The following is a 113,071-nucleotide window of genomic DNA, read 5'->3' as shown; positions in this document are numbered from 1 at the left end:
GGCGGCACGCCGGCATCGAAGATCGAGGTGATGCCGGCGGCGGCGGCCTTGGGCAGCCAGCCGTCGAGCAGCTTGCCCAGAGCGGCGGCGGTGATCGGCTCAACCGCGTTGACAAGCGAGAGCACCGCGTTCGTTTCCAGCACATAGCCGGTGGGCTCGCCCTTCTGATCGCGGGCGTAATAGCTGAAGCGCGGGATAGGGTCCGGCGTGTCCCGGTTGACGCCGGCCATCTCCAGCGCCTTGGAATTCACCCAGAGGCTGTGTCCATCGATGGCGAAGAAGAAGGCCGGCCGGTCGGGCAGGATGCGGTCGAGTTCGGCGCGGCTCGGGCCCTCGGGCGGGAACATATCCACGCGCCAGCCGAAGCCGCGGATCGGGCCGGTGGGGTTTTCCTTCGCATATTGCTCGATGGCCGCGAGGGCATCCTTCATGGTTGGCAGCTGGAGGTCGACGCCGGAGGTGAGGAACGCCCCGAGCAGGGGATGGGTATGCCCCTCGACGAAGCCCGGCATGAGCAGGCGTCCCTTGAGGTCGATCACCTGCGTCTTCGGGCCCGCGAGCGCCATGGCGCCGGCCTCGTCGCCCACGTGGATGATGGTCTTGCCGCGCACCGCCACGGCCTTCGCCCAGGGCTGGGCGCCTGAGAGGGTATAGACCGGCCCGTTGCGGAACACGAAATCGGCCGCGCCGTCGGTGGCCGCCGCCGCGCGGCCGTCCTGCGCCCGCGCCTCAGTCGCGCGGAAGACGGGCGCCAGGGCGGCCGCTGCCGTCATCGCCATGCCGGCGCCCAGAACCGACCGGCGGTTCAGGCCGCTAGCCCGGCCGAACGCCTCGAAATAGGGGGCCCAACTACACGCCATGCACATCTGCCATCCCCTCCCAATTTGAGGCGATGTGCAGCTGTGCGACTGGCCTCCCGGCACCGCAAATCACTCGCCCCCCAATAGGTTACAGTATGTGCGAGCGGTAAAAAAAGCTCTTCTCTTTGCGTCAGTCCTGGTCGCGATTCGCCAACAGGACACAACCGCCATCTCGGCAGGGGGTGAGCTTTAACGGGGAGCCTTCAGCCTCCCCGCATCCTCTGGCGGAATGCCCTCGCGAATGGCCGCGAGCCCGAACCGCTCGCGATACTCGCGGGGCGCGAGGCCTGTCACTTTGAGGAAGACTTTTCGAAACGAGCCCGGATCCTCGTAGCCGACATCCCACGCGATCTGCTCGACGGGGCGCGTGCTGGTCTCCAGCATCTCACGCGCCTTGCCGACCCGAAGATGCTGGCAATATTCCGTCGGCTTCAGCCCCGTTGCCTTGTGAAAGCGGCGCAGAAAGGTTCGCGGCTCAAGCCCCGCCTTATCCGCCATCGCCTCAAGCGTCGCATCGCGGGCACCAGTCGCCTGCAGCCAATGCTGGACCTTGAGCACGGCCTCATCGCCATGGCGCAGCTTGGGGGAGAACACGCTGTAGTGCCGCTGCTCGCGGCCCGGCGGGTCGACCAGCAGGAAGCGCGCGGTCTCGAGCATCGCGGTCGGTCCCAGCAGCCGGTCCACAAGCTTGAGCCCCAGGTCCGTCCAAGCCATGAGGCCGCCTGCCGTGATGAGATCGCCATCGTCAATGACGAGCTTGTCGATGTCCATGCGGGCATTCGGAAACCGATCCGCGAAGTCGTTGGCATAGAACCAGTGGGTTGTGGCAGGGCGGCCCTCCAGCAGCCCGGTCTCGCCGAGCAAGAACGCGCCGGCGCAGACCGACGCCAGGGTCGCCCCGCGCGCGTGGCGCTCGCGCAACCAGCGCGCCAACGGTGCCGCCTCGTCAGCGGTGATCGGCGCGATGACGGCGGGCGGCATGACGATGAAATCCGGCTCCCCTGAAGCGCCTGGATCGCTATCGAAGGCGCGTTCCGCGCCCGCGCCGTTCTCCCGGACACACCAATGGCTGACGCGGATTCGCGGCGCCCCATCGCCGAGGCGGCGATGCACGATCAGGTTTGCGACCGAGAACAGATCCGTCAGTCCATGCACCGCGCCGAGCTGCGCGCCGGGATAGAGCAGGATGGCGATTTCGGCGAAGGGGGTCGGTTTCGTCATTTGTCACTTATGGCCTGAAATCTGTCCATCGCGCCAATCCGAAAGCGGATCATGCACGGCTACTGTTTCTCCATCGAATGAGCCGCCGGGGATGACGCCCCGGCCACACCGAGGAGTTCCGCATCATGAGCACGGTCACCACCACGGACGGCACTGAAATCTTCTTCAAGGATTGGGGTCCGAAGGACGCACAGCCCATCATGTTCCATCACGGCTGGCCCTTGTCCTCCGACGACTGGGACGCACAGATGCTGTTCTTTCTGTCCAAGGGCTATCGCGTCGTCGCCCATGACCGCCGCGGTCACGGCCGTTCAAGCCAGGTCTGGGACGGTCACGACATGGATCATTATGCGGCCGACGCCGCGGCGGTCGTGCAGCATCTCGATCTGCGGAATGCCATCCATATCGGTCATTCGACCGGTGGCGGCGAAGTCGCGCGCTATGTCGCCCGCCATGGCGAACCGCAGGGTCGGGTGGCAAAGGCGGTGCTGGTGAGCGCTGTTCCCCCGCTGATGGTGAAGACGCAGAACAATCCCGGCGGCTTGCCGATTGAGGTGTTCGACGGCTTCCGCGCAGCCCTCGCCGCCAACCGGGCGCAATTCTTTCTCGATGTGCCGGCCGGCCCCTTCTACGGCTTCAACCGGCCGGGCGCGAAGATCGACCAGGGTGTGATCAACAATTGGTGGCGGCAGGGCATGATGGGCTCGGCCAAGGCCCATTACGACGGCATCAAGGCCTTCTCGGAAACCGACCAGACCGAGGACCTGAAGGCGATCACCGTGCCGACCCTGGTGCTGCACGGAGAGGACGACCAGATCGTGCCGATCGACGACAGCGCCCGGCTTTCCGCCCCGCTTCTGAAGAATGGCACGCTGAAGACCTATCCGGGCTACGGCCACGGCCTGCTGACGCTCAATGCCGACGTCCTCAACGCGGATTTGCTCGCCTTCGTCCAGAGCTGAACCGCAACCCGGCGGGCGCACCGATGGTGCGCCCGCTCCCACGTGCTAGCCTCGCATCTCGCCATCAGGGTCAGGCGCCCATGATTCCCTCTGAGCACCGCACGGCGGTCTTCGCCATCATCATCGCCGCCTTTGCCGCCACGCTCGGCATCGGCATGCTGATCCCGGCAATCCCGGCTTTAACGGTGGGATTGCCGGCGGTGGCGCACGGCGCGCTCATCTCCGCCTTCGCTTTCGCCCGAATCCTGGTGGAGGTGCCCGCCGGCTTTGCCATCGATCGCGCCGGCGCGCGCCTCTCCTCCCTGATCGGCCTCGGCATCATGATCATGGGGGCCCTGCTCGGCTTGCCGAACCTCGGCTACGGCATGCTCATGGTGTCGGTGGTGGTGCAGGGCGCGGGCATCGCGATCTTCTCCACGGCGGCCATGACCGCCCTCATCAACATCTACGGGCCGAAGGGACGCGGCACCGCGCAGACCTTGTTCCAGGGCGCGCTGCTGCTCTCTTATTCCGCCGGGCCGGTGGTGGGGGGCTATGTGGTCAGCGCGTTCGGCCCGCGCGCGCCCTTCGCGGTGGAGGCCCTGCTGGGCCTCCTCGCGCTGCCCATCTCCCTGCTGATGCCGCAGGCCGCCGGCGCGGCGAAAAAGGCGGTCGGTGCGATCCGCATCACCGCCGGACTCGCCAGCGGCACGGTGATGACCTTCGCCGGCTTTCTCGCCCGCATTACCGTGTCCTGGGTGGTCGTGCCTGCGGTGGCGACCACCATGCTCTCTTTGTCGCCGCAGCATTACGGCCTCATCATCGGCGCGGGCACCGCCCTCAACCTGGTCTTCCTGCCGCTGAATGCGCGCCTCATCGACAGCTGGAGCGCGAGCCGCACCGTACTGGCGGCGAGCGCGATGACGCTGGCCGGCGTGGTGCTGATGTGGCTCGCGCCGGTGCAAGTCGCACTCTGGGTGGGTACGGCCTTCGTCATGATCGGCACCAGCGCGCTGGTGACGGCGGCGGCGACGGTGGCGCTGGAAGGCATCCCGCCCGAGCAGACGGGCGCGGTAACCGGCACCAACCGGGCGGCCGGAGACATCGGCACCGCAATCGGCCCCATCCTCACTTCGGGGGCGACCACGCTGTTCGGCCTCACGGCAGCCGGTGGCTTCGCCGTTACCGCCGCCGTTCTGGCGGTGTGCCTTGTCGCCTTCGCCGCGCTGCGCTTTTCGCTGCGGGCAGCGCCCGCCGCCGAGCACTGAGGCGCGTCAGGCGAACTGCTCGTCGAGCCAATCGAAGACCCGCCGGTTGAGGAGCGATCGGTTCTGCATCTCGCAATGCCCGTCCGCACCCTCGGCGGCCGTGAAACGCAGAAGGGTCTTGGGGCAGGTGAGCGCGTCGAGGAAGGCCCCGGCATCCTCGGCGAGCGCGTCGCCCTCGGTTTGGGTGATCAAGGTGGGGCATGTGATCAGCCCCGCGCGGCCCTTCATGGTGAAGGGTTCGGCCGAAGCGAAGAAGGCACGCAGATTGTCCACGCCGTGCACCCAGAAGCCGCGCTGCACGATCTTCCAATAGAGCACGCGGTCCTTGCGGATGATGGCGTCGAGGCGATCGATCACGGCCTGGTCCAGGGTGCCGAGATCGGCGGCCGCCTCCGGGTCTACGCCGAACTTGCCCACCACCACCTTGCGAAAACCGTCGGAAATGCTCCAGGTACCCGGATCGGCGATGAGCGCGGCGAGGCGCGGCTCGCCGGAGGCGCCTCGGGGCGCGAGATGCCCGCCGAGGCTCCAGCCATAGAGCGCGATGCGCGCGGGATCGACCAGCGGCAAGGTCAGCGCATAATCCACCACCGCGTTGATCACCACTTCCCAGTCGGGCCGCAGCGGAATGCCCTGTTCGATGAGCATGGCGCCCTGGCCGGGTCCGTCGAACAGCAAGGCGTGATAGCCCCGCCGCGAAGCCGCCACCGCCGAGGCGAAATAGGTGTCGGTGATGGTGGCGTCATAGCCGTTATTGAGGATGAGGAGCGGCCGCACCTCGGTTTCGAAGCCGTGCGCCGGGATGAAATAGCCCGGCATGGGCGTCGCGCCGAACGGGATGCTCAGCGGCCGCACCGGATGGGGACCCAGCGCCAGGCCGGCGTCGAGCGCCTCCACCTGCTTGCGGAACGCCGCGCGCAGGCGCGGGTCGACAGGCGCACCGAAGATGGGATGGAAGGAGGCGGCATAGAAGGTGCTTGCCCGCAGATAGGATTCGCGGGCGCTGGCCTCATGGCCCTTGGCGAGCGCCGCGTCGCCCTGTCCCTTGAGCCGGTCACCGGCGGCGACGAAGGCGTCGTGGAAGGCCCCGTCATCGCCCTCCCCCACAGCGTCCGCCACCGCCCTGACCTCGCCGAAATCGGCCCCGCCATAAGGGATGTAGGCCAGCGGCCAAGTGCCGAAGTCCTCATGGAACTCGTTTCTGAACAACATGGCCGATATCCCTCCCCCTAACTGCGGAACAACAGGCCTTCCCTAGCATCCGGCGGCTCGACAAGAGATGCCGCGAGCCCATGAAATTGGCTCAATCCTTTGCCAGAGCGAGCCGCAGTAATGATTTATGATATTGATTTTACAAGAGAAAAATAGGCAGTAGATTTTACACGCCTATAGACTTGCCCACATTTTCCGCCGCGGCAACTGCGCGGGATTGATCCGCGGAGCCGCATAACGGCCGCGCCTGCGGCCAAGCGATCTCTGGCACACAGGACGACATGTGCAGCGGGCGTTGCAAGAGCCGATAGGGACCGTCCTGCCCCTTACTGGCCGGCGGCGTCCTTGGTGCATTTCTTGACGAACGAGGTGGCAGCTGCGCCATAGAGCTTCTTGTCCGCCGCCTGCGTCTGGCAGGAGGCTTGGGCGTCCTTCAAGCACTTGTTCATGAAGGAGGTCTTGGCGGCCCCTGCGAGGTTCTTGGCGGCTGAGGTCGCCACGCACGTATCCGCCATTGCAGAGCCGGCGATCATGGTGAGAAGAGCGGCGGCAAGGATGGTCTTCATTTTCGTTTCTCCCAAGCGGGAGCATGAGCATCCACGTGATTCGCGGCCAGATGAAGACTTCCTTAGGGTGAGGCGGCCGGCATTATAGAAAATCTGCATATCCGATGTGTAAGCGATCCGTCGTTGAAGCTTGCGCTCCTGACGGCAAGAGACGCATTACAATAATACAGCCACTGATGCCGCTCGGACATCCGACATTCCTGTCGCTATCGTGGCGATCACGTCACAGAGCATGCACGAGCATCTGGCGCTTGTGGGCCTGTCGGAGTTCGAAGGGCGCTATCCCCATGAACTGTCCGGCGGCATGCGCCAGCGCGTCGCCACCGCCAGCAGCCTCGCCCACGACCCGGCCGTGCACACCCGCGGGAGGCGGAGAGCCAGGGCCTCGTGCCTGCTGGACTCCTGATGCCCAGCGACCTCTACACGAACGCGTTCAACGCGTTCGCAAAAGGACCCGCCCTGAGCTAAGCGTCGTCCTTCAGCAAAGCTGCCCCCTGCCTCAGTCCTGACGGGAGCAGGCCCGGCCCAAGCGCGCCGGAGGCGATCACCACCTTCGCGGGCGATCAGGAAGATGCCGGCCCGCCGATGGTGCCCAGCACCTCCATGGCGGCGTCGGGAATATCGAGGCGGGCCGCCGCGAGGTTCTCGGCGAGGTGGGCGCTCGATGAGGTGCCCGGAATGAGCAGGATGTTCGGCGATCGGCGCAGCAGCCAGGCCAGGGCGACCTGCATGGGCGTGGCGCCGAGCTCGGTGGCAACCGCGGTCAAGGCGCGGGACTGGAGCGGAGAGAAGCCCCCCAAGGGGAAGAAGGGCACATAGGCGACGCCCTCGGCAGCCAGTTGATCGATGAAGCCGTCGTCGCTTCTATGGGCGAGGTTGTACTGGTTCTGCACGCCGACGATCGGCACGATGGCGGCGCCCTGCGCATATTGCGTGGGCGTGACGTTGCTGAGGCCGATATGCCGGATCAGCCCTTGGTGCTGCAGCTCGGCGAGCGCCGTCAAGGGAGCTTCGATCGACCCTTCGGCCGGCCCGTGAACGTCGAACATGACGCGCAGGTTGACCACTTCCAGCACATCCACGCCCAGGTTCTTCAGATTGTCGCGGACTGCGGTCGTCAGGGCTTGGGGCGAGAAAGCCGGCATCCACTCGGCGTTCGGGCCGCGAACGGCGCCGACCTTGGTCACGATGAGCAGATCCGACGGGTAGGGATGAAGCGCCTCTCGGATCAGCTGATTGGTGATGTGCGGGCCGTAGAAGTCGCTGGTGTCGATGTGATTGACACCCGCGTCACGCGCGGCGCGCAGGACGGCGAGGGCTTCGTCGCGATCCTTCGGAGGACCGAACACGCCGGGGCCGGCCAGTTGCATGGCGCCGTAGCCCATACGGTTCACGGTGCGGCCGGCGAAGGAATAGGTCGGGGTTGTCACGGGCGTTCTCCTTGAGGACGCTGCAGGATCTACACCTTGCCACAGTGCGCGATAATCGCCCACAATCCGCACAGCCTGTGCGAGATTCCGAACAATGGCTTACGATCTGGCGGATCTGCACGCCTTCATCGCCGTCGCGCGCGCGCACGGGGGTTCCGCAACGCGGCCCGCATCGAGGGCGCGAGCGCGTCCGCTCTCAGCGATGCGGTGAGACGGCTCGAAGGGCGGCTGGGCGCGCGCCTGCTGCATCGAACGACGCGCAGCATCAGCCTCACCGAAGCGGGCGCTCAGCTGATGGCCCGGCTGGAGCCGGCGCTCAGCGAAGTGGACGCGGCCTTGTCGGGGGTCGGGCGCTTCGACGACGCGCCCGCCGGCACCTTGAAGCTGAACGTGCCGGTGAGCGCCGCGCGTCTCGTCTTGCCCGATCTCGTGCCGGCTTTCCTGGCGGCCTATCCGCAAATCCGGATGGAGATCACGGCGGAGGACGATTTCGTGGACGTGCTGGCTGCGGGCGCCGACGCCGGCATCCGGTATGACGAGCGGCTGGACCAGGACATGATCGCGATCCCGATCGGCCCGCGTATCCAGCGCTTCGCATGCGCCGCCGCGCCCGCCTATCTCGACGCGCGAGGGCGGCCCCGCCATCCCAGAGACCTGCTGGACCATGCCTGCCTTCGTGGCCGCTTCTCAAGCGGCGTGACCCCCGCTTGGGAGTTCGAGCGGGAGGGAGAGACGGTGATGATCGAGGGCGACGGCCCGCTGCTCGTCAGCATCGGGCCGGCGATCGATCTCGCGGTCGAGGCGGCGATCGCGGGTACGGGGATTATCTATCTCTTCGAAGCCTGGCTCACGCCGTTCCTGAGGAGTGGTGCGCTGGAGCCGGTTCTTGGCGAGTGGTGGCCGAGTTTCCCCGGGCCATTCCTCTATTATCCGGGACGGCGATTGGTGCCGCCGCCGCTTCGCGCGTTCATCGATTTCATTCGGGCGCGACAATCATCGTGATGTAAAACCTACGCAACGGCGCATGTCGGTTGGCGCGAAGACCCTGTTTTGACTCAGCGCGAGCGCCGGTAATGCATGGCGACAACGCCGTTGCGGAGCGGCGTGGCCGAGATCAGCTCCAGCCGGCGCGTGCGGGGCAGCCCGCTCTGGTAGAGGGTCGGGCCGTGGCCGGCGATCCTGGGATGGACGAGGAGCTTGTACTCATCGATCAGATCCAGCCGGTCCAGCTCGGCCGCGAGCGTGCCGCTACCGAGGAGCACGTCGGCAGGCGTCGCATCCTTCAGCCTCTGCACGCCCGCGCGCAGGTCGCCGGCGATGGGGTGGCTGTTGGTCCACGGGAAAGCCTTGCGTGTCGACGACACGACGTACTTCGGCTTGGCCTCCAGCTTGACCGCCCACTCGCGTATCGCCGGCGGCGCGTCCACATCGCCGCGGGCGACGGCCGGCCAGTAGCCCTCCATCATCTCGTAGGTGACACGGCCCCACAGCATCGCCCCGCCCTCGTCCATGAGGCGGGTGAAGAAGGCGTGCGTCTCCTCGTCGGCAATTCCCTCGCGATGGTCGACGCAGCCGTCCAGGGTGACGTTGATGCTGAAGGTCAATAGTCCCATGCGGCAAGTCTAAGCCATTCAAAGGATCACACGCAAAGGCCGACCGCTATGCGGCGGCCGCCCCTTATTTCGACCTGGTTCGAGGTGCGCTGGGCGACCGCGTCAAGGCCTGGATCGACCTGGTCGTCCGCTCGGGCCTGACGTTTCAATATGCCGATGGCGCCGTCCTGGGTCTAGCAAAGCACAATAAGGCGATCCTGGTGGTCGCGTCAGGCGGCGTCTTCACCGGTGGTCCGTGGCGCTCGTGGGATTTCGTCGAACCCTACCTGCATCAAGTCCCGGCCTTCATTGACATTACGGATGTGCAGACCGTTTGTGTGAGGGGACAAACATCCCCGGCCTGGCGGCGAGCGCCGTCCCGAGGGCAATTGAAGTTGTTCAGGAGCTTGCCCTTTAGCGCGGCCCGCGCGCCGGGAACCGGACCTGCGGTTTGGGGGTGAGGGCCAAAGTCCGGAACGGGCGCGCCGTGGTGCATCGCAAATAACCCTACCGGGCCAGGATGCTCTCCACAAAATCCGCAAATGCGCGCGCCTTGGTGCTGGCGAGGCGCCCTGTCGGAAACACCGCCCATAGATCGACGGGCGGAAGCTCCCAGTCTTCCAGCACGCGCCGCACCGCGCCGCTCTCAAGCTCGGGGGCGAACATCCAGTCGGAATTGACCGTCAGCCCCATGTCCGCGAGCACGGCGGCGCGGATGCCTTCCGCCGCGCTCAGGCGCACGCGTCCGCGCACCGCGACGGACGCCTCCGTGCCCTGCCGGCGGAAAGTCCAGCTGGCGCCGAGCTGGCTGTAGACGATCGCCTCGTGGAGTGCGAGATCGGCCGGCACAAGGGGCGTGCCGGCGCGCGCGAGATAGGCAGGCGTGGCGAGCACTGAGCGCCGGCCGCTGGCGATCCGCCGGGCGATGGCGGCGGAATCGGTGAGCTCGCCCATCCGCAGGGACAGATCGACGCCCTCGGAGACGAGATCGATGACCCGGTCATCGAGCAGCACGTCGATTTCGATGTCGGGATGGCGCGCGAGGAATTGCGGCAGGCGTGGAACGATGAGCAGGCGCGCGAAAGTCGTCGCCGCCGAGACGCGCAGGCGTCCGGACAGGCCCGCGCCGGCGCCCCGCGCTTCCAGCTCGGCTTCCTCCGCCTCCCGGATCGCCGATCGCGCCCGTTCATAGAAGCGCACGCCCGCATCGGTCGGCGCGAGGCTGTGGGTCGAGCGCACGAGCAGGCGCACCTGAAGGCGATCCTCCAGCTGGGCGATCGTCTTGGAGATGGCGGGCTGCCCGACGCCGATCCGCCGCGCCGCTGCGGAGAACGATCCCGCCTCCACCACCGTCACGAAGACCTGCATGGCCTGGAAGCGATCCATCCTCATTCCTCCTGGGAATGAACGTTATCGCCTTAACCCGCCTGCCGCAACATTTCAGGAATGGTCATAACAGGCTCACGAACACGCCGAGACGCGGTTCGCGGAGCTGAACATGATTGAAGTCTACGCATTCGCCACGCCCAATAGCGTCAAGGTCCCGATCGCGCTGGAAGAGATGGGCCTTGCCTATGAGCTGAAGCCGGTGAACGTCCGCAAGGGCGAACAGAGGACCGCAGCCTTCCTGGCCCTGAACCCCAACGGCAAGGTGCCGGTGCTGGTCGAGCGCGACGGCGACGCCGCATTCGTGCTGAGCGAGAGCGCGGCGATCCTGGTCCATCTCGCGCAAAGGACCGGCAGGCTGCTGCCGACCGATGCACAGGGACGGGCGCGGGTTTTCGAGCAATTGTTCTTCCACGCGTCTGGACTGAGCCCAGCCTTCGGCAATGCCGGCTTCTTCAAGCGCTCGTCGCCGGAGCCTCAGCCCATTGCGGAGGCCCGCTTCTCGGCCGAGGCGGAACGCATCCTCGATCTTCTCGAAGCCAAGCTCGCGACCCAGCGCTTCACCGCCGGCGACGCTTTCACCATCGCCGACATCGCCCATTTCGGTTGGCTGTGGCGGCGCGCCTTTCCCGGCGTGACCCTGGACGCCCGCCCCAACCTCTCCCGCTGGTACGACGCCATCGCCGCGCGGCCCGCCGTGCAGCGCGCCATCGCCCGCGTCGAGGCCCTCGTCCCGGCGGCCTGATTTCCCCTGATCCATTTCCCCGCGAACGCACAAAGGAGCTATCCCATGTCCCGCTTCAGCACCTACAAGGACGCTTTCCCCAACGCCCAGCTCACCCGCTCGGAAAGCGGCGTGCTCGAAGTCCGCCTCCACACCGACGGCGGCAAGCTGGTCTTCAACGGCCATACCCATGAGCAATTCGTCGAGCTGTTCCACCAGATCGGGGCGGACCCGGACAACCGGGTGGTCATCCTGACCGGTTCGGGCGACGCCTTCATGGATGCGATCAGCCCTGAGGGCTTCGATTTCTTCTCGCCGCGTGGCTACGACAAGATCTATCGCGAGGGCAAGAAAGTGCTCATGAACATCCTCGACATCGAGGTGCCGATGATCACCGCGCTCAACGGCCCCGTCTTGCTGCACAGCGAATATGCGCTGCTGACCGACATCATCCTCGCGACGCCGGAAACCGTGTTCCAGGACAAGCCGCATTTCGACTTCGGCATCGTGCCGGGCGACGGTGTGAACCTGCTCTGGCCGGAAGTGATCGGCAGCGTGCGCGGTCGCTATTTCATCCTCACCCGACAGGTGCTTGATGCCGCGACGGCGAAGGACTGGGGCGTGGTCAATGAGATCGTCCCCGCCGACAATCTACTCGCCCGCGCCCATGAAATCGCGGAAGGGATTGCCACCCTGCCGCCGCTCACCAGCAGCTACACCCGCATCGCGCTGACGCAGAAGCTGCGCCGGATCATCGACGAGGGGGCCGGCTATGGCCTCGCGCTCGAAGGCATCAGCGCCGCCGAGGTCGCCCGCACGATGGCGGCCGGCTGACGGCCGGCTGTTCTTGTCGCACACGCCATCCCACCCGACACGGAGCACCCCCATGTCCCTCCAGGCAAAGCTCGACGCCTTCAAGGCCGATTTCGAAGCGGGCAAACCGCCCTATAACGTGCCGCCCGCGGTGATCGAAACCATGCGCCGCGCCACCGCTGAACTCATCGCCTCCGGCGCGGCACGGCAGGCACTCAAGGCCGGCGAGAAGATTCCCGCTTTCACGCTCGCGGACCCCGAGGGGAATCCGGTGTCCTCAGCGGACCTCCTCGCCAAGGGGCCGCTGGTCATCACCTTCTATCGCGGCGTCTGGTGCCCCTATTGCAACATGGAATTGCAGGCGCTTCAGGCGGCGCTTCCGCAGCTCCAGGCCCTGGGTGCGAACCTTATCGCGATCTCGCCCCAGAACCCGGTGAACAGCCGCAAGTCGGTCCGCCAGAACGCCCTGTCGTTCCCGATCCTGTCGGATCCGCGTAACGAGGTCGCCGCGGCGTTCGGCCTGCGGTTCGCGCTGCCGGATTATCTGATCGAACTCTACGCGGCGCTGAAGAACGACCTGCCCGCCTTCAATGGTGATCCGAGCTGGACCCTGCCCATGCCGGCCCGCTTCGTGGTCGGCCAGGACGGCACCATCCTCTATGCCGAGGTCAATCCAGACTATACCCGCCGGCCCGAACCGGCGGACATGCTGCCCGCCCTGCGCCGCGCCGCGCCGCGGGTGCCACCGCCGCCTGATCCACCCGGACATGCCCCGCCCCTGCGAGCGGGAGGAGAACCACCTCATGCAACGGACCTTCCTCATCACCGGCGCCAGCAAGGGCATCGGCCTCGCGCTCTCCCTGCGCCTCGCGGCACAGGGCCATCGCATCATCGGCATCGCGCGACACCGTACCGACGGCTTTCCCGGAGAACTCCACGCGCTCGATCTCAGCACCAAGGATGCGGGCGCGCGGCTGGCGCAGATCGTCCAGGCCGACCCGGTCGATGGCATCGTCAACAATGTCGGGCTGGTACGCGCCGAGCCGCTCGGGGCGATCGAGGCCGCAACCCTCGACGAGGTTCTGCGGACCAATCTCCAGCCCGCGCTTGCCTCCGCCCAGGCCGCCCTGCCGGGCATGAAGGCGCGCGGCTGGGGCCGCATCGTCAACATCTCCAGTCTCACCATCCTCGGCACCGTGGAGCGCACGTCCTACGCCGCGGCCAAGGCGGCGCTGGTCAGCTTTACCCGCAGCTGGGCGCTGGAGCTTGCGACCACCGGCATTACGGTCAATGCGGTTGCGCCCGGGCCGACCGAGACCGAGTTGTTTCGTGCCAACAATGCACCGGGCAGTGCGGGTGAAGCGCGCTACCTGGCCGGCGTGCCGATGAAGCGGTTCGGAACGCCGCAGGAAATCGCCGCCGCCATCGGCTTTCTTCTATCCGACGATGCGGCGTTCATCACCGGACAGACCCTGCATGTGGATGGAGGCGCCTCGATCGGCAAGGCGGCTCTCTGAGCTGCGGCCCATGTCGGGATCGGGGGCTCCCGAAGTCCCCACCCGGCGCGCTTCACCAGGTGGGGCGATCGGAGCGGCGGCGGCGGCCTGCGGGATCGAGATCCGGGTCCTCTCAGACCTCCGTCGGGTTCAAGAGCACCCAGAGGCTTGCAATTCTGCCGTCGACGATCTGAGCGGCATCGGACCCGGTGACAGCGACGGGTCCACCCTCGGGGCCGGCCTCCCACCGGAGCACGGCCAGCCCGTGATGCCCGACGGCCGGCCCGGCCGGAGTAAGCGGACGGTGGGGCCGAACTGCTTCGGCCTTCGCCGCGCCGGCTTATCTCGCACGGCGCGGCACGCCGGGGCATCCCGGCGAACTCGACGCGCATGAGTGCGTGAATTTCCGCTTTCAAAGTTCGGGGCAGGCGCTGCGCTGGTCGTTCCAGCTCGGCGATCGCACCCTGGAGATCGTGCCGGATGCCGCCATTACCACCGATGTCAGCGATGCCGTCGCGGCGGCGTTGGCGGCGGGAGGAGGCATCGGCATCTCGCCGACGTTCGTCGCCGCGCATTATGTCGAGCGGGGCCTGCTTGTGCCGCTTCTGCGGGACTATTTCGTGCCGCGCTCGGCCATCACGGCGCTTTGGCCGGAAAGCCGGCGCGCCAATCCCAATGTCAAAGCCTTCGTCCGCTTTCTGACCGAGATCTTCCCGAGCGACCCGCCATGGGATGCGATCATTCGCGCCGGCTGAACGTGATGCGGGCTCCGGACATTGGGGCAGTGTGGGTGTGGCTCGGCCAGACTCTTCCACGGGACATGGCGGCACGCGCCATTCGGCCAACGCGACAACACTTAGCTAATCGACGAAGTTTTGCTTGCGCGATTGGCGGACCAAGTGATAGTTAGCAACATGGCTAAGCATGATCCCAACCTCTCGCTGCTCTTCCACGCGCTGGCGGATCCGACCCGTCGGTCAATCCTTACCCGCCTGGCGGAAGGATCGGCGCGGGTTACCGAACTGTCGGAACCCAGCGGCCTGCGCCTGCCCACGGTGATGCGGCACCTTTCGGTGCTGGAGGAAGCCGGGCTGATCGTCACGTCCAAGGATGGGCGAGTCCGCACCTGCGCCATCGTACCCGAGGCTCTGGCGCCGGTCCGCACCTGGCTCGATGAACAGCGAGGACTCTGGGAAGCCCGCCTCGACCGGTTGGAGGCATTTGCGATGAAGGCGAAGAAGGAACAAACGCAATGACATCGAACCTCAGACCCGATGGGTTGCCAGCGGCGCCCGATCATGCGGAAGGCCGCTTTGCCACGCTGACCTTCGAGCGGGACGTGGCTGCGCCCTTGTCGCTGCTGTGGACGGCCTGGACCACCCCGGCCGCGCGGGCCGTCTGGGCGGCTCCGACGCCCTCGGTCATCGTGGAGTTCCTGGAAGCCGACACCCGAGTGGGCGGGCGTGAGGTCTCGCTCTGCAAGGTCGAAGGTCAGCCAGATATCCGCTGCGAGTGCGGATGGCTCGAATTGCGGCCGGCGCGGCGCAGCGTGAACTACGAACTGGTCTCGTCCGAGGGCGTGACGCAATCGGCGGCGCTGGTGACGGCCGATTTCTCCGGCACGGAAGAGCGCAGCCGGCTGGCCGTGACGGTGCAGCTGTCCTCGCTGGCCGGGAACATGGAAGCCGGCTATCGCCAGGGCTTCGACGCAGGGCTGGGCAATCTCGCCGGAGTGGCCCGCCGGACCATGGTGCTCCAGCGCGTGATACGCGCACCGCGAACCATCGTCTGGCACACGTGGATGAATCCCGAGACGCTGCCGCAATGGTGGGGGCCGGAAGGGTTTTCCTGTCAAACCAAGAGGATCGACTTGCGGACGGGCGGCGAATGGCTGTTCGACATGATCGGGCCCGACGGCACGGTCTACCCCAACCACCATCGCTACATCGAGGTCACGCCCGATGAGAGGATCGGCTACACGCTGCTCTGGGGGGAGAACGGGCCGAAGCACGCCGACGCCTGGGTTTCGCTGGAGGATCAGGACGGTGCGACGAAAGTGACGCTGGGCATGGTGTTCAGCACGGAGGCCGAGTTTCAGGAGGCCAAGGGCTTCGGAGCCGTGGAACTGGGCCTGCAAACCCTGGGCAAGCTGGAGCGCTTCGTCACGTCTCGCTGAGACGTGGCGACTTAATCAGGCGGCTGTAGTCGCCTCGGTGGTCGCAGCGCCGCTTGCAAGCCAAAGAACGGCGCGCACCTTTCCCCTGTTTCCCTCGCCGCGGTAGAAGTAGAAGCGGTCGCTGCCATCTTGCGCCCGCGAAACCCGGCACGCGATCCATCGCTAATTCCGGCAGCCGGCCGGTTCGCATGAGGAAGCGCGAGATGGGTGAGGAGAAAGACTGATGTCGAAACCGCCGTTACGCAGAGCCGGAACCTCCTCACGCGACGCCGCCGAGGCGGCGTTCAAATCGGCGACAACAAAGCCGGTCGAAGCTCCGCCCAAGGCCGCGATCATTCCCAATGCGAGGGAAATGGTGTCGCTTCGCATCGATCGTACCGTGCTGGAATATTTCCAGGAGGGCGGCCCCGGATGGCAGGATCGGATCAACGATGCCCTTCGCAAGATCGTGGATGCGAAATCCTGAGCTTTAGGGCCGACGGCACTCTCCCCGATTGGACTCTTGTCGATTGCAGTTCGCTTCGCCGCGCAGCGAGCGAACCTGCTGCGCACATCGGTTTATGATCGTCCAGAACCCCTTTCATCCGCCAAGGATCTGAACGATGCGGGAGCATATGGAGACGTATGCAACCTCGCTACGAATATAATTCCCGAGTGCTTGTCCGGGAGCCGCTCGTATTCATAATTTCCGGCAAGGTTGAAGCTTGAGCGGAAAATAGCTTCCTGGGCGCAAGGGAACCATTTACCGGGATTTATCGTTGCTTTTCCGTGCACTTCACGCTGCCGCAAAGGTGGCGTTTCGTTGCGCGAAAAGGATAGCCCAAATGACCAGAGAAAAGACGCTCGAAGATCTTTTCCACGATACGCTCAAGGACATCTATTACGCGGAGAGGAAAATCCTTAAGGCCCTGCCCAAGATGGCGCGCGCCGCCTCTTCGCCGGACCTGAAAGCCGCGTTCGAGAAGCACAAGGACGAGACCGAACTCCAGGTAGAGCGCCTGCAGCGGGTGTTCGAGCTAATGGGCAAGCGCGCCCAGGGCAAGACCTGCGACGCCATCGAAGGCATCGTCGCCGAAGGCGAGGAGATCATCGAGAGCTTCAAGGGTACGCCGGCCATCGATGCGGGCCTGATCTCTTCCGCGCAAGCCGTGGAACATTACGAGATCGCCCGCTACGGCACCCTGAAGCGCTGGGCCGAGGTGCTGGGCATGACCGAAGCCGCCACACTGCTTGGACAGACGCTCGCCGAAGAGAGCACCACCGACAAGTCTCTGACCGCTTTGGCGGACGCTTCCGCGAACGCAATGGCCAAGGCGGCCTGATTCCCGCGGCCGCCGAGCCTCTCTGGTGGCCGCCTTCCGCTTACTTCGTTCAAAAGGAGGCCATCATGGGCCGAGGCATTCTACTGTGGCTGCTGGGCGTTCCGATCCCGATCATCATCCTTCTCGCCTTGTTCATGAGATAGGGGCGCGAGATGACATCAAGCTACCCTACCTCGACGGTCCCGGCCTCCGCTGAATCCTCCCAGTCAGCGGTGAGCTGGGGCCCCATCGTGGCCGGCGCGTTCGCAGCGGCGAGCTTCACCTTGATCCTGATGCTTCTGGGCTCGGGGCTTGGGCTGACCATGGTGTCGCCCTGGTCCGGCCAGAGCGCCAGCGTCACCACCTTTGCCGTGTCCACCGCCATCTGGCTCGTTATCGTGCAGTGGCTGTCGGCCGGCGTCGGCGGTTATCTCACCGGACGGCTGCGCACCAAATGGGTCGGCGTCCATACGGACGAGACCTTCTTCCGCGACACGGCGCACGGCTTCATGGCCTGGGCGCTCGCGACTCTCCTGGTCGCCTTTGTGCTGGGCTCCGCCTTCTCCTCCCTTGCAGGAACTGGTGTCCGGGCGGCGGCCACCGTCGCGTCCGGCGCGGCGATGGGTGCCTCGGCCGGGGCGAGCGACGGCGCGAGGTCCGGCGGCGGGACCGACGCCACGGCGTATTTCGTCGATACGCTCTTCCGCCCGACCGATCCTTCCAGGCTCTCGGCACCCGGTGCAGAGGGCGATGCGGCGGCAGCAGCGCAGGCCTCCCATATCCTCATCACCAGCGCGGCCGCGGGCGAAGTTTCCCCCGGTGACAAGGCCTATCTCGGCCAGCTTGTCGCCGCTCGCACCGGCCTCTCGCAAGCCGATGCCACCGCGCGTGTCGATGCGGTGCTCGCCCAGGCGGAGGCCGCAAAGGTGAAAGCACAGCGTGCGGCTGATGCGGCACGCAAGGCGGGCGCGACCTTCGCCCTGCTCGGCGCGCTTTCTCTGGTGGTGGGCGCCTTCATCGCCGGCGTTGCGGCCGCCATAGGCGGGCGACAGCGGGACGAAGAAGAAACCCTCTATCTCGGCGCCGTCCGCTGACATTGATCCCGACCGGCGCCGAACGCCGGCCGGGATCTTTTTATCTGATTATAGCGTGTGGGTTTTATCTAGAGCCCGGTTATTATGTTTAGAAATACCTGCATTTGAAGCCGCTCGGCGACAGAATTCAGGAACTTCTCAAAGATCATGGCGTTTTCTGAACGCTGCTATATTTGTCCGGATCCCCGAGTCATCGAGCATGCCTGCTCAAGGAGTGCTCGTTATGTCCTCTCGTGTGTCCAATCTACAGATCGCTCTCACCGCAGCGCTGGCCGCCGGAGTGGCCGCGGCAATTGCCAACGCGCTCGTCGCACGCGGTACCGAGCGCAGGAACCCGCCCAAAGGCAAGTTCGTCGAGGTGGACGGTGTGCGCCTCCACTATGTGGAGCGCGGATCGGGGGAGCCCCTCGTGCTGCTGCACGGGAATGGCGTGACCATCGAGGATCTCGAAACAAGCGGCCTGATCGACCTCGCCGCTGCCAAGCATCGCGTCATCGCCTTCGATCGCCCCGGCTTCGGCCACAGCTCCCGTCCGCGCACGACCGTTTGGACCGCGCATGCGCAGGCGAAACTGCTTCACAAGGCGCTGCGACAGCTTGGCATTCCGCGCTTCGTGCTGTTCGGCCATTCGTGGGGCGCATGCGTTGCGGTCCGGCTCGCTGTAGACCATCCTCAGGCGGTCTCTGGCCTGATCCTCGCTTCCGGGTATTACTTCCCGAACTTTCGTGCCGATGCAGTCGCGCTCTCCGGCCCCGCGGTGCCGGGCCTTGGCGACGTGCTCCGCTACACCCTCTCGCCGCTCGTCGCACGGCTGATGTGGCCGCTGATGCTGCGCAAGCTGTTCGCTCCTGCAAAGGTGCCGGCGAAGTTCCGGGCATTCCCGCGCGACATGGCGCTGCGTCCGTCTCAATTGCGCTCATCCGCTGCCGAGTCGATGCTGATGATCCCTGCGGCCTACGGCGTCACCGGAAGGTACGCGGCGCTGAAGATGCCTGTCGCCATCGTCGCCGGAGAGGGCGACCGCATCGTGGACATCGACGACCAGTCCGGCCGCCTTCACGACCATATCCCGGGCAGCACGTTCAAGCGCATCGCGGGCGGCGGGCACATGGTGCACCAGACCGCCACCCGCGAGGTCATGTCCGCCATCGAGGATGTGGCACGTGTTTCCCATGAGCGGGGCTGGCGCCCCGGTGCAACGTCCGACGCGCCAATTGGGCGGGTTTTTCCTTCGTAGTTCGTACTGCGCGGAACGGGCGACGAACGCCGGAGGTGATGACCACCGATGGTTTGGCGTCACCAGACGCCGCGACCCCACGACCCCGTGAAAGGCTCAACTCATTGATTTCAAATGCTTTGAAATCTTACGCGACGCTCTGAAGCGTGCCGGAAGGGAGTCGAACTAATGATTTAATAGATTGATTTTAAAGGTAAAATACAGGTAGAAAATTTTTCACGCCTACAGACGTGCCTACATTTTTCGCGGCTGCAGCTTCGTGAGTTCGGTGCGCAAAAAGCGGAATCCCACTGCATTTCACTGGGTATCTTTGAGAGCCATAGCAGCCTCGCGCGCGCGAGGCCAAGCGATCTTGAGCGGCGAGCCGCGTTCCGACTCCAATCGTCTGCGCATCCCAGTTCGGCCGGAAGCCGGGATCGGCGTCCAAAGCCGCTTGGTTTCCGAACATCGGCCATGCCTGCCACAAACCATATCGATGATCCGAGCTTTGCAACTCCGGACAGACAAGCGGGGTGACTATAGGCCCAGGTTCAAGAACAAAATATTCGATCCGAAATGAAGCCAGAGCCTCCCCTCGGCACGAGTTGCTTGACAAATAGACGGTATTATGATAAGATACAGAGGCGGAGACTGCCGCCAGCCTCACGAAAGATCGCATCATGACTGTCAAATCTCAGGCCGCCTCGCACGGCATTCTCGTGCTCTTCAATGCCACGCCGTCCCAGGCCGCAAAGTTCGAAGGCGAGGCCGCCGAAAAGGCGCGCGTTGCAGCCGAGGGCCTCGGCCATCGCAGCGTGACGCTGCATCCGGCGAAGGACGCCAAGCTCATCGCGAATCTCGCGCGCGGCGCCTTCGACAAGGAGGGTGCTCCCCTGCTCGGCGCGGTCACGCCGCGCATGATCAGCGAGCTCGCGGCCGTGGTCGAGAGCGCGGCCAAAACTGCGCCTGTCGTGCAGTTGATTCCGAAGGCCGCTGAGGCCAAGGCGGCAGCACAGGCGACGACGACAGCGCCGGCCGTCGAAACGGCCGCTGAGGCCGCCTCGGGCGCCACGGACAAGCCTGTCGCTGCCGTGGCCATCGCATCGCAGAACATGCTCGACGGCGGCAATCTCGGTGTTGTCAGTAAGGAGGTCGCCGTCGGCCTCTGGCCCGAGATTGCCAGCGGCCATTTGGTGCTGGCGCCGGACTATGAAGACGGTGCGTTCAACGGCTGGTGGCCGGCCGAAGTCATCAATCGCGATGCGACCCGGGCCACGCTCAAATGGCACGGCTTCGATGATCTGCCGGTGATCACGCGGCCGATCAGCCAGCTCGCCCTCATGCATCCCGATTGCAAGGCGTGAGCGGGAAGCTGGGAGGCCTCATGGCCTCCCAGCACTATTATCCGGTAGGCTTCCGACGAGGTGCCCGCTTTCGGATGGGGGGCGCCGGGTCGCTCGCCCCAGCGGCGCTGACTAATGTCGACATCTCAACGCCCAGAGCCTGCGCGATCGCCCATATCGTGGTGAGGGTGGGATTTCTGCGCCCGCCTTCTAAGCCACTGACGTAAGCACGATCGACGCCCATGCGTTCAGCCACCTCTTCCTGAGAGAGGCCGATCGCCAGACGGCAGCGTCGAACGTTTGCACCAAGCACATGTTGCGCATCCACCATGGTGCGATGGCGCGTCATTGTGCACTAGTGTGCTACGCATTATAGTGCATGTTACGAAATTCATCTCCGCCGATGCCCGATTTTTCCAGGGCTTCGCCCCCCTCAGAAAGGAACCCCTCCGATGGCCTCTCCCAGGCTGATCAGGACGCTTGCGCTGTGCTGGCAGCCTCGGCCTGCTCGCCAGCCCCGCCTTGGCCCGCTCCGAGTACGGCTACAAGGACCGGATCTTCGAGCAGAAGTACGTCCTCCCGGAACAGCTCATCCGTCGAGACGTGCTCAATCAGAGCGCCGCGCTGGGAGCCTTCGCGGATCCGAACCGCTTCTTCTCGGCCGAACTGACCGAGGCCATGGGCGGCATGTGCGATTTAGCCCTCGTCGCCATCAAGACGGTGAACCAGGAGCCCCTGACGCAAGCCCAAATATTCTTCAGCAACCTCGATGCCCAACAGGATCGATCGTTATCCGAGCCCGCGCCGCCGGATGAGATGTGCCGGCTTCAGACCGGCTATTTCAAAGCCGCCTATGCCGACGACATGTCGACCGATCGGCAGCTTGCCGACCTCGCCGCACAGATTCGCAAGCGCTTTGCCGCCGATTGGCTCAGCCGGGCCGAAGCGGGGCGGGCCGACATTCAGCTCGGAGCCCAGCGTTATGCCAGGATCCAGCACCGAATAGACCTGCTGACACGAGTTGGGATCTCGGTTCCGAAGGCGAACCTGGGCGGCATCAATCTGACGCGCGTGAAGGAGGCTCTCACGCTTCTTGCGAATGACGACGCCTACGCCGCGGTCGAGCACAGCCTGTCCCAGCTGGAGAGCGACATCATATGGCGCGTGCAGCAAACGTGGCTGCGTGAGGGGCGCAGCCTCAAATCGCCGCCGCCCCAGCCGAGCCCATCGGGAGAGGCGAAGCCGACCACGTTCGAGGAGGCGTACAAGGTCTTTCACAAATACCTGGGCGAATGCTGGGATGTCCCGTTCAGGTATAGGCAAAGCAGCATCTCGATCACCGTCCGCATCGCTCTCAAGCCGGACGGCTCCCTCGACGGTGAGCCCTCGATCATAAAGCAGCCGCAAGAGCAAGAGGCGCGAACGTTTACGGAAAGCGTCCTCGACGCTTTGAAACGTTGCGCACCCTATGTGTTCTTCCCATCGGACCAATACGAGACGTGGCGGGAGCTCCAGCTTACGTTTAAGCCGCAAGATCGCTCCCGTTCGGATGATGCGCCGGATACCGCAGTTCCGGAACGTGAAAGCGCCGGGCAAAAAGGAGATGCGCCAAAAGCGCTGGCACAAGCCACGGCTGCCGCCGATGCTTTGGATGCCGCTCAAGCGCGTGTCGCGCGAGCACGCCAGGCCGTGCAGTCGGCCGAACGGCGCTTGCAGGAGCGCTCCGCCGCGATCCAGGCCGATCAGGCGCGCCGCATGCAGAACCTGGCCATGGGCATGGCGCGGGGCCCATCCGGCATGGCGCAGGCGTTCCAGGGTCTGGCGGGCGGCGGTGGTCCCGATCCCCTGGAAGGAGTGCGGCGCGAGCGAGCACAGGCACAGCGCGAGCTCGATCAGGCCTTGGCCGCGCTCGCCACGCTGCGGTCAGCCCCAAAGACGGCTTCGGCGTCGAAGGCCGCATCCGTCGCGCAGCCGGGCGAAGAACGCTGCGTCGAAGGCGGCCGCTGCACCATCGTCGAGCGCACGGTCTTCTGCCGCACGCCGCAACAGCTCACAGCCATCCTGTCGGAGCGGCCGGGACCGGCGCGGCGCAGGGTGCGCGATCTCTTCGCCAGCACCGGCGACTGCACCATGATGGGGCCAGCGGTCAGTTCCTGCACTGGTATACGTTCGGCACAGGCCCCAATGACGTGATTGGCCAGACCAATCTGAGCGCGGGCACCCGCACCACGCTCATTCCCGATATCCTGGGCTCGGTGATCGGGGCATTGGATTCCGGCACTGGCGTGCTCTCGAAGGCCGGATACCAGCCGTTCGGCGAGAGCCCCTCCACCGCCGGCACGTTCCGCTACACCGGCGCGCGGATCGATGCGGAAACCGGCGGGCTCTATGATTTCCGGGCGCGGATGTATTCCCCCCGGCTCGGCCGCTTCCTTCAGCCGGATCCGATCGGCTACGATGGCGGGATCAATCTCTATGCCTATGTCAATAATGATCCGCTGAATCTGGTCGATATATACGGCCTTGCGGCGGATAGCCCAATGCGAAGCCTGAGCGGCTATTTTTACGAAAGCGTAGACGCGCTCCTTCAAGCACCCCGCGACATCCGCGGTTATGCTTCCGATTTAAAGAGCGACCCGTTAGAGTTTCTGCAGCGAGCTGGTCCGACGGTCGCGGGCCTCGGGATGGCCGTGCCACTCATGCGGGTTGGGCAGGCCGCAGAAGAAGCAGCGACGGTGGGCGAGAGTGCGCTCAACGGCGCGTCTTCGTTGTACGATACGTCCATTACGCGCGCGGGGAGCCAATATCTGAACGTTCAGACCGATGTTGGCGCAGCTGAATTTCAGAAAAACCTGGTATCGAACGGATATAATTTCGTGAAGCGATCGCCGGGTGCCACGATACTAAATAATGGTACGAATACGTGGACGATTTATACACGGACGAGCACGGGGGTGCCTGGCGCACAGTTTTTTGGTGGCAACGGCAGCATCGTGAAATACTCATTAGGTGGGCCATGAGCGGCCCTGCTGAGGACGGCTTTAGGATGGGTAGCGTAAAGGCTTCTGATGAAGCAAAGCACCGTGCGTTCGATCACATGGTTCGTTCCATCGATAGCGCGGCGTCTTTTCCAGCACAGGTGTTTCGAGGGAGTTGGGGCGCATTTTTGTTTTTCGAATCCGATCGTTTGTTTGCGTCGAATTTTGCTGTGATCGCGGCTGGCTTGCTAAGTACGGAGCAGGCGGAGGTTTGTTGCCTGCTCAATTTCAGCGAGACGGACGGGATGGCGTATGAGTCGGCAGCCATGTTGTTCATAGATACAGAGACGGAGCCGCATTCATATGACGCTATGCTGCGACAGGGCGGCCCGGCCCAGGGTTGGTTGTTTGGCATGGACCGGTTTGGAAGTGCATCGGACCGCGGGGGATGGAGCATTTACTGCGAGAAGGGGAACGATGTTGCCGTCATTGCCCTGCGCCAGCGCGGCGATATGGAAAAATATGCGGAGCATTTGAAACAGCTGCACGCCGAACCGATTACGGTGCTCCTCAAGGCCGGCCCTGCGGCACCCGCTCCGTTCGGCCAATTGATTGAGCCTTGGCGACACGGCCTTGCCCAGCACTACGGCGTTCAAGGAGGCTGACGGCCGATGAGGTGCGGCAGAAATACGGTGCGAGGTAGTCAAAAGCTGAGGCCGGGCGCGAGTTTGGGCCGATTTAAGATATGGCAAGATAAACACGCCGTTGTGCCGTCAAGGGCCGGCCTGACGGCCGCTCGGCTTTGCCAACCGCTTCGCCGCCATGAACCGCCCTCCGCTCGCCCGGGTGCTGCCAGGAAATGCTGCTGGACTACGACGGTGCGAGCGGCACGGTTCTGAACTGGTACGCCTTCGGATCGGGACCGAACGACGTGCTGGCCCGAATGAACGCCGCAGGGACCGCGCGCACCAGTTTCATCCCCGACATCCTGGGCTCGGTGGTGGGGCGGCTGGGCGCCGGTGACCTGCCCCTGAGTTTTTCCTCCACGCGGAGCTAGAGTCCGGCCCTTGAGAGGACGGACATGAAGCGAGCGAGATTCACGGAAGAGCAGATCATCGGGATCCTGCGGGAGAACGAGGCTGGGGCGAAGGCGGGCGATCTGGCCCGCAAGCACGGCGTTTCGGAAGGTACGATCTACGCCTGGAACGCCAAGTTTGGCGGCATGAGCGTGTCGGAGGCCCAGCGGCTGAAGGCGCTGGAGGATGAGAACCGCCGGCTCAAGTCGCTGCTGGCGGACGCGATGCTCGACAAGGCGGCGTTGAACGAGCTGCTTTCAAAAAAATGGTAGGGCCCGCCGCCGTGCGCCAGGGCGTCGCTCGTCTGCGGACAGTGTTCGAGATCAGCGAGCGTCGGGCCTGCTCCATTGTCCAAGCCGACCGCAAGATGGTGCGCTACCGATCCTGCCGGCCGCCGGAGACCGCGCTGCGCGAGCGTCTGCGCAGCCTGGCCACCGAGAGACGGCGGTTCGGCTACCGCCGGCTGTTCGTGCTGCTGCGGCGGGAGGGCGAGCCCTCGGGCAAGAACCGCATCTACCGGCTCTACCGCGAGGAGGGGCTGACGGTGCGCAAACGCCGTTCCCGCCGCCGCGCCATCGGCACGCGGGCGCCGATCCTGGTCGAGGCCAAGGTCAACGCCCGCAGGTCCCTGGACTTCGTGCACGACCAGTTCGCCGGCGGGCGTCGGTTCCGCATCCTTAACGTGGTCGACGATGTCACCCGCGAGTGCTTGGCGGCGATCCCCGACACCTCGATCTCGGGGCGTCGAGTGGCGCGTGAGTTGTCGGCCCTGGTCGCCCGCCGCGGTCGGCCCGGCATGATCGTCAGCGACAACGGTACGGAGTTCACCTCCACCGCCATCCTGACCTGGGCCGAGGATCATCGCGTCGCCTGGCACTACATCGCGCCGGGCAAGCCGACCCAGAATGGCTTCGTGGAGAGCTTCAACGGCCGGATGCGGGACGAGTTGCTCAACGAGAGCCTGTTCTTCGGCCTCGACCACGCCCGTCAGAAGCTCTCCGAGTGGGCCGCCGACTACAACACCCGCCGACCGCACTCGTCGATCGGCTACCAGACCCCTGCGGCCTACGCCGCGCACCTGACCGCAACAGGCCGACCCGCAGCGCAATCTGAAAGCTCTGCGCGCCGGCTCGTTGCTCACACCGCGCCGAACGGCGTAACCAACGCTGAGACTCTGGTCCAGGCTGGATGAAAAATCAGGGGCAGGTCACCGGCGACGGCACGCTGACGAAGGCGGGCTTCCAGACCTTCGGCGAGAGGACGTCACTCGGCGGCACATTTCTCTACACCGGCGCGCGGATCGATGTGGAGACCAATGGGCTCTATGATTTTCGGGCGCGGATGTATTCGCCCAGGCTCGGGCGGTTCCTCCAGCCGGATCCGATCGGCTACGATGGCGGGATCAATCTCTATGCCTATGTCAATAATGATCCGCTGAATCTTGTTGACCTGTATGGGTTGGCGGCGGATAGCCCTTCCTTCAGCCAGAGTTTGCTCCAGAGCCTCGTGAATGCTGCCCCAGGGGCCTATTATGCCGGGCTGGCCGCGGGAGAGTACCGGCAGGGAAATTATGGTTCAGCGGTCGTCTATGGAGGAGCATCCGTCGTAGACAGCATACTCGGTGTTGTGGGTCCAGGGATTGGCGTTGGCACAAGAAGCGCATTAAGAGCCGCAGCGGAAGGGGCAGTCCCGGTCATTGAAATGTCTACTTCGCGTTTCGGGCAAGCGGCTGAACATATTGCTGATGCGCAAGCTGCCGGCCAACCTAGCATTTTGACGATAGACAGGCTTGGTGCTGGCGCGAATAGGGCTGCTGCGACCGGCGGGATACCGAAGGTGCCGGGGATGCAATTGGATGAATATCCCCCAGCTATGTTCAGCGAGGGAGGTGCTGGCGCAAGTGTTCGAGCGATAAGCCCGGCGGACAATATGTCTGCGGGTTCGTATATTGGAAACTGCTGCAAGCCCTTACCGAATGGCTCACAGGTGCAAATCAAGGTTGTCCCATAATGAAATCCGTGGAAATATCTATTCTTGTCTCGTATTCGCAAGTGACGGTTTTCGATCACTCGCTTGAACGTCCGTTCAATCAATGGACCGAGAAGCATGTTGCTCAGGGATTTTCGTGGAGACCGCGTAGCGCGGCGTTTCGTACTATTGCGGAAGGTGGTCAGCATATCGTAACCGTAGCAGTCGACGTCATCGAAAACGGACAATCGCCTGATGCGGTTAGGATAATAGAGGTGCCGTTCGAGGTACCTGCTGATGGAACCATCGAGATTGGAAGTATCTCGGACAGCTATATTCTTGAAATTCCAGCTGGAATATACAAGTTGAGATTTGAATGTTACGAGCCTGTTAGCAGCAAAGCAGCTAGAATTCGTTTCCTATTTGTGCGGGATACGAATCCGAAATTTCGGATTGTTCGCGCCGATCCCGATCTTAGTCCTGAAAATGAGTTGCTTCTCACCACGTCTGCAGCCTGAATGAGGTTTCTGATAGCTGATATCAGATGCCGCAGAGGGTGCAGCCGCCTAGGCTTTCAGGTCTGCAACGGAAATCTCACCTTCGACGGCACTTTCACCTATGGCTACGATGCCGAGAACCGTCTGGTCTCGGCGAGCGGGGCCGGCACCAGTGCCAGCTATGCCTACGACGCATTGGGCCGGCGCAAGGCGAAGACGGTCAACGGCGCAACGAGTGTCTTCGTTCAGGATCCGCAGAGCCGCGCGGTTCTGGATTACGACGGTGCGAGCGGCACGGTTTTGAACTGGTACGCCTTCGGATCGGGACCGAACGACGTGCTGGCCCGAATGAACGCCGCAGGGACCGCGCGCACCACCTTCATCCCCGACATCCTGGGCTCGGTGGTGGGGCGGCTCGGCGCCAGCGACGGTCTACTGACGAAGGCGGGCTTCCAGACCTTCGGCGAGAGGACGTCACTCGGCGGCACATTTCTCTACACCGGCGCGCGGATCGATGCGGAAACCGGCGGGCTCTATGATTTCCGGGCGCGGATGTATTCGCCGCGGCTCGGGCGGTTCATGCAGCCCGATCCCATCGGCTTCGATGGCGGGATCAACCTTTATGCCTATGTCAATAATGATCCGCTGAATCTCGTGGATCCCTCGGGATTGGATCCATTGATGGGGACGGTGGTAGGAGCGGTCACGGGAGCTTTTTATGGAGCGGCGGGTGCTGCTGCTGCTCCAGGTTCAAGTTGGAAATCGGTTTCGGCTGGCGCGATCGTCGGTGCGATCACCGGGGGTGGGCTAGGATTTATTGATCCAAGTCTCGGAGTCGCTACTTTTGCATTCCTTGGTGCGATGAGTGGTGGCGCAGGCGATCTTGCGGGGCAGATTTTAACAAATGCTATTGAAGGCAATTTTTCAACACAGATAAATCCCGGCTCCACCGCTGGCGCAATAATCGGTGGCGCTTTGAGTGGTGCAGGGGGCAGTGTTTTGGGAAATATATTATCAAAATCTCCTGGTTCAGAATGGATTAAGTCGGCCGTTGCAGCTTCGATCTCAAGTGGGCCTTCTGTTTTTGCGCCTCTCGTTGGTGGGGCTTTGTTCGAATCTTCTGCTACTAAAACACTCAAAAATAGAGATGAATGAAGTGAAAAATATCAATTATGATTATTTATTGTTAGCGATTACATCGATCTTTTTATTTATCTTTATAGTTTATTCTTTAACGCAATTTGAAAGGCGCTCAAATGTAAGGAAAATATATAGAGTAATAATTGGTTTTTTTTCTGTATTATTTCTTGTTTCATTGGTGATTTTTCAGATCGGTTTAATTGGTGCGGCCGTCGGCGGCGGATTGGCCGCCGCGTATATTATAATTGCGACTCTTTTTTTGGAGGTGACGTTGGGCTTGGCGCTTCTAATTCGCGCCGCGCGTCTTATCAATTTGAAATATAATTCAATTCACGAAGAAGAAAATTTTTCATCCCTAAAATATAATAATTTGAAAAAATGGGTACCATTGATGTTTATCGCATTTAGTATTTGTTTTATAACATTGATATTTTTATTGTTGTTGTTTAATATAGGTTGATGTTTATTTGCATTTTTTGAAATTTTTCCGGCTGGTGGCTGCAACTCGAGCTCTGGATGTGATGGCGTCCTCCTCTGATTTCCAATTCAGCCCGGCGCAGGCGCCGCCGACGGCGTCGAGCGCCGCGTTCAATTTCACCTACGACGCCACCAATCGCCGGCTCACGCAGAGCGCGAATGACAGCAGTTGATGGAGTACTCCTTCAACAGCCTCTTCCACCCTCTACGCCGCCAATACCCTCAACCAATACACCAGCGTGGGCACGGTGAGCCCGACCTATGACGCCAACGGCAACCTGACCTTCGACGGCACTTTCACCTATGGCTACGATGCCGAGAACCGTCTGGTCTCGGCGAGCGGGGCCGGCACCAGTGCCAGCTATGCCTACGACGCATTGGGCCGGCGCAAGGCGAAGACGGTCAACGGCGCAACGAGTGTCTTCGTTCAGGATCCGCAGAGCCGCGCGGTTCTGGATTACGACGGTGCGAGCGGCACGGTTTTGAACTGGTACGCCTTCGGATCGGGACCGAACGACGTGCTGGCCCGAATGAACGCCGCAGGGACCGCGCGCACCACCTTCATCCCCGACATCCTGGGCTCGGTGGTGGGGCGGCTCGGCGCCAGCGACGGTCTACTGACGAAGGCGGGCTTCCAGACCTTCGGCGAGAGGACGTCACTCGGCGGCACATTTCTCTACACCGGCGCGCGGATCGATGTGGAGACCAATGGGCTCTATGATTTCCGGGCGCGGATGTATTCGCCCAGGCTCGGGCGGTTCCTCCAGCCGGATCCGATCGGCTATGATGGCGGGATCAACCTTTATGCCTATGTCAATAATGATCCGCTGAACCTGGTCGATATATACGGCCTTGCGGCGGATGGCCCAATGCGAAGCCTGAGCGGCTATTTTTACGAAAGCGTGGACGCGCTGCTTCAAGCACCCCGCGACATCCGCGGTTATGCTTCCGATTTAAAGAGCGACCCGTTAGAGTTTCTGCAGCGAGCTGGTCCGACGGTCGCGGGCCTCGGGATGGCCGTGCCACTCATGCGGGTTGGGCCGGTGGCTGCAGAGGGAGCAGAAAGTGCGGCCAACATCGCTAATGGCCCAAGGCTCGCCCAACAACTTTCGCTTGAATCGGCCAACTCACCGTTCACTGCGTCGGGTGGATTAACCCAAGACGCGATAAACAGCTCAAGGCAGATTATTGCTCCAGGCGAGTTGGGAAACCCCGCGCTCCCGCAGGGGGTAGGCAAATATGCGACATCGACTTTCCAGAGCCCATCGGGAAATTTCCAGGTGCATTACTATATGAATTCGACCACTATGGAGCCGTATTACGGACTCGACTACAAGACCATCTTTAACACCAGCAAGTCATTTGGGGCATTCTGAAATGAAGGTAAAATGCACCAATTTATTTAACGCAAAAGGGGAGGCTGTCGATTCTTCCCCTTGGTTGACGATGGGGCAGGTGTACCACGTTATGAGTATTTTCATGGATCAACAATCTGGCCTGCGGTACAGAATTATAAGCAACGACCGCGACCCCGGGTTCGCTACAATGGGGTACCAGAGCGCAAAATCGTTTGAGGTAATTAGTGAAACTGTTCCGTCCAACTGGAAAGTTAGGGTTTTAGAGAACGCCGCGATCGACATTTCTCCGGAATCCTGGCAACAGAATGACTTCCTCGAAGCCTTCTATGATCGCGACCCTGAGGCATATTCGATATTCGAACGTGAGCGGGATATCATACGATCTGAAGATCCGTAGTCGGAAGGAGTGGCATCATCCGGACCTACGATCCGGCCAGCCCCGATTGAGTGGTCCAGTTTGACCCTAATGCATTGCCGGCCTTTGTGCCGGCTTTGATGTTGGCGGTGGCGGCACGATGGCGGCCGGCGCCGGCGGTTTGTAGCCGAGCGAGGAATGAGGTCGTTCAGTGTTGTAATGCTGCCACCAACTCTCGATGACGATCCTGGCCGCGGCAAGGCTGTAGAAGATCTCGCCATCGAGGAGTTCGTCGCGGAGCTTGGAATTGAAGCTCTCGCAATAGCCCTTCTCCCACGGCGAGCCAGGCTCGATGAAGGCCGTTCTGGCCCCGGCAGCGGCGATGAACTCCGGGCCATTGTCTGAACGAACATGCCCCGGCACGCCCCGCAGCACGTACAGGTCCGTCACGACGTCGATGGCGGCGGTCGAGTTGAGCTTCCGGTCGATGCGGATGGCCAAGCATTCCCGGGTATATTCGCCCAGGCTCGGGCGGTTCCTCCAGACTGATCCCATCGGCTATGATGGCGGGATCAACCTTTATGCCTATGTCAATAATGATCCGCTGAACCTGGTCGATATATACGGCCTTGCGGCGGATGGCTTCTCCGCTGGAGCATCGAACGCGCTGTTCAATACGCCGATCTCAGCTGCACTTCAGAACGGAAGCTTTGCGTTCAATGCCGGGGCTCTCGGGGGGGGAAGTGGCTGCTCCCGTCGCGACCCTCTTTATTGGCAATGCCATAATTGGCCGAGCCGCAGCATGGTTCGGCCAAGCCGCCGCAGACAGTGCAGTCCCCTCGGCGCTCGAAGCGGGCGTAGCTCATGAAACCGAGCGCTTGGCTCAGTTGGGTATTCCGAAGAACAATGGAGTCTGGCGGCCGGGTCAAGCTGACTTCGATAGCGCCGCATTTAAGGTGATTGTCGGAGACCCGAAATTTACCCCCGGCGGATTGGCAAAGGGTACGATTTTTGACGGCACTCTTGGCGGAAATCTCGAACTCAAGGGCGGCTCAAGTATGCTAGATTCTACCTATCAACTTAGACTTCAGACTTACAGGTCACTGACGACGGACACGCCACTCACAATCGAGACAACGAGGCCGATTAATCCGGCCTTCCAGTCCTGGCTCGACCGATGGGGTGTTTCGGTCGTCCGCCCCAATTGATATGTGCAGCCGAGACATCGTACAGAGGAGCACGCCGTGAAATTTGAAATGACGAAGCGGCAAGTCGCAAGGGGTGCGCTACCGGATGCCGAGGTGAATAATCGAATGTATCTGATCAAAAATGTGTCTGAGTTGAGAGCCACATATCAGATACGACTTCTCCTCTATCGGGCCGTTCAGGAAGGCTCAAAACTGGTGCTGGACGTGCCGAAGGCATGTAAATTTAGTGAGACTTTGAAGGCCTTGGCCAAAGAATATCGTCGGAATCTGGAGGTCACGAGAAGCTAATGGGACTGTATCTGGCGATCTTCGACGGTGATGACGAGCTGGATGGGGTGGAGGTGGGTTCCTACGCCGACTTTAGCGCGTTCCGATCTGCAGTTGCGGTCCATCTTGAAGGGGGAGTGGCAGGGTCGCGATACCCCACTTTGATGCTGCATTCTGACTGCGATGGGCAATGGTCTCCAGATGAGTCTGCTGTGCTGGCAGCGGAACTCGCGGCGATCACTGAAGGGTTTATGGACCTACCCGCCGAGCCCCTTGGAGAGGGTTGGAAGCCTCGGGTGGCCAAATCGCTCGGGCTTCGCCCCGCCAACCTATATGACTGCTTCTTTGATGTGGACGGCGAACCCCTCTTGGATCGCTTCATGGGCTTGACGCAGTTGAGCGTTGAGCGAGGGTTGCCCATCCTGTTCCAATGAGACGAAAGCAAGATAAAAGCAGTGGCTCCCCCTGCGGGTTAAGTCATTGTCTGCACGTCGTTTTTTAGCGAGATAGGTAGAACTGGTGGCGAGACACCGGTGCCGTTTTTGGTGCCGGAAGGGCGGCAAGCGGTTGATCCGTCAGCGAAAATCCTGCCTCCCTGTTGGAGACCTAGCCGCGCTGGCGCGCGGCCAGGTCACTGCCGCTCCCGCCAGACCTGCGGCCCAGCCAATGCGGTCGGCGCGGGCCGGGCGAGGTTCATTCCAGACATCCTCGGCTCGATGGTGGGCCGCCTTAACAGTGCCTCGGGACAACTGACCAAGGAGGGCTTCCAGGCCTTCGGCGAGAGCACGTCGACCAGCGGCATGTTCCGCTATACCGGGGCGCGAATCGATGCCGAGACCAATGGGCTCTACGATTTTCGGGCGCGGATGTATTCGCCCAGGCTCGGCCGCTTCCTTCAGCCCGATCCCATCGGCTATGATGGCGGGATCAACCTTTATGCCTATGTCAATAATGATCCGCTGAACCTGGTCGATATATACGGCCTTGCGGCGGATAGCCCGATGCGAAGCCGGAGCGGCTATTTTTACGAAAGCTTCGACGCGCTCCTACAAGCGCCCCACGACATCCGCGGTTATGCTTCCGATTTAATGAGTGATCCGTTAGAGTTTTTGTGGCGAGCTGGTCCGACGGTCGCGCGCCTCGGGATGGCCGTGCCACTCATGCGGGTTGGGCAGGCCGCAGAAGAAGCAGCGACGGTGGGCGAGGATGCACTTGCGACTGACTTCCGGGAAAGCAAGGGGCGTGAGTTAGGCTTACGCAAGATAAATGCATTCTGGGGCGCGCCGTCTCAAAAATCAAAATATATGAGACGATATTTATGTTCTGAAATTTCAACGCGTTGACTGTCTCATAATATAGTCTCATAATGCGAGAATGATTATTGGCTACGCGCGCGTCTCAACTGATGGGCAGACTTTAGATAGCCAGATCGAACACCTCAGGGCCGCTGGCTGCGAGAAGCTGTTCCAGGAGACGGCAAGCGGCGCCAAAACGGACCGCCGGCAATTGCGAAAATGTCTGGCCGCCTTGCAAGTGGGTGACACGCTTTTGGTCGTTCGACTTGATCGCCTGGCACGCTCGACGCGTGATCTGCTCAATATTCTCGCCGAGATCGCCGAGCGCGGTGCCGCCTTCAAGTCTCTCGGCGACGGCTGGGCCGATACGACCACGCCGCATGGCCGTCTCATGCTCACCGTGCTTGGTTGGTCTTGCCGAATTCGAGCGTGAGCTGATCAGAACACGCACGGGAGAAGGCCGCATGCGCGCCAAGGCGCGCGGCGTGCGATTCGGCCGAAAGCATGTGCTTTCGGCCGATCAGCGTGCCTTCGTTGCCCAGCGAAGGGCGGAGGGAGAGAGCGTACGCGAACTCGCGCGAATCACAGGCGTGAGCAAAGCCACCATCAGCCGTATCGGACCCATGGAGTGAGGTCGTGGCGCCAATTGCGGACATGCTCTGGCCGCTGCAAATCAGACTCTGACGCCCTCGCTCTAGGGCGCTCTTTCGGAGCGCCCTTTGGAATCCGTGAAGCGACCTGTCAGCGGGCTTCAGCAAGCGCCAAGGCATCCGCACCTGCCGGGAATCTGAGTTGTCCCGTCTTATCGTGGACGGCGGCCCAAATCGCCTCCGCGACATCGCTTTCGCGCGTCGTCAGCGCCGGCGTTGCGAAGGATGCGAGGATCGGCCGGGCGAACTCGGCATACTCGCCCGGCAGCAGGTCCTGAACCGGGATAATGGCGTTCGCACCAAACCGCGTTGTTGGGGCATAGCCCGGCTCAACGAGCTTCACGCCGACACCGAAATAGCCAAGCTCATGTGCGAGAGACGCGCTGAATCCCTCGACCGCCTGTTTGGACGCCGTATAGGCGGCGGCGAGGGGGAATTCGCCAAGCGTGACGCTCGATGTCACGTTGACGATCATACCTGACCGACGCTGCCGCATCTGCGGGATGATCGCCTGACACATCGCCATGACGCCGATCGCATTCGTCGCGATGAGTTGGCGAATGAGTGACATCGGCATGGCTTCAAAGGCGCCGACACCGCCAACCCCTGCATTGTTGACCAGAACGTCGATCTGGCCCGCCGCATCGATCAGAGCAGCGATGCTTTGCTCACAGGTGACGTCCAGCGGCATCACGCGCAGACGGCCGGTCGGGGCCTCGAAAATATCCGGATCCAGCCGCCGCATTGACGCGATAACATTCCACCCACCCCGCAGGAAGTGCTCCGCCGTCGCCTTGCCGTAGCCCGACGAGGTGCCGGTGATGAGGATCGTCTTGCTCATGGACTATCTCCTTACGTTCGCTGAAAGGAGGATGGACGAGACCGCAGAGACGATACATAATTAAAGCTCCGAAAATAATTATAGATCGTCCGAAATGGATCCTTTGAGCGATACCATCAGCCTGCTCCGACCCAAGGCCGCCGTCTCGAAGCCGATTTCCGGGCGCGGGCAATGGGGGGTACGGTACGAGGCCCATGATGCTCCGGGATTCACCCTCGTGTTGGCAGGAGAGGCATGGCTGGCCTTTGAAGGCAAAACGCCCATCCAGATTGCCAAAGGCGACTTCATTCTCCTTCCCACGACGCCCGCGTTTACCCTGAGCAGCCAGCCCGGAGTCGCCTGCGTGCCCGTAGAACCAAGGAATGAAGCTGTCCGCCACGGCGAGCAGGATGGTGACGCCGACTTCGCCGCGCTGGGTGGCAGCTTCACATTCGACAAAGTGAATGCCGCCCTATTGCTCAAGCTGCTGCCTGATCTCATCCACATCCCGGCTTCCGAAGGCAGGGCGACACGCTTTGGTCGCTTCGTCGATCTTCTTTCCGAAGAATGCGCCACCGATTTCCCAGGACGGGAATTGATCATAGAACGGCTGCTGGAGGCCATGCTGGTGGAGACCCTCCGCTGGCGCCGAAGCGGCGCCGCGGCCCTGTCCGAAGGCCTGCTCCGCGGTTTGGGCGATCCTGCCATCGCACGTGCGCTTCATGCCATGCACGGCGATGTGCGCGCGAACTGGACCGTCACGCGTCTGGCCGGTATCGCGGGGATGTCTCGCTCCAGCTTTTCGGCGCAGTTTAGCGAGCTGTTGGGGTGCGCCCCGATCCAGTACCTGACGCGATGGCGCATGGCGATGGCCAAGACGGCCCTTGCACGCGGGACTAAGACGCTGGATCGGATCGCAGCTGAAATCGGCTATGAGTCGGCGAGTGCCTTCAGCACAGCATTTCGCAAACGGCTCGGCTGTCCGCCGGGACAATTTGCACGAGACGTAGCTTCGTCGCCGTAGTCTCTGCTGCTAGGACGGGAAGTTTGCTGCTACAGCGACAAATGGCCGGTATGGGGCCGAGGCTGTGTGAGAACTCTGCGCGGCTGATCGGTCAAGCTGCCTTTTCCATGGTGCGCGTCGGCTCCGGTCACCCGGCTATCGCCTTGAGTGTTGGGGCCACGCCGGCCACGGCAATGGCACGCTTCATGTTGTAAGCCAGTATCGCCAAGCTGGCTTCGGTGGCGACGTGCTTGAGGCCGCGCGTTCGGAAGTGGGTCGCACCCATCCAGCCCTTGATGGTGCCGAAGACGTGCTCGACGGTACAGCGGCGAACCGCCATGGCTTCGGGCATCGCTTGAAGCCTGCGCTCCATCTCATCAAGCACGGCCTCATGCTCCCATCGGCGGATGCGCTTCTCCTTGCCGGCTGTGCACAGGGGACGCGACGGGCAGGCGCTGCAGGCCTTCTGGTTGAAGTAGACGCTGATGAGCTTGCCGCCCTCCACCCGGGCAAAGCGTTTCTGCAGCTGTTGACCGGCGGGGCAGCGATAGGTGTCGGTCTGCGGCTCATGCACGAACCTAGCCTTGCCCCAGAAGCCGCGCGCCTGAGCCGGTGAGGTATTTGGCTTGGGCACTATCGGGATGATGCCAGCTTCGGCGCAAGCGCGGATTTGCTCGCCCTCATAGTATCCACGATCTGCCAGGGCGATCATTTCGGCAGCGCCGGTCTCGGCCTGGGCCGCTGTGGCCATCTCCAGCAGATGCGAGCGGTCATGACCGCGGTTGGTCACCGCATTGGCGACGACGATGTGGTGTCGGGTATCGACGGCCGCCTGGACGTTGTAGCCGACTACCCCGCGATGGTCGCTCCCGGTCGCCATGGCACGGGCATCGGGATCGGTGAGCGACACCTGCTCATCGGGAGCGGCTTGCAGTTGCTGGCCAATCTCCTCGAGTTCGCGAAGCCGACCACGCAGCGACGCCAGTCGCTCGGTCAGGTGATGAATCCTGGAAGTGGCCGGGCCGGTCTCCGCCCTGTCGGTCTCCTCAAGCTCGGCGAGATAGCGCGCGATGCTCTCCTCGACATGGGCCTTACGGCGCGCCAGCTTGCCCTTGGTGTAGTTCTTCTCGTGCGTGTTCACTGCGCGCAGGCGTGATCCGTCGATCGCGACCATGCCACCACCGACCAAGCCAAGGGCACGACAGATGGCGACGAAGCGCTGGCACGCGATCTGGATCGCGCTGGCATTGTCATGGCGGAAGTCCGCGATCGTCTTGAAGTCGGGTGCCAGCTTGCCGGTCAGCCACATCAGTTCGATGTTGCGGCGCGCCTCGCGCTCCAGCTTCCGGCTCGAGGTCAGCTGGTGCAGATAGCCATAGACATAAAGCTTGAGCATGGTGCCCGGGGCATAACCGGGTCTGCCGGTCGATGCCGGCTGCACGCGAGCAAAGCCGAGTTCGGCCAGATCGAGTTCATCGACGAAGGCGTCAATGATGCGGACCGGGTTGTCAGCATCCACATAGTCTTCCAGGCACGTCGGCAAAAAGCTTGCTTGGCGGCGGTCAGCAGCTTCAACGAAACGTCCCATATGGCACCCCGAAGCACTGCCAGATCATAGCATCATCAGGGGTTTTCACACAGCCTCGGGCCGGTAGCGGACTGACAGCTTTCGGGTGCCGCTGTGCGATAGCCGCCTTTCGGCAACCGTCCCCTTTGTCGCCGTTCGGTCTGCTCTCGTCGCCACCCAAGACTTGCCATTTGTTCGGCTTCCGCACGGACCACGGAAGCCGGGCCCGGCGACGGACTGGCTGCTTAGGCAGGATCCGGACGACAAGCCGACGTTCATGCTCGGTCAGCGTCAAGCGGACACGCGTTAGGCAGCTTGAAATTCCCGTTTCGGTCTAGCCAATATAGCCGGCCCAGCCACTAGGGTCAGCTGGAAACGATGCGTCGTCAACACCTGCGATAGAGAAGATTCCTGCAATCGGCACGTGTCGTCGTGGTTCATCTGCCGGAACATACCCGCCTGCGCTTCTTCTTCAGCTCCTCCTACTCGGCGGCAGCCGCGAGATCCTCAGCCGCAATTGTCGCGATCGCCTCCCAGCCGCGGTCGAACGTGAAGGTGCCCGTTGCGCCATGCGGATTGCGGATCTTGAGAACCCGTGCCTGGGCAGTACCGGCGCGTTCAACCACGTACAACCAGAACTGATCACCGCAGCGGCGCGCCTGCTCCATCTGGGCACTAGAAAGACCGACTGGGCGATCTGCCAGCGTTCCTTTCATCGCCTTGACCTCGATCCATCGCTCGGGCTCGCCAGCCACGTCCTTTTCGATCAAATCAAATCCCTTGTTGCCAGCAGGCGTCCGCTCAAAAGTTGGCTCTAGGCGTAGGATCAGCGCGATAGCGGCCTCTTCCAGATCCATGCGTTCTTGCCGTGTGAGGCCGTCCGGATCGGCGTGGTCGCCTCCGGGGTGCGTACCCACGTAGGATATGAACTCGCGAGTACCGCCACCGGAGCCTCCCCCCTGGCCAGAAGACACGCCAGCGCCGCCGCCGGAGCCACCACCGCCTGATCCGCTGCCCCCTTGGCCGCCAGAACCGCTGCCGTGGCCCTCCCCGGAGGTATCATCGCCGACACCAGATTTGTCCCCCCGCCCGGAGTCTTCATCGGCCCCTTCGTCCTCGTCATCGACGTCGTGATCGTCGTTGACGTCATCATCTTCGGGGTCGTTGGCAGCGTCCTCGTCGTCTGCGGGCTCCACTCTGAGGCGCTCGCGAAGTTGCTGGAGGTCAGTAACCCCTAGCCGCTTGAGTTCATCGAGCACATCAGCGTCGATCCCCACTTCCCGGGCAAGGGCGGCGATCGCCGGTGGCTTGAAAGCGATACGGGTTTCGAGAACGGGATGCGAAGGCCAACCAAGGTCTGCGAACAGTATCTCCGAAGGGCGTCGCAGTTCCCCGGTTTGATCCGGTATCCACGCAGTCTCATTCAGGCGGCGCAGAAACTTTGCATCGACAGATGTCGAGCGCGTCTGCATGTATGTCCAGCTGTAGGTCACGGACATTACCGACGGACCACGACGATCCACGAGTTCGGAGACGGCCTCCCAAAGTAGACGCGCACGGTCCGGGCGCTTTTCTATCGGCAACTTAGGCAGGAGTTCGAGCAGTTTTTCGAGGCCTGCCACGTCCACGTCCTGGATCCGTTGTTCCGTGCTGGCGCCTTCCCACCCTGCCGCGCGACGTACCGCAAACCGTTCGCTCTCAGTCAGATCGCTGGCGTAGCTCTCGGTCCGCAAGATGCGGGTGGCCCCGGCCGCATCCAACATGTCTCGCACTTTTTCGCCGCGAAGACACTCGAAAGAGGTGTCGAGGAGATGGACCCCCTTTACATCCTTGAAGAGGTTCGTCATGCGCGCGGCGGCGAGATAAACCTCGCCAGGCTTGCAGATGAATCGCTTCCCAATGGCGGCCTCCCTAGCCATGACGATATTGGCCGACTTCAGTGCCCCGATCAGCTTGTCCCGCTGCGCCTGCGAGTCCGTGTCGAAAGCCCGCAGCATGCGATCGATGTCTTCGGCATAGTTCGTAACGTCAACCTTCTCCTTCTTGTAGCCGGGCAAGACGTTGAGGATCACGTCGTCCACGGGGTCGGGTTTGGTAAGGCCGGCACTTTCGAGGAACTTGCGTGTCCGTGAGGTATGGAGTGAGGCGCGCAGCGTCGGGAAGCCCGTCTTTTCCCCGGTCGGCAGGAAGACCTGCCGCACACCGTTCCTCATCAGCGGTACGTGTCTTCCGTTTTCGAGCCGGTACAGCGCAATGTCACGAGCACGCCCGCGCATCAGGGATGGCTGGGACGCGAGCAGTTGATAAAACCGCACCATCCAGGTGTCAGACTGTTCCTCAAGGAAGCTGTCCTGAAGACGCGCGAGCATCTGATCCAGGGTGAGTTCGGTGACCTTGAGATCCTGCATAAGGAAATTTCGCAGCTGCGGCGCCCGATCCGCAGTGATTTCCGCAGAAGCCCAATAAACCAGGCCCTCGCTTCCGAGCAGCGTCTCCAGTTGCCGCGGACCAAACAGATCCCTGACGTCCTGGGCTCGCGCAAGACAAAGTTCGGCCGCGCTGGAGAACTTGCCTGTCGATGTCGGCAGCAGCCGTTTGGTCCGGAGCGCTTCGACTATGCGCTCGTACAATGGTGAAAAGAGTCCACTCTCGAGCTTGGAACGATCGAGAGGAAGCGTACGCAGCGTCGCAACTGTCAGCAGGTTCACGGACTGCAGGTGCATGAGTGCGTCAACCAGCAGGTCGGCGGTGATGCCGGCGAGCTTAACGTTCCAGGGCTTGTCGGCGGGAACATTGTCGCGGCTCGGCGTGGTCTGGTAAGGACCCTGGACGAGAAATCCTGTGTTGGTCGGCAGTACGGTCGGAAAAAACACGACGAGCCGCGCGTCGGAAACGGGCTGTACGACTCGCTGTCCATCCTGAAGCACGACGTGGAAGGCCAGTTCCGCCTGCCCCACGACCTTTGCCTCGTTCTCCACGTCCCGGGAAAAGAGCAGGTATTCCTCGCGGGTTGTCTCGCCATCATTTGCGGTGACGAGCCTCACCTCAAGCATGAGACCGGCGCCGGCCGCCTCGCGTCCGTAGGTTCCAGCACCCATTCCTTCGACGGACCAGACGATTTTGTCTACATACTTCAGGAATAGCAGCGCCTCGCTGCCGAGCGAGCGCAGGCCCTCCGCAATCTCATCAAACGCAGAAGGGTCGGCATCGAGCGGCAGTAGGATAAGAGTCTCGTCCGCGTCGCGCTCACGAGCGGGGATCGCCTGTGGCAGGACATAATCGGCGATCGAGAAGGCTTCCGAACCGGAATGTACTTCGGGTTGTCTGGTAAAGGCGTAGACGGACTTAAACCCGATCCCGAACCTGCCAATCGAGGTGATGTCCTTGGTACTTGCGTTGATGCCGCACACCCCCCGGACGTCTGCCTCGTTGAACGGTGCGCCGAAATGGGAAATACGAAGTTCGTTTGCGCTGAGGGTGAAGTTGACTGCCCTCGACCCAACCCAGCCAGGACGTCGCCGCAGCGCATCCTCTGCGTTCTGCAGAATTTCGTAGATGAAATGCGTCCGCTTGTCGTAGCGCTCCTCGAGCAGCATCTTACCAATGCGTCCGATCGCCCGACCGTACTCCTCCCGATTTTCCTTGCGGAGAGCGGCGTAGTCGACAGTCATTGCGGAGTCCTCACGCCATCGGCAGCGGAACAGAGACGGCCGAAATCGCATGTGGCGCAGCGTGTTGCCTCCGGAGCTGGGGCGAAATCATTGTCGCGCAGTGCCTTCGCGGTGCGGTGAATCCGCTCCGTGACGTCCCGAATAAGGTCATTGTCGACAGACCTAGCCTTGCGCCGCTGATGATCGAGTTCATAGGTTTCGACGAAATCTGCGTTTTTCCCAGTTAGCTCGCGATAACCAAGCGCGTAAATGTGAAGCTGAGACTCAGTCAGCGCTTCCGCCTGTGCGCGTTCGTTCGATTTGAGATCGACAATTGCCACATCGCCGCTGTCCCTGCGCCGCACGAGGTCGATCCGCCCCGCTACGGACACCCCGTTCCCAAGGTTGAGCTCGATGGCCTTTTCGCTAAACTCGAGGTGTGGGAACTCGCTCTGCCGGGCGTCTATATAGGCGGCCACAGTTCGCATCGCAGCCTCCCGCATCGTTTCCCGGAGACTGGGATAGGCATACGGGACACGGAGATGCCGATCCACGAGCCCCTGGACCCATGACGCATCTACGGCCTCTCCCGCGATCGCGCGCATATGGAGTTCGGCTAACGCGTCGTGTAGCGACTTTCCATAGCCAAGTGCCTCGTCGAGTGGGGCGTTGAAGCCGTAAAGAGTTCGCATCTTGAACTGATACGGGCACTCGAAAAAATAGCGCATGTCGGAAAAGGAAAGTCGGACATCGGCGATCGCCGAGCGGGCCTGCGGCGCTCCTCGCGGCCGGCCGCTCAGATCCTGCGGCGTGCGTCGCACGTAGCGGGACTCGAGTACGTCGTACCAGAAGATCGAAGGCTTGACGTTGCGCTTGCTACCGGGGGTCGGGGCGGTGGTCATGTGCAGGTGCTTTTGGCTCCGGGTGACCGCCACATAGAACAGGCGCCGCTCGTCCTCATCTGAGCCCAGGTAGCGGCTCTGTCCTTCGACGCTCTGCGCCGGGACAAGATGCCAGACCGACATGCCGCCGCGGCCAGCTGGCGGAAACCTGTTCTTCACGAGCTGCGGGACGAACACAGCCGGCCACTGCAGCCCCTTGGCACGGTGAATTGTGAGAATCTGGACGGCATCGACCGCAACAAGGCGCTCCTCTGTGCCGGTCGACTGGTCATAGACTTGCTCCGCCTGATGGCGGAGGAAGCCAGCAAACGACTCATATTTCTGCATTGGGCGGGAATGGAAGTAGATCGCTTCGAAGTCCGAGATCGCCTGACTGAACTTGGCAAGATTGTAGAAGACAACCGCGCCCCGCCCTCCAGGTATCATCTCTTCTCGGAGTCCCAGGCGCTCCAGAAAGCCAATGAACTGGCGCTGGATATTGTAGACGGAGAAGCGGACATCCTGGTCTTCGGTCGTCATGCGGGTCCGCCTGATCTCGGCTTCCTGTACCGCCTGTCCGATTAGCGACGGTTCAATGCCAAGATTTGCGGCAGTCCAAGCCGTGACAACATCTACAACCTCCGCCTGTCCCGCCATCAGGTAGAATAGCTGGCGCGAGGCTTCGGCCTCTGGCGTGTCGAATAAGCTTCCCAAGCCCACAGACACCACAGGGATACCTTGGCGTTCGAGGGCGGCCCGAATCGGTTCAGCCATGTTTGTAATGCGGATAAGTACGGCCATGTCAGACCAGGATATTGCTCGATCGCTGTCCCCCTCCCGAATCATCGTTCCATGGAGCGCGCGGCAGGTTCGGGCGACATAATCCGCTTCCTCATCGGGAGAGGAAAACTGCAGAGCAACAATGTCGCCAACTTCATGAGTCTGCCGGTCGGCTGAACGCATCGCCTTCGCAAGGCGCACAGGGTTCTTCTCGATCACCAGCCGCGCGACGTCGGTCACCCCGGGGCTCGAGCGGAAATTGTCCTCCAAGCGGATCGATCGGGCGTCGTAGCGCGCCTCAAACGTAAGGATGTTGCGGGCGTCGCTGCCACGCCACTGATAGATCGTCTGATCATCATCCCCGACCACCCGAACTGCGGCACCGAGCGCATGAAGCTGGCTGACAAGCTGCTCCTGAATCGGGTTCACGTCCTGATATTCGTCGACGATCACGACGCGCAGCCGCTCGGCAAGTCGCGCTCGAACCGCCGAGTCGGAAGTGAGCGCCCGGACAGCCTCCTGCAGGATCGAAGAGTAGTCGAGGTAGCCTTTCTCGTGGAGCAAGGCGCTATAGCTGTCGAGACCATCGGCAATGCTTATCTGCTGGAGCGTCGCACGATCCACCTGAGCTTCTCGCAGCAACCCGAGCGCGTCGATATAGACCCGCGTATCGATGTAGCGCCGCAATTGCCGGCCCTGCAGCGTCGACGTAGCAGTCAGACCGCATCGGGCGGAACTGCGATCGACGAACAGGGTCTGCTGCGTTTCGTTCAGCACGTCGTACTTGAGGAACTGCGGAACCTCGGAACGGAGCAGCTCTAGGCAGAACCCGTGAATGGTTCCGATATACATCTCGGCCGCGCCGACCAGTTCAGACATCGCTTCTGCGCACCGCTCTATGGTACGCTGGCGCAGTTCAGCAGCCGCCTTCTCAGTGAAAGTGAACGCAATGATGTTGCGCGGAAGCAAACCAGCCCCACCAGCATCGCTGGGGGTGAGCAATCCCGCGATGTGACGGGCAACTACTTCCGTCTTACCAGAGCCTGCACACGCGATGAGTTGCAGATTGCCTTCGCGATGCCGAACCGCTGCTAGTTGCGCTTGGGTAAGCGACATTGATTCTCCCCCACAGACTGCCAGCATGATCAAGTGCCAGCGGATCGCAAATGGAATCCACCTATGCCAAACGCAGTCATTTAGAACGTGTGCCCGCCGGCCGCTGAGTGTCCGCTTGCGGGATACCGATGCGATCGGCTCAACGACCGGAATGGCGGCGCGTTGCTGAACGCGGCCTCGCCATGTTCAGCGAGGCCGCGCGGGTCAGATTTCCGTTGTCTCGGCAAGCGTAAGAGCATCATCGATATCGACACCGAGGTATCGAACGGTGTTTTCGATTTTGGTGTGTCCAAGCAAAATCTGAATAGCTCGGAGATTGCCGGTAGCCTTGTAGATCAGGGCGACCTTGGTACGGCGGAGCGAATGCGTTCCGTATTCCTCGGGGCGCAGTCCAATCGCCGTAACCCATTCATCGACCAATCGCGCGTACTGTCGAGTGCTGAGGTGCCCTTCGTGGTCGACCCGGCTCGGGAACGCGTAGTCGTCGATACTGCCACCACGGCGTTCGAGCCACGCGAGCAGACTTGCCCTCGTGTCTGCGGTGATCTCGAATTGGACGGGCCGGCCGGTCTTCTGCTGGATCACCATTGATCGAGCCCGTATTGCCGAGCCGGAGACAAGCGATCCGATCTTCATCTTGACGAGGTCGCAACCGCGAAGCTTGCTTTCGATCGCGAGGTCAAACAATGCCCGGTCCCGCATCCGCTCTTCGCGATCGAGGAAAAACCGGATCAACCAGATTTGCTTCACTTTGAGCGCTCGTTTGGCGCCGACCTGCTTGCCTGCATTCCAGGCTGGCCGACCTTTGGCGGCTGGGTCGTACTTTGAGATACCCACGTCATTTCTCCTTTTGGCCACCATGGCCAATGGAGAAATAGGAAGGAGCCGATAGCGGACTGGCGTCTTTTGGCGCCCGATCAATGGAAGCAGACGTTGTAGTTGACCGACGAAACTTCTCGACCTGACCCTTAGCTGACTCGTGGCGCGTCCGCTTTCCGGCAGTCTCGTTCACGGCGGCGCCGCGGCCGAAACTGACCCATATCCGCCCTTCTGAGGGGCCACTTAGCGAGACATCCTCGAACCGCTCTTTTCAGGCGGCCTCTGTGGTGTCTTCCCCTTCCTCGTCGTCCGTTGAAGGAAGTTGGAGTAGCTCGTCGACGCTGGCTATGGGCGTACCCAGGACGATAAATTCCCGCACGGCCTGCTATCAACCACACAGACGGTTCGTGACATGTTTTGCCTCTGCGCCGAGTTCGCCGCTACGAGTTGCGCGCCATTCAAAGAGTTCATCCTAACCGGCCTGGTTCCTCTTCTGTGCCGGGCGCGGACAGCTGTGACGGTGACAGCGGTGGACCAATCTACTGAATGGGAAACATCAAGTCAGCGGATGGCGGTGTCCAGCCACACAGGTTCCTGGTTGGGATTACCTCACGGGCCTTAGAAGGGGTGCCGCAGTTCGGCATTACTGCATTGCGGCGGAGGCGGCATCTATAGCGTTGTCGGCCACGTTGACGTACTTGCTTGGCTCGCAGCTAACGAAGTGGCGGTCGAGGTCGGGCTCGGCGCGCAGCGGTTTGCAGAGGATCCCGTGTCGAGTTCGAACTGGGGTGCGCGATATGCACCTTCGAGCAAATCCGCCTCACAATAAAGCGCTGCTATCTGTGCGATGACGCCCCCCTTGGACATCGGGAAAGGCGTGCGTCAGGACATCCTGGGGTTGCAGAAAATGGGGCCCGTGGGCATCGGTCAGTGAGACGTGGAGGCCCTGCGGAGGGTCGGCGCGCCCCACGATCACCATAAGGAAAGCATGGAGCGAATGGCGCGAGCGCGAAACGCCATCGGCTGCGCTGCGTAGATCGACTGTCGAGGGTGAAGGCCGGTCTTCCGGATGCGTATGCCAGTCGCCAACGAAATGCAGTCCCTGGGGGAAGCGTTCATCTATCTCCTGTTGCTCCGCCACACGATCGGGCAAATAGCTCATCCGCCACCGACGGTCGGAAGGACGGGGGCCGGTGGCTTCGACGAGCAAAATCCTATCTGCGTCGAAGCGCGCAAAAAGTTGGCCGCCTGCCTCGCGGTGCCAGGGACGCGTCTGACGCTGAAGACGGAAGTGCGCAAGGACCTCGTCGGTGAACACGAGGATTTGTCCGGATGCGCCGATGGGATAGGCGAGCATTAAGCCGCTCCGCAGACAGGGCAGCCGTGCCGCTCGTTCCAGCCACGCTCTTCAAGTCGCGCGCCATGGGGAGCGGCGTCATGGGTCTCAAGCCAGCCATCGCTCCAGACCGCCCCAGCCCGTGCAAGCACGTCTTCGCGAGCGACCCAGATACGGTGGAAGGGCACGCGCGACCGCTTGGTCAAAATATCGACCGCTGCTTCCACAATCGTCGCCGAAACATGACTCAATTCGGTCGGACCATATGGCTGGTACATCACACCACATCCGGGTTCGGAGCGCCGTCCGGCGCCCTTCGGCCAGGATGCCACCGGAAGGAGCGGCTCCCCATACTCCGAGAGACCGCAGGCAAGGCAGCCGCACCCACCCACGAGGCCCACCGCGTGCCCCGCTACTGCATGCGGTTCCGTCCAGCCAAACAGCATGTCCGGGTGATTACCCGCATGGTGCCGCCATGCGTTAAGAGCCGCTTCCGGCGCCCATTCGCCCACGGTCGAGACAATGAGATCAGCCTCGGCAAGGATAGAGGGCTTTTTTGCAGCCACGGCCTCCCAGCAGTCCCTGAGCCCATCGCAGAAGACGATGTGGGGATAGTCTTCACATAAGCGGGCAGCGAGCTGTGGGGCTTTAGCGGTCCCGATAAACCCGTTCCCGAGAGGATGCCGCCCGACATTGGATGCCTGAAGAACTTCGGGGTCTATGAGCCGCAGCCTCCCGACCCCGGCCTGTGCAAGCCCGGTGGCCACGGGGCCACCGAGCGAGCCGCAGCCTATCAAAACAACGTTGGCGGCTCGGAGAACGGCGAGATCCGGGTCGCAATCGCGACCATGAATCCAGGCCGCATCAATACGTTGCACAGACGCTTTTAAGACCCGCCCAGCCCCCACGATCCGCCGAGCGAGAAGCTCGGCAGGTATCTTGCCCGGCCGGAAGCCGCGTTCGGCTCCGCCGCTGGGCGGCGCCTTACCCCGCCCGTTTGGTAGCGGGACAAGCAGTACTCCCGCGAACACCGGGCCGTCGGGCGTCGGCGCGCCAAAAACAATGACAATCCGTGGCGGCTTTTTTGCCAACAGGGCTTCGAAAGTATCTGCCAGACCGGCATCGCGCACCCGGTCGGCCACGTCCCCTGCGGTGACGGGGTATTCCGCGGGAAGCATCGGCTGTTCAAGCCAGACCAGGAGCGCAGGATGAATCTTTTTGCGGCCGGTAGGGCGTCCCGCTGACGTGTGATTCAGCCACCTCGTGAGTGTTTCTGCGTCATCCGCCACTGTTACAAGATCAGTCACGGTGTGAGCGGCAATGGGGCGCGAGGGCCCTTGGGGTGAAAGCAGACTGCGGACGAAGGGTGCCGCCGGATGCTTTGGCCAGTACGATAAGAACTCCAAGCGGAAGTCATCGACATTGCCGCCGCTTTCGGCGGTGTCGATGAGCTGGACGGCCTCCGCGAGCAATTTCTTGAGGAGTTTGACCGGGTCGTTGAAAGAGACCGGGGTGCCATTGGGCAACAGGCAGAGGCTGCCATCGTCCTCGACATGGGGCCAGGTCAGATGAGGCGGGCGGTCGACCAGCGCTAACCGCGGTATCGCAAAGGGAAATCCCTGACCGATGAGGATGTCGATGCGCCGCTGACAAGAGGGAAAGGTCAACGGAAGGCGCCAGCCGTCTTTGACGTCGCGGGTCGGGTAGAGCTTCGCTGCCGCACTTCCGAGGCGTTCAACGCCGCTCCAGCCGGCCAGCCAGCCGTCAACCAGAGCGATTGCGCTTTCTGAGTGAATGGCCGTGCCCGTTTGGCTCGACCCGTCAGCCATACCGGCGTTCACCCTCCCGCTTGACCGGTTGGTCGTGGGCGTTTTCCTTGCCCCATTCCTTGACGAGGCCGGAAGTGAGAACGCCAGGCATTGAAACGCCAGGGGCCGTTTCAGAGATGATGAGCGCAGGGTCGTCCGGCAGCCTGTCGCCAAAAGCGCATACCAGGCTCTCAAGCGCGCGGGCAGCGCTGTCGGTGCCGCGAAGCGCCTCTTGAACCCGCTGCAGCAATTCCTCCGCTGCCGCGATCATGGTCTGCCGTTCCCGGTCACTCCACCCCTCGTCCAGAAATTGGCCGGGCACCACTGGATTGGCGATGGGCTTTGCCAATAGCCCCGGTAGGCGCTCACAGACACCCAGCAGAGCCAGGTCATCCCGATTGGTGGCAACCGATATGGTGGCCTCATCATAAGTCGTGACCACACATGCCATCAAAGAAATGGAGGAGAGCCGCGACGCCTCCCATTGGAAGTCGCGCCATCCCTTGAGGTAACGACAGACACGCCGGAGCTGTTCATCGTGCGTTTTCAGCGCCGCCCTAAACCAGTCCTCCAACTTGCGTGGATCTGAGGGCTTCCAGCCCTCGGTGCGGTGGGCCAGCATGATCTGGTCTTCACGGAGGTTCTGATAGACGGTTTCCGCAAATTCGAGCTGCTCGTGCAGGGAGAGCCGTAATTCGTCGGCGAGCACCCTCGTGGCGGCCGCCGCCTCCACCAACTCCTCGAATTCGGCGTCAGGAATGGCATAGAGAGCAAAGTCGATATGGGCGCCATCATCAAGCCGCACCCGCACACAGGAGGTCTTGTTGGTGTCCAGCGTCCAACCGTGCGCATCACACACCGGCTTTAAGGCAGCTTCGACCGCCTGGAAATAACCCGAACTGATTAGAGCGGGATGAACATGCCCATGGTCCGACAGAAAGGACACGGGAACGAAGACACCATCATCGAGATCAATCTCCTGCGGCGGTGCCTTTGCCGGATCATTCAGGGTCCGGTAGGCGAAACTGCCTTGCATCTTGAACTTTGGTTTGAGGGAGGTTGGCGCACTGGCCACGATCGCGCGCTCGAATAGCAACTGATCATTGACGAGGGTCGACCAGTTCCGCAGACCCGACCGCAGCCCTTCCCGGCAAGCATCACGGGCATCGCGCAGTTTGTTAATGCGCTCCGTCTCGAGCGTAAGGGCGGCGAGATAGTGGTCGGCGTCGACCGGTCCGGTGAAGATGCGATGGGCATTGAGGGTCATGAACTTAGCACCACCCAGGTGAATAATTCGCGGGGATATGGGATTGATTGTGGCTAAGCACAAGGTGGTGAGGTGCCGATGTATCAAATTTTGGGTGTGAGCCGATCTTTGACCCTGTTTGGCTTCCTCTGCGGCGTCATATTCGTCGTTTTGTTAGTGCTTGCGCCCCCAGAGCATGGGTCGCTCCTGGCTTGGTGGTCGCTGGCCGTAAAAAGTGTATCGGTGGCGGGTTTATTGGTCTGGCTGATTGGCGCCACCCCATTGTTTCCGCTGCTGTGCAAGCTGCCGTACCTGCGGCGCTGGTTCCCACCCATTGAAGGGGAATGGACGGCAGCGTTGGAGTCGAACTGGCCCGCGATCGACACGAGATCCCAGCCCGCACAGTCCGAGGTCTTACTTGCGCCGGTGCATGCCTCCGTCACCATCATCGCCAGGCTTTTTTTCATCCGCATGAACCTTGCTGCGACGGACCGCTATTCTACGTCGAAGACCATCTTCGTGCATGCGGAGCGGGACCCACACGATGGTTCAATTTCACTCCACTATGTCTACCGCAACACAACCCTGGACCCGCGGCCCACGGACAGTGCTTTTCACCTCGGTGCTGGATGCCTGACGATCGAAGGCAAGGACGACGATATTTGGCTTGAGGGGGTTTACTGGACAAATCGCAATTGGAGGCGCGGCCTCAATACAGCGGGGAAGATCACCCTTCGCCGTGCCGCGGGCTAACGAGCCGGATTGGCGCCGGATAGTCCAGGAAGAAGGAGGCGGGCAAGCCTCTCAGGCGGCTGCGGGACGGTCAAAGGGGGAGGCGGCGGTTAGGGAAGCGCGCTTGACGCCTAGAGCTAGCTTTCGCGGCTGGGTGACGACCTACAAGGGTCGATATCCGAGCGCCCGCGATGTGGCGCTACGGAGGGTCTGCAAGGGCGCTGAACCAAATGACTGCTCTTGGCGCAACCACGACCGCCAGCGGTCGGTCTGCGATGTCCGCTTCCGGGAAATGTCAGCGTCAGCTGTAACGACTGACATGGGGGCGCAAAGCGGCCGTTTGCAACGTTGCGCTGAGAGGGCCGCTTTGGGTCACCAGCACCAGTTGCGCCTTGATCGCCAGGCATCGGTTTCGCGCGCCATGGTCTCAACTTGAGACCATCCACCATCCCTCAGAAGGGCTTCCAACCGGTTCGCATCAGGCTGGAGCCTCCTTCACGACGGCAAGCCTCATCATAGCCGCGAGCCGTCATATCTCGCCCGCCATTTCTCTCGCGTGGAAGCAGCAGGAGGGAATCGGAGGAAAGTCGGGTCCCAACCGCCTTCAGGGCATATTGGGTCATGCGATCAGGGGTTACGAACACGCGCCCGACCCAAATGCGCCGCACCCGCGTATCCTCGTTCAGAAAAACATTGGTTGCGACCATTCAATGACCTCTATCTGAAGCACCAACGGCGTGAAGCATCGCGCGCAAATGCAATCAGCTTATCTCTTGCGAACGGTCGAAGGATCCTCTCCCTTGAGCAACTGCTTTTTGGCCTCGTCGCGCTTCTGGCGGGCCTCGGCCAGGGACGTGGTGGGATAGGGACCGAAGGAAAGTTGCTTCGGCTTGCCGGCGAACCGGTAAGCCAGGCGCCAGATACGGCTGCCGTTCGGGCTGACGAGCACATGCAAGCCGCCGCCATCGAACAATTTGTAGGCTTTGTCCTTCGGCTTAGCGTTGCGAAGCGCGAGGTCGGTTAAAGGCATCTGTAGGCATCTCTTTTGTAGGCACGCGGCAGATGCCTACGAACATGCCTACAAATCGATGAGATGCAACGGCACGCCAAGAGACGCCGCGAACCCGTGAAATGGGATCAACTCATTGATTTCAAAATGCTTTGAAACCTTACGCGACGCTCTGAAGCGTGCGTTTGGCCTCCCGGAAGGGATTCGAACCCCTGACCCCAGGTTTAGGAAACCTGTGCTCTATCCTGCTGAGCTACCGGGAGCCCGAGGCTGTTCTAACCCAAGGGCCGGCGTGTTGGAAGACGGGGGGCGCAGGCTCCGCATGCAGCTTCAAGGCGGAACGCACGGCGGAAGCGCAGGCGTGGGCGCAAATAAAAACGGCGGCGCGAACAAGGCCGTGCCGCCGTCGTTTTATATGCCATCCCCGCCGCCTTCGCTGCAGCCGGGACGGGAAAAGGCGCAGCTCAGATCCGCGCCCGCGGAAAGATGACGCTCAGATCCGCGCCCGCGGATCGTGGCGGGCGAGGCGCGAGAGCAGATAGTCGATCTCGGCGCGCGCCGCATCCGTCAGGGCCGCGCCCGGCTTGCGCTGGGCGTCGGAGGCGATGAAGCCGCGCTTCATCAGCACGTACTTGCGGGTAGCGAGGCCGACGCCCTGCTGCTGCTCGTAGCGCACCAGCGGCAGATGGGCGTCGAACAGATCGTGCGCCGCATCCCGCTTGCCTTCCTTCTGCAGGCGCACCACGTCGCCCAGCATTTCGGGGAAGGCATAGCCGGTCATGGCCCCGTCGGCGCCGCGCTCCATCTCGAAATCCAGGAACAGCGCACCGTTGCCGGTGAGGATGGAGATCGGCCGCAGGGAGCCTTCGGCCTGGAACTTGCGCAGGGTGGAGATCTTCTCCAGGCCCGGCCAGTCCTCATGCTTCAGCATCACGCAGGAGGGGTTCTCCTCGACGATCTGGCGGATCACCTTAGGGGTCATCTGCACCGTCAGGGTGAGCGGATAGTCCTGGATCACGAACGGCACGTCGGTGCCGATGGCTTCCACCGCCTGGCGGTAATAGCCGGTGATCTGGTCGTCGGTGCGCAGCGCGGGCGGCGGGGCGATCATCACGCCGGCGGCGCCCTTCTCCATCACCTGGCGCGCCAGCGAGCGCATGGCGGCAAAGCCCGGTGCGGAGACGCCGACGATCACCGGCAGCTTGCCGAAGCCGTCGATGAAGCGGGAGGTGATCGCGAGCGATTCCTCCGGCTCCAGCTTGGGCGCCTCGCCCATGATGCCGAGCACCGTGACGCCGGTCGCGCCGGCGGCGAGATAGCGCTCGATCAGCGTGTTGACCGAGGCCTCATCGATGCGGCCGTCGGGATGGAAGGGGGTCGGGGCGATGGGGAACAGGCCGGAGGCCGTTGCGTCCAGAAGCATGGCAATCACTCAGATGGAGGCGATCAGCCCGCCATCCACGCGGATGACGGAGCCGGTGAGATAGGAGGCGGGCGCGGAGGCGAGGAAGGCGACCACATTGCCGTATTCCTGCGGCTCGCCGTAGCGGCCCATGGGAATGGTGCCGGTGCTCTCGGAAGAGACCTGCTCCACGCTCTTGCCTTCGCGCTTGGCCTTCTGCTCGTCCAGGAACTTGATGCGGTCGGTGGCGATGCGGCCCGGCAGCACGATGTTCGCAGTGATGCCGTCGCGCGCCACTTCGCGGGCGAGCGTCTTCGACCAGCCCACCAGCGAGAGGCGCAAGGCGTTGGAGATCCCGAGATTGGGGATCGGCGCCACCACGCCCGAGGAGGTGGAGGTGACGATGCGGCCCCACTTCTTCGCCTTCATGCCGGGCAGGACCCGGTCGGTGAGGGCGATGACGGAGAGCACCATCTGCTGGAAGCTCTTGCTCCACAGCGCCGGGTCCTGGCCGGCGGCCGGGGTGGGCGGGGGACCGCCGGTGTTGTTCACCAGAATGTCCACGGAGCCGAACTGCGCCTCGATGGCGGCGATCTGGGTCTCGATCAGGGACAGGTCGGCCAGGTCCCAGGCCGGCAGGGCGAGGGCCGTGCCGCCGGCGTCCTTGATGGCAGCCGCGACACGCTCGATCGCTGCGGAATCGATATCGCCGAGCGCCACTTTCGCCCCTTCGCGGGCGAGGGTCGCCGCGATGGCGCTGCCAAGGCCGCCGCCGGCGCCTAGCACCAGTGCGGTTTTATCCTTAAGTCCGAGATCCATGGAATGTCCTCATGCTCCCCCGTAACAGGGGTGGGTGTCTAGAGCCGGATCTGCCCATATTGAATCGCCCAAGGCGTTTCAATATGGGCAGTGAATCCACCTCTATTCAATAAGTTAGAGGGCGATTCACCACCCATATGGAACCCCAGTGGTTCCATGTGGGTGGATCGCGCTCTAGCCGGCAATGCCGAGGCGCGCGGGCTGTGCGCCCGCGGCCACGCGTTTGAGATAATCCGCTTTGCTGGGATGCATGTGTTCGACGCACAATTGCGCCAGCGCCCAGGAATCGCGCCCGCGCAGGAGTTCTATCATGGTCTCGTGCTGGCGGCGGGAGACTTCGAGCCCTTCCTTGTCGGCGAGGTTCTTGGCGCGCATCGGCAAGGTGAGGCCCATATAGTCCTGGAGCGAGCGCACCAGATACGGGTTGCCGCACGCGGAGAACAGGGCGATGTGGAAGGCGTCGTTGGTTTCGTGGATGCCGCGCAGGTCGCCCTGGGCCGCGAAACGGGCATAATCGGCCTGGATCGCACTGAGCTTCTCGATCAGCTCCGGCGCGGCCGGCAGCGCGATCATGAGCGCGGCCTGGCGGGTCAGCATCTCGCGCACTTCGTAGATCTGCTGCACTTCCTGCGCGGAATAGGAGCATACGGTCGCGCCCACATTCTTTTCGCGCCGCACGATGCCGGTGCGCTCCAGCTGCACCAGGGCCTGGCGAATGAAATGGCGGCTCGCGCCATAGCGCGCCATCAGCGTATCCTCGACCAGACGAGAACCCGGCGAAAACCGGCCGAAGATGATGTCCTCTTCGATCTCGCGCACGATTTCCGCCTGGCTGGCATCACGCCCGGCAGGGATCGCGCCATCAGGTGTCGAGCTTTCCATCATCCCCGCGTGTCCCGTTCAAAGCCGGACAGGCGATAGCAATCCTCCACCAGGCGCAAGGTTTCAAGATTGTCTTCAGGCGCGGTCTCGAACGGCGCACCGGTTTCGAGCCCGGCGATGAAATGGGCGATGGTGGCGCTGTAGGAATCCCGGTAGCAGACCGGCAGGTCATAGACCTGCGTGGCGGGATTTTCGCCGAAGCAGGACAGGGTATCCCCGGCGAGGCGGATGGTGCCGGTCTCGCCCAGAATCTCCACCCAGTCGGACTGGGCCGGCGGGGCGCCGTGAACGGCGAAGCTTGCGAACACGCCGACGCCCGTGCCCTCGGGGGTGCCGAGCTGGATCACCGCGCCGTCCTCGCCCGCCAGCACCGGGCAGGTGCGGGTCAAGGCGGCGGCCTCCACTTTCAGCGGGCCGAGCAGCATGCGCAGCGTGTCGAGATGGTGGATCAGCACTTCCGCCACCAGCATGCGCTTTTCGTGGCGCATGAAGGGCTGGCGCACCAAGGCGGGATACTGGCCCTCGGCGTCGGGCACCGTGCCGCTGGTGGCGAGCGTGAGGCGGGCGGCCTTCACCTTGCCGATGCGGCCGTCCCGCAGCCATTGGGCGGCGTCGCGATAATAGGCGCGGAAGCGCCAGTTCTCATGCACCATCAGGCGCACTGCGCCGGCCACGTCCGCCACCAATTGCTCGGCTTCCGCGAGCGTCGGGGCAAGCGGCTTCTGGCACAGGATCGGCAGGCCGCGCGACGCGACGAGGCGCACCAGCTCGGCGTGGACCGCGCGCGGGGCGGCGATATCGACGGCGTCCAGCTCCGCGCCGTCGAGCATCGCCTCGGCGCTGGTGAAGACGGTGGGAATGTCGAACTGCGCGGCCCGCTCGCCCGCCCGCTCGGGCGAGGGATCGGCGATGGCGACCACGCGCGCCCGGCCAGCCAGCGCTTGCCAGCCCACCAGGTGATGCTGCGTGACCCAGCCGGCGCCGATCAGGCCGATGCGAAGCTCGCGGCTCATTGCAGGCCACGCGCCGCGGCGAGCGCGCCCTGGGCGGTGCGTTCGCCGGGGATCGCCCGGCCGGTCTCGGCATCGAACAGATAGGCCGCGCTGGCGGAGAAGGCGAGGTCCACCTCGTCGCCGGGGCGCACCATCACATTGCGCGGCAGGCGGGCGGTGCACTCGCCGAGCGGGGTTTCCAGCACCACCAAGGTTTCCGCGCCCAGCGGCTCGATGGCGAAGGCCTTGCCGCGAATGCGGCCGCGCAGCCCCTCCCCCGCCGCGGCGGGGTCGAGATGCAGGTCTTCCGCGCGCACGCCGAAGGTGATCTTGCGGTCGGCATAGGGGGCGAGCGAGGCGGCGCTCCAGCGCGTGAGCGGCGTGTGGAACGCGCCCTCCTCCAGCAGGAAGCCGTCCGCGCTCTGGCGCAGCGGCGCCGTGAACAGATTCATGGGGGGCGAACCGAGGAACCGCGCGACGAAGGTGTCGGCCGGCTCCCAATAGACATCGAGCGGCGCGCCGATCTGCGCCACCTTCCCTCCGTTCATCACGCAGATCCGCGTGCCCATGGTCATCGCTTCCACCTGGTCGTGGGTCACGTAGATCATGGTGGAGCCGAGGCGGTGGTGCTGCTTGATCAGCTCGTTGCGGGTGTTGACGCGCAGCGCCGCGTCGAGGTTCGACAGCGGCTCGTCGAACAGGAACACCATGGGCTCGCGCACCATGGCGCGGCCGAGCGCGACGCGCTGGCGCTGGCCGCCGGAAAGCGCGCTGGGCTTGCGGGCGAGCAGCGCGCCGAGGCCGAGGATGTCGGCGGCTTCCTTCACCCGCCGCTCGATCTCCGCCGCGTTCACATTGCGGCGGCGCAGGCCGAAGGCGAGGTTTTCGCCCACGCTCATGTGCGGATAGAGCGCGTAGGATTGGAACACCATGGCGATGTCGCGATCTTTCGCGGCGACATTGTTCACCACCCGCCCGTCGATGGACAAGGTGCCCTCGCTGATGGTCTCGAGCCCCGCGACCATGCGCAGGGTGGTGGACTTGCCGCAGCCGGACGGGCCGAGCAGCACCATGAACTCGCCGTCGCGAATGTGCAGGTCCACATGGTCCACGGCATACTGGCTGGTGCCGTAGCGCTTGCAGAGCTTGTCGAGAATGACGACCGACATTGCGCTTAACCCCTACTTCACCGCGCCGGCAGTCATGCCGCGGATGAGTTTTTCCGAGAAGAAGATGTAGGCGAGGATGACCGGGACCACCGAGATCATGACGCCCGCGGCGATCATGCCGATGTCCTGGAAATGATCGCCCATGAAGGCGCGAATGCCGATCGGCAGCGTGCGCTTGTCCGGGTCGGTGATGAGCACCACGGCGAACAGGAACTCGTTCCAGAGCTGGATGAAGTTCAAGATCAGCGTGGTGGCGATCGCCGGCATGCCGATGGGCAAGACGATGCGGCGGAAGATCTCGATGTCGCCATAGCCGTCCATCTTCGCGGCATCGAACAGATCCTGCGGGATGCGGGCGAAGAAGCCCTCCAGCAGATACACAGTCAAGGGAAGCTGAAGCGAGATATAGACCAGCGTCAGCCCGAGCAGGCTGTTGTAGAGATTATAGTCCACCAGGATCTGGTAGAGCGAAATCAAGGTGATCTGCGGCGGGAAGATGATGGAGGAGAACAGCACCGCATAGATCAGGCGGTTGCCCTTGAAGCGGTAGCGCGCCAAGGCGTGGGCCGCGGCCGCGCCGACCAAAGTCACCACCGCCACGGCGCCGACCACGACGAGGGTGGAGTTCCAGAAATAGGTGGCGAAATTGGAATCCACCCAGGCGATGCGGAACTGTTCCCAATGGAACGGGCTCGGCCAGGCGTAATGGTCGAGACTGATCTCGCCGGTGGTGCGCACCGACATGCTGGCGAGCCACAGGAACGGGCCGAGCGTGTAGATCGTATAGGCGCCGATCACCAAAGCGAGGCCGCCGCGCGCGAACAGGCGCGGCAAGGGGGTGGCGCCGGGGTCGCGGGCGCCGAGCATGGAAAAGAGGGCCATGGGTCAGTATTCCAGCCGGTCCTTGGAGGCGAGCACCCGGTTCAGGATGACCACGGCGGCGCACACCACGCCGAACCACACCGTCGCGATGGCGGAGGGATAGCCGAGATCGAACGTGTTCCAGTTGAACGCCCGCTTGTAGACATAGGTCGAGACGGTCTCGGTGGCCCAGAGCGGACCGCCGCCGGTCATGATCCACACCAGATCGAAGATCTTCATCTTGCCGATGAAGGCGAGGATGTAGAGGTTCAGCAGCGTCGGCCGCAGCATGGGCACGATCACGTGCCGCAGCTTCGCGCCCCAGCCGCAATTGTCGAGCTCGGCCGCCTCCAGCACCTCGCCGGGCAGCGAATGGATGGCGGCAAGGCACACCACCATGTTGAACCCGGCCCATTTCCAGGCATGGGTCACGATCAGCGCGCCGAGCGCGAGATTGGGATCGCCGAGCCAGGATTCGGCGAGCGCGCCGAGGCCCACCGCGCGCAGCAGCTCGTTGAGGATGCCCCAGTCGTAATTGTAGATCCACATCCACAGGATCGCGACGACCACATAGGACAGGAGCACGGGCGTGAACCACGCCACGCGCAGGAACCGGGCGAACGGGACGCCGGCATAAAGCGCCAGCGCCAGCAGAAGCCCGGTGGACACGTCCAGGACGGGAGCGATGAACGACCACACGAAGGTGTTGCGCACGGCGACCCAGAAGGTCTCGTCCGACATCAGCGCGCGGTAATTGTCGAGGCCCACGAAGGTCGCGTCGAGACCCTCGATGGTGAAGAAGCTGTCATAGATGGTGCGGAAGGCCGGATAGGCCGTCAGCCCCACGTAAATGGCCAGCGCCGGCACCAGGAAGACCACGAGCACGGGCCAAGAGGTCCGCCGCGGGTCCGCCACCGAGCCGGGCGACTTAACGTCGTCCGGCCGGGCCGCGGTGGAAGTCATCGTCGCGTCCTGAGACATGCACCCTCACCCTTTGAAGCAGGCGGCGTTCATCTTGTCGGCGGCGTCCTGCACGCTGATGAGCCCGGCCGGGAAGGCGTTGTTCATCACCTGCGTATAGGTCTCCGCGCACTTGGCGCGATAGTGGAACAGCGGGGTGCCGAAGAAGTATTTGACACCCTTGTTGCGCGCGTTCAGCTCGGCGAAATAATCCGCGTGCGCGCTCTTGATCTTGCTGGGATCGGAGGCAAGGCCGGTCTGGAGCGAAACCTGCTCCATCCACTTGGTGCCGTTCTCACGGGTGGCCATGGACTTCAGCAAGGCGCCCGCGCAGTCCTTGTTCTTGCCCTTGGAGTACATCACGAAGCTGCCGGCGACGGCGAGCGTCTTGCACTCGGGGCACTTGCCGCCGTCCATGGCGGGGAACTGCATGATGCCGAGCGGGAAGTTCGCCGGCATGCCGCCGCTCTCCGGCGCGGCGAAGGCGCGGCCGGTGAACCAGCTCGGGTCGGGGAAGGTGAGCGAGCCGGGGGTATTGTAGAAATAGAAGTGGGATTCGCCGAGCTTCAGCGTGGAGAAGCTCTTGGGATAGGCGCCGGCATCCACCAGGCCCTTCACCCAGTCCATCACTTCGATGACGCGCGGATCCTTGTAGGAGAGCGTGCCGTCCAGCAGCTTGCCGTAATCCTCGGGGCCGAGCTTGCGCAGCAGCGCTTCATACAGCACGAGGCCGCCGGGGAACGGACGGTCGCCGACGCCCTGCGAGATCGGGGTGATGCCGGCGGCGACGCCCTTCTTCACCAGATCGGTGAACTGGGCCTGGGTGAGCTGGAAATTGGCCGGCACGTCGACGCCGACCTTCTTCACCAGATCCTTGTTGTAATAGAGCTCGACCGTATAGGCCTCGACCGGGAGGCCGTAGACCTTGCCCTTGGAGGTCCAGGCGGGCTTGGCCCAGTCTTCGAGACCGGCGAGGTCGATATAGCTGTCGAGGGGCTCGAGGAACCCGCCGGCGAGGAATTCCGGCTGGTCGGGCTCAAGATAGAAGATGTCGGGGGCCTGCCCCGTGCGCACCGCAGATTTGGCCTGGGTGTAGATATCCGCCTTGGGAATGAAGCTCAGCTTCACCGAGCATTGCGGATTGGCGGCTTCGAATTCCTTGACGCGGGCGGAGACCCAATCCTTCTTGGCCGGCTCGTCGGGCCAATTGCTCCACATATTGACCTGCACCGGCTCCGCCAGCGCTGGCCCCATGCATCCGATGCTCAACGCCGCCGCAGCGACCGCACATCCAAACCGACCCCATTTCATAAGCATGTCCTCCCTAGGTTTGTTTTGCCCGGAAGTTGGACTGCGCAGCGCAAGATTGTCAATAATAATTGGCGTTAGCGCGCAGGATTCTTCAATCAAACGCTTATGCGCCTAAAATTATTGACAATACGGAAGCCCTGGATAGGGTGCCGTCGGGTCGGCGCGACGATCGGCCAACGGGAGAACGGGCATGGCCAAGGGGCTGCGCAAGGGATTGACGAGCTATGGGGACGAGGGATTTGCGCTGTTTCTGCGCAAGGCCTTCATCAAGGCGATGGGCTATTCGGACGATGCCCTCGACCGTCCGATCATCGGCATCACCAACACCTATAGCGACTACAATCCCTGCCACGGCAACGTGCCGGCGCTGGTGGAAGCGGTAAAACGCGGCGTCATGCTTGCGGGCGGCATGCCCATGGTGTTCCCCACCATCTCGATCCACGAGAGCTTCGCCCATCCCACCTCCATGTTCCTGCGCAATCTCATGGCCATGGACACGGAAGAGATGATCCGCGCCCAGCCCATGGACGCGGTGGTGGTGATCGGCGGCTGCGACAAGACCTTGCCGGCCCAGATCATGGGCGCGGTGAGCGTGGACCTGCCCACGGTCGTGGTGCCGGTCGGGCCCATGGTGGTGGGCCATCACAAGGGCGAGGTGCTCGGCGCCTGCACCGATTGCCGCCGCCTGTGGAGCGCCCATCGCGCCGGCGAGATCGACGCGGTGGAGATCGAAACCGTCAATTCCCGTCTTGCCCCCTCGGTCGGCACCTGCATGGTGATGGGCACGGCCTCCACCATGGCCTGCATCACCGAGGCCATGGGCCTGTCGCTGCCCATGAGCGCCACCATTCCCGCCCCGCACGCCGAGCGCATCCGCCTCGCCGAGGAGAGCGGCCGCGTGGCGGCGCAGATGGCGGTGACCGGCGGCCCGCGCCCGAGCGAGCTGTTGACGCCTACCGCGTTCCGCAACGCCGCCGTGGTGCTCCAGGCCATCGGCGGGTCCACCAACGGCATCATCCATCTCACCGCCATCGCCAACCGCACCAAATACGGCTTCGACCTCGACACGCTCGACGAGCTGGGCCGCACGGTGCCGGTGCTGGTGGATCTCAAGCCCTCCGGCGCGCATTACATGGAGCATTTCCATCACGCCGGCGGCCTGCCCAAGCTGCTGAAGCAATTGGGCGATCTGATCGATCTCGATGCCCCCACCCTGACCGGCGGCACGCTGCGCGACGTGGTGGCGCGGGCCGAGGACGTGCCGGGGCAGGATGTGATCCGCTCGCGCGACAATCCCATCAAGGCCGAGGGCTCCATGGCGGTGCTCTACGGCAATCTCGCCCCCGGCGGCGCCATCATCAAGCAGGCGGCGGCGAGCGCGGCCCTGCTCCAGCATACCGGCCGGGCCGTCGTGTTCGAATCGGTGGAGGACATGGCCGCGCGCGTGGACGATCCCGACCTCGACGTGACGCCGCAGGATGTGCTCGTGCTGCGCAACACCGGCCCCAAGGGCGCGCCGGGCATGCCGGAAGCGGGCTATTTGCCGATCCCGAAAAAGCTCGCTCGCCAGGGCGTGAAGGACATGGTGCGCATTTCGGACGCGCGCATGAGCGGCACCGCCTTCGGCACCATCGTGCTGCACATGACGCCGGAATCCGCCGCCGGCGGCCCGCTCGGCCTGGTGAAGACCGGCGACAGCATCCGCCTGGATGTGGAAGGCCGGCGCATCGATCTGCTGGTGGACGACGCCGAAATGGAAGCCCGGCGCGCCGCCCTCGCCCTGGAACCCGCCGCCGCCCTGCCAGAGCGCGGCTATGCGCGTCTGTTCGTGGACAGCGTGCTGCAGGCGGACGAAGGCTGCGACTTCGACTTCCTGCGGCGCGGCGGGGTCGGCGGCGCATGAGTGCGACGCCTGGGGCGGGGACGGGGGCGGAGCCGGCATACGCCCCGCTCTGCCTGCCGCCCCGCGTGCCCGCGCGGACCCCCGACTTCGCTTTGCCAGCCGGCACCTGCGACTGCCACATGCACATTTTCGGCCCAAGGGCCGACTATCCGCTGGCGGAGGCGCGCAATTACACCCCGCAGCTCTGCACGCTGGACGATTATCTCGCGATGATGGCGCACACGGGCATCGCCCGTGCCGTCCTCATCCAGCCGAGCGTCTACGGCACGGATAACCGCGCCCAGCTCGACGCCATGGCCCGCGCGCCGGAGCGTTTCCGCGCCGTGGTCGTGGTGGCGCCGGAAACCGGGGATGCCGAATTGGCGGCCCTGCACGCGCAAGGCGTGCGCGGCGTGCGCGTCAATGCCCGCAACCCCGGCGGCCTGAAGCTGGAGGACGTGCCCCGGCTCGCCGCCCGCATCGCCCCCTTGGGCTGGCACATCCAGTTGCAGACCTCGCTGGAGCGCTTGGCCGAGCTGGACGATCTGTTCGCCGCCGTGCCGGTGCCCCTGGTGGTGGACCATTTCGGCCTGCCGGACCCGCGGCTCGGCACCTCAAGCGCGCCGTTCCGCAATCTCTTGCGCGTGCTGGACAGCGGCCGGCTGTGGCTGAAGCTTTCCGCGCCCTATCGCGCCAGCCGCCTTGGCGCGCCCTTCGACGATCTGCTGCCCCTGGTGGAAGCGCTGGTCGCCGCACGGCCCGACCGCCTGCTATGGGCGAGCGACTGGCCCCATTCCGAATTGTGGGACGCCATGCCCGACACCGCCGATCTGGTGGATCTCGCCGCCCGCTGGCTGCCGACGGACGCCCTGCGCCAGCAGGTGCTGGTGGACAATCCCGCCCGCCTCTACTGGGCCTGATCGGCGACACCGGAGCGCGCGCAGTTCAGCGTTTTCGGCGCCTTCCGTCATGCCCGCATCGAGATCAGCGCGAAAATAGTTGACTAGGAAATCATAGGCATTTAGTTTCCTAGTCAATCAAGGAGCAGACATGCCGTCCGTCCCGCTCGTTTCGGACCTTTCCACCCATCTCGGCTTCCGCCTGCGCATGGTGTCGAATCACGTATCCCATGCCTTCGCGACCAAGCTCGCCGACAAGGGCGTGACGGTCGCCGAATGGAGCGTGATGCGCACGCTCTATGGCAAGGACCCCATGCCGCCCAGCCGCCTCGCGGACGCCATGGGCATGACGCGGGGCGCGATTTCCAAGCTCGCCGAGAGGTTGATCGCAAAGTCGCTGATCGTGCGGGAGGCGAATGCCGAGGACGGCCGCGCGCAGACCCTAGGGCTGACCGAGCGCGGCGCCGCTGTGGTGCCGGAACTGGCCGCGCTGGCCGACCGCAACGATGCGGAATTCTTCGACTGCCTCACGGGCGATGAACGCGAGACGCTGGAGCGGCTCCTGAAGCGCCTCGTCGAGCGCGGCCACATGACGGCACTGCCCCTCACTTGAACCCAGTCGAGCCAGCCTTACGGAGACGCACATGAAGGATGAACAGAAAGCCATCGCCCGCGCCTGCCTCGATGCGGCGGAGGGCAACACCATGACCTTTCCGCAGATCGTCGGGACCTTGATGGAAGCGGGCTTCGAAAGCTACACCATCGACTACCGGCGGGCGACGGCCACCTATTATCTGGCGGACGGCACGAGCCTGGAATTGCAGGTCCCCGCCACCGAGGGAGCGGTTGCGCCGAGCCTCGACGCCGCCCTCATGCAGGCCGCGATCCGCGAAGCGCAGCAGCAGGTTCCCGGCTATACCTATAGGGGCTTCTGCCGCAAAGCCGTGGCGGCGGGATGCGCCGGCTACATGGTTTCATTCTCCGGCCGCCGCGCGCTATATGTCGGCCGCACCGCCGAGGTCCACGTCGAACCTTTTCCGGACCGCTAGAGGCAGGCCCGCTCCTGCGTCACGGACGGCATCGCGACAGATCTCGCCCCGTGCGCAGGCCGTTTGCCGAACTTCGGCGCGAACGTTCGGGCGAAATGGCACCTTCATCCGCCGAAAAGCCGCGACGAAGGGCTGAGATGTGCCACAAAACCACTGTTCGTCCGCGCTAACCCATTGTTTCACGTGAAACATTTTTGGAAGAAAGCCCAGGCGGGCGGGCTTTGCGCCGTCTCTAATCCACGTCTTTTCCGTTCCAGCGCTTGGCCAAGGGCGAGGCGATGCCGAACAGATCGAGCGCGCGCGACACCGTCTGGTTGACGATGTCATCCACCGAAGTCGGCCGGTGATAGAAGGCCGGAACGGGGGGCATGATGATGGCGCCGTTGCGGGTGGCCTGGGCCATCAGGTCGATATGGCCGGCATGGAGCGGCGTTTCCCGCAGCAGCAGCACCACCCGCCGCCGCTCCTTGAGGCACACGTCGGCGGCGCGCACCACCAGTTCCTCATTGAAGCAATTGGCGATGCCGCTCAACGTCTTGATGGAGCACGGCGCGACCAGCATGCCGTCGGTGACGAACGAGCCGGAGGACAGGTTGGCGCCGATGTCCTTGGGATTGTGCACATGGTCGGCCAGCGCCCTCACCTCCTCGGGAGAGAAATCGGTCTCCGCGAGCAGGGTGCGCACGCCCGAGGGCGTGATGATGAGGTGGGTTTCCACGTCCTCGATCTGGCGCAGAATCTGAAGCGCCCGCACCCCATAGATGGCACCGGAGGCCCCGGTCAGGGCAATGATCAGGCGGCGCATCAGAAGGTCTCGCTGGGAAGGCTGGGCTGGACGGCGGGGAACGCGGGGGGCGAAGCCTCCGCGCTGAAGCAGGCCGAAACGATGATGGCGATATCCGAGCGCTCTTGCGCATCCGCGCCGCGACCGGTCGCGAGCGAAACCACCTCCAGCATCGCCGCGCGGGCCAGATGCTCGGGCGCGGCCGGCGAAGGGGTCGTGGCGAGGTCCTGGAAGAACGCATCAAGCTCTTCAAGCTCAATGAGTTCCGCTCCGATTTCGACGCCCTGGACGGTGCCGCGCAGGCCGCCCGTCCGGGCACTTGGCGCCGGGTGCGGCCCGGTTTTCAGCCGGCGCCGCACCGCCCGCAGCGGCAGCACGATGTCGCGATGCCACTCGCCAACCCGCCCATCCGCCGCAGCCGCCGTCTCCGGCGAAAGCTCGCGCCGGCGGCAGGCGCCGACCCAAGCCGCGAACAGCAGCAGGTTCACATTGAGCGCGGTCTTCTCCTGCAGCCGCAGGCACGCGGGCGCCACGCCCTCGCGGCCGTAGAGCTCCAGTGCGAATTCCTTCAAGGACCGGTCGGCCATCCGCATCGCCTCAGCCGCCGCCGGTGGTCGTGGAGGTGACGTCGCGCACCGACCAGGAGGTGAAGCGGCGCTCCCACAGATCGAACAAGGCATACATGCCGATGCCGAGACCGCCCACCACCACCAACGCGGCGAACACCAGCGGCATATTGAAATTGGAGCTTGCGACCAGCATCACATTGCCGATTCCGGTATTGCCGCCAATGATTTCCGCGATCACCGAACCCACGAAGGACAAGGTGATGGCGATCTTCAGCGAGGCGAAGAAATACGGCAGCGACCGGGGAATGCCGATCTTCACGATCATGTCCCGCCGCGATCCGCCGAGCGAGCGCATCAGCTCGGTCAGTTCCGGCTCGATGGTGGAGAACGCCAGCGCCACGTTCGCCACCACCGGGAAGAACGACAGCATGAAGGCCGTGATGACCGCCGGGACGAACCCGAGCCCGAACCACACCACGAGGATCGGCACCAGCGCGGCCTTGGGCACGCTGTTGAAGGCGACGATCACCGGATAGACGGCGCAATAGGCGAGGCGCGAGGAGCCGACGATGATCCCGAGGGCGAGCCCGAACACCACCGCGATGCCGAAGCCGATCACCGTCGTCGTCAGGGTCGACAGGCCGTTGGTCATGAGCGGGTAGCGATATTGGTAGAGCGCCTTGATGGTCTCGCCAGGGGTCGGAAGGATATAGGCCTTCACGTCGAACACCACGATCACCAGCCACCAGAGCAACACCAGGATGAGGGTCGTCACCCACGGGGCGATCCGTTCGAGGGTCTTGGAGCTCATGGGGTTTTCCCCTCGCTGATGGCCTGGCGCAGCTCGTGGACGACATCCACGAACGCCGGTTCGAATGTGGTTTCGAGCGTGCGGGGCCGCGCGATCTCCACGCTCCGGTTCTTGATCAGGCGGCCCGGCCGCGAGGACATCACATGCACCGTCTGCGCCAGATAGACCGCCTCGCGCAATTCGTGCGTGACCAGCACGATGGTGCATTTGCGGAACAACCACAGATCCTGGAGCACCGACCAGAGGTCTTCCCGCGTGAAGGTATCGAGCGCCGCGAACGGTTCGTCCAGCAGCAGGATCGAGGGCTCGTGGATCAGCGCGCGGCACAATTGGGCGCGCTGCTGCATGCCACCCGAGAGCTGCCAGGGCATCCGCTCGGCAAAGCCGGTGAGACCCACCTTCTCCAGCAGGGCATCCACCTTGGCGCGGTTTTTTTCGCGATCCTGCTTCAGCGTGCGGCGATGGGGTTCGACGATCTCCAGCGGCAGCATGATGTTGTCGCGGATGGTCCGCCACGGCAGCAGGGTGGCGTTCTGGAACGCCATGCCTACGGTCTTGAGCGGCTCGGTCACCTCGCGCCCGGAGACGCGCACCTGCCCCGCGCTCGGCTTCACGAGACCGGCGATCAGCTTGAGCAGGGTGGACTTGCCACACCCGCTCGGTCCCACCAGGGCGACGAATTCGCCGAGTTCGATGTCGAGGCTGGCACCGGAAACCGCCAGGGTCCCCGATGCCGACGATCCATACCTTAGATCGACGTTTCTGATTTCAATAAAGCTCATACGACTGGACCTTCGACCGCCGAGCCCGCTCGACTAACCCTGGATCTTCAACCCGGCGCCTTCCAGGATGGCACGGGCCCGGGCCCGGTCGGCCTCGGAAATAACAAGCCGCTCCGCAAAATCGCGGCCAGACGGCCGGGTCGCGTCGATGCCCATCTTGGTCAGGGTGAAGTTTTCGGGATCGGAGCTCGGATCCAGGATGGCACCCTTGGCCCCGGGAATGAAGAAAATATCCTTCTCCGCCCGAACACGGGTCGCAATGGCCCAGAAGACGTCGTTGATATCGAAGATATCGACGTCGTCATCCACGACGATGACGTATTTCGTATAGAGCTCGGTGCCCAGCGTGGCCATGATGGCCATCTGCGCTTCGCCTTCTGCGGTCTTCTTCATCGATATGATGGCAACGAAGGCCCCGCAGGTGGAATGCGGCACATGCACAGCCTTGACGTTCGGCAGGTTCCGCTTGAGGGCGTTGAGGATCTCGCCTTCCCGCGTCACGCAGGAAATCAGAATGTGATCCTTCGCCATGCCGGAGGTCACACTATGGAACATCGCGTCGCGGCGCATGCGAATGCGGTGCGCGACAAAGACGTTCTGCGTCGAGCGGTAGGAGGCATAGCCAGTAAACTCGCCGAACGGCCCTTCCGGCTCGTGAACATCGGCGAGGATCTCGCCTTCGATGATCATCTCGGCGCCGGCCGGCACATCCAGATCGCCGACGCCACACTTCGCAAGACGATACGGCTCGCCGAACAGGCCGCCGATGATCTCGAACTTCCGCACCTGGGGCGGATAGGCGTAGGTCATCGAGCCCATATAGTGCAGAGGGTGAATGCCGATCGTGATGGCGACCGGGAGATTCTGTCCCATTTCTTCCGCGCGGCGATGAAATTCATACATGCGCCGGCGTGAATGCAGGGAAACGCCAAGCCGGTTCTTCCCACGCAGCATCAGGCGGTGGAAGCCCGTGGTGTCCACCCCGGTCTTGGGATCGCGCGCGGTGAGCTGGCCGGCGGTGATATAAGGCGCCGCATCCACCGAGAACTGCAGGGGAATCGGCAGCTTCGTCAGATCGATGTCGTCGCCCTCGATGACCACTTCGTTCCAGGGCGCGTTATCGACAATCTCGCAGGGCAGATAATTCTGGCACCGCTCACGGAACGCCATCGGCAGTTCGGCAGCAGAAACGCCAAGGCAGGCGGCAAGCAACTTGCGGTTCGCGGCAACATTCGTGACGCAGGGCATGCCCTTGCCGCCCAAATCCTCGAACACCACCACCGGGCTGCGGCCTGCGCGCTCCAGCTCGAAAACCACTGCGGTGGATTCCAGTTCGATCTCGACCCGCCCTTGAATACGCAGCATTTCTTCCGGGAATTCACGTTCCACCATGTTCAGGAAGCCGCGAAGGCCCTGGCGATCCAAAATATCCAAGCTCTGCACAGAACTACCCTTTCTTGGCGGACTATTCGTTTTTTCTTATCAACGCTTCAGCACTTTACGGACCGATCTCGCGCAACCATTCGGATTCATCGCGCACGGATGGAGTGCGACTCTTTTTTCACGCTGACTTGCCCGATCACGCTGACGCGGCCTGTGAGCGCAGGTCGTTCGCGTCGCCAAAGCGATCGATATAATCAGCATACTGACGATATCGACGCCGAAAGCGCGACCTCACTCCGCCGCTCCGATTTCGTCAGTGTGCTGATGGATTGATTTCGCGTCAATGCGATTTTTTAGGCGAGAACTGCCTATAAAGTGCGCAGAAGCGCGCGGCCCTCATCGTTGTTGGATTCCACCAGAAGGGTCAGTTGGCGGATGAATTGGGCCCGCTCCTCAGCCGGGAGCGGCGCGATAAGGCGGGTGTGCGCCTTCTCCAGGGCCGCCTGCATCTCGCCGACCATGACCTCCCCCTGCTCGGTCAGGAACGCCCGGCGGATGCGCCGGTCATCTTCCGTCGCCTCCCGTTTGATGAGGCCGCGTTTCTCCAGCCGGGCCAGCACGTTCGAGGTGGTGGTCCGATCCACGCCGATCTCCGCCGCGAGCGTAGCCTGGTCGAGGCCAGGCTGGATCAGGAGCACCTGCATCACGCTCGATTGAACCGGCGTGGTGCCAAACCGCTCGCATTCCTGGAGATAGATGGCGACATAGATCTGATGCAGGCGCCGGATCAAGAAGCCGGGCCGTTTGAAGAGCCCCTCGGCCATCCGCTTTGCACGTTCCGACACGCCGCACCGCCCCTTTGGCTGACATGCCGGAGCATGCCGCGAATCCGCATTTTCAAACGACCTTCAAAAGGAACCATCTTCCCCCGCCAAAATCCAGGGGCCGGCAGCGGCCGATGCGGAAACGCAAGGTAAGAAAGGGTGAAGCCGCAAGCGCGGGCCTGCGCTTGGAGCATCCGCCGCGGGCGGGTACACTTATGGCTTCTAGTGGATCGGCTCCAAATCAGATCAAGGAGTTTTGGCCCTGACACGGGGATCGCGGCAGTTGGTTCTGGCGGTGTTGATGGCGGGGCTCGGCGCAGCTTCCGCGCATGCGGCCGGCTGCCCGAAGCTGAAGGCCATGGCACCGCCCGCCTCGTCCGAAGCGGCAACTTCTGAAGCCGGCAGTGCCTGGCAGGTGGTGACTGGGATCGCCGATGGCGCGTTCTTGCTGTCCGGCGGCGAACGGCTGGTCCCGAAGGGCGTCGTCCTGCCCACGCGTCTCAATCCCGAGGCTGAAATTCCCGCGCAGGCCGAAGCCGCGGCCCGCGCCACGCTCGTCGGCCGCACGCTTCAGCTGGGCCCAAGCGAACAAGACCGCTACGGCCGTCGCGTTGCCGACGCCTTGGTTTTCACTCCTAGTGGGCCCGTTCCACTGGCGCAGGCGCTGCTGCAGGCCGGCGCTGCCTATGCCGATCCCGCCTCCTTGCCGGCATGCGCGGGGGAATTGAAAGCGGCCGAAAGCGCAGCCCATGGGGCACGGGCGGGCCTGTGGGCGTCCGCATCCGCGCGCCTCGATGCCGCCGATATCGACGCCGTTGCAGCCCGCGTCGGATTGTTCACCCTGGTTGACGGCCGGGTGGCCGCCGCCAATTCCGTGCACGGCCTCCTCTATCTCAATTTCGGCCCCCGGTGGCGGGAGGATGTCACGGTGACGCTCCCGGCATCCAGCGCTGCCAGAATGTCGCGCGCCGGCCTCGCTCCCGCCATTTTGCCCGGCACCTTTGTGCACGTGCGTGGTGTGGTTAACGAAGAGGGCGGGCCCATGCTCGCCCTGCGGACGGCGGCTGCGCTGGATTTCGAGGAGCGGATGCGTTGAAGGGGGTTGGCGGGTTCGGGCCGAGGCCAGAGGGAGCCGGGATCGTTCCCGGCGCGCGCGTGCTGCGCGCGATCCTGCTCGGCCTCGGCCTCTCCGTGCTGCTGACCGCTTGTGCCGGTGTCGACATGGATCGGTTCAGCACCTCCGCCCCCGACGGGGGGGCGCGCGCCGAGCTGCCGGAGATGACGCCGGCCCAGAAGCGCGAGCACGAGCGTCTGGTCGCGAGCTATGGCGGCGCCTATGACGACCCGGAGCTGAAGGCGCTGATCCAGCAGGTGGTGGAACGCCTCGTGGCAGCCTCCGAGCGGCCGGACCTGCGCTATCGCGTCACCGTACTGAATTCACCCGCCATCAACGCGTTCGCCTTGCCCGACGGCTCGCTCTACGTGACCCGCGGCCTGCTGGCGCTCGCCAACGACACGTCCGAACTCTCCTCGGTTCTGTCGCACGAGATGGCCCACGTCATCGCGCGCCACGCCTCCATCCGCGAGGACCAGACCAAGCAGGCGGTGCTGGTGAGCCGGGTGATCTCGGACGTGGTCAACGACCCCGACCTCGGCGCGCTCGCCATGCAGAAGAGCCGCATGTCGCTCGCCAGCTTCTCGCGCGGCCAGGAGCTGGAGGCAGACGCCATCGGCGTCGGCATTTCCGCGCGCGCAGGCTTCGATCCGTTCGGCGCCTCGCGCTTCCTCACCGACATGGGCAAGCAGGCCAGCCTGCGCAGCAGTGGCGGCGGGCTCGGCGGCATGGCCTCCGGCACCACGCCGGACATGGACTTCCTCTCCACCCATCCCGCGACCCCAGAGCGCATTTCCATCGCCAATGCCAACGCCCGCCAATATGCCACCCCCAACGGCAGCGGCGCCTCGGGCGCCAGCACCGGGGAGCGCGACAAGGCCGCCTATCTCTCGGCCATCAACGGCATGGTCTATGGCGACGACCCGAAGGAAGGGTTCGTGCGCGGGCGCAAGTTCTTCCACCCCAAGCTCGGCTTCACCTTCGTGGCGCCGGAGGGCTTCTCGCTGGAGAACACCTCCCAGGCCGTGCTCGGCGCCACCGCCTCCGGCTCGGAGGCGCTGCGGCTCGACGCGGTGCGCGTGAACGGCGACCAGTCACTCGGCCAATATCTCTCCTCCGGCTGGATCGAGGGGGTGGAGATCAATTCGGTGGAGACGCTCACCGTGAACGGCTTCATGGCCGCGACCGCGGTGGCGCGGGGCGAGCAATGGTCGTTCCGCATGTTCGCCATCCGCTTCGGCTCGGATGTCTATCGCCTGATCTTCGCCGCGCGGAACCTCACGCCGGAGCTGGATGCGCAGTTTCGCGAGGCCGCCGACACCTTCCGCCGCGTGGCCAGCGATGAGGCGGAGACTGTGAAGCCGCTGCGCATCCGCGTGGTCTCGGTCGGCCTCGGCGACACGGTGGACAAGATGGCGTCCCGCATGCAGACACCCGACCGGCCGATGGAGCGCTTTCTCATCCTCAACGGGCTCGATAAGGACGCCAAGCTGCGCTACGGCGACAAGGTGAAGATCGTCACCGACTGATCCCGGCCGACGTGCCGCCGGCGGCACGCACAGCCCAAACCGCGCGAAGTGCGCTGCAATATGCGCGGGTTTCCCCCGGATCGGGCCCGAAAGCCAAGCAAGCCTTGCAAAATAGCCGTTTCTGCACTACGTAAGCCGCGTCCGAGACAGTGACCTTCATGCGAGGGCCGTTCGGGCGGGCCGGGGGCGCGGGATACGCTGCCCTCGAAATGTCGGAGGCAGCCCGCCTTGGCTTTCGCTCGGTGCCTGACCTTGCACACCTCAACCTGCTTCGTATCGAGCGGCCTTTGCGCCGGCCCATCGGCTTTGCCGGTGGCGGTTCGGGTGTCTCCCGGACCATCCGCACGATACGGGCGTCCATATCAAAGACGCCGGCGCGAGACAGTTCGGAGACTAGATGTCGTTCGCAGAAACCACGCGTGAAGATTTTGCCTCGTTGCTCGACGAGAGCTTCGGCCGCGCCGATTTGCAGGAAGGCGCCGTCGTCAAGGGCATTGTGGTCGCCATCGAGAAGGATCTGGCGATCATCGATATCGGCCTGAAGACGGAAGGCCGCGTTGCCCTTCGTGAATTCGCCGGCCCCGGCCGGGAAGTGCCCATCGCCGTGGGCGATGAAGTTGAGGTGTATCTCGAGCGGGTCGAGAACGCCATGGGCGAAGCCGTTCTCTCGCGGGACAAGGCGCGCCGCGAAGAGAGCTGGGTCAAGCTCGAGAAGGCGTTCACCGCCAATGAGAAGGTCACGGGCGTGATCTTCAACCAGGTTAAGGGCGGCTTCACCGTCGATCTCGACGGCGCCGTGGCCTTCCTGCCGCGCTCTCAGGTCGACATCCGCCCGATCCGCGACGTCGGCCCGCTGATGCACAACCAGCAGCCGTTCCAAATCCTCAAGATGGATCGCCGCCGCGGCAATATCGTCGTGTCCCGCCGCACCGTGCTGGAAGAGACCCGCGCCGAGCAGCGCCACGAACTGGTCCAGAACCTCGAAGAGGGTCAGGCCATCGACGGCGTGGTCAAGAACATCACCGATTACGGCGCGTTCGTTGACCTCGGCGGCATCGACGGCCTGCTGCATGTCACCGACATCGCGTGGCGTCGCGTGAACCACCCCACCGAAGTGCTGAACATCGGCCAGACGGTGAAGGTGAAGATCATCAAGATCAATCACGAGACCCACCGCATCTCGCTCGGCATGAAGCAGCTCCTCGGCGATCCGTGGGAGGGCATCGAGGCCAAGTATCCGGTGGACGCCCGCTTCAAGGGTCGCGTCACCAACATCACCGACTACGGCGCGTTCGTGGAACTGGAGCCGGGCATCGAAGGCCTGATCCACGTTTCCGAAATGTCGTGGACCAAGAAGAACGTCCACCCCGGCAAGATCGTCTCCACTTCGCAGGAAGTCGAAGTGCAGGTGCTCGAGGTGGATCCCGCCAAGCGCCGCATCTCGCTCGGCCTGAAGCAGACGCTTCAGAATCCGTGGGAAGCGTTCGGCGAGAAGTATGCCCCCGGCGCGGTGGTTGAAGGCGAAGTCAAGAACAAGACCGAGTTCGGCCTGTTCCTCGGCCTCGACGGCGATGTGGACGGCATGGTCCATCTCTCCGACCTCGACTGGAACCGTCCCGGCGAGCAGGTGATCGACGAATTCCGCAAGGGCGACGTGGTCAAGGCCATCGTCCTCGACGTGGACGTCGAGAAGGAGCGCATCTCGCTCGGCATCAAGCAGCTCGCGGGCGATCCGTTCGCCGAAGCCGGCGATGTCAAGAAGGGCGCCATCGTCACCTGCGAAGTCACCGACGTGAAGGACGGCGGCATCGAGGTGAAGCTCACCGGCACCGACCTGACCGCCTTCATCAAGCGCTCCGAACTGGCGCGCGAGCGCAACGACCAGCGCCCCGAGCGCTTCTCGGTCGGCGAGAAGATGGACGCCCGCGTCACCCTGTTCGACCGCAAGGCGCGCAAGGTGCAGGTCTCCGTCAAGGCGCTGGAGATCGCCGAGGAGAAGGAAGCCGTGGCCCAGTACGGGTCGCAGGATTCCGGCGCCTCGCTGGGCGACATCCTGGGCGCGGCCCTGCGCCAGCGCGCGGACGACGCTAAGGAGTGATCGGTCGCCTTCGGGCACCCGCTCCACGAAAAGAGAAAGGCCGGCCTCGCGCCGGCCTTTTTTATTGGTGACGCCGGATCGGGGAATTGCCCCGCTGGCACGGATGAGCGGGGAGCCGCTCCGCCCGCGCCCGGCAGGCCGCGGATCAGTTCAGCCGCAGGATGAAGCGGCGATTCACCGCCTGGAGCGGACGCGCATTCATCTGGAAGATGGCGCGGAACGCGTCGATGTCGGCCTGAGCGACTTCGATGGACGTGGCAAACACGTTCCAATCCACCACTTCCGCGCAGGGCGGCGTGGTGAGCGAGCCTTCGTAGCGATACAGCGTGCGGTCGCCCGGCAGGAACGCGCTGACGTCCATGGCGTCCTTCAGCAGGGCCCCACCCTCGGTCTTGGGTGCCGCTGCCATGACGGTCGCGAAGGCGTCGTTCTTCTTGCCTGCCTTCATGAAGACGCCGATCACCGCGAGGCCGCCGGCGGGAGCGGCATGAACGAAATGTGCCTCCATCGCGGTGCGCTCGCCGCCGAGCGCGTGCTCGCTCGGGGCATGGAAATGAAACTGCCGGAGCTCGTACGATGTCTTGCCGAGGGTGACGCTGCTGGACGCGGCGGTGGCGTCGGCCTGGATCGTGTGGCCGTTATTGGTGACCTTGAACATCTGCGGCTTCCAGTCGGGAACAACCGGATGCAGCACGGTCGCGACGCTGGCGTCGAGATCGATGGGCGATTGCTGGGCGCCAACCTGACAGGTCTTGAAATCGCCCGCCAACTGACCCCATTCGCTCGGTCCGCCGTGGCCTTCATAGGTCCAGTGGACAGTGGAATCGGCCAGGGCCGCCTGCGCGCAAAGCGGACATGCGGCCAGGCCCTTGAGAAAACTGCGACGCGTGAAAGACATTTTGTTTATGCCCCCAGTAAGCGTTTCTGCGAGCGGAAACATAGCTAGGGTTGCACACGCATGCCACGCTTAAGCTGCGATCCTCGCCAAAATGGAACAGATCCTTGGGCACAGCGAGGCCGACGCCGGAAGAGGCAGAAAACCTTGCCGACTCAAGAGATGTGGCGCCAACCGGATGGCGGGTTGCCAAAGGCCACGCGCACGCTTAACTGACGGGGCCGGGGGCGGCAGGAGAAGCGCAATGTCGCTGGACGTGGACCAGATCGTCGACCGCCGCCGCTTGCGGCACAAGCTCACGTTCTGGCGCACCCTGGCGGTGCTGGCCCTGGTTCTGGCCATCGGCGGGGCCACCTATTATGCGGTCGGCCGCTCCGATCTTGAGTCCTCGCCCCATGTGGCGCGCCTCATCATCGGCGGCATCATCCGCAATGACCGCGACCGGGTGGAGCTGATCGACCGGATCGCGAAATCCCGCGCCTCGGCGGTGATCCTCTCCATCGACAGCCCCGGCGGCACGGTCACCGGCTCCGAGCAATTGTTCGACGCCCTGCGCCGCCTCGCGGAAAAGAAGCCGGTGGTGGCGGTGGTGGAAGGCATGGCGGCGTCCGGCGCCTATATCGCGGCCATGGGAGCGGACCATATCGTCGCCCGGCGCAATTCGCTGGTCGGCTCCATCGGGGTGATCTTCCAATTCCCCAATGTCACGGACCTGCTCAAGAACGTCGGGGTGAAGATGGAGGACATCAAGTCCTCCCCCCTGAAAGCTGCGCCCAACGGCTATGAGCCCACCAGCCCCGAGGCGCGCGCCGCCATCAATGCGCTGGTCGTGGACAGCTATGATTGGTTCAAGGGCCTCGTGGCGGAACGCCGCGCCCTCTCGGACGCGAAACTCGCCACCGTCACCGACGGGCGGGTCTTCACCGGCCACCAGGGACTGGAATTGCAATTGGTGGACGAACTGGGCGACGAGCGCACCGCGCGCGCCTGGCTGAGCCGGGAGAAGGGCATTCCCGAGCGTCTGCGCACCCGCACCTGGTCCAGCAAGACCGCCGGCGACGAGTTCGGCTGGCTGCGCGGCAGCGCGTCCTGGCTGCTCTCGGCGGTGGGCCTGCAGGAAGCCGCGCAGCTTGTGTCGCAGATCGCGAGGGGCGCCCTGGAACGCACTCAGCTTGACGGGTTATTGGCCCTCTGGCACCCTCAGATCGGGTCGTGAAGCCATAGGCGGAACACGAACATCCACCCCATCGCCCCCGCAACCTGGGGACGCGTGTACGAGCCGGCACCCGAATTGGGTTGCGGGCGCCCATGGATCGGTCCCGAAGGAAGCTGAGCGGTCATGATTAAGTCCGAGCTGGTCCAAAAGATCGCCGAGGCGAACCCGCATCTTTATCAGCGGGACGTGGAAAACATCGTCAACGCCATCCTGGAGCAAATCGTCTCCGCCCTGGCCCGTGGCGACCGGGTGGAATTGCGTGGCTTTGGCGCCTTCTCCGTGAAGAAGCGCGACGCACGCACCGGCCGTAACCCGCGCACCGGCAAGCAGGTGGACGTGGACGAGAAGATCGTCCCCTATTTCAAGACCGGCAAGGAGATGCGCGAGCGTCTCAACATCGAGGGATGATTCTGTCCGTGCGGCGCTTTCTTTCCGTTCTCATCGGCCTGCCGGTGTGCATCATCGTCGTGGCCCTGGCCGTTGCCAATCGCAAGATGGTGACGGTGTCGCTGGACCCGTTCAGCCCCGATTCCACCACCTTGGCCGTGACCCTGCCGCTGTTCGCACTGATCTTTGCGACGCTGATCGCCGGCGTCGTCATCGGCGGTGCCGTCACCTGGCTCGGCCAACGCCGCTTCCGCAAGGAAGCCAAGCGCGCCCGCAGGATGCTGCCCCCGGAGCCGCCGCGTTCGGCCTCCGGCGCACCGGCCCTGCCGGCCCCAATCCGCAACGCCTGATCCGACCTATGCGTAACGGCGTGAGGCGCGGGCCTACGCCGGCTCAGCATGGGGTCGCCGCCGCCCTCCCTTTTCGCTTCCGCTGAAGATGGCGACCGGAAATTCCCGGATCAGTGACCGACGCCGCGCGGCACTTCGAGCCGGGCGCGTTCGGAATCCAGCCGCTCGATGATCAATTTCGCCACCAGCGTGAACAGCGCGACCGCCGCCAGAACCGTCGCTGCGGCAAAGGCGGCCGCCACCTGGCTGTCCTGGTAGAGCAGCTCGATCTGCAGCGGCAAGGTGGAGGTCTGGCCGCGAATATTGCCGGACACGATCGACACGGCGCCGAACTCGCCCATCACCCGCGCATTGCACAGGGTGGCACCGTACAGCAGCGCGAAGCGCACGTTCGGCAGCGTCACGGTGCGCAGGATGCGCCAACCCGAGGCACCGAGCGTCACCGCCGCCTCCTCCTCGTCGCGGCCCTGGGCCATCATCAGCGGCACGATCTCGCGCGCGACGAACGGCGCCGTCACGAACAGGCTGGCCAGGATGATGGCGGGAATGGCGAACATGATCTTGATGTCATGCGCCTGCAGGAACGGCCCCAGCAGCCCCTGCGCGCCATAGACGAACAGATAGGCGACACCCGCGACGATGGGCGAGATGGAGAAGGGAAGCTCGATCACCGCCAGCAGCAAGCCGCGGCCGGGGAAGGAGAACTTCGCCACGGTCCAGGCCGCGGCGATGCCGAAGGCCACATTCACCGGCACGCACACCAGCGCGGCGAAAAGCGTGAGCCCCATGGCGTGCAGCGTGTCGGGTCGCACCAGGCTCTCGGCGAAGGTGGCCCAGCCACGCCCGAAGGCTTCCGAGAAGATCGAGGCGAGCGGCGCCAGCAGAACGAAGACCGTGACCGCCATCACCAGCGCCACAAGGATGGTGCGCGTGAGGAATCCATCGCCGACCCGGCGGCGCGCGGGAGACGCCTGATCGCTCATGGCTCAATCCTCTCGGATGGCGCGGCGCTGGTGCCACGCCTGGATGAGATTGACGCTCACCAACAGCAGGAAGGCGAGACCCAGCATGGTGGCCGCGATGGCGGCGGCGGCGGGGTAGTCATATTCCTCGATGCGGATAAAGGCGAGCAGCGCTACGATCTCGGTGCGGAAGGGCTGGTTGCCGGCGATGAACACCACGGCGCCGAATTCGCCGAGCGAGCGGGCGAAGGCCAGCGAGCAGCCCGCCAGGAAGGCCGGAAAGATGGCCGGCAGGATCACGGTCCAGAACACGCGCAGATCGGAGGCGCCGAGCGTGGTCGCGGCCTCCTCCACATCGGCGGCGAGGTCCTCCAGCACCGGCTGGACGGTGCGCACCACAAACGGCAGGCTGGTGAACGCCATGGCGCAGGCGATGCCGGCGGGGGCGTAGGCCACCTGAATGCCCCACTCCGCCAGCGGCCGGCCGAACCAGCCGTTCTTCGCGAACAGCGCCGTCAGCGCGAGCCCGGCGACCGCCGTCGGCAAGGCGAACGGGACGTCCACCAGCGCATCGAGCCAGCGCTTGCCGGGAAACTCATAGCGCACCAGCACCCAGGCGAGGGCAAGGCCATACACCGCATTGAAGGCCGTGGCAGCGGCGGCGGTGGTGAAGGTGACCTGGAACGACGCCAGCGTGCGCGGCGAGGTGATGATCGCAATATAGCGCGCGAACCCCACATCCCCGGCTTTCAGCAGCAAGGCGGCGATGGGCAAAAGAACGATCAGGCCGAGATAGGTGAGCGTGATGCCGAGCGACAAACGGAAGCCCGGAATGACGCTGAACATGAAAGGTCCCTTATATCGCGCGCAGACCGTCGCCGATTGTGCCCGCCCTCAAGGAACGGGCGGCGCGCAGGCCCCTGTGAAGATCAATAGCCCGGAAGATAGAAGCGGTCCGGCAGCGGATAGCGTCCCGGAACGATCGTCGACTGGCCTGCGCCATAGGTCGGATAATTATATTCCGCCGGCAACGCATAATCGAGATAGGACTTGGAACCGGGCTTCACCACCGTGCCGGCATCCAGCGGCGAGCGCTTGGTAACGACGATCTTGGTGCGGGGCTTGGACACCTTCGCACTGGTCTGCTTGGTCGTGGTGGTGCTGGTGGTCGTGGTCGTGCTTGAGGCGGTCTGGGCCTCGGCCATGCCGACGGACGCGAACGTCAACGCAGCGGCGATGGTGAGAAGCGGCGCGAAACGCATAGGACCCTCCAGCACGACACATGAGCCGTTCCGATTCCGGTTACGGCACGAACGCATTGTAAGCAAGGAAACCCTCACGGTCGAGGTCGGTTCCTTTACTGAGGACGCGATCGCGTGACCCGCCAGCAACACCCCGTCGCCGCACGCCATTGCACCGCATCGCACCCCATCCATTGCGCAAAGCCGCGCGAGAGCTTAAATCACGGCCCTCCGGCATGTGAGACCGGCAACTTCAAGGGAAGAACATGGGTTACAAGGTCGCCGTCGCCGGCGCCACAGGCAATGTGGGCCGGGAGATCCTTTCGATCCTCGACGAGCGGGGCTTCCCCGCGGACGAGGTGGTCGCGCTTGCGTCGCGCCGGTCCATGGGAACCGAGGTCTCGTTCGGCGACAAAACCCTGAAAGTGAAGGATCTCGCCACGTACGACTTCTCCGACACCGACATCTGCCTGATGTCGGCCGGCGGAGCCGTGTCGAAGGAATTCTCGCCGAAGATCGGCGCCGCGGGCTGTGTCGTGATCGACAATTCCTCGCAATGGCGCACCGATCCCGACGTGCCGCTGATCGTTCCGGAAGTGAATGCCGACGCCATCGTCGGCTTCAAGAAGAAGAACATCATCGCCAATCCCAATTGCTCAACCGCGCAATTGGTGGTGGCGCTGAAGCCGCTTCATGATGCCGCGACGATCAAGCGCGTGGTGGTCTCCACCTACCAGTCCGTCTCCGGCGCCGGCAAGGATGCCATGGACGAGCTGTTCGCCCAGACCCGGGCGATCTTCGTCTCCGATCCGGTCGAGCCGAAGATTTTTCCCAAGCGCATCGCCTTCAACCTGATCCCCCAGATCGACGTGTTCATGGAGGACGGGTACACGAAGGAAGAATGGAAGATGGTGGTCGAGACCAAGAAGATCCTCGATCCCAAGATCAAGCTCACCGCCACCTGCGTGCGGGTGCCGGTGTTCATCTCCCATTCCGAATCGGTGAACGTGGAATTTGAGAAGCCGCTCGATGCCGAGCAGGCGCGCAAGATCCTGCGCAATGCGCCGGGCATCCTGCTGCTCGATACCCGCGAGCCGGGCGGCTATGCCACCCCCCACGAGGCGGCGGGCGAGGACGCGACCTATATCTCGCGCCTGCGCGACGACCCCACCGTGGACAATGGCATCGCTTTCTGGTGCGTCTCGGACAATCTGCGCAAGGGCGCGGCGCTGAACGCGGTGCAGATCGCGGAAGTGCTCATCAACCGCAAGCTGATCACCTCGCGCCGCAAGGCGGCGTGAGGCTCAGCTTCTAAAACACGCAACGCTCGAACGGCCCTCTTCGGAGGGCCGTTTTCGCTTGTGACGAGGGGCTCAGGCGATCTTGCTGGCCGGCGGCGGCAGCATGGAGCCGGTTTCGCGCGCCCGCACATGCCAGGAGAGCGCCTCCTCGATGAGATGCGGGGTATGCCCGCCACGGACGAGCGCCCGCTCGAAATAATCGGCGATCTGGTCACGATAGAGCGGGTGCACGCAATTGGCGATGATCAGCCGCGCCCGCTCCCGCGGCGCCAGCTCGCGCAGATCGGCAAGGCCGATGTCGGTCACCACCACGTCCACGTCGTGCTCGGTATGGTCCACATGGGACACGAACGGCACGATGGAGGAGAGCGCGCCCGCCTTGGCGATGGATTTCGTCACGAACACCGAGAGATAGGCATTGCGCGCAAAATCCCCCGAGCCGCCGATGCCGTTCATCATCATCGTGCCGCCCACATGGGTGGAATTGATGTTGCCGTAGATGTCGAACTCCAGCGCCGTGTTGATGGCGATGATGCCGAGCCGGCGGATGATCTCGGGATGGTTGGAGATTTCCTGCGGCCGCAGGATCAGGCGCGGCTTGTAGCGGGAGATCTGCGGGATCACCGCGTCATATTTCGTCTTGGACAAAGTGATGGAGGAGCCCGAGGCGAAGTTCAGCTTGCCGGCGTCGAACAGGTCGAAGGTGGAATCCTGCAGCACTTCCGAATACATGGTCAAATCGTGGAACGGGCTCTCGATGAAGCCGTGCATCACCGCGTTCGCAATCGTGCCGATGCCCGCCTGCAGCGGCTGGAGACGGTTGGTGAGGCGCCCGCGTGCCACCTCATGCTTCAGGAATTCCATGAGATGGCCGGCGATCGCGGCGGTCTCCAGGTCCGGCGGCAGGACGGTGGAGGCGGAATCCAGCTTCTTCGTCACCACGATGGCGGCGATCTTCTCCGGCGGAATGGCGATGAAGGGCAGGCCGACCCGGCTTTCCGGCGACACCACGGGAATGGGCTCACGGAACGGCCTGCGGGTGGGGATATAGATGTCGTGCAGCCCCTCCAGCTCCATCGGCTGGGAGAGGTTGATCTCGATGATCACTTTTTCCGCGAGGATCGCGAAGGTGGCCGAATTGCCCACTGAGGTGGTGGGGATGATGCCGCCCTGGGCGGTGATCGCCACCGCCTCCACCACTGCGACATCAATCGGGCCGAGCTGGTGGGTGCGCAGGTGCTCCACCGTCTCGGAAAGGTGCTGGTCGACGAACATCACCTCGCCGGAATTGATTGCCTTGCGCAGCGCCGGGTCGGCCTGGAACGGAATGCGGCGCGAGAGCACGTGGGCTTCGGCCAATTGCTTGTCGAGGTCGTTGCCCAGCGAGGCGCCGGTGACGAGAGTGATCTTGAACGGCTCGCGCTTGGCTCGTTCCGCGAGCGCCATGGGCACGGCCTTGGCCTCGCCGGCGCGGGTGAAGCCGCTCATGCCCACCATCATCCCATCCTTGATGTGGGACGCGGCTTCCTCCGCGGAGACCACCTTTTCGAGGAGCGAGGCGAGGCGGATCCGGTCGTGCGGCATGAACGAGGCTTCCTGCTGATCCTGAGGACAAGGCAAGAAACACCATTGGCACGCGGCCCGCGACCTCGGTATTCCCCGTTGGTCGCAGCTTTTCTCAACCGCCCGCAGGGCTGGTATGCGCCGCGCGAGGAGCTTCGCTCAGACGCGGATCGCGATTCTCAGGCCGAACGCGTCATGGTCCGGCGGGTCGGGAAAACTGAGCGCGACCGCATGGGCCACCCGCCATGCAGTCCAGGCGCAGGCGCACGCGTCGATGAGATCGTCGAGCCCCACCCGCAGCATGCGCGCGGTGGAGGCGGTCAACGTCTCGGTCGGCAGTCCGGCGGCCTCCAGCAAGCCGACGCGCAGCGCGAGACCCGGCGCATGGGGTGCACTCTTCACCTTCTTCGGCTCGGCGAGCGCGTGCCCCCGCATGGTCCGGAAGCTCACTTCCGGGTGGCATTCCACCAGCCGCGCCCGCAACTCCGGCCGCGCGCGCAGGAGGCGGTCGGCTTCGGCGATTTTGGGGAAGATGTGGAAACATTGCTTGGAGACCGCGCGCGGCGGCTCCGAGGTCGCACGCGCGGCAGCACAGGCGGCGGCATAGAGCGCGCCCTCCCCTTGCCCGGCCTCAGACCCCTCCCCCGTGCCGGCGGCCACGGCCGCGCGTGAGGGCACGGAGAACACGCTCGACTGTCGCATGCCCAGCAGCGGCCGCACGAGGCGTTCCGGCGCGCGGCCACCCGCCCCCACGCAGTCCGGCAGGCCGATCGGAATATCGATGGCGGCGCAGGCGAAAGCCGGATCGCCGGAAAAGCTGTCCTCCAACCAGACGATGCGGGCCAGTTCCAGATTGTCCTGCCCGTCCCAGATCGCGCGCACCCAGCCGCCGGGGCAACCGTCGAAGCCGGCATAGCGCTGCGGCGGAGAAAGCGGGGGCTGGGTCTGCATCGTCATCCGGAGCCGGGAGAGGATCAGCTTTGACGTTGGCATGCGCCCGCATCCCCGGCTAGGTTGCAGAGCACAATTCCTGAGGGGGAGAGAGCCACGATGAGCATCCGTCCGCGCCGCAGCGTGCTGTACATGCCCGGTTCCAACGCGCGCGCCCTGGAAAAGGCCCGCACCCTGCCTGCCGACGCGGTGATCCTGGACCTTGAGGACGCGGTTGCCCCCGACGCCAAGGCGGAGGCCCGCGCGCGGGTGGTGGACAGCGTGAAGGCCGGCGGCTTCGGCCATCGCGAGGTGGTGATCCGCGTCAACGGGCTCGATACGCCCTGGGGCGCGGACGATCTCACCGCCGCCGCCTCTGCCGCGCCCGATGCCATCCTCCTTCCCAAGGTGCAGGACCCCGAGCAGCTCCAGGTCGTGGGTGCGCGCCTGAAGGCGCTCGGCGTGCCGGATGAAACGCGCGTGTGGGCGATGATCGAGACCCCGCTCGCCATCTTCGCCCTCAAGGAGATTGCCGAGGCCGCGCGCGACCCGCTGACCCGGCTCGACGTGTTCGTGCTCGGCACCAACGATCTCGCCAAGGAGACCCGCGCCGCGCTCGTGCCCGGCCGCGCGCCCATGTACGGCTGGCTGATGATGGCGGTCGCCGCCGCCCATGCCTATGGCATCGACGTGCTGGACGGGGTCTGGAACCAGTTCCAGGACATGGAGGGTTTTCTGGCCGAATGCGCGCAGGGCTTCGAGATGGGCATGGACGGCAAGACGCTGATCCACCCCACCCAGATCGAGCCCTGCAACACCGCCTTCAGCCCCCCGGAAGCGGAAATCGCTCGCGCCCGTGCGATCATCGGCGTGTTCGATTTGCCGGAGAACGCCGGAAAGGGCGTGGTGACGCTGGACGGGCGCATGGTGGAGCGCATGCACGCCGACATCGCGCGCCGCACGGTGGCGCTCGCCGACGCCATCGCCGGGCGCGCCTAAGCGCCATGGCCCTCACCATCACCATGCTGGCCTATCCCGGCATGACCCAGCTCGACCTCACAGCGCCGTTCGAGGTGTTCGCCCGCCTGCCGGACGCAAAGGTGCAGATCGCCTGGAAGAAGACCAAGCCGGTGGCCGACGCCGCCGGCCTCTCCATCGTGCCCACGGTCAAATTCTCCAAGGCGGCGCCGGGCGACGTGCTGTTCGTGCCCGGCGGCCCGGGCCAGCTGGCGCTGATGGAGGATGAGGATGTGCTCGACTTCCTCTATGCCCAGGCCAAGGGCGCGCGCTACATCACCTCGGTGTGCACCGGCTCGCTGGTGCTCGCCGCCGCCGGTTTGCTGCGCGGCTATCGCGCCACCTGTCATTGGCTTTCGCTGGACCAATTGGCCCTGCTGGGCGCCATTCCGGTGGCCGAGCGGGTGGTGATCGACCGCAACCGCATCACCGGGGCGGGCGTCACCTCCGGCCTCGATTTCGCCTTGCGGCTCGCCCAGGAAATCGCCGGCGAGGAAGAAGCGCGGCGCATCCGCCTCGCCATTGAATATGATCCCCAGCCGCCCTTCCCGCCCATGCGCGAGGAAGACCCCCGCCTGGTCGAAGAGGTCCGCGCCCGCACCGCCGCGTTCCAGCGCCGCCGCGAAGACGTGGCGGAAAAGGTGGGCCGGCGGCTCAACACGCCCTGAACCGGATGCTCCCATGAAGCTCTATCGCTATCTCACCGGCCCCGACGACGTCTCCTTCTGCAAGCGCGTGAGCGCGGCGCTCAACAAGGGCTGGCAATTGCACGGCGCGCCGACGCTGACCTTCGACCCGGTGAAGGGCCGCGTCATCTGCGGCCAAGCGATCGTGAAGGAAGTGCCGGGCGACTGGTCCGACGACGTGGTGCTGTCGGACCATTAAGCGCCGGCGGCCGACACCGACGGCGCCGCCATGAGCTGCACCCCGCCCGCGGGATGCAGCTCGCTTTCCTCAGGCGAGGTCCCAGGTGGCGTGACGGCCCTCGGCGATGCCGTATTGCAGATAATGCACCAGCGGGTCGATGCCCGCCTCCGCCACGTCCTTATAGTTGGCGAGATAGTCCGACGTATCGAACTGGCTGGAGGGATCGCGCCCCTCCTTCCATCCATAGTTCAAATAATGCTGCAGCGGATCGACACCCGCCTGCGCCACGTCCGGATTCATCGCGAGATAAAAGGACGTATCGAAATAGGCATCGGGGTCGCGCCCCTCGGCCTTGCCGAATTGCAGGTAATGGGCATAGGCGTCCATGCCGGATTGCGCCACGTCCACGTTCGCGAGCTTGTAGAAGGTCGGGTCGAACACGCCCGAGACCAGCTTCGCCGAATCAACCACCGGGCGGATCTGGCGGTCTTCAGCCATGCCGTAGGAAAGATAATGCGCCAGCGGGTCCATGCCCGCCGCCGCCACGTCCGGATTGAGCTTGAGATACAAGCTCGTATCGAACCAGGCGGAGGGGTCGTCGCCATTCTTCCAGCCGACCTGGTCGTAATAATCGAGTGGATTGCTCCCCGCCGCCACCACGTTCGCATGATTGGCGAGATAGGCGGTGGTGCTGAACCAGGCGTTGGGGTCGCGCCCCTCATGCCAGCCGTAGACGGCGTAATGGGTATCGGTATCCAGGCCTGAGGCAAGCACATCGCGGTTGGCGTTGGCGTAGAACACGTCATTGACCAGCACATTCGTGCCGAGGGTGAGCGTCCCCTCCGCAAACAGCAGCTTGGAGACACCGGTGATGTGGTCCTGGCTCGCGCCACCGGCGAGCACGATCTGCGCGCCGGCCTGCATCTGGGTATAATCGGCGATGCCCTTCAGGAGCTGGAGCGTATCGACACCGCCGCCGCCGGTGATCGTGTTGATGCCGCGACCCGACAAGAACAAAGTGTCGGAGGCGTCGCCCACCAGAACGTCGTTGCCGTCGCCCGTGATCAGCGTGTTGAGCTGAATGGTGTCGCTGATCGTGGTCGCGACACCGGCGATCGTGGCCGTGTGGTGCACGAGATCGATGATCGTGTCCGACGTGACGGCCGCCGCATTCAGGGTGTGAGAGCCAACCGTATTGGCGCCCACGACGGCGCGGGACGCATCGGCCGCGGCCGCCTGCGCATAATCATTGGTATAGATAAATGTTTGGCTTTCGGGCGCCGTGTCGCCGACCACCTGCAGGCTGGCGGAAATCACAAGGTCGCCGACGGTCGAGCGATTGGTGATGACGAGCTTCCAGTCTCCCGAAGTGCTCAGCTCGCCCCAATCATGCACGGTGTCGAAGCTGTACGTGATGGCACTCGGCAAGCCGACCGTGGCGGTCTGCGTGACGGGATTGTAGTAAACTGGATTATAGAGGTCCGGGTCGAGGAAAACACTGCTCGTCTCGCCGTTCGGACCGATCAGCATCATATCGACTTGAGAAAGGGTTCCTCCGAACATCTCGAGCGAGACCGAGACGACGACATGCTGAACGCGGATGGGATCTTGGAACCGCGCGGTGAATTCCTGGGTGTTGCCGGCCTGGACCGTGGTTCCGGAAGCTGCCAGGACAACACCTTCGCCGACCGCGTTGGAATAGGTGCTCTGCTTGTGCCAGGTCTCGGCGAGGCGCACGGCCGCGAGAGCGTCAACGTGACCAAAGCCGAGATCATTATTGTAATAATGGCCCCCGCCGTTCCAATCGGTGGCGCCGTTTGTCGCCCAATTGGCCACGCCCTCGGGGGTCTTGGCGCTGTAGGCAAGGATTTCCTGAACATCGCGATAGCCGAGGGATGCATTGGCCTCGAGGATCAGGGCGACCACCCCGGAAACGATCGGCGTCGCGGCGGATGTCCCGTTGAAACCTCCCGCCTTGATCTTTTGGGTCACCGGATCGATCACCGTGCGGTCGAGAACATCGGTATAATCGCCGTCCGGATACGTATTGTATCCCGCCTCCCCAAGCATATCGGTGGTGACGATGCTCGGCAGTTGCGAAACAGAGCCGTTCGCATTGGCTCCGCTGCCCGGAGCCGCCACGAGCACGCTGGGCCCCGGTGTCGAATAGCTGGAAACGGTCCCGTCCACATTGGCCGCCGCCACCGTGATGGCGAAGGGCGAGTTGCTGGTGGGCAGGAAGGTGGAATTGTAATGCTCTTCCCGCGAATTGCCCGCGGCGAAAACGGTGACGATACCGAGACCATCACGGCCAAGCTGGGCCATGTTGATGAAGGAGTTTCGATAGCTGTTTAACGAGCCTTGATCCAGGCTGAACGGTGCGGAGCTCGGCCCCCAGCTGTTGCTGCTGACTTGAACGCCGTCCAACAGAGCGCGGGCCACCGCACGGGCGAAATCATCGCCAGGGCCCCATGTATAGGCGATCGCCTTGGCGTCGAAGGCGACGCCGACGCCGCCGATGTCATTATCGCTGGCAACGATCAGGCCGAGCGTCGACGTGCCATGGTCGTTCAGGGTTTGGCCCGGCCGATCCGTAACGAAATCATACGCTTTGTCCGAAAGATAATTGGCAATGTAATCGGGGTGGTCACCCTGGAAGCCATTGTCGTAAACGCCAACCACAATGCCTTTGCCAGTATAATCCGGCCACACCCCGGTGACGTTGATGTCGTTACGATAGGCGCCAGGCTCCTGAGGAAGATCGTAAATATCCTGTCCGGTGTTAAGCAGATGCCATTGCTGCGCGAACAAAGGATCGTTCGGGATATAGATCTTAGCCATTCTGCTATACTCCGACACAGAGTGGACCGACAGGTCTAAGCCAATAAAAACTCATCAAAATTTCGCGGCGCGGGTGAGCGCCGGGACGACGTCAGGCGAGATCCCAGGTGGCTTGGCGGCCCTCGGCGATACCGAACTGGAGGTAATGAACCAGCGGATCCATGCCGGAGTCCTTCACGTCCGCATAAGCGGCGAGATACCCCTCGGTATCGAACGCGCTGGAGGGGTCCCGACCTTCTTTCCAGCCGTAGTTCAAGTAGTGCTGCAGCGGATCGACCCCGGCTGCCGCCACATCCGGATTATGGGCGAGATAGAAGCTGGTATCGAAATAAGCGTCGGGATTGCGGCCTTCGGCCATGCCGTATTGCAGCCAGTGGGCGAAGGCATCCATGCCGGAGAGCGCGACGTCGGGATTGGCGAGCTTATAAAAGGTCGGGTCGAACGCGCCGTTGATGAGGTGGCTCGAATCCACCACCGGGCGCACCTCGCGTCCCTCGGCCTCGCCGTACGCCAGGAAGTGCGCGAGCGGATCGATGCCGGCCGCCGCCACGTCCGGGTTGAGCTTCAGATAGAGGGTGGTATCGAACCAGGCGGAGGGGTCGTCGCCGTTCTTCCAGCCGACATCGTTGTAATAGGTGAGCGGGTTGACGTGCGCCGCGCTGACATCGGCATGGTTCGCAAGATAGCTCACCGTGCTGAACCAGGCGTTGGGGTCCCGGCCTTCTTTCCACCCGTAGAGATCGTAATGGGTATCGGTATCGATGCCGGACGCGAGCACGTCGCGGTTCGCCGTGGCGTAGAAGACGTCGTTGACCAGCACGTTGTTGCCGAGCGTCAGCGTGCCGTCGGCGAAGACGAACTTCGCAATGCCCTGCGCGGCGTCGTTGCTGGCGCTGCCGGTAAGTAAGAGCTCATCGCCCCATTGGACCTGGGAATAATCGGCGATGCCCTTCAGGAGCTGAAGGGTATCGACCCCGCCGCCGCCGACGATGGAATTGATGCCGCGACCGGAAATGAACAGGTTGTCGGAGGCATCTCCCACCAGGGAATCGTTGCCGTCGCCGGTGATCAAGGTGCCGAAGAGGCTGGTGGGGTCGAGCGTGGTGTAAACGCCGGCGATGTGCGCCAGATGAGACGAGAGATCGATCGAGGTGTTGGAGGTGACGGCCGCGGCATTGATCGCGTTGATCCCCTCCGCGCTCAGCATAGTGCGCCCGGCCTCGCTCCCGCCCAGCCGCGCGTAATCATCGGTATAGATGAAGGTCTGACCGGCGGATGGCTTGTCGCCGAGCAGCTCCAGCGAGGCATCAATCGTCAGGTCGCTGCTGCGGAGATTGGAAATGGTGAGCGTCCATTCGCCGGCCGTGCTGATCTGCCCCCAATTGTGCACGGTGTCGAACACCAGATGGTTCGTACTTCCCGAGATGGAGTCCGAGGCGTGCAGCAAGCTGCTCGTGCCGCTGCCGCCCGGGCCGATGAGCGAGATATCGACGCCTGTGGTGGGATCGTTGGAGTTAACGTACAGCTCGATCGTGAGCAGCACATGCTGCACCCGCAGCACGTCCGAGAAAGACACGCTGAAGCTCTTGGTCTCGCCCGACGCGATGGTGAGGTCGACACCGAACGGGTCGTCGTCGGGCAGAAACTGCGCTGTCGCAGTGGTCATGTTGTCGTAGGTGCTCTGCTTGGTCCACGTCTCGGCGAGGCGGACGGCAGCGAGGGCATTGACCTCACCGAAGCCCAGGTCGTTGCTGTAGAGGTGGCCACCGCCATTCCAATCGGTGGCGCCATTCGTGCTCCAGGTGGTGACCCCTTGGGGCGTCCGCGCGCTGTAGGCGAGGATCTCCTGAACGTCGCGATAGCCCAGCGTCGGGTTGGCTTGCAGCATCAGCGCGACCACACCGGCCACAATCGGCGTCGCGGCGGAGGTTCCGTTGAAGCCCACGCTCCCGGCGGTGCCGTAGAGGTCGGTGTAATCGCCATTGGCGGTCTTGTTGTAGCCCGCGGTTCCCAGAAGATCGGTGGTGACGATGCTCGGCAGCTCCTTGGCGCTGCCGGATGAATCGCCGCTGCCTGGGGCTGCGACCAGGATGCTTGCCCCGGGGGTCGAATAGCTGGAGACCGTGCCGTCCACGTTCGCCGCAGCGACCGTTATGCCATAAGGCGAGCTGGTCGACAGGCTGCCATTGGTATCAACACCCCGCGCGCGTTCGTTGCCCGCGGCAAACAGGGCGACGGTGCCGAGCCCCTCGCGACCGATCTGCACCAGGCTGATCATCGCGCCGTCGAACATGGAACGCTCGGTGGCCGAGGACGAGAGGATGTTTCCCCACCCCCAGCTGTTGCTCAAGACGTCCGCGCCATCCAGGAGAACACGGTTCACCGCCCGAATGAAGGTCGACCCCGGACTGCCGAATGTATAGCCGATGCCCTTAGCGCCAAACGCCACCCCCACGCCGCCGATGTCGTTGTCGGCGGCGATGACGAGACCCATGGTGGCCGTGCCGTGCTGGGGCTGTCCGTTGCCATTGGTCAGAAAGCTATAGGATTTGTCCGTCAGATAATTGGGCGCGAGGTCGGGATGGGAGGCTTGGAAACCGCCATCCAGGACGGCGACCTCCACGCCCTCGCCCGTGTAGTCCGGCCACACCGCGGTGACGTTGATGTCGTTGTGATAGGCATTGGGATCTTGCGGTAGACCGAAGATGTCCTGGCCGGTGTTGAGCAGATGCCATTGCTGCGCAAACAGGGGATCGGATGGGATGTAAGTCTTGGTCATTCCCGCCTCGCTCCAACCGCGCCCAAAAGGGAGGTAGAATTGTGAGGCATTTTTGTGCTGATCCGGTGTCAAAAGTCAATAACGGATCGCTGCTGCACGAAAGAACAACGTCTGAAATCACGTCTTTCTCTGGGGCAACTATAGTCTCGGTCTACTGATCAAGCCTGCAACGGTGTAGAAGTTCTGAGGTTCAATTCAAGGTCGTAGGGTACCCGCGCGCCACCGGAAACTTGGCCGGTGGACACCTGGGCGAGCAGCCGGGAACGGCGAGCGCCACCGGCGCAGCGCCGGCAGCGGAGGAGACGCGCCAGAGCGGGAAAGTCGGCGCGCCGGAGAGGCTCAGGCCTGGGCCATAGCGCTGGAGAAGGTGCGGGCGGTGGGCGGCAGCAGCACGATGGCGACATCCACGTCGTCGCCCGCCTTGGCGAATTCCGCCTTCACCGAGGAAGACAGCTCGGCCACCGCATCGCGGGCCTGCGCCACCGTCCATGTGGGGTCGAAGCCGAGATGCAGCTCCACCATCATCTTGCCGCCGTGCGACCGGGTGCGGATGTCGCCCAATTCCTCGAAATCGTCGAAATGGGCGGTGAGCGCCTTCAGGATGCGCAGCTGCCCAGCCTCGCCGATCGCCTGGTCGAGCAGCGAACCAAGGGAGTTCGTGAGCATCTCGAAGATGTTGTAGACCATGAAGGCGATGACGACGAATGACGCCGCCGGGTCCAGATAGGCCACCCAGGCGATTTCGTCGAAAGCCGACGTGATCACCGTGACGATGAAAACCGAGCCGCTGGAACAGGCCGAGACCAGATGCACGCGCGCCTGGGCCGCCAGCACCGGAGACTTGGTCTCCCGCGCCTGCCGCACTGCCTTACGATTGAGATAGCCGTTGCCCACGACCGCCACGAAGGTGACGGCGAGGCCCAGCCCGGCGCCGCTCACCGGCTCGGGATGCAGCACGCCCATGATGGCGCGCGAGCTGGCGATGATCACCAGCACCACCTGGAGCACCGCGATCATCAGCTCGGCGAGGTTTTCCAGCTTGCCGAGGCCGTAGGCATAGCGCCCCGCGCTGCCCTTGTGCGCGATGCGCAGCACCAGCCAGCACGCGGTGAGCGAGGTGAGATCGAAGGAGGTAGCCAGCAGGTCCGTGAGCACCGCCGCCGAATTGGTCATCGTCGCGGCGAGCACGTAGAAGGGAAACAGGCAGGCCACGAAAATCATGGCCTGGAACGATAAATTCTGGCTGCTGGATCCCGACACGCAACGCCCCCTTCGCTTGCCTGCGCGCATGAGGACCGCGCAATCGCGCGGCGTCAAGCGCCAACACCGCGCGACACGGGACGCAGCCAGAAATCACCGCTGGAAAACCGCCGGAACCGTTGCGCTGCAAACCCGCGCTGGGCAACATAGGGCGCTGTTCGCAGGGGGCTCCATGTCCAAGACCAATTCGGGCAATTTCTTCGAGGACTTTTCCATCGGCCAGATCATCCGCCACGCGACGCCGCGGACGGTGACGGTGGGCGATGTCAGCCTCTATAGCGCCCTCTACGGTTCGCGCTTCGCCGTGCAATCGGGCGACAGCTTCGCCCAGGGCCTCGGCTATCCCCGCGCGCCGGTGGACGATTTGCTGGTGTTCCACATCGTGTTCGGAAAGACCGTGCCCGACATCTCGCTGAACGCGGTGGCGAACCTCGGCTATGCGGGCGGGCGGTTCCTGGCCCCGGTCTATCCCGGCGACACCCTGCACGCGGTCTCCGAGGTGATCGGCCTGCGGGAAAATTCCAACGGGCAGAGCGGCGTGGTCTATGTGCGCTCCACCGGCTTCAACCAGGACGGCGTCGAGGTGCTGGACTATGTGCGCTGGGTGATGGTGCGCAAGCGCGACCCCCGCGCCCAGGCGCAGGAAACGCTGATTCCCGTGCTGCCCGCCGCTCTCGCCCCCGACGCGCTGGGCGATGCCGTGCCGCCGCTGGATCTGGAAGGCTGGCGCGACGACCTTTCCGGCTCACCCTACCGCTTCTCCGACTATGAGATCGGCGAGCGCATCGACCATGTGGACGGCTCCACGGTGGAGGAGGCCGAGCACATGATCGCGACCCGCCTCTACCAGAACACGGCGAAGGTGCATTTCAACCAGTTCACCGAGGGCCAGGGCCGCTTCGGCCGCCGCCTGATCTATGGCGGGCACGTGATCTCGATCGCCCGCGCCCTGTCCTTCAACGGCCTCGCAAACGCATTCCATGTGGCCGCCATCAACGGCGGGCGCCATGTCTCGCCTTTGTTCGCGGGCCTGACCGTGTTCGCCTGGAGCGAGATTCTCGACACGGCGGAAGTCTCCGGGCGCGACGACGTGGGCGCGCTGCGCGTGCGCACCATCGCCACCAAGGACTATCCCTGCACCGACTTCCCGCTGAAGGACGGCGAGGATTACGACCCGAGCGTCATCCTCGACCTGGACTATTGGGTGCTCATTCCCCGGTAGCCCGACGCCGGTCGGTCCCGCCGGCCCACGCGCGCCAGCCACAGGAATCGGAAGCCTCCCGCAGCCCGCCCGGGAATGCCGGTCGGCGAGACGCCCGCCAGCGAGACGGGCGCTGGCGGGCGCGCGCCGCCGGCTTGCTTCGTTCGTCCGCCCCCAATTTCCTGCGGCGCAATGCCGCCCATCGCGCAATTGTGTCCTGCATTGCCCCGCCTCAGCTCCCTCAAGGGAACAGGTTGCAATGCACCACGTGCACGCGTGCAGCGCAGCTAAACCGGCGCACCGGGCCTACATTCCCTCATGGGAAGGATAAGCTCCAGAGCTGTCTTCATTTTTGCTTTACCCTTAGGGCAATTCCGCGCCCACGTCGGGCCGCGAACGCGGCACTCGGCCACCGGGGGCGACCGAAAATGCTGCTTTGCGAAAGGTTCGGCAGCATCTCTGTCCCAACGGCAGCCCCTACGGCATGCCGTTACGTGCGGACCTTAGGTAAACCTTTGATCTCAATGCACATTTCGTAACGGCACGACTTGCAAGACGGCGCATCGTCTGCTGTGCTCCGGCTTCTGCGTATCTGGCATGCCAAATACCGATGGCGCTGGAAGCCCGAATTCGCCGGGGCCTCGCGTCGGACAGGATCAAGCGATGACCGCGCACCGCGCGGGTAATTCCAAACCCCAGAGTGCGGGCGGACGGGTCCCTAAGGCCACCCAGAATGGCCGCCCAAGAGGAAACGAACGAGGATAGCCATGGTTGAAGCCGAACAGTCCAAAGTCGCGACGCAGCGCTGGTTCCAGCTCGCTTTCGGCGTGATCTGCATGGCGATGATCGCCAATCTCCAATACGGGTGGACGCTGTTCGTCGATCCGATCGAGGCCGAGCACCATTGGGGCCGTGCCGCCATCCAGACCGCCTTCACCATCTTCGTGCTGACCGAAACCTGGCTGGTGCCGGTCGAGGCCTGGTTCGTCGATCGCTACGGCCCGCGCCTCGTGGTGGCCTTCGGCGGCATCATGATCGCCGGCGCCTGGGTGATGAACTCCTACGCCACCTCCCTCGCCATGCTCTATACGGGCGCGGTCATGGCCGGCATCGGCGCCGGCTCGGTCTACGGTACCTGCGTCGGCAATGCGCTGAAGTGGTTCCCCCACAATCGCGGTCTTGCGGCCGGCATCACCGCCGCCGGCTTCGGCGCGGGCGCTGCCCTCACCGTCATGCCCATCGCCCACATGATCCAGGTTCAGGGCTACCAGGCTGCCTTCTTCTATTTCGGCATCGGCCAGGGCGCCATCGTGCTGGTGCTGTCGCTGCTGCTGCGCCATCCCCACGGCTCCATGGGCCCCGCCCCCAAGAAGAGCCGCGTGGTTCAGAGCGCGGTGGAATACACCCCCCGCCAGACCCTGGGGCGCCCGATCTTCTGGCTGCTCTACGCAATGTTCGTGATGGTCGCGGCCGGCGGCCTGATGGCGGCGGCGCAGATCGGCCCCATCGCCCACGACTTCAAGGTCGCCGACGTGCCGGTGAGCCTGTTCGGCGTCACCATGGCGGCGCTGACCTTCGCCATCTCGCTCGACCGCATCCTGGACGGCTTCGGTCGCCCGTTCTTCGGCTGGGTGTCGGACCGCATCGGCCGCGAGAACACCATGTTCATCGCCTTCACCATCGCCGCCGGCTCGCTGCTGATGCTGGTCTATAACGGCCACAATCCCTATGTGTTCGTGATCTTCTCGGCCTTGTTCTTCGGCGTGTTCGGCGAGATCTACTCGCTGTTCCCCGCCACCTGCGGCGACACGTTCGGCTCCAAGTTCGCCTCCACCAACGCCGGCATGCTCTACACCGCGAAGGGCACTGCGGCGCTGATGGTGCCGATCGCTTCCATCGTCGCGGCCGCCTACGGCTGGTCGATGGTGTTCGCGATCTCGGTCGGGCTGAACCTGACGGCCGCCTTCCTCGCCATGTTCATCCTGAAGCCCTGGCGCGCACGCATCTTCGCCCGCACCGCGACCCAGGTGGACTCGGCGCCCAAGGCCTTCACCACCGAGCGCACCGCGCCCTGACACAATCGGGGACCGGCAGGCCGGTCCCTGTCTCTTTCTGGCCGGCCAGCCGGTCACCGATTCGAAAGGCCGGCCCGTGCGCCGGCCTTTTGCATGTGAAGGCTGGCTATTGCGCGCCGGCCGGCTTTGCGGCGGCGGAATTCTTCACCGGAGATGGCATCGGCAGCGGCACGTCGAGCCGGCCGCCGGCCGCAGAGGGTGCGGGATGCGTGCCCTGGCCGCCAGGCGCGAAGGAGAGGCCCGCCCCGAAGGGCGCGCCCGCCACAGGAGGCGGGGCCAGGGTGAAGCGGGAGAAGAAGGCCCAGATCTCCTCGCCCGAATCCATGTCCTGGCTGCGCAGGCCGAGGAACGGCTGCGCCAGTTCGCCGGTGGTCTCCACCCGGGCCGGCGGCTGGTGTCCGCCGCGCTCCACCCGAAAAAGCGCCACCTCCGCATTATCACGGCAGCCCTCCCAGCGGCGCACTGAGATGCGGGTGCCGTCGAACGGCGCGAGATCCGGCAGCTGCGTCACCTGCGTGCCGCCGCAGCCATTGGCCTTGGCGAACAGTTCCGCGCTGTCCGGCGCGGAAAGGGTCGCGCCGAGCGGGGTCCAGAAGCCGTCCCAGGAGATCACCGGATCGGCCGTGCCGTGGATGAACATGATGGGCACGGCGCGCGCCGGCCGGCAGCTTTCGCGCACATTGGCGGGCGCCGTGGCCATGATGACGGCATAGGCGGCGAAGGTTTCCGCATGCTCGCAGGCCATGCGTTCCACCATGAAGCCGCCGTTGGAGATGCCGACCAGATAGATGCGGTTGGGATCGGCGATGCCTTCCGCCACCAGGGACTGCGCCAGCGCCAGCAGAAACGGCACGTCCTCGCCCGGCCGCAGCGCCGCCTTCAGGCGCATGGCCGCCGGGCGCGAATCATCCCACACGCGCCCGATGCCCTGCGGATAGGCCACCACCAGCCCTTCCCGCGTGGCGGTGGGCTCCAGCCCGAAATAGCCCTTGAAGCTCTGGGAGGTCTGGGCCGCCCCGTGCAGGGCGATGATGGTGGGGCGCGGCCCCGTGACGCCCACGGGCTGCGACAACAGATAGGTGCGCTTCTCCTCGCCCACCTGCATGCTGCGTTCGCGCACGGCGTTCTGCGCCAGGGCGGGCAAGCCGGACAGCACCAGCAGCACTAGCCCCAGCAACCGACTCCAAAACCGATCCGAGACCCGACCGAAGCTCAAAAGCGGCCACCGCGCCGCGCAACCACACCGCATGCATTCATTCCCTGCCGCACGCGCGATCCGGTTCCCCCGGCGCGTGATGCGGCCTCACCTCGTGCCGTGCCCCGCTCTCTTAGACACCGAAGGGCGTCAAGGCTCCAGGCATCGTGATGATTTTGTCGGTGAAGGGCAGCACACGACCGCGCGATGCGCTACGTTAGTACCGTTCAAAATGTTGCCAAAAAGTCACGGCAATGCGGCAGCGCCGGCCATGGACACGCGTTTTTGATTTCGCTCAAATCCGCCTCGGCTTTGCGGGTCAACTTTGCCCCTACGGATTCTTAACAGGGGCTTTTCAAATGGGCATGGGAAATTGGGGCCGGGCGGCCCTTGCAGGTCTGGCGGCTCTGGTCGTCACCACGGGCGCCAATGCGGCGGACCTTTATACGCCGGTGAAGGCGCCGGTGGCTCCGGTGGTCGAGCAGAGCCCGTGGATGATCCGCCTGCGGGCGCTCGCCGTGCTGCCGAATGACAGCGGCCACGTGAACAACGTTCCCTTCTCCGATTTGTCCTATTCCAACTCGGTCGTGCCGGAACTGGACATCAGCTATTTCTTCACGAAGAACATCGCTGCGGAACTGGTCCTCGGCGTGACCCCGCATAATATCTATGGTCAGGGCTCTCTGGCCGGCACCAATGTGGGCCGCGTGTGGCTCCTGCCCCCGACCCTGATGCTGCAATACCACTTCACCGACTTCGGCCCCTTCAAGCCCTATGTGGGCGCGGGCATCAACTACACCATGTTCTTCAATCAGGACGCCAAGGACGTGTACTCGGTGGACGTGAAGAACACGCTCGGCTGGGCCCTCCAGGCCGGCTTCGACTATATGATCGACAAGCATTGGGGCGTGAACATCGACGTGAAGAAGCTCTTCCTGGAGCCTGACTTCACGGTCACCACCGCTCCCGGCGCCCTGCCGCTGGCCGGCACCGCCAATCTTAATCCCTGGCTGATCGGCGCGGGCGTGACCTACCGCTTCTGACGACCGCGCCGCCGGCCGCGTCCGTCGGTCGGGGCGTACAGCCAGGAACCTGAGCGCGGGATTCGTCCCGCGCTTTTTTATTTGCGGTTGCGGTGCTGAGATGCCGCACGCGTCCCGTGCTGGAAGCGATGGACCGCGCGCTTGTTGTGGCTAAGATCCACATTTGAATAAGAACAAGAAGCGCTCCGGACCGTGCTTGCCTTCCCTGAAAACAAATGTCCGTTCAATACCTTGCCCTATGCAGCCGGACTCGCCCACGTCGGCGCCGCGGAAGCCCATGCCAGCGGCCGCTTGGTCATCCTGCGGCGCGCCATCCCCGGCACCGGGCTCAGCGACGGCATCTCGCCCTGGCCCTATCTTTGGATCGGAGGACAAAGCGAGATCGAGGCGCTGCATCATGATTTCCGCCATCTCGTTACCCTGACCATCCTCTGCCAACCCGGCTATCGTCCAAGCGGTTGCGACGCCACGCTCCTGAAGCATCATTTCGTCTATGATCCCGCTTTGCCTGAGCCGCCGTTGAGTCGGCGGGCGCAGGCGCGGCTCGACGGGTGCGCCCGCACCGCATGTTTTGAGCTGGTGGTCGACCCCGCCGAACGCCTCGCCATCGTCGCCCTTTATGCCGCTCTCAAAGAGCGGCGCGGCCTCGGCGGAGGCCTGTTCGACATGGATCTAAGCCATTTCGCGGCCATCGCGGCCCTGGACCAGAGCGTATTCTTCCGCGTCAGATCCGGCGAGCGCATCGGTGCCATGGCCTGCGGCGTAGTTTTCGCCGACATGCTGCAAATCCTGCATATCGTACCGAGTAGCGACGGCCTGCAGTGGAACGCCAGCTATCTGCTGATGCACGCGCTGCAGAACCACGTGCGCACGCACAATTTGAAACTGTTCACGGGCGGGATGCCCGATGGCGGTGGCATTGGATTGCGCGTTTTCAAGTCACGATGGGCGAACCGCATGGAACCGGTCCACATGATACGGATCGTGAACGACCATCAGGCCTATGCCGAACTGTGCTCCGGAAAGAGTGGCACGCAGGGCTATTTTCCGGCCTATCGGAGCCCCGCGTGACGACGCGGAGCGAGATCCTGCAGCACACGCCGAAGACCTTTCTGATCTGGGCGCCCCATTACACCCACCGCAGTTCCGGCGTGCGGGCGCTGTTCCGCCTGTGCCATCATCTCAACACATGCGGCTATCCAAGCGCCATGCTCTGCGATGCCGGAGCACCGCTGCCCGCGTGGAATTGCCTGCCGCACGACGGGCCCGTCGCCGACAGCATCGTTGTCTATCCGGAAGTCGTTCACGGCAATCCGCACGAAGCCCAACGGGTGGTCCGCTGGGCGCTGAACGTTCCCGGCCTGCTCGGAGGCGATCCCCATTTCGCGGATGAGGAGATGGTTTTCCTCTACGATCGGCAAAAATTGGCGGCGGTGCAGAGCGCCGTTGGAACGCACATCGGGCTTGAGCGCGTGCTCTGGATGGGTCTGGTCGATCCGGCGCACATCTATCCCGACCCCTCGGTGCCGAAGACCCTCGATTGTTCCTTCCAGCACAAAGGGCGGCATCTGGCGGAAAAAATTCCGCTGCCCCAAGGGCTCGAGCTGCAGCCTCTGGAAGACCTGACGCCCGACATGGCCGCGCTCGGTGATACGTTGCGCCGCACCCATACGCTCTATTCCTACGACCATTACAGCAATGTGCTGCGCGAAGCGGTGATCTGCGGCTGCGAGGTCAGAGTGGTTGACGCAAACGGGGCGTGGCATGATCCGCGCACGTGCGGCTGCACGCCGAACATCCGCTGGGACGCCGATCTGTTGACGAGCTACGCGAACGCGTTCCACTCGCACGCATTCGTCGCGCCTTTTATTGCCGAGTTGCGGCGGCGCTTCGATGTTCCGGCTCCAAATCCCTGGTGGCCGCCGATCCTGCCATGCCCCGCAGCGTGAGGCGCACGCGACCTGTTGAGGGGACCTGCTGCACCAGCCACTGGCGCAGCCGGCCGCAAGGGTCGTAACATGGCGGCGCAATCTCGCCTGACCCCGGGACGGCGAAGGCTTCCTCGCATTGCGGCATTTTCCGCGCGTGGATGCAAACCCGCCTTTGGAATCGTTGCGAACTGCCGACGATTGAGATACCTGATCGTTCGATTTTCGGAGGAGGCCCATGGCCGACAGCCCGCTGCGTATCGAGCGCCCGCTCTCTCCCCATCTACAGGTCTACCGACCGCTCTTCACGATGGTGATGTCCATCGTGCACCGCATCACCGGTTGCGCGCTGTATTTTGGCACCGTTCTGCTGGTCTGGTGGCTTCTGGCCGCGGCCGGCTCCCCCGATGCGTACGGCACCTTCGCCGCCGTGGCCGGCTCCTGGATCGGGCGGCTCGTGCTGCTCGGCTTCACCTGGGCGCTGATTCACCACGCGCTCGGCGGCGTGCGCCACTTCATGTGGGATTTCATCATCGGCTTCGGCCCGAAGGAGCGCGTGCTGCTCGCCAAGGCGACGCTCGCCGGCTCCATCGTCCTCACCCTGGTGGTGTGGGCGATCGGCCTTGCGGTCAAGGGCTGAGGAGACAGCATCATGCACAGTCCCAAGGCGCATTCCCCCATGCGCACGCCGCTCGGCCGCGTGCGCGGGCTCGGCTCCGCCCGCTCCGGCACGGAACATTTCTTCGTCCAGCGGGTCACCGGCCTTGCCAATCTGCTGCTGGCCATCGCCTTCATCGCGATCGTGATCTCGCTCGCCGGCGAGAGCTACGCCACCGTGCGCGCCGCGCTCGGCAGCCCGGTGATCGCCGTCATCATTCTGCTGACCCTGCTCTCGGTGACCACCCACATGCGCATCGGCATGCAGGTGGTGATCGAGGATTATGTCCATAACGAAGGCGCGAAGGTGCTCTGCATCATCGCCAACACCTTCTTCACGGTTGCGGTCGGCCTCGCCGGTGCGTTCGCCGTGCTCAAGATCAGCCTGGGAGGCTGAGATGGCCGAAACCAACGGAACCAACGGCTCAGCCGCCCCCGGCATCAACGGCGCGGCCTATCCCATCACCGACCACACCTATGACGTGATCGTCGTGGGCGCCGGCGGCGCCGGCCTGCGGGCGGTCGTCGGCTGCTCCGAGGCGGGGCTGCGCACCGCCTGCATCACCAAGGTGTTCCCCACCCGCTCCCACACCGTGGCAGCCCAGGGCGGCGTCGCCGCCTCGCTCTCCAACATGGGCGAGGACCGCTGGGAATGGCACATGTACGACACCGTCAAGGGGTCGGACTGGCTGGGCGACCAGGACGCCATCGAATATCTGGTGCGCAACGCGCCGGCCGCCGTCTATGAGCTGGAGCATTGGGGCGTGCCCTTCTCCCGCACCGAGGACGGCAAGATCTACCAGCGCCCGTTCGGCGGCATGACCACGCATTTCGGCAAGGGCACCGCCCAGCGCACCTGCGCCGCGGCCGACCGCACCGGCCACGCCATGCTGCACACGCTCTACGGCGCGGCGCTGAAGCACAAGGCCGAGTTCTTCATCGAATTCTTCGCCATCGACCTGATCATGGACGAGGACGGCCGCTGCTGCGGCGTGATCGCCCTGAAGCTGGACGACGGCACCATCCACCGGTTCCGCGGCCACACCACGGTGCTCGCCACCGGCGGCTATGGCCGCGCCTATTTCTCCGCCACCTCCGCCCACACCTGCACCGGCGACGGCAACGCCATGGTGCTGCGCGCCGGCCTGCCGCTGCAGGACATGGAATTCGTGCAGTTCCACCCGACCGGCATCTATGGATCGGGCTGCCTGATCACCGAGGGTGCGCGCGGCGAAGGCGGCTATCTGACCAATTCGGAGGGCGAGCGCTTCATGGAGCGCTATGCCCCCTCGGCGAAGGACCTCGCCTCGCGCGACGTGGTGTCCCGCTCCATCACCATGGAGATCCGCGAGGGACGCGGCGTCGGCAAGAACAAGGACCACGCCTTCCTGCACCTCGACCATCTCGACCCGGCGATCCTGCACGAGCGCCTGCCCGGCATCTCGGAAAGCGCCAAGATCTTCGCCGGCGTAGACCTGACGCGCGAGCCGATCCCGATCATCCCGACCGTGCACTACAACATGGGCGGCATTCCCACGAACTATCATGGCGAAGTGCTGAACAAGGCCAATGGCGATCCCGACACCGTGGTGCCGGGCCTGATGGCCATCGGCGAAGCGGCCTGCGTCTCCGTGCACGGCGCCAACCGCCTGGGCTCGAACTCGCTGATCGACCTCGTGGTGTTCGGCCGCGCCGCCGCCCTGCGCGCGGCGGAAACCGTGCGACCCGGCGAGAAGCAGCGCGAGCTGCCCGCCAACAGCGCCGATCTCGCGCTTTCCCGCCTCGATCATTTCCGCAACGCCAAGGGCTCCACCGCCACCGCCGAGCTGCGCGGCCGCATGCAGCGGGTGATGCAGAACAATTGCGCGGTGTTCCGCACCGGCGAGATTCTCGCCGAGGGCAGCAAGCTGATCCACGACGTGTTCAACGCGACGTCGGACATCGGCGTGACCGACCGCTCACTGGTGTGGAATTCCGATCTGGTGGAAACCCTGGAATACGACAACCTGATTGCCCAGGCGGTCGTGACCATGGAAAGCGCCGCCAACCGCCAGGAAAGCCGTGGCGCCCATGCGCGCGAGGATTTCCCGGACCGCGACGACCACAATTGGATGAAGCACACGCTCGCCTATCTCGACACGGCGAGCGGCCAGGTGCGCCTGGACGACCGTCCGGTGCACACCTACACGCTGTCGAACGACATCCAGTACATCGAGCCGAAGAAGCGGGTTTACTGAGGGGCGCCCGCGCCCCTCATCGCGAGGTTCCGGACGGGCGGCGCAGCCGCTCTCGTGAAGCAGGATGACCCATGGTTGAGCTCAGCCTTCCGAAGAATTCGCAGATCACCAAGGGCAAGGTGTGGCCGAAGCCCGCCAGCGCGAAGAAGGTCACCGAATTCCACATCTATCGCTGGAACCCGGACGACGGCCGGAACCCGCGCCTCGACACCTTCTATGTCGATCGCGAGGATTGCGGCCCCATGGTCCTCGACGGCCTGATCTACATCAAGAACAAGATCGACCCGACGCTGACCTTCCGCCGCTCCTGCCGCGAAGGCGTGTGTGGCTCCTGCGCCATGAACATCGGCGGCACCAATACCCTCGCCTGCACCAAGGGCATGGACGAGGTGCTGGTGAAGGGCGTGGTGAAGGTCTATCCGCTGCCGCACATGGAAGTGGTGAAGGACCTTGTTCCCGATCTCACCCGCTTCTACGCGCAGCATGCCTCCATCGAGCCCTGGCTGCAGACCGACACCGCCGCGCCCGAGAAGGAATGGCGCCAGTCCAAGGGCGATCGCGAGCGGCTGGACGGCCTCTATGAGTGCATCCTGTGCGCCTGCTGCTCCACCTCCTGCCCGAGCTATTGGTGGAACGGCGACCGCTATCTCGGCCCGGCGGCCCTGCTCCAGGCCCATCGCTGGCTGTCGGACAGCCGCGACGAGCGCACCGGCTCGCGCCTGGACAATCTGGAAGATCCCTTCCGCCTCTATCGCTGCCACACCATCATGAACTGCGCCCAGGCCTGCCCCAAGGGGCTCAACCCGGCCAAGGCGATTGCCGAAATCAAGAAGATGATGGTGGAACGCCAGATCTGATTCCGGCGCTGCGGCTCAGCCCATCGGTCCAATAAAAAACGCGCGGTGCGAGCCGCGCGTTTTTTATTGTCTCGCCGAGGGGTGAAGGGCGGGAGATCCGCCCCCCTTATCCTCGCGCTTCGATGTCAGCTCTTCTTCGGCGCCTTGGCGGCCGGGGCGCGCTTGGGGGCGGCCGCCTTCGCGACAGCCGCTTTGGGAGCGGCGGCTTTCTTCGCCGCGGCGGGCTTGGCAGCCGGAGCCGGCGTCGCGGCGGGCGCCGCTTCCACCGCAGGCGCCGGAGCGGCGGCGGCCTTAGGTGCCGGTTTGGCCTTGGGCGCAGGTTTGGCCTTGGCGACCGGCGCCTTGGCGCCGTTCACCTTCGCCGGAACCGACTTTGCCGGAACGGCGGCGGCTTTCGGCGCGGCCGACGGGGACGCATCGGACTTGGGTGCGGACTTGGGTGCGGACTTGGAGGCGGATTTGGCGGCCGCCTTCGGAGCCACGGCCTTCGCCTTAGCCGGGGCCGGCTTCACCGGTGCAGAAGGGGCCGGCGCCTCGGCGGCCGGGGCCGGAGCGGCAGCGGCGGGCTTGGCACCCTTGCCCTTCGCCGCCGGAGCCTTGGCGGGGCTTGCCTTAACGGGGTTCGCCTTGGCGACCGCCGGCTTTGCTGCCTTGGCCTTCGCCGCTGCGGGCTTTGCGGGCTCGGCGGGGGCGGCCACTGCAGGCTTGGACTCGGTGGGCTTGGCTTCGGCTGCCTTTACCTTGGGGGCGGCGGTCTTGGCCTTGGAAGCCGGCGCCTTGGAAGACGCGGCCTTCGCAGGAGCAGGAGCAGCGGCCTTCACGGGAGCTGTAGCCTTGGCAGGCGCGGGCTTGGCCGCCTTGGGGCTTGCGGGCTTGGCCGGCGCGGATTTGGCGGTCGCAGTCTTGGCGGTCGCAGTCTTGGCCGATACCGGCTTGGTCGCGGCAGGCTTGGTCGCGGCAGGCGCGGCTTTGGCCGGCGATGCCTTCGGCGCGGCGGGCTTTCCTGCCGGGGATTTGGCGGCGGGTTTGGCAGCCTTCTTGTCAGGAGCCTGTGTCAGCGCGGATGCAGCCAGCGCCTTGATCTCCTCAGGGGTCACGCTCGCGGGGTCGCGCAGGGCCCTGGCAGCGATCTTGCTCACCTCGGCGCTCGTCACTTCGCTCTTCGCCATTTCAGCCTCCGAATCAGCCGGCAGGCCCGGACTCTCACAGAATCGTGTCCCTCCGGCCTTAACGATGCATCGCTGGAGTTTCCTTCAATTTGGTTAACGCCCCTGCGCCAGTCCTCCAAAAACCCGAAATCCCCAGGCTTTGCGCGGCCCTGTGGCCACCGTCACCGCCCTGTCGGAGACTCTATCTAAGGTTGTGCGCGCTGCGATTCGGTGCGGGGAGGGCCCGAACGCGACAGCCGGGAGATTCAGAATGGCGCTGCAGCCGAAACCTTCGATCCTGTTCGTGTGCCGCGACAATGCGGGTCTCAGCCTGCTGGCCGAGGCCATCTCGAACCACACCCAGCCGCACCTGCGGGCCTTCAGCGCCGGTCTTTCGCCGCATGCCACGATCGACATGGCGGCGGTGGAATGCCTGCATGCGCAAGGCGTGCCGGCCGACGGGCTCTCCTGCAAGCCGCTGGAGGTGTTCACCCTGCCCGGCGCGCCGCATATCGACGCGGTGATCTCGCTGGTTTCAAGCGCCCACGCCAGCGTCGCGCGCAGCGCCCTGCGGCCGCAGCACCGGCTTCATCATTGCTGGCAGATGGAGGATGTCTCGCGGCTCGACGACATTCACGAACGCCGGCTCGCCTACCGCCGGCTTTTGCCGGAACTGCGGGCGGCCATCGGCGCGCTCGGCGCCGGCAGGCGCGCGGCGGCCGCCTGAAATCCAGGCAGCCGCCAAGGGCCCTCAGGCGGCGATCTGGCCGCCCAGTTCGTCCTCGATATGGATGCGGATGATCTCGTCGAACGAGGATTCCGCCTTGAAGCCGAGGGAGACGGCCCGGGCGGGATCGAAATTGCGCGGCCATCCCGCAACGATCTGCTCGATCACCGGGTCCGGCGCCCGGCGGATGAGCGACACCGCCCGCTCCCCCGCCACGCGGCGCAGCGCGGCGATCTGCTCGCCCACCGTCACCGACAGGCCCGGCATGGTCAGGCTGCGGCGCGCGCCCAGCGGCGCGGTATCAAGCGTCGCGGCATGCAGCAGGAAGCCCACGGCCGAGCGCGGCGAAGCGTGCCAGTGGCGCACGTCCTCCGATACCGGGAGAATCGCCTCCTGCCCGGACAGCGGCTCGCGGATGATGCCGGAGAAGAAGCCGGAGGCCGCCTTGTTGGGTTTGCCGGGCCGCACGCAGATGGTGGGCAGGCGAATGCCGACGCCGTCGAAGAAGCCCCGGCGGGAATAATCGGCCAGCAGCAGCTCGCCCATGGCCTTCTGCGTGCCATAGGAGGTGAGCGGGGTGAGGAAGAAATCGTCGCCGATGGCTTCCGGGAACGGCGCGCCGAACACCGCGATGGACGAAGTGAACACCAGGCGCGGCTTGTAGCCCTCGATGGCGCGAACCGCATCGAACAGGGCGCGGCTGCCGTCGAAATTGATGCGGTAGCCCTTCTCGAAATCCGCCTCCGCCTCGCCGGAGACGATGGCGGCGAGATGGAAGATCACGTCGGGCCGTGCGGCGACCAGCGCTGCCGCCTCGCCGGGCACGGCGAGGTCGCCCACCCGTCCCTCGATGGGGAATGGCGCGGGAATGGGGGTGGGGGCGACCACGTCCTGGGCGGTCACATGGCTGATGGGCTTGCCGCCCAGCGTGCCGTCGCGGGCGAGCCGCTCGATGAGCTTGCGGCCGACCATGCCGGCGCCGCCGATAACCAGAATGCGCATGATGAAACTCCTGAAGCTGCGCCCCGTGCGGGCGAATGCGGGACCTAGAGCGCCCAGCCGCCGTCGATGATGTGGATCTGCCCCGTGGTGAAGGCACTTTCGTCGCTGGCGAGATAGAGCGCCAGGGCGCCGATCTCCTCCGCCGTGCCGAGCCGGCCCATGGGCTGGCGGCCGACGAAATCCGCCCGCACATCCTCAAGGCTGCGGCCGGTGGCGGCCGAGACGGCGGCGATGCGCTCGTCCAGCGAGGGCGACTGGATGGTGCCGGGGCAGATGGCGTTGGCGCGGATGCCCTTGGTGATGAAATCCGCCGCAATCGACTTGGTCAGCCCGATCACCGCCGCCTTGGTGGCGCCATAGGCATAGCGGTTCGGCACGCCCCGAACGGAGGAGGCGGCGGAGGCGACGTTGATCACCGACCCGCCACCGTGGGCCAGCATGCCGGGCAGGAAGGCCTTCAGCGTGCGGTGCATGGATTTCACGTTCAGGTCGAAGGAGAAGTCCCAGTCCTTCTCGCTGGTCTCCAGGATCGAGCCCTGATGCACGTAGCCGGCGCAATTGGCGAGGACGTTGATCGGGCCGATGTCCGCCGCCAGCGCTTCCACGGCGGCGGTGCTCAGCACGTCCAGCGCGCGATGCTCGCCCTTGAAGTCGGCAACCTTCGTGGCGTCGAGGTCGGTGGCGATTACGCGCGCGCCCTCAGCCAGGAAAGCCTCGGCGATCGCCCGCCCGATGCCCTGCCCTGCCGCCGTAACGAGGCAGGTCTTGCCGTCCAAACGTCCACTCATGGCATTTCCTCTTGGCTTGGTTCTTGGCATTGCGCGCCCGAGGGTGCCCCGGCGGGCGGCGGAGGTTCACAGCCCGGCGCGGATCTCCTCCAGCCGGCGTTTCTGCTGCCCGTCGGGGCCGAAATTCTCAGGCGCCAGCCACGCCTCGAAGGCCGCCTTGGCGCGCGGCCAGTCCTCGTCGAGCATGGCGAACCAGGCGGTGTCGCGGCTGCGACCCTTGACGATCATGTGCTGGCGGAAGATGCCCTCGAAACGGAAGCCGAAGCGCAGCGCGGCCCGGCGCGAGGGCGCGTTGAACGCATCGCACTTCCATTCGTAGCGGCGATAGCCGAGGTCCTCGAACACGTGGCGCGCCATGAGATACATGGCCTCGGTCGCCTTGGGCGAGCGCTGGAGCGCGCGGGTGAACAGCACGTTGCCCACCTCGATCACGCGGTGCGCCGGCTCGATGCGCATATAGGAGGCATGGCCGATGGCCTTGCCGGTCGCGGCGTCGAGAATGGCGAACAGCAGGGGATCCTCCCGCTGCGCCGATGCCTCATAGGCGGCGCGGAACGCCTGCGGATCGGGCTGGACCTCCGATATCAGATAGGTCCACAGCGCCGCGTCGCCGGCGCCGTGGGAGGCGGCGTAAAGCGCGTCGGCATGGGCGGCCGGATCGAACGGCACCACATGGACCAGGCGGCCGGTCAGCGGCACCCGCGTGGGGCGGGCGGCCGGCCCGCCGTCCACGATTGCGCCGAGGGGCTGGCCCTCGGCGGCACCGGTCTCACTCATGTCGGACGCCTAGTGATTGTCGCGCGGAACGCCCATGGTCTGGGCCACGCGTTGATATTTCACCGCCGGCTTCAACACCATGCCCTCGTCGAACTGGGCGACCATGCTGCGCTGGATTTCCTGCCAGGGGGTCTGGCTGGCGGGCATCGGGAAGCCGCCCTTGGCTTCCAGTGCCGCGCGGCGCTCGGCAAGCTCGGCATCCGGCAGAAGGATGTCCGCCGTGCCCTTGTTGAGGTCGATGCGCACCCGATCACCGGTGCGCAGGATCGACAGCCCGCCGCCCGCCGCCGCTTCCGGGCTGGCATTGAGGATGGAGGGCGAGCCGGAGGTGCCGGACTGGCGCCCGTCGCCGATGCACGGCAAGGCCGAGACGCCCTTCTTGAGGAGCGCCGCCGGGGGCTGCATGTTCACCACTTCCGCGCCGCCGGGATAGCCCAGCGGACCCGTGCCGCGGATGAACAGCAAGGTGTGCTCGTCGATGCCGAGCGTGGGGTCGTCGATGCGGTGGTGGTAATCCTCCGGCCCCTCGAACACCACGGCCGGCCCCTCGAACGCCTCGGGGTCGTCATTGTTGGAGAGGAAGCGGGCGCGGAACTCCTCCGAGATCACGCTGGTCTTCATGATTGCGTTGTCGAACAGGTTGCCGCGCAGCACGATGAAGCCGGCATCCTCCTTCAGCGGCGCGTCATAGGCATAGATCACGCTGCGGTCCCAGGAGAACTTGCCCTTGCAATTCTCGCCCATGGTGCGCCCGTTCACGGTGAGCGCGCCTTCGTGGATCTTGCCCTTGGCGATCAGCTCGGCCACCACGGCGGGGATGCCGCCCGCGCGGTGGAATTCCTCGCCCAGAAACTCACCCGCCGGCTGCATGTTCACCAGCAGCGGGATCTTGTGGCCGACGCTCTGCCAGTCGTCCACGTCCAGCTTCACGCCCACATGGCGCGCGATGGCGTTGAGATGGATCGGCGCATTGGTGGAGCCGCCGATGGCGGAATTCACGCGAATGGCGTTCTCGAACGCCTCGCGGGTGAGGATGGCGGAGGGGCGCAGATCCTCCCACACCATGTCGACGATGCGCTTGCCGGTCTCGTAGGCGATCTGCCCGCGCTCGCGATAAGGCGCGGGAATGGCGGCGCAGCCGGGCAACGACATGCCGAGGGCCTCGGCGAGGCCGTTCATGGTGGAGGCGGTGCCCATGGTGTTGCAATGGCCGACCGACGGCGCCGAGGAGGCGACGATGTCCATGAAGGTGTCATAGTCGATCTCGCCCGCGGCATGCTGGGCGCGGGCCTTCCAGACCACGGTGCCGGAACCGGTGCGCTCGCCGTTCCACCAGCCGTTCAGCATCGGCCCGCCGGACAGGACGATGGCGGGAATATCCACGGTCGCCGCCGCCATGATGCAGGCCGGCGTGGTCTTGTCGCAGCCGGTGGTGAGCACCACGCCATCCAGCGGATAGCCGTAGAGAATCTCAACCAGGCCGAGATAGGCGAGGTTGCGGTCCAGCGCGGCGGTGGGCCGCTTGCCGGTTTCCTGGATGGGATGGACCGGGAATTCGAACGGAATGCCGCCCATGGCGGCGATACCCTCGCGCACCCGCTTCGCCAGCTCGATATGGTGGCGGTTGCAGGGGGAGAGATCCGAACCGGTCTGGGCGATGCCGATGATCGGCTTGCCCGATTGAAGCTCGGCGCGGGTGAGGCCGAAATTGAGATAGCGCTCCAGATAAAGCGCCGTCATGCCGGGATTGTCGGGATTGTCGAACCACAATTGGGACCGCAGCTTGCGACCATGCAACTCGGGTTGATCTCCCGACCTTATTTCGTTTCCCGACATCGACGTCTCCCGTCCCTCCGGCGCGGCACAGACGCCCGGCCGGATTTCAAACGATTTGATTTTTCGATATATGCGCCCGCCCCCCGTCGAAATCAACGAGTTTGCGGATCGGATTCTCGCGTTGGGATCACACCCATTTTCCGCAGTGCGATGTTTTCCCACACCGCCACGGCGAACAGCGCGACGGTCGCGCTCGCGGCGAGAAGCAGCGCGCTTGCAAACGGGATGAGCGCGCAGGTCAGCAGCAGGAGGGCGAGCCCGATGAGATGGGAAAGCGGAAACCGCCGCAGCAGCGGCCATTTGAACAGGCCGACACCCAGCAGATAAAGCGCCGGGCCGCCCACGATCGCGGCCGCCGCCGGCGCGCCCGGTCTGTCGCCGGGATGGGCGAGGAGCACTTCGTCGGACACCGCGCACAGGATGATGCCGGCGACGATCAGCATGTGCAGATAGGTATAGGCAAGGCGCGCCTGCCGGCCGGGATCGTCCGAATTGGTGATCCGCGCGCTGCCGCGTTCGGCCCCTGTGTCGAAATAGATCCACCACATGGCGACGGTGCCGAGGAACGCCACCAGGAAGGCGCTGATATTGAGGGCGCTCCAGTCCAACTCCGCGAAGGTGGCGCCCGTCACCAGGATGGATTCGCCGAGCGCGATAATGACGAACAGGGCGCACCGTTCCGCCATGTGTCCGCCCTCCACGGTCCATTCCGTGGTGCGCGACTTGCCGAGGCCGGGCACATAGAAGCCGAGGGAAGGCGCCACATTCTCAAGCGCCAGGGCGATGGCCCAAAGCACGAGGCGGGCCGAGCCGCCGGACAGGCCGCCGGCGATCCAGATGGCGCCGACCAGCAGATGCCAGCTCAGCATGCGCTGGAAATTGCGCCGCAGCGCCGGCGCCTCGTCGCGCAGCGCATAGACCATATAGGCCGAGCGCCCGCACTGGAGCAGAGCGTAGGCGCAGGCGAACGCCAGCCCGAGCGCACCGAACGCCCCCGGCAGCGACATGGACATCACCAGCCCCGCCAGCATCAGCACCAGCAGCATGAGGCGCACGGGCGCCTTGTCCGGGTCGATCCAATTGGTGACCCAGGCGGTGTCGATCCACGCCCACCAGACCGCAAGGAACAGGAACACCACCTGCAACGCGCCCAGCGGGTCGAGATGATGCAGCAAGGTGTGGGAGAGCTGGGTCACCGCGAACACGAAGACCAGATCGAAGAACAGCTCCGCGAAGGTGACGCGGTGATGCTCGCCCTTGGTCTCGCGCAAAATGCTCCGCATCGCCCCGCTCATGCCCGCCTCCCCCGCCGCGCTTCCCGCCCATCTCGCGGACAAGGGCGGGCAAGGTCAACAGCGGGGAGAAGGAGCGGGGTCCATCGACATGCGGTGCAGCGCGAAACGGACGAGCGGCGGACGGGGCGGAAATCCGAACATTTCCCGCGCGGAGGAGTTTCGTGCGGCGAACATTCGGCCGAAATGCCGGTTTCGAGCGCCGCCATGGCGCGGAAAAGCGTCACGAAACCAATGTTCGTCCGCGCTAACCCAATGTTTCACATGAAACATTTTGAGCGCACGGGGGCGAGTTCCCTCAGACTTCCGCCCATTGGCGCAGCAAATTGTGATAGACGCCGGTCAATTGCACCGCCGAGGGATGGCCGGGGTGATCCTGGTTCAGGCGGATGATCGCCATGTCCATATCGAACAGCAGCGCCCTCTGTCCCCCATCCCGGATCAGGCTTTGCGTCCAGAAGAACGAGCCGATGCGCGAGCCGCGGGTGATCGGCGTCACATGGTGCAGGGAGGTCGCGGGATAGATGACCGCATCGCCCGCCGGCAGCTTCACCTCATGGGTGCCGTAGGTATCCTCCACGACCAGCTCGCCCCCGTCGTACTCGTCCGGATCGGACAGGAACAGGGTGGTGGAGACATCGGTGCGCATGGCAAGGCCGGTGCCCCGCACCGCGCGGATCGCATTGTCCACATGGGAGCCGAAGGTCATTCCGGCGTCATAGCGGTTGAACATGGGCGGCATGATCTGCTTGGGCAGGACGGCCGACATGAACAGCGGCGAGCGCTCCAGCGCCGCCTGCACCATGGCGCCCAGCTCAGCCGCCTCGCGGCTTGCATCCGGCAATTGCAGATTGCGCTTCACCGCGCTCGACTGAAACCCGGCGGTCGCGCGTCCGTCGGCCCATGCCGCTTGCGTCATCACGGCCCGGCATTGGGCCACCTGATCGGGCGTTAGAACGTTCGGGATATGGATCATCATGGCCGGCACCCTCGGAAGGCGGCAATAAAAGACCCGCACCGCCGGAGGTCACCGGGCGGTGCGGGTGCTGCGGAGGCGTGTCCTCAGGTCAGAAGGTCGCCCGCGCGGTCAGAGCGGCATAGCGCCCGGCGGCGGGAACAGCCTGCCCGCCATAATATTGGGCGTAATAAAGTTCGTCGGTGATGTTGTAGACATTGACCTGGAGCTGGAAGTTCTTTGTGAACTGATAGCTCGCCATGGCATCGAAAGACCAATAGGACGGCACGTAGACGGTGTTGGTCGTGTTAGCGAACGTATCCGAATTATAGGTCGCTCCGCCGCCCAGCGTGAACTGCGGGGTGAAGTTGTAGCTGGTCCACATGGAGAAGGAGTTCGGCGGAGTATTCGGGAGTTCCTTGCCCACCTGCGTCTGATTGGCCAGCGTGCCGGGACCGACACTGAGAATCTCGGACTGGAGATAGGTGTAGCTCGCGGTGAGGTTCCACTTATCGGTGATGGCGCCCCCGGCGCTCAGCGAGATGCCCTGCACCTCCTGCTCGCCGCCCAGAACCGTGGGCGGCAAGCCGGCGGTTGGGTCGGAGGGCACGCGGGTGTTGGTCTTCATGGTCTGGAAGGCCGCGGCGGTCAGGACCACCCGACCATCCAGTACCTGAGCCTTCACGCCGGCCTCAAGCGTGGTGTTGACTTCCGGCGCCAGGGTGGCGGTGCCGGAGTCGAGGACGCCGTATTCCGCAGACGGATTCGAAGACGTTCCGTAGGTCACATACATATTGACCGTTTCGATCGGGCTGAAGATGGCACCGACGCGGTAGTTGAACATGCTGGCGTTATTGTTGAGGTTTGTAACCAGCGGCGTGGTGGTCGGCGAGAAGGCCGTATAATCCGTTGAGGCATTGTCCCAGCGGCCGGTGGCCATCACCTGCCAGTATTTGTTGATCTTGATCTGGTCGCCAGCATAGAGGGCGACGCTGGTCATATCGGTATCGTTGCTGGTGGGAATATAGTTCGTGAAGCCGCCGACGCCGCCGGTGAGCGAGACATTGATGGGGTTTGCGAGGCTGGTTCGGCACATGACCGCCGTGGGGCTGCACAGGTTGTAACGCAGCTGGGAGCGGGTCTCGTGTGCGATTTCAAGACCGGCATTCAAGGTGTGCTCGAACGTGCCCGTTTTGAACTTCGCCACCATGTCGGTGATGTTCGTGAGGTTGGTATTGTCGGTCTCGGTTTGGAAGCGCTGCATGCCGATAGTCATGAGCGAAACCGGATAATTATAGTATTGCGCCGCCAAGGGGCTGCTGAAGGCCACATTGCCGGCTGTACCGAGACTGCGCGGAGCGCTGACCCGCGCCAGACGGTCGTTCGAAGTGTAGCGGGTGCCGTTGGAGAGCGTCACCCAATCGTTCAGTTCATGTTCGAACTGCAGCGTCGCGACATTGGTATTGGTGGTCACCCGGTCGGGCAACGGACCATTGGTGATTCCAAACCAGTTGCTGCGATTGATCGGGACCGGCGACGTGGGCTGCCCATTGCCGTAATAGCCGCCGACCGTCGCCCCGAAATTCGCGGGTGAAGTGCTGGTGGTGGGGGCCGGCAGATAGGGCACGCCATAATCCGGCACGCCATCTTCATATTGGTAATAGTAGGACGCCGTCATGGTCGTCCGGTCGTTGATGTTGACCTTCACCGAGGGGGCGATCCCCCACCGGCCGGTCGTCACGTTATCCCGGTCGGCGGTGTTGATGTCCTGCGCCATCAAGTTGATACGGGCGGAAATACTGTCGTTGTACTTCCCGTTCGCGTCGAGAGTCGTGCGCCAGCCCTGGCTGGTGTAGCCGGTCACGTCCCCTTCCACGAAGGTCGCGTCCTTGGGCAGCTTGGACACCATGTTGATCGCGCCGCCGGTCGAACCGCGCCCGAAGGCGAAGGACGAGGGCCCCATGAACACCTCGACCGCGTCGATATTGAACATGTCTCGGGTGTACCAGCCGGTATCCCGGATGCCGTCTCGGAAAATATCGCCGCGCGCCGAAAAACCGCGAATGATGGGATTGTCGCCCTGCTGCCCGCCTTCGCCGGCCGAGAAGGTGATGCCGGAGATATTCCGTAGAGCCTGGTCCAGGGTCGTCACGTTCTGCTGGCGGATCACCTCTTCGGTGACGACGTTAACCTGCTGCGCCATATCGAAAATCGGCACCGGAAGCCGCGTGACTCCGGTGGTGGTGGCGACAAAGCCCCCCGTATTGTCCTGCACCTGGACCGTGGGCAGCTCAAGTTCGGTGCTCGTAGCCGCTTGCTGCGCCAAGGCAGGGCCGCCGAAAGCCGATGCGACCCCCATGGTCACTCCGAAAGACCCCTTTAGCGCCAAGCGCTTGGAATCCGCATGCTTGGATGCCCGAACATAGCTGAAGTTCCCCGCCGAACCCATTTCCAAAACTCCTAAAAATCGCCCTAAGAAAATCACACTTCAGGACTCTCATCCCTCTTTTAGGTCACCTCGAACATTAACTTCAATACATCTTGGAAACATTGTATTTAGACGTGTTTTAAAAAGCGCTTTACTTATCGAATTGGAATAATTTGAATCTAAGGGCTCGGTATGGGGTTTGATGGTGCGTCAGCAACGCTTCTGCGGGGAAGACGCGTGCGGAAATCTGTGGCAAGTTTCGTTCATGATGCGGAATTCAACAGCGATGGCGCGTTCATTGCAGACCGAAGCGGCCGGCGAGGAAAACGGCGCGGCGCGCGTCTCCTTATCCGAGGCACGCGCCGCATTGGCGCGCAAGCTGGACAAGGTGCTGAACAAGGTCGACGCCGCCCTCCGTGAGCCAAGCCTGACGATCCTGCTTCATGAGGCCCGCAAGGCGATCAAGGAATATCGCGCGTTACTCCGCCTCGTCGGCAGCGCGGAAGCTAAGCAGGCAAGGC

Annotated in this window: 105 protein-coding genes, 1 tRNA gene and 5 pseudogenes (2 of these 111 only partly in view); 60 read left to right on the top strand and 51 right to left on the bottom strand. The window is 64.0% G+C overall.

Going from position 1 to position 113,071, the window contains the following annotated elements:
- Together V5F68_RS01565 and V5F68_RS01560 are read right to left on the bottom strand one after the other, a co-directional pair.
- Nucleotides 1-860: the start of an amidohydrolase gene (locus V5F68_RS01565; protein ID WP_394014777.1), read on the bottom strand. The gene continues 958 nt to the left of window position 1, outside the view; only the first 860 of its 1,818 coding nucleotides appear in the window; the start codon lies at nucleotides 858-860; the stop codon falls past the left edge of the window.
- 189 nt (nucleotides 861-1,049) lie between these two features.
- Nucleotides 1,050-2,081 carry a GlxA family transcriptional regulator gene (locus V5F68_RS01560; RefSeq protein ID WP_394014778.1) on the bottom strand — a complete coding sequence of 344 codons (1,032 nt, stop codon included), beginning with the start codon at nucleotides 2,079-2,081 and terminating at the stop codon, nucleotides 1,050-1,052.
- Nucleotides 2,082-2,206: 125 nt separating this feature from the next.
- Between V5F68_RS01560 and V5F68_RS01555 the strand changes: the two genes are divergently transcribed.
- Both V5F68_RS01555 and V5F68_RS01550 read left to right on the top strand, forming a co-directional pair.
- The gene (locus V5F68_RS01555) at nucleotides 2,207-3,043 is read left to right on the top strand and encodes an alpha/beta fold hydrolase (protein WP_394014779.1); all 837 of its coding nucleotides are present in this window, start codon (nucleotides 2,207-2,209) and stop codon (nucleotides 3,041-3,043) included.
- An 80-nt stretch (nucleotides 3,044-3,123) separates the two neighbouring features.
- Nucleotides 3,124-4,290, top strand: a complete 1,167-nt coding sequence (locus V5F68_RS01550; protein WP_394014780.1) for an MFS transporter — start codon at nucleotides 3,124-3,126, stop codon at nucleotides 4,288-4,290.
- A 6-nt stretch (nucleotides 4,291-4,296) separates the two neighbouring features.
- Here the strand turns inward: V5F68_RS01550 and V5F68_RS01545 are convergent, their stop codons facing one another.
- Nucleotides 4,297-5,502 carry an alpha/beta hydrolase family protein gene (locus V5F68_RS01545; protein WP_394014781.1) on the bottom strand — a complete coding sequence of 402 codons (1,206 nt, stop codon included), beginning with the start codon at nucleotides 5,500-5,502 and terminating at the stop codon, nucleotides 4,297-4,299.
- A 326-nt stretch (nucleotides 5,503-5,828) separates the two neighbouring features.
- On the bottom strand, nucleotides 5,829-6,068 hold the full coding sequence (locus V5F68_RS01540; RefSeq protein WP_394014782.1) for a hypothetical protein: 240 nt from the start codon (nucleotides 6,066-6,068) through the stop codon (nucleotides 5,829-5,831).
- A 196-nt stretch (nucleotides 6,069-6,264) separates the two neighbouring features.
- On the opposite strand from V5F68_RS01540, the pseudogene V5F68_RS01535 reads away from it, so the two are divergent.
- Nucleotides 6,265-6,423 (top strand): annotated as a pseudogene (locus tag V5F68_RS01535) (hypothetical protein); the annotation flags it as partial.
- 208 nt (nucleotides 6,424-6,631) lie between these two features.
- Here V5F68_RS01535 and V5F68_RS01530 read toward each other — a convergent pair.
- Nucleotides 6,632-7,453, bottom strand: coding sequence for an oxidoreductase (locus tag V5F68_RS01530; RefSeq protein WP_509274698.1), 822 nt, complete (start codon nucleotides 7,451-7,453; stop codon nucleotides 6,632-6,634).
- Between the two features lie 139 nt (nucleotides 7,454-7,592).
- Here V5F68_RS01530 and V5F68_RS01525 point away from each other — a divergent pair.
- A pseudogene (locus tag V5F68_RS01525) lies at nucleotides 7,593-8,500 on the top strand (LysR family transcriptional regulator).
- A gap of 53 nt (nucleotides 8,501-8,553) precedes the next feature.
- Here the strand turns inward: V5F68_RS01525 and V5F68_RS01520 are convergent.
- A complete protein-coding gene (locus V5F68_RS01520; RefSeq protein ID WP_394014784.1) occupies nucleotides 8,554-9,111 on the bottom strand; it encodes a dihydrofolate reductase family protein in 558 nt (185 codons plus the stop codon).
- Here V5F68_RS01520 and V5F68_RS01515 point away from each other — a divergent pair.
- On the top strand, nucleotides 9,102-9,551 hold the full coding sequence (locus V5F68_RS01515) for an NAD(P)H-dependent oxidoreductase (RefSeq protein WP_394100488.1): 450 nt from the start codon (nucleotides 9,102-9,104) through the stop codon (nucleotides 9,549-9,551). The genes V5F68_RS01520 and V5F68_RS01515 overlap by 10 nt on opposite strands.
- A gap of 46 nt (nucleotides 9,552-9,597) precedes the next feature.
- On the opposite strand, the gene V5F68_RS01510 is transcribed toward V5F68_RS01515, so the two are convergent.
- On the bottom strand, nucleotides 9,598-10,476 hold the full coding sequence (locus tag V5F68_RS01510; RefSeq protein ID WP_394014785.1) for a LysR family transcriptional regulator: 879 nt from the start codon (nucleotides 10,474-10,476) through the stop codon (nucleotides 9,598-9,600).
- 112 nt (nucleotides 10,477-10,588) lie between these two features.
- Here V5F68_RS01510 and V5F68_RS01505 point away from each other — a divergent pair, with 112 nt between their 5' ends.
- The 12 genes and pseudogenes from V5F68_RS01505 to V5F68_RS01450 all read left to right on the top strand — a co-directional run bounded on the left by V5F68_RS01505 (nucleotide 10,589) and on the right by V5F68_RS01450 (nucleotide 20,660).
- A complete protein-coding gene (locus V5F68_RS01505) occupies nucleotides 10,589-11,221 on the top strand; it encodes a glutathione S-transferase family protein (RefSeq protein WP_394014786.1) in 633 nt (210 codons plus the stop codon).
- Between the two features lie 45 nt (nucleotides 11,222-11,266).
- Nucleotides 11,267-12,034 carry an enoyl-CoA hydratase/isomerase family protein gene (locus V5F68_RS01500; RefSeq protein WP_394014787.1) on the top strand — a complete coding sequence of 256 codons (768 nt, stop codon included), beginning with the start codon at nucleotides 11,267-11,269 and terminating at the stop codon, nucleotides 12,032-12,034.
- Between the two features lie 52 nt (nucleotides 12,035-12,086).
- Nucleotides 12,087-12,746, top strand: a pseudogene (locus tag V5F68_RS01495) (peroxiredoxin-like family protein); the annotation flags it as partial.
- Between the two features lie 70 nt (nucleotides 12,747-12,816).
- The gene (locus tag V5F68_RS01490; RefSeq protein ID WP_394014788.1) at nucleotides 12,817-13,530 is read left to right on the top strand and encodes an SDR family oxidoreductase; all 714 of its coding nucleotides are present in this window, start codon (nucleotides 12,817-12,819) and stop codon (nucleotides 13,528-13,530) included.
- Between the two features lie 362 nt (nucleotides 13,531-13,892).
- Nucleotides 13,893-14,264 (top strand): annotated as a pseudogene (locus V5F68_RS01485) (LysR substrate-binding domain-containing protein); the annotation flags it as partial.
- 159 nt (nucleotides 14,265-14,423) lie between these two features.
- Entirely contained in the window at nucleotides 14,424-14,765 is a 342-nt protein-coding gene (locus V5F68_RS01480; RefSeq protein ID WP_394014789.1) for an ArsR/SmtB family transcription factor, read from the top strand.
- Nucleotides 14,762-15,685: an SRPBCC family protein gene (locus V5F68_RS01475; RefSeq protein ID WP_394014790.1), complete on the top strand. Its 924-nt coding sequence runs from the start codon at nucleotides 14,762-14,764 to the stop codon at nucleotides 15,683-15,685. Before V5F68_RS01480 ends, V5F68_RS01475 begins: the two co-directional genes overlap by 4 nt.
- A gap of 223 nt (nucleotides 15,686-15,908) precedes the next feature.
- Nucleotides 15,909-16,151, top strand: coding sequence for a BrnA antitoxin family protein (locus V5F68_RS01470; RefSeq protein ID WP_394014791.1), 243 nt, complete (start codon nucleotides 15,909-15,911; stop codon nucleotides 16,149-16,151).
- A 358-nt stretch (nucleotides 16,152-16,509) separates the two neighbouring features.
- Nucleotides 16,510-17,007 (top strand): YciE/YciF ferroxidase family protein, encoded by a 498-nt coding sequence (locus tag V5F68_RS01465; RefSeq protein ID WP_394014792.1) that lies wholly within the window; start codon nucleotides 16,510-16,512, stop codon nucleotides 17,005-17,007.
- Between the two features lie 152 nt (nucleotides 17,008-17,159).
- Nucleotides 17,160-18,080, top strand: coding sequence for a hypothetical protein (locus tag V5F68_RS01460; RefSeq protein WP_394014793.1), 921 nt, complete (start codon nucleotides 17,160-17,162; stop codon nucleotides 18,078-18,080).
- Nucleotides 18,081-18,303: 223 nt separating this feature from the next.
- Entirely contained in the window at nucleotides 18,304-19,317 is a 1,014-nt protein-coding gene (locus V5F68_RS01455; RefSeq protein ID WP_394014794.1) for an alpha/beta fold hydrolase, read from the top strand.
- Between the two features lie 698 nt (nucleotides 19,318-20,015).
- Nucleotides 20,016-20,660, top strand: coding sequence for a hypothetical protein (locus V5F68_RS01450; RefSeq protein WP_509274651.1), 645 nt, complete (start codon nucleotides 20,016-20,018; stop codon nucleotides 20,658-20,660).
- Between the two features lie 37 nt (nucleotides 20,661-20,697).
- On the opposite strand, the gene V5F68_RS01445 is transcribed toward V5F68_RS01450, so the two are convergent.
- Nucleotides 20,698-20,970, bottom strand: coding sequence for a helix-turn-helix domain-containing protein (locus V5F68_RS01445; protein WP_394016428.1), 273 nt, complete (start codon nucleotides 20,968-20,970; stop codon nucleotides 20,698-20,700).
- A 191-nt stretch (nucleotides 20,971-21,161) separates the two neighbouring features.
- Here V5F68_RS01445 and tolA point away from each other — a divergent pair, with 191 nt between their 5' ends.
- The 11 genes from tolA (at nucleotide 21,162) to V5F68_RS01390 (ending at nucleotide 30,151) form a co-directional block, all read left to right on the top strand.
- Nucleotides 21,162-22,832 carry a cell envelope integrity protein TolA gene (gene tolA, locus V5F68_RS01440; RefSeq protein WP_509274650.1) on the top strand — a complete coding sequence of 557 codons (1,671 nt, stop codon included), beginning with the start codon at nucleotides 21,162-21,164 and terminating at the stop codon, nucleotides 22,830-22,832.
- Entirely contained in the window at nucleotides 22,829-23,659 is an 831-nt protein-coding gene (locus V5F68_RS01435; RefSeq protein WP_509274649.1) for an RHS repeat-associated core domain-containing protein, read from the top strand. Before tolA ends, V5F68_RS01435 begins: the two co-directional genes overlap by 4 nt.
- 26 nt (nucleotides 23,660-23,685) lie before the next feature.
- Nucleotides 23,686-24,282, top strand: a complete 597-nt coding sequence (locus tag V5F68_RS01430) for a hypothetical protein (RefSeq protein ID WP_394016439.1) — start codon at nucleotides 23,686-23,688, stop codon at nucleotides 24,280-24,282.
- A gap of 194 nt (nucleotides 24,283-24,476) precedes the next feature.
- A complete protein-coding gene (locus V5F68_RS01425) occupies nucleotides 24,477-24,674 on the top strand; it encodes a hypothetical protein (protein ID WP_394100506.1) in 198 nt (65 codons plus the stop codon).
- Nucleotides 24,675-24,698: 24 nt separating this feature from the next.
- A protein-coding gene (locus V5F68_RS01420) for an IS3 family transposase (protein ID WP_394016438.1) occupies nucleotides 24,699-25,885 on the top strand; the annotation gives its coding sequence in 2 pieces (ribosomal slippage) (nucleotides 24,699-24,951 and nucleotides 24,951-25,885; 1,188 coding nt in all).
- Nucleotides 25,882-26,703 (top strand): RHS repeat-associated core domain-containing protein, encoded by an 822-nt coding sequence (locus V5F68_RS01415; protein ID WP_509274648.1) that lies wholly within the window; start codon nucleotides 25,882-25,884, stop codon nucleotides 26,701-26,703. The genes V5F68_RS01420 and V5F68_RS01415 overlap by 4 nt, the downstream gene beginning before the upstream one ends.
- Nucleotides 26,703-27,179 carry a competence protein ComJ gene (gene comJ, locus V5F68_RS01410; RefSeq protein ID WP_394016441.1) on the top strand — a complete coding sequence of 159 codons (477 nt, stop codon included), beginning with the start codon at nucleotides 26,703-26,705 and terminating at the stop codon, nucleotides 27,177-27,179. The genes V5F68_RS01415 and comJ overlap by 1 nt, the downstream gene beginning before the upstream one ends.
- A complete protein-coding gene (locus V5F68_RS01405; RefSeq protein ID WP_509274647.1) occupies nucleotides 27,180-28,313 on the top strand; it encodes an RHS repeat-associated core domain-containing protein in 1,134 nt (377 codons plus the stop codon).
- Entirely contained in the window at nucleotides 28,306-28,758 is a 453-nt protein-coding gene (locus tag V5F68_RS01400; protein WP_394016436.1) for a hypothetical protein, read from the top strand. Before V5F68_RS01405 ends, V5F68_RS01400 begins: the two co-directional genes overlap by 8 nt.
- 7 nt (nucleotides 28,759-28,765) lie before the next feature.
- Entirely contained in the window at nucleotides 28,766-28,948 is a 183-nt protein-coding gene (locus tag V5F68_RS01395) for a hypothetical protein (protein WP_394016435.1), read from the top strand.
- A 75-nt stretch (nucleotides 28,949-29,023) separates the two neighbouring features.
- Nucleotides 29,024-30,151: an RHS repeat-associated core domain-containing protein gene (locus V5F68_RS01390; RefSeq protein WP_509274646.1), complete on the top strand. Its 1,128-nt coding sequence runs from the start codon at nucleotides 29,024-29,026 to the stop codon at nucleotides 30,149-30,151.
- 445 nt (nucleotides 30,152-30,596) lie between these two features.
- On the opposite strand, the pseudogene V5F68_RS01385 reads toward V5F68_RS01390, so the two are convergent.
- Nucleotides 30,597-31,040 (bottom strand): annotated as a pseudogene (locus V5F68_RS01385) (integrase core domain-containing protein); the annotation flags it as partial.
- A gap of 191 nt (nucleotides 31,041-31,231) precedes the next feature.
- Between V5F68_RS01385 and V5F68_RS01380 the strand changes: the two are divergent.
- From V5F68_RS01380 to V5F68_RS01360, 5 genes are all read left to right on the top strand, one after another.
- Entirely contained in the window at nucleotides 31,232-31,696 is a 465-nt protein-coding gene (locus tag V5F68_RS01380) for a hypothetical protein (RefSeq protein WP_394100505.1), read from the top strand.
- Nucleotides 31,697-31,983: 287 nt separating this feature from the next.
- Nucleotides 31,984-32,397 (top strand): Imm70 family immunity protein, encoded by a 414-nt coding sequence (locus V5F68_RS01375; RefSeq protein ID WP_394016430.1) that lies wholly within the window; start codon nucleotides 31,984-31,986, stop codon nucleotides 32,395-32,397.
- A 282-nt stretch (nucleotides 32,398-32,679) separates the two neighbouring features.
- Complete coding sequence (locus V5F68_RS01370) at nucleotides 32,680-33,306, top strand: RHS repeat-associated core domain-containing protein (RefSeq protein ID WP_394100504.1); 627 nt, start codon at nucleotides 32,680-32,682, stop codon at nucleotides 33,304-33,306.
- Between the two features lie 31 nt (nucleotides 33,307-33,337).
- On the top strand, nucleotides 33,338-33,691 hold the full coding sequence (locus tag V5F68_RS01365; protein ID WP_509274645.1) for a recombinase family protein: 354 nt from the start codon (nucleotides 33,338-33,340) through the stop codon (nucleotides 33,689-33,691).
- A gap of 31 nt (nucleotides 33,692-33,722) precedes the next feature.
- Nucleotides 33,723-33,890 carry a helix-turn-helix domain-containing protein gene (locus tag V5F68_RS01360; RefSeq protein WP_394100507.1) on the top strand — a complete coding sequence of 56 codons (168 nt, stop codon included), beginning with the start codon at nucleotides 33,723-33,725 and terminating at the stop codon, nucleotides 33,888-33,890.
- Between the two features lie 109 nt (nucleotides 33,891-33,999).
- Here V5F68_RS01360 and V5F68_RS01355 read toward each other — a convergent pair whose 3' ends face one another.
- Nucleotides 34,000-34,749: an SDR family oxidoreductase gene (locus V5F68_RS01355; protein WP_394016425.1), complete on the bottom strand. Its 750-nt coding sequence runs from the start codon at nucleotides 34,747-34,749 to the stop codon at nucleotides 34,000-34,002.
- 94 nt (nucleotides 34,750-34,843) lie between these two features.
- Between V5F68_RS01355 and V5F68_RS01350 the strand changes: the two genes are divergently transcribed.
- Nucleotides 34,844-35,752 (top strand): AraC family transcriptional regulator, encoded by a 909-nt coding sequence (locus V5F68_RS01350; protein ID WP_394016426.1) that lies wholly within the window; start codon nucleotides 34,844-34,846, stop codon nucleotides 35,750-35,752.
- Between the two features lie 127 nt (nucleotides 35,753-35,879).
- Here V5F68_RS01350 and V5F68_RS01345 read toward each other — a convergent pair whose 3' ends face one another.
- The 7 genes from V5F68_RS01345 to V5F68_RS01315 form a co-directional block, all read right to left on the bottom strand.
- Nucleotides 35,880-37,319, bottom strand: a complete 1,440-nt coding sequence (locus V5F68_RS01345; RefSeq protein WP_394016432.1) for an IS1182 family transposase — start codon at nucleotides 37,317-37,319, stop codon at nucleotides 35,880-35,882.
- A 461-nt stretch (nucleotides 37,320-37,780) separates the two neighbouring features.
- On the bottom strand, nucleotides 37,781-40,969 hold the full coding sequence (locus tag V5F68_RS01340; protein ID WP_394016010.1) for a protein NO VEIN domain-containing protein: 3,189 nt from the start codon (nucleotides 40,967-40,969) through the stop codon (nucleotides 37,781-37,783).
- Nucleotides 40,966-43,725, bottom strand: coding sequence for an ATP-dependent helicase (locus tag V5F68_RS01335; protein WP_394016009.1), 2,760 nt, complete (start codon nucleotides 43,723-43,725; stop codon nucleotides 40,966-40,968). Before V5F68_RS01335 ends, V5F68_RS01340 begins: the two co-directional genes overlap by 4 nt.
- Nucleotides 43,726-43,929: 204 nt before the next feature.
- On the bottom strand, nucleotides 43,930-44,562 hold the full coding sequence (locus V5F68_RS01330) for a tyrosine-type recombinase/integrase (protein WP_394016008.1): 633 nt from the start codon (nucleotides 44,560-44,562) through the stop codon (nucleotides 43,930-43,932).
- Nucleotides 44,563-45,364: 802 nt separating this feature from the next.
- On the bottom strand, nucleotides 45,365-45,901 hold the full coding sequence (locus V5F68_RS01325) for a Mov34/MPN/PAD-1 family protein (RefSeq protein ID WP_394016007.1): 537 nt from the start codon (nucleotides 45,899-45,901) through the stop codon (nucleotides 45,365-45,367).
- On the bottom strand, nucleotides 45,901-47,709 hold the full coding sequence (locus V5F68_RS01320) for a ThiF family adenylyltransferase (protein WP_394016006.1): 1,809 nt from the start codon (nucleotides 47,707-47,709) through the stop codon (nucleotides 45,901-45,903). The genes V5F68_RS01325 and V5F68_RS01320 overlap by 1 nt, the downstream gene beginning before the upstream one ends.
- On the bottom strand, nucleotides 47,702-48,955 hold the full coding sequence (locus tag V5F68_RS01315) for a CBASS cGAMP synthase (RefSeq protein WP_394016005.1): 1,254 nt from the start codon (nucleotides 48,953-48,955) through the stop codon (nucleotides 47,702-47,704). The genes V5F68_RS01320 and V5F68_RS01315 overlap by 8 nt, the downstream gene beginning before the upstream one ends.
- A 78-nt stretch (nucleotides 48,956-49,033) precedes the next feature.
- Between V5F68_RS01315 and V5F68_RS01310 the strand changes: the two genes are divergently transcribed.
- The gene (locus V5F68_RS01310) at nucleotides 49,034-49,687 is read left to right on the top strand and encodes a Cap15 family cyclic dinucleotide receptor domain-containing protein (protein WP_394016004.1); all 654 of its coding nucleotides are present in this window, start codon (nucleotides 49,034-49,036) and stop codon (nucleotides 49,685-49,687) included.
- 745 nt (nucleotides 49,688-50,432) lie between these two features.
- On the opposite strand, the gene V5F68_RS01305 is transcribed toward V5F68_RS01310, so the two are convergent.
- From V5F68_RS01305 to V5F68_RS01260, 10 genes are all read right to left on the bottom strand, one after another.
- Nucleotides 50,433-50,696 (bottom strand): Arm DNA-binding domain-containing protein, encoded by a 264-nt coding sequence (locus V5F68_RS01305; RefSeq protein ID WP_394016003.1) that lies wholly within the window; start codon nucleotides 50,694-50,696, stop codon nucleotides 50,433-50,435.
- Between the two features lie 165 nt (nucleotides 50,697-50,861).
- Nucleotides 50,862-50,938 (bottom strand) — tRNA-Arg (locus V5F68_RS01300).
- Nucleotides 50,939-51,168: 230 nt separating this feature from the next.
- On the bottom strand, nucleotides 51,169-52,098 hold the full coding sequence (locus tag V5F68_RS01295; protein ID WP_394016002.1) for a dihydrodipicolinate synthase family protein: 930 nt from the start codon (nucleotides 52,096-52,098) through the stop codon (nucleotides 51,169-51,171).
- 9 nt (nucleotides 52,099-52,107) lie between these two features.
- Nucleotides 52,108-52,896: an SDR family oxidoreductase gene (locus tag V5F68_RS01290; protein WP_348846804.1), complete on the bottom strand. Its 789-nt coding sequence runs from the start codon at nucleotides 52,894-52,896 to the stop codon at nucleotides 52,108-52,110.
- A 174-nt stretch (nucleotides 52,897-53,070) separates the two neighbouring features.
- The gene (locus V5F68_RS01285) at nucleotides 53,071-53,781 is read right to left on the bottom strand and encodes a GntR family transcriptional regulator (protein ID WP_394016001.1); all 711 of its coding nucleotides are present in this window, start codon (nucleotides 53,779-53,781) and stop codon (nucleotides 53,071-53,073) included.
- Nucleotides 53,778-54,791 carry a Gfo/Idh/MocA family protein gene (locus V5F68_RS01280; RefSeq protein ID WP_394016000.1) on the bottom strand — a complete coding sequence of 338 codons (1,014 nt, stop codon included), beginning with the start codon at nucleotides 54,789-54,791 and terminating at the stop codon, nucleotides 53,778-53,780. Before V5F68_RS01280 ends, V5F68_RS01285 begins: the two co-directional genes overlap by 4 nt.
- Entirely contained in the window at nucleotides 54,788-55,939 is a 1,152-nt protein-coding gene (locus V5F68_RS01275) for an ABC transporter ATP-binding protein (RefSeq protein ID WP_394015999.1), read from the bottom strand. The genes V5F68_RS01280 and V5F68_RS01275 overlap by 4 nt, the downstream gene beginning before the upstream one ends.
- A 12-nt stretch (nucleotides 55,940-55,951) precedes the next feature.
- A complete protein-coding gene (locus tag V5F68_RS01270; RefSeq protein WP_348846808.1) occupies nucleotides 55,952-56,821 on the bottom strand; it encodes a carbohydrate ABC transporter permease in 870 nt (289 codons plus the stop codon).
- Nucleotides 56,822-56,824: 3 nt separating this feature from the next.
- Nucleotides 56,825-57,763 (bottom strand): carbohydrate ABC transporter permease, encoded by a 939-nt coding sequence (locus V5F68_RS01265; RefSeq protein WP_348846810.1) that lies wholly within the window; start codon nucleotides 57,761-57,763, stop codon nucleotides 56,825-56,827.
- 24 nt (nucleotides 57,764-57,787) lie between these two features.
- Nucleotides 57,788-59,014, bottom strand: coding sequence for an ABC transporter substrate-binding protein (locus V5F68_RS01260; RefSeq protein ID WP_394015998.1), 1,227 nt, complete (start codon nucleotides 59,012-59,014; stop codon nucleotides 57,788-57,790).
- A gap of 247 nt (nucleotides 59,015-59,261) precedes the next feature.
- Here V5F68_RS01260 and V5F68_RS01255 point away from each other — a divergent pair, with 247 nt between their 5' ends.
- The 4 genes from V5F68_RS01255 (at nucleotide 59,262) to V5F68_RS01240 (ending at nucleotide 62,901) form a co-directional block, all read left to right on the top strand.
- The gene (locus tag V5F68_RS01255; protein ID WP_394015997.1) at nucleotides 59,262-60,974 is read left to right on the top strand and encodes an IlvD/Edd family dehydratase; all 1,713 of its coding nucleotides are present in this window, start codon (nucleotides 59,262-59,264) and stop codon (nucleotides 60,972-60,974) included.
- A complete protein-coding gene (locus V5F68_RS01250; protein ID WP_394015996.1) occupies nucleotides 60,971-61,873 on the top strand; it encodes an amidohydrolase family protein in 903 nt (300 codons plus the stop codon). The genes V5F68_RS01255 and V5F68_RS01250 overlap by 4 nt, the downstream gene beginning before the upstream one ends.
- Before the next feature lie 130 nt (nucleotides 61,874-62,003).
- Nucleotides 62,004-62,465 carry a MarR family winged helix-turn-helix transcriptional regulator gene (locus V5F68_RS01245; RefSeq protein ID WP_394015995.1) on the top strand — a complete coding sequence of 154 codons (462 nt, stop codon included), beginning with the start codon at nucleotides 62,004-62,006 and terminating at the stop codon, nucleotides 62,463-62,465.
- Between the two features lie 31 nt (nucleotides 62,466-62,496).
- Nucleotides 62,497-62,901, top strand: a complete 405-nt coding sequence (locus V5F68_RS01240) for a DUF1398 domain-containing protein (RefSeq protein WP_394015994.1) — start codon at nucleotides 62,497-62,499, stop codon at nucleotides 62,899-62,901.
- Between the two features lie 232 nt (nucleotides 62,902-63,133).
- Here the strand turns inward: V5F68_RS01240 and V5F68_RS01235 are convergent, their stop codons facing one another.
- The 6 genes from V5F68_RS01235 to V5F68_RS01210 all read right to left on the bottom strand — a co-directional run bounded on the left by V5F68_RS01235 (nucleotide 63,134) and on the right by V5F68_RS01210 (nucleotide 68,075).
- Nucleotides 63,134-63,706, bottom strand: a complete 573-nt coding sequence (locus tag V5F68_RS01235) for a UbiX family flavin prenyltransferase (RefSeq protein WP_394015993.1) — start codon at nucleotides 63,704-63,706, stop codon at nucleotides 63,134-63,136.
- Nucleotides 63,706-64,272: a TIGR02444 family protein gene (locus tag V5F68_RS01230; RefSeq protein WP_394015992.1), complete on the bottom strand. Its 567-nt coding sequence runs from the start codon at nucleotides 64,270-64,272 to the stop codon at nucleotides 63,706-63,708. Before V5F68_RS01230 ends, V5F68_RS01235 begins: the two co-directional genes overlap by 1 nt.
- A gap of 10 nt (nucleotides 64,273-64,282) precedes the next feature.
- Nucleotides 64,283-65,065 carry an ABC transporter permease gene (locus V5F68_RS01225; RefSeq protein WP_394015991.1) on the bottom strand — a complete coding sequence of 261 codons (783 nt, stop codon included), beginning with the start codon at nucleotides 65,063-65,065 and terminating at the stop codon, nucleotides 64,283-64,285.
- Entirely contained in the window at nucleotides 65,062-65,847 is a 786-nt protein-coding gene (locus V5F68_RS01220; RefSeq protein ID WP_445322319.1) for an ABC transporter ATP-binding protein, read from the bottom strand. The genes V5F68_RS01225 and V5F68_RS01220 overlap by 4 nt, the downstream gene beginning before the upstream one ends.
- A gap of 33 nt (nucleotides 65,848-65,880) precedes the next feature.
- Nucleotides 65,881-67,290 carry a UbiD family decarboxylase gene (locus V5F68_RS01215; protein ID WP_394015990.1) on the bottom strand — a complete coding sequence of 470 codons (1,410 nt, stop codon included), beginning with the start codon at nucleotides 67,288-67,290 and terminating at the stop codon, nucleotides 65,881-65,883.
- Between the two features lie 308 nt (nucleotides 67,291-67,598).
- Nucleotides 67,599-68,075, bottom strand: a complete 477-nt coding sequence (locus V5F68_RS01210) for a MarR family winged helix-turn-helix transcriptional regulator (protein WP_348846822.1) — start codon at nucleotides 68,073-68,075, stop codon at nucleotides 67,599-67,601.
- Between the two features lie 280 nt (nucleotides 68,076-68,355).
- Here V5F68_RS01210 and V5F68_RS01205 point away from each other — a divergent pair, with 280 nt between their 5' ends.
- The 3 genes from V5F68_RS01205 to rpsA all read left to right on the top strand — a co-directional run bounded on the left by V5F68_RS01205 (nucleotide 68,356) and on the right by rpsA (nucleotide 72,795).
- Complete coding sequence (locus V5F68_RS01205; RefSeq protein WP_394015989.1) at nucleotides 68,356-69,150, top strand: thermonuclease family protein; 795 nt, start codon at nucleotides 68,356-68,358, stop codon at nucleotides 69,148-69,150.
- 59 nt (nucleotides 69,151-69,209) lie between these two features.
- Entirely contained in the window at nucleotides 69,210-70,697 is a 1,488-nt protein-coding gene (locus V5F68_RS01200; RefSeq protein ID WP_394016011.1) for a M48 family metalloprotease, read from the top strand.
- A gap of 397 nt (nucleotides 70,698-71,094) precedes the next feature.
- Entirely contained in the window at nucleotides 71,095-72,795 is a 1,701-nt protein-coding gene (gene rpsA, locus V5F68_RS01195) for a 30S ribosomal protein S1 (protein ID WP_394015988.1), read from the top strand.
- Between the two features lie 145 nt (nucleotides 72,796-72,940).
- Here the strand turns inward: rpsA and V5F68_RS01190 are convergent, their stop codons facing one another.
- Nucleotides 72,941-73,693: a carbonic anhydrase gene (locus V5F68_RS01190; RefSeq protein ID WP_394015987.1), complete on the bottom strand. Its 753-nt coding sequence runs from the start codon at nucleotides 73,691-73,693 to the stop codon at nucleotides 72,941-72,943.
- A 241-nt stretch (nucleotides 73,694-73,934) separates the two neighbouring features.
- Here V5F68_RS01190 and sppA point away from each other — a divergent pair, with 241 nt between their 5' ends.
- The 3 genes from sppA (at nucleotide 73,935) to V5F68_RS01175 (ending at nucleotide 75,643) form a co-directional block, all read left to right on the top strand.
- Nucleotides 73,935-74,906, top strand: a complete 972-nt coding sequence (gene sppA, locus V5F68_RS01185) for a signal peptide peptidase SppA (protein WP_348846828.1) — start codon at nucleotides 73,935-73,937, stop codon at nucleotides 74,904-74,906.
- Nucleotides 74,907-75,029: 123 nt separating this feature from the next.
- A complete protein-coding gene (gene ihfB / locus V5F68_RS01180) occupies nucleotides 75,030-75,314 on the top strand; it encodes an integration host factor subunit beta (RefSeq protein ID WP_348846829.1) in 285 nt (94 codons plus the stop codon).
- 8 nt (nucleotides 75,315-75,322) lie between these two features.
- Nucleotides 75,323-75,643, top strand: a complete 321-nt coding sequence (locus V5F68_RS01175) for a lipopolysaccharide assembly protein LapA domain-containing protein (protein ID WP_394015986.1) — start codon at nucleotides 75,323-75,325, stop codon at nucleotides 75,641-75,643.
- Between the two features lie 110 nt (nucleotides 75,644-75,753).
- On the opposite strand, the gene cysW is transcribed toward V5F68_RS01175, so the two are convergent.
- From cysW to V5F68_RS01160, 3 genes are all read right to left on the bottom strand, one after another.
- Entirely contained in the window at nucleotides 75,754-76,626 is an 873-nt protein-coding gene (gene cysW, locus V5F68_RS01170) for a sulfate ABC transporter permease subunit CysW (RefSeq protein ID WP_394015985.1), read from the bottom strand.
- A gap of 3 nt (nucleotides 76,627-76,629) precedes the next feature.
- Nucleotides 76,630-77,451, bottom strand: coding sequence for a sulfate ABC transporter permease subunit CysT (cysT, locus tag V5F68_RS01165; RefSeq protein ID WP_394015984.1), 822 nt, complete (start codon nucleotides 77,449-77,451; stop codon nucleotides 76,630-76,632).
- An 83-nt stretch (nucleotides 77,452-77,534) separates the two neighbouring features.
- A complete protein-coding gene (locus V5F68_RS01160; protein ID WP_394015983.1) occupies nucleotides 77,535-77,867 on the bottom strand; it encodes a hypothetical protein in 333 nt (110 codons plus the stop codon).
- Nucleotides 77,868-78,112: 245 nt separating this feature from the next.
- Between V5F68_RS01160 and V5F68_RS01155 the strand changes: the two genes are divergently transcribed.
- Complete coding sequence (locus V5F68_RS01155) at nucleotides 78,113-79,147, top strand: aspartate-semialdehyde dehydrogenase (RefSeq protein WP_394015982.1); 1,035 nt, start codon at nucleotides 78,113-78,115, stop codon at nucleotides 79,145-79,147.
- Between the two features lie 72 nt (nucleotides 79,148-79,219).
- On the opposite strand, the gene scpC is transcribed toward V5F68_RS01155, so the two are convergent.
- A complete protein-coding gene (gene scpC, locus V5F68_RS01150; RefSeq protein ID WP_394015981.1) occupies nucleotides 79,220-80,731 on the bottom strand; it encodes a succinyl-CoA:acetate CoA-transferase ScpC in 1,512 nt (503 codons plus the stop codon).
- A 138-nt stretch (nucleotides 80,732-80,869) separates the two neighbouring features.
- On the bottom strand, nucleotides 80,870-81,703 hold the full coding sequence (locus tag V5F68_RS01145; protein ID WP_394015980.1) for a DUF429 domain-containing protein: 834 nt from the start codon (nucleotides 81,701-81,703) through the stop codon (nucleotides 80,870-80,872).
- A gap of 57 nt (nucleotides 81,704-81,760) precedes the next feature.
- Between V5F68_RS01145 and V5F68_RS01140 the strand changes: the two genes are divergently transcribed.
- The 3 genes from V5F68_RS01140 to V5F68_RS01130 are packed head-to-tail and all read left to right on the top strand — an operon-like array spanning nucleotide 81,761 to nucleotide 83,542.
- Complete coding sequence (locus V5F68_RS01140) at nucleotides 81,761-82,639, top strand: HpcH/HpaI aldolase/citrate lyase family protein (RefSeq protein WP_394015979.1); 879 nt, start codon at nucleotides 81,761-81,763, stop codon at nucleotides 82,637-82,639.
- 5 nt (nucleotides 82,640-82,644) lie between these two features.
- The gene (locus V5F68_RS01135) at nucleotides 82,645-83,325 is read left to right on the top strand and encodes a DJ-1/PfpI family protein (protein ID WP_394015978.1); all 681 of its coding nucleotides are present in this window, start codon (nucleotides 82,645-82,647) and stop codon (nucleotides 83,323-83,325) included.
- A gap of 13 nt (nucleotides 83,326-83,338) precedes the next feature.
- A complete protein-coding gene (locus tag V5F68_RS01130; protein WP_394015977.1) occupies nucleotides 83,339-83,542 on the top strand; it encodes a DUF1737 domain-containing protein in 204 nt (67 codons plus the stop codon).
- 69 nt (nucleotides 83,543-83,611) lie between these two features.
- On the opposite strand, the gene V5F68_RS01125 is transcribed toward V5F68_RS01130, so the two are convergent.
- From V5F68_RS01125 to V5F68_RS01115, 3 genes are all read right to left on the bottom strand, one after another.
- Nucleotides 83,612-86,365, bottom strand: coding sequence for a S8 family peptidase (locus V5F68_RS01125; RefSeq protein WP_394015976.1), 2,754 nt, complete (start codon nucleotides 86,363-86,365; stop codon nucleotides 83,612-83,614).
- A gap of 91 nt (nucleotides 86,366-86,456) precedes the next feature.
- A complete protein-coding gene (locus tag V5F68_RS01120; protein WP_394015975.1) occupies nucleotides 86,457-89,144 on the bottom strand; it encodes a S8 family serine peptidase in 2,688 nt (895 codons plus the stop codon).
- Between the two features lie 339 nt (nucleotides 89,145-89,483).
- Nucleotides 89,484-90,404 (bottom strand): cation diffusion facilitator family transporter, encoded by a 921-nt coding sequence (locus V5F68_RS01115; protein WP_394015974.1) that lies wholly within the window; start codon nucleotides 90,402-90,404, stop codon nucleotides 89,484-89,486.
- 172 nt (nucleotides 90,405-90,576) lie between these two features.
- Here V5F68_RS01115 and V5F68_RS01110 point away from each other — a divergent pair, with 172 nt between their 5' ends.
- Nucleotides 90,577-91,626, top strand: coding sequence for a MaoC family dehydratase (locus V5F68_RS01110; protein WP_394015973.1), 1,050 nt, complete (start codon nucleotides 90,577-90,579; stop codon nucleotides 91,624-91,626).
- Nucleotides 91,627-92,372: 746 nt separating this feature from the next.
- Nucleotides 92,373-93,680: an oxalate/formate MFS antiporter gene (gene oxlT / locus V5F68_RS01105; protein WP_394015972.1), complete on the top strand. Its 1,308-nt coding sequence runs from the start codon at nucleotides 92,373-92,375 to the stop codon at nucleotides 93,678-93,680.
- Nucleotides 93,681-93,786: 106 nt separating this feature from the next.
- Here the strand turns inward: oxlT and V5F68_RS01100 are convergent, their stop codons facing one another.
- A complete protein-coding gene (locus tag V5F68_RS01100; RefSeq protein ID WP_394015971.1) occupies nucleotides 93,787-94,857 on the bottom strand; it encodes a CE1 family esterase in 1,071 nt (356 codons plus the stop codon).
- A 377-nt stretch (nucleotides 94,858-95,234) separates the two neighbouring features.
- Between V5F68_RS01100 and V5F68_RS01095 the strand changes: the two genes are divergently transcribed.
- The 7 genes from V5F68_RS01095 (at nucleotide 95,235) to V5F68_RS01065 (ending at nucleotide 101,597) form a co-directional block, all read left to right on the top strand.
- Nucleotides 95,235-95,918, top strand: coding sequence for an OmpW/AlkL family protein (locus V5F68_RS01095; RefSeq protein ID WP_394015970.1), 684 nt, complete (start codon nucleotides 95,235-95,237; stop codon nucleotides 95,916-95,918).
- A 192-nt stretch (nucleotides 95,919-96,110) separates the two neighbouring features.
- The gene (locus tag V5F68_RS01090) at nucleotides 96,111-96,989 is read left to right on the top strand and encodes a hypothetical protein (RefSeq protein ID WP_394015969.1); all 879 of its coding nucleotides are present in this window, start codon (nucleotides 96,111-96,113) and stop codon (nucleotides 96,987-96,989) included.
- A gap of 80 nt (nucleotides 96,990-97,069) precedes the next feature.
- Nucleotides 97,070-97,867 (top strand): hypothetical protein, encoded by a 798-nt coding sequence (locus tag V5F68_RS01085; protein WP_394015968.1) that lies wholly within the window; start codon nucleotides 97,070-97,072, stop codon nucleotides 97,865-97,867.
- 217 nt (nucleotides 97,868-98,084) lie between these two features.
- Nucleotides 98,085-98,486, top strand: a complete 402-nt coding sequence (gene sdhC / locus V5F68_RS01080; RefSeq protein ID WP_394015967.1) for a succinate dehydrogenase, cytochrome b556 subunit — start codon at nucleotides 98,085-98,087, stop codon at nucleotides 98,484-98,486.
- A gap of 12 nt (nucleotides 98,487-98,498) precedes the next feature.
- A complete protein-coding gene (sdhD, locus tag V5F68_RS01075; RefSeq protein ID WP_394015966.1) occupies nucleotides 98,499-98,900 on the top strand; it encodes a succinate dehydrogenase, hydrophobic membrane anchor protein in 402 nt (133 codons plus the stop codon).
- A gap of 1 nt (nucleotide 98,901) precedes the next feature.
- Entirely contained in the window at nucleotides 98,902-100,740 is a 1,839-nt protein-coding gene (sdhA, locus tag V5F68_RS01070; RefSeq protein WP_394015965.1) for a succinate dehydrogenase flavoprotein subunit, read from the top strand.
- A 71-nt stretch (nucleotides 100,741-100,811) separates the two neighbouring features.
- The gene (locus tag V5F68_RS01065) at nucleotides 100,812-101,597 is read left to right on the top strand and encodes a succinate dehydrogenase iron-sulfur subunit (protein WP_394015964.1); all 786 of its coding nucleotides are present in this window, start codon (nucleotides 100,812-100,814) and stop codon (nucleotides 101,595-101,597) included.
- A 125-nt stretch (nucleotides 101,598-101,722) separates the two neighbouring features.
- Here the strand turns inward: V5F68_RS01065 and V5F68_RS01060 are convergent, their stop codons facing one another.
- A complete protein-coding gene (locus V5F68_RS01060) occupies nucleotides 101,723-102,766 on the bottom strand; it encodes a hypothetical protein (protein WP_394015963.1) in 1,044 nt (347 codons plus the stop codon).
- A gap of 250 nt (nucleotides 102,767-103,016) precedes the next feature.
- Here V5F68_RS01060 and V5F68_RS01055 point away from each other — a divergent pair, with 250 nt between their 5' ends.
- Nucleotides 103,017-103,472: an arsenate-mycothiol transferase ArsC gene (locus V5F68_RS01055; RefSeq protein WP_394015962.1), complete on the top strand. Its 456-nt coding sequence runs from the start codon at nucleotides 103,017-103,019 to the stop codon at nucleotides 103,470-103,472.
- A gap of 24 nt (nucleotides 103,473-103,496) precedes the next feature.
- Here V5F68_RS01055 and denD read toward each other — a convergent pair whose 3' ends face one another.
- From denD to V5F68_RS01020, 7 genes are all read right to left on the bottom strand, one after another.
- Nucleotides 103,497-104,474 carry a D-erythronate dehydrogenase gene (denD, locus tag V5F68_RS01050; protein ID WP_394015961.1) on the bottom strand — a complete coding sequence of 326 codons (978 nt, stop codon included), beginning with the start codon at nucleotides 104,472-104,474 and terminating at the stop codon, nucleotides 103,497-103,499.
- A 44-nt stretch (nucleotides 104,475-104,518) separates the two neighbouring features.
- Nucleotides 104,519-105,262 carry an SDR family oxidoreductase gene (locus tag V5F68_RS01045; RefSeq protein ID WP_394015960.1) on the bottom strand — a complete coding sequence of 248 codons (744 nt, stop codon included), beginning with the start codon at nucleotides 105,260-105,262 and terminating at the stop codon, nucleotides 104,519-104,521.
- Nucleotides 105,263-105,328: 66 nt separating this feature from the next.
- Entirely contained in the window at nucleotides 105,329-106,039 is a 711-nt protein-coding gene (locus V5F68_RS01040) for a GNAT family N-acetyltransferase (RefSeq protein ID WP_394015959.1), read from the bottom strand.
- Between the two features lie 9 nt (nucleotides 106,040-106,048).
- Entirely contained in the window at nucleotides 106,049-107,875 is a 1,827-nt protein-coding gene (locus V5F68_RS01035) for an IlvD/Edd family dehydratase (RefSeq protein WP_394015958.1), read from the bottom strand.
- A 92-nt stretch (nucleotides 107,876-107,967) separates the two neighbouring features.
- Nucleotides 107,968-109,170 (bottom strand): low temperature requirement protein A, encoded by a 1,203-nt coding sequence (locus V5F68_RS01030; RefSeq protein WP_394015957.1) that lies wholly within the window; start codon nucleotides 109,168-109,170, stop codon nucleotides 107,968-107,970.
- A gap of 295 nt (nucleotides 109,171-109,465) precedes the next feature.
- A complete protein-coding gene (locus tag V5F68_RS01025) occupies nucleotides 109,466-110,146 on the bottom strand; it encodes a Fe2+-dependent dioxygenase (RefSeq protein WP_394015956.1) in 681 nt (226 codons plus the stop codon).
- Nucleotides 110,147-110,234: 88 nt separating this feature from the next.
- Nucleotides 110,235-112,481, bottom strand: a complete 2,247-nt coding sequence (locus tag V5F68_RS01020; RefSeq protein ID WP_394015955.1) for a TonB-dependent receptor — start codon at nucleotides 112,479-112,481, stop codon at nucleotides 110,235-110,237.
- Nucleotides 112,482-112,752: 271 nt separating this feature from the next.
- Between V5F68_RS01020 and V5F68_RS01015 the strand changes: the two genes are divergently transcribed.
- On the top strand, nucleotides 112,753-113,071 hold the 5' portion of the coding sequence (locus V5F68_RS01015) for a CHAD domain-containing protein (RefSeq protein ID WP_394015954.1). It continues 641 nt past the right edge of the window; 319 of the gene's 960 nt are visible here — the first part of the coding sequence; the start codon lies at nucleotides 112,753-112,755; its stop codon lies off the right edge, out of view.

This window comes from Roseixanthobacter pseudopolyaromaticivorans, assembly GCF_043195145.2.
Classification (GTDB): Bacteria; Pseudomonadota; Alphaproteobacteria; order Rhizobiales; family Xanthobacteraceae; genus NCEH01.
Note: the sequence above shows the minus strand (reverse complement) of the source record. Positions and strands in the feature narration are given on the sequence as shown.

Bases quoted from the DNA above. Each gene is read 5' to 3' on its own strand.
- V5F68_RS01560 (WP_394014778.1), bottom strand. From the start codon at position 2,081: ATGACGAAACCGACCCCCTTCGCCGAAATCGCCATCCTGCTCTATCCC.
- V5F68_RS01555 (WP_394014779.1), top strand. From the start codon at position 2,207: ATGAGCACGGTCACCACCACGGACGGCACTGAAATCTTCTTCAAGGAT.
- V5F68_RS01550 (WP_394014780.1), top strand. From the start codon at position 3,124: ATGATTCCCTCTGAGCACCGCACGGCGGTCTTCGCCATCATCATCGCC.
- V5F68_RS01545 (WP_394014781.1), bottom strand. From the start codon at position 5,502: ATGTTGTTCAGAAACGAGTTCCATGAGGACTTCGGCACTTGGCCGCTG.
- V5F68_RS01540 (WP_394014782.1), bottom strand. From the start codon at position 6,068: ATGAAGACCATCCTTGCCGCCGCTCTTCTCACCATGATCGCCGGCTCT.
- V5F68_RS01530 (WP_509274698.1), bottom strand. From the start codon at position 7,453: ATGGGCTACGGCGCCATGCAACTGGCCGGCCCCGGCGTGTTCGGTCCT.
- V5F68_RS01520 (WP_394014784.1), bottom strand. From the start codon at position 9,111: ATGGGACTATTGACCTTCAGCATCAACGTCACCCTGGACGGCTGCGTC.
- V5F68_RS01510 (WP_394014785.1), bottom strand. From the start codon at position 10,476: ATGGATCGCTTCCAGGCCATGCAGGTCTTCGTGACGGTGGTGGAGGCG.
- V5F68_RS01505 (WP_394014786.1), top strand. From the start codon at position 10,589: ATGATTGAAGTCTACGCATTCGCCACGCCCAATAGCGTCAAGGTCCCG.
- V5F68_RS01500 (WP_394014787.1), top strand. From the start codon at position 11,267: ATGTCCCGCTTCAGCACCTACAAGGACGCTTTCCCCAACGCCCAGCTC.
- V5F68_RS01490 (WP_394014788.1), top strand. From the start codon at position 12,817: ATGCAACGGACCTTCCTCATCACCGGCGCCAGCAAGGGCATCGGCCTC.
- V5F68_RS01480 (WP_394014789.1), top strand. From the start codon at position 14,424: ATGGCTAAGCATGATCCCAACCTCTCGCTGCTCTTCCACGCGCTGGCG.
- V5F68_RS01475 (WP_394014790.1), top strand. From the start codon at position 14,762: ATGACATCGAACCTCAGACCCGATGGGTTGCCAGCGGCGCCCGATCAT.
- V5F68_RS01470 (WP_394014791.1), top strand. From the start codon at position 15,909: ATGTCGAAACCGCCGTTACGCAGAGCCGGAACCTCCTCACGCGACGCC.
- V5F68_RS01465 (WP_394014792.1), top strand. From the start codon at position 16,510: ATGACCAGAGAAAAGACGCTCGAAGATCTTTTCCACGATACGCTCAAG.
- V5F68_RS01460 (WP_394014793.1), top strand. From the start codon at position 17,160: ATGACATCAAGCTACCCTACCTCGACGGTCCCGGCCTCCGCTGAATCC.
- V5F68_RS01455 (WP_394014794.1), top strand. From the start codon at position 18,304: ATGTCCTCTCGTGTGTCCAATCTACAGATCGCTCTCACCGCAGCGCTG.
- V5F68_RS01445 (WP_394016428.1), bottom strand. From the start codon at position 20,970: ATGGTGGATGCGCAACATGTGCTTGGTGCAAACGTTCGACGCTGCCGT.
- V5F68_RS01430 (WP_394016439.1), top strand. From the start codon at position 23,686: ATGGGTAGCGTAAAGGCTTCTGATGAAGCAAAGCACCGTGCGTTCGAT.
- V5F68_RS01425 (WP_394100506.1), top strand. From the start codon at position 24,477: ATGCTGCTGGACTACGACGGTGCGAGCGGCACGGTTCTGAACTGGTAC.
- V5F68_RS01415 (WP_509274648.1), top strand. From the start codon at position 25,882: ATGAAAAATCAGGGGCAGGTCACCGGCGACGGCACGCTGACGAAGGCG.
- comJ (WP_394016441.1), top strand. From the start codon at position 26,703: ATGAAATCCGTGGAAATATCTATTCTTGTCTCGTATTCGCAAGTGACG.
- V5F68_RS01405 (WP_509274647.1), top strand. From the start codon at position 27,180: ATGAGGTTTCTGATAGCTGATATCAGATGCCGCAGAGGGTGCAGCCGC.
- V5F68_RS01400 (WP_394016436.1), top strand. From the start codon at position 28,306: ATGAATGAAGTGAAAAATATCAATTATGATTATTTATTGTTAGCGATT.
- V5F68_RS01375 (WP_394016430.1), top strand. From the start codon at position 31,984: ATGGGACTGTATCTGGCGATCTTCGACGGTGATGACGAGCTGGATGGG.
- V5F68_RS01370 (WP_394100504.1), top strand. From the start codon at position 32,680: ATGGTGGGCCGCCTTAACAGTGCCTCGGGACAACTGACCAAGGAGGGC.
- V5F68_RS01365 (WP_509274645.1), top strand. From the start codon at position 33,338: ATGATTATTGGCTACGCGCGCGTCTCAACTGATGGGCAGACTTTAGAT.
- V5F68_RS01360 (WP_394100507.1), top strand. From the start codon at position 33,723: ATGCGCGCCAAGGCGCGCGGCGTGCGATTCGGCCGAAAGCATGTGCTT.
- V5F68_RS01355 (WP_394016425.1), bottom strand. From the start codon at position 34,749: ATGAGCAAGACGATCCTCATCACCGGCACCTCGTCGGGCTACGGCAAG.
- V5F68_RS01350 (WP_394016426.1), top strand. From the start codon at position 34,844: ATGGATCCTTTGAGCGATACCATCAGCCTGCTCCGACCCAAGGCCGCC.
- V5F68_RS01345 (WP_394016432.1), bottom strand. From the start codon at position 37,319: ATGGGACGTTTCGTTGAAGCTGCTGACCGCCGCCAAGCAAGCTTTTTG.
- V5F68_RS01340 (WP_394016010.1), bottom strand. From the start codon at position 40,969: ATGACTGTCGACTACGCCGCTCTCCGCAAGGAAAATCGGGAGGAGTAC.
- V5F68_RS01335 (WP_394016009.1), bottom strand. From the start codon at position 43,725: ATGTCGCTTACCCAAGCGCAACTAGCAGCGGTTCGGCATCGCGAAGGC.
- V5F68_RS01325 (WP_394016007.1), bottom strand. From the start codon at position 45,901: ATGCTCGCCTATCCCATCGGCGCATCCGGACAAATCCTCGTGTTCACC.
- V5F68_RS01320 (WP_394016006.1), bottom strand. From the start codon at position 47,709: ATGGCTGACGGGTCGAGCCAAACGGGCACGGCCATTCACTCAGAAAGC.
- V5F68_RS01315 (WP_394016005.1), bottom strand. From the start codon at position 48,955: ATGACCCTCAATGCCCATCGCATCTTCACCGGACCGGTCGACGCCGAC.
- V5F68_RS01310 (WP_394016004.1), top strand. From the start codon at position 49,034: ATGTATCAAATTTTGGGTGTGAGCCGATCTTTGACCCTGTTTGGCTTC.
- V5F68_RS01305 (WP_394016003.1), bottom strand. From the start codon at position 50,696: ATGCCTTTAACCGACCTCGCGCTTCGCAACGCTAAGCCGAAGGACAAA.
- V5F68_RS01295 (WP_394016002.1), bottom strand. From the start codon at position 52,098: ATGCTTCTGGACGCAACGGCCTCCGGCCTGTTCCCCATCGCCCCGACC.
- V5F68_RS01290 (WP_348846804.1), bottom strand. From the start codon at position 52,896: ATGGATCTCGGACTTAAGGATAAAACCGCACTGGTGCTAGGCGCCGGC.
- V5F68_RS01285 (WP_394016001.1), bottom strand. From the start codon at position 53,781: ATGATGGAAAGCTCGACACCTGATGGCGCGATCCCTGCCGGGCGTGAT.
- V5F68_RS01280 (WP_394016000.1), bottom strand. From the start codon at position 54,791: ATGAGCCGCGAGCTTCGCATCGGCCTGATCGGCGCCGGCTGGGTCACG.
- V5F68_RS01275 (WP_394015999.1), bottom strand. From the start codon at position 55,939: ATGTCGGTCGTCATTCTCGACAAGCTCTGCAAGCGCTACGGCACCAGC.
- V5F68_RS01270 (WP_348846808.1), bottom strand. From the start codon at position 56,821: ATGGCCCTCTTTTCCATGCTCGGCGCCCGCGACCCCGGCGCCACCCCC.
- V5F68_RS01265 (WP_348846810.1), bottom strand. From the start codon at position 57,763: ATGACTTCCACCGCGGCCCGGCCGGACGACGTTAAGTCGCCCGGCTCG.
- V5F68_RS01260 (WP_394015998.1), bottom strand. From the start codon at position 59,014: ATGGGGCCAGCGCTGGCGGAGCCGGTGCAGGTCAATATGTGGAGCAAT.
- V5F68_RS01255 (WP_394015997.1), top strand. From the start codon at position 59,262: ATGGCCAAGGGGCTGCGCAAGGGATTGACGAGCTATGGGGACGAGGGA.
- V5F68_RS01250 (WP_394015996.1), top strand. From the start codon at position 60,971: ATGAGTGCGACGCCTGGGGCGGGGACGGGGGCGGAGCCGGCATACGCC.
- V5F68_RS01245 (WP_394015995.1), top strand. From the start codon at position 62,004: ATGCCGTCCGTCCCGCTCGTTTCGGACCTTTCCACCCATCTCGGCTTC.
- V5F68_RS01240 (WP_394015994.1), top strand. From the start codon at position 62,497: ATGAAGGATGAACAGAAAGCCATCGCCCGCGCCTGCCTCGATGCGGCG.
- V5F68_RS01235 (WP_394015993.1), bottom strand. From the start codon at position 63,706: ATGCGCCGCCTGATCATTGCCCTGACCGGGGCCTCCGGTGCCATCTAT.
- V5F68_RS01230 (WP_394015992.1), bottom strand. From the start codon at position 64,272: ATGGCCGACCGGTCCTTGAAGGAATTCGCACTGGAGCTCTACGGCCGC.
- V5F68_RS01225 (WP_394015991.1), bottom strand. From the start codon at position 65,065: ATGAGCTCCAAGACCCTCGAACGGATCGCCCCGTGGGTGACGACCCTC.
- V5F68_RS01220 (WP_445322319.1), bottom strand. From the start codon at position 65,847: ATGAGCTTTATTGAAATCAGAAACGTCGATCTAAGGTATGGATCGTCG.
- V5F68_RS01205 (WP_394015989.1), top strand. From the start codon at position 68,356: ATGGCGGGGCTCGGCGCAGCTTCCGCGCATGCGGCCGGCTGCCCGAAG.
- rpsA (WP_394015988.1), top strand. From the start codon at position 71,095: ATGTCGTTCGCAGAAACCACGCGTGAAGATTTTGCCTCGTTGCTCGAC.
- V5F68_RS01190 (WP_394015987.1), bottom strand. From the start codon at position 73,693: ATGTCTTTCACGCGTCGCAGTTTTCTCAAGGGCCTGGCCGCATGTCCG.
- sppA (WP_348846828.1), top strand. From the start codon at position 73,935: ATGTCGCTGGACGTGGACCAGATCGTCGACCGCCGCCGCTTGCGGCAC.
- ihfB (WP_348846829.1), top strand. From the start codon at position 75,030: ATGATTAAGTCCGAGCTGGTCCAAAAGATCGCCGAGGCGAACCCGCAT.
- cysW (WP_394015985.1), bottom strand. From the start codon at position 76,626: ATGAGCGATCAGGCGTCTCCCGCGCGCCGCCGGGTCGGCGATGGATTC.
- cysT (WP_394015984.1), bottom strand. From the start codon at position 77,451: ATGTTCAGCGTCATTCCGGGCTTCCGTTTGTCGCTCGGCATCACGCTC.
- V5F68_RS01160 (WP_394015983.1), bottom strand. From the start codon at position 77,867: ATGCGTTTCGCGCCGCTTCTCACCATCGCCGCTGCGTTGACGTTCGCG.
- V5F68_RS01155 (WP_394015982.1), top strand. From the start codon at position 78,113: ATGGGTTACAAGGTCGCCGTCGCCGGCGCCACAGGCAATGTGGGCCGG.
- scpC (WP_394015981.1), bottom strand. From the start codon at position 80,731: ATGCCGCACGACCGGATCCGCCTCGCCTCGCTCCTCGAAAAGGTGGTC.
- V5F68_RS01145 (WP_394015980.1), bottom strand. From the start codon at position 81,703: ATGCCAACGTCAAAGCTGATCCTCTCCCGGCTCCGGATGACGATGCAG.
- V5F68_RS01140 (WP_394015979.1), top strand. From the start codon at position 81,761: ATGAGCATCCGTCCGCGCCGCAGCGTGCTGTACATGCCCGGTTCCAAC.
- V5F68_RS01135 (WP_394015978.1), top strand. From the start codon at position 82,645: ATGGCCCTCACCATCACCATGCTGGCCTATCCCGGCATGACCCAGCTC.
- V5F68_RS01130 (WP_394015977.1), top strand. From the start codon at position 83,339: ATGAAGCTCTATCGCTATCTCACCGGCCCCGACGACGTCTCCTTCTGC.
- V5F68_RS01125 (WP_394015976.1), bottom strand. From the start codon at position 86,365: ATGGCTAAGATCTATATCCCGAACGATCCTTTGTTCGCGCAGCAATGG.
- V5F68_RS01120 (WP_394015975.1), bottom strand. From the start codon at position 89,144: ATGACCAAGACTTACATCCCATCCGATCCCCTGTTTGCGCAGCAATGG.
- V5F68_RS01110 (WP_394015973.1), top strand. From the start codon at position 90,577: ATGTCCAAGACCAATTCGGGCAATTTCTTCGAGGACTTTTCCATCGGC.
- oxlT (WP_394015972.1), top strand. From the start codon at position 92,373: ATGGTTGAAGCCGAACAGTCCAAAGTCGCGACGCAGCGCTGGTTCCAG.
- V5F68_RS01095 (WP_394015970.1), top strand. From the start codon at position 95,235: ATGGGCATGGGAAATTGGGGCCGGGCGGCCCTTGCAGGTCTGGCGGCT.
- sdhC (WP_394015967.1), top strand. From the start codon at position 98,085: ATGGCCGACAGCCCGCTGCGTATCGAGCGCCCGCTCTCTCCCCATCTA.
- sdhD (WP_394015966.1), top strand. From the start codon at position 98,499: ATGCACAGTCCCAAGGCGCATTCCCCCATGCGCACGCCGCTCGGCCGC.
- sdhA (WP_394015965.1), top strand. From the start codon at position 98,902: ATGGCCGAAACCAACGGAACCAACGGCTCAGCCGCCCCCGGCATCAAC.
- V5F68_RS01065 (WP_394015964.1), top strand. From the start codon at position 100,812: ATGGTTGAGCTCAGCCTTCCGAAGAATTCGCAGATCACCAAGGGCAAG.
- V5F68_RS01060 (WP_394015963.1), bottom strand. From the start codon at position 102,766: ATGGCGAAGAGCGAAGTGACGAGCGCCGAGGTGAGCAAGATCGCTGCC.
- V5F68_RS01055 (WP_394015962.1), top strand. From the start codon at position 103,017: ATGGCGCTGCAGCCGAAACCTTCGATCCTGTTCGTGTGCCGCGACAAT.
- denD (WP_394015961.1), bottom strand. From the start codon at position 104,474: ATGCGCATTCTGGTTATCGGCGGCGCCGGCATGGTCGGCCGCAAGCTC.
- V5F68_RS01045 (WP_394015960.1), bottom strand. From the start codon at position 105,262: ATGAGTGGACGTTTGGACGGCAAGACCTGCCTCGTTACGGCGGCAGGG.
- V5F68_RS01040 (WP_394015959.1), bottom strand. From the start codon at position 106,039: ATGAGTGAGACCGGTGCCGCCGAGGGCCAGCCCCTCGGCGCAATCGTG.
- V5F68_RS01035 (WP_394015958.1), bottom strand. From the start codon at position 107,875: ATGTCGGGAAACGAAATAAGGTCGGGAGATCAACCCGAGTTGCATGGT.
- V5F68_RS01030 (WP_394015957.1), bottom strand. From the start codon at position 109,170: ATGAGCGGGGCGATGCGGAGCATTTTGCGCGAGACCAAGGGCGAGCAT.
- V5F68_RS01025 (WP_394015956.1), bottom strand. From the start codon at position 110,146: ATGATGATCCATATCCCGAACGTTCTAACGCCCGATCAGGTGGCCCAA.
- V5F68_RS01020 (WP_394015955.1), bottom strand. From the start codon at position 112,481: ATGGGGGTCGCATCGGCTTTCGGCGGCCCTGCCTTGGCGCAGCAAGCG.